Raw genomic sequence first — 115,343 nt, forward strand, 5'->3', positions numbered from 1 at the left:
GCCGGGGACGGCGGCGGCGACACCGGTATCGACCACACAGGGCGCGGGTGCGTGTGCGGGGCTGTCGGGCACGGTGGTCACCGATCGTGCCGGGGACACCACCACAGTGCCCGGGGTGATCGCCTCCTTCGAAGTCGCCTACTACACCCAGCGCTCGGCAGCGGCGGCGATGCGGGTGCTGGCCCCCGAGTCCGGAATCACCACCGAGTCGCTGGCCGCCGGGATCGCCACCATCCCGGTCGGCACCGTGTTTTGTCTCGCGGTCACCCCGCTGAGCCTGAACGCGGCGAATGTCCATCTCGTCGAGGTGCATCCGGACCACAAGCGCGTGGATTACTTGCAGGTGATCAACGTCGTCTCGGGCAGCCCCGGCGGCGGGCTGCTGATCAGCCATGTCCAGGAACAGGGCTGAAACCCGTGCACACCATCGAGCGAAATCCACGGCCCACCACAGTATTTGGCCTCACAACTACAGGCAGGAGCCCGCACCGATGACCCCTCCCGAGGTTCACCTGAGCATCGACGCCGACGATGGGGTACGCCTGGCCGCTACCCGGTTGGGGCGAGCCTCAGCGGCGGTGACGCTGGTGTATGTGCACCCGCTGCTACGTGAGCGCCGGTTTTGGGAAGCGGTCACCATCGGTGTGCATGAGCATCTGTGTGGCGCGGTCAGTCAGATCACCTACGACCAGCGCGGGCACGGTGACTCCCAGGCGCCGCACCGCAGTGAGGTCACCACCGTGGCCCGCCTCGCCCGGGACCTGGACACTGTGCTGGCGCACGCGTCGGGGGCGGTGGTACTGATCGCGCATGGTGAAGGCGCGCAGCTCGTGCACGCCTACGCCACCACCCACCGCGAGAAGGCACAAGCGTTGGCCGGGTTGGTGTTCCTCAACGCCTCGACCGATCCCCCTGTGCTGCAACGGTATCTACGCCGCTGGCCACAGCGCCTGCTCCGGCTCCGGCGACACCGGGGGCTGGGCGCGGTCACCGCGGCGGGTGAGGCCGTGCTGGGCTACCGCCTCGTCCACCCCGACGGCCACCGCCGCGGGCTGGGCTCTGCTGAGCGGAGGGTGCGCGTGGATGTCCTGGCCGCGTATGCCGGGGGATTCGGGTTTTTCACCGGGGTCGCCATGGGCCTGCGGCACATCCCCTCGGCGGTGCTCGCCGGGGAACACGATCCGCTGGTGCCGCCGCAGCGTGCGGTCCGGCTGGCGGACGCGTTGTGGGCCGACTACGACGTCGTGGCCGGTGCCGGGCACGAGCTTCCCCGCACCCATCCCGCCCGCGTCACCGACACCATCACTTGCACCCTCGACCACGTCCTGCGCACCCACCTCGATCAATCCACCGGGTCCACCCATACCCCGGACACCGAGCCTCGGAGGTCCTGAGGTGATCTCGAACCTTGTCCCCGTGCCATGACTCCTACCACCGCGCACACCGTCCCCGCCGGTTCGGGTCCGCTGCTGATCGCGGTGACCGGACTCGCGCCCGGGACCGGGGTCACGACCACAGCGCTCGCGCTCGCCCGCGTCTGGCCGGGGCCGGAACCGGCGGTGCTGGTCGAGGCTGATCCAGCGGGTGGGCAGCTCGCCGAGCTGGTCGACGGCGACCCCTACCGTGGCCTGGCGAGCGTGTCCTGGGCCGCGCGTGCCGGTGGTGGTCCTGTGCGGGCCGCTGAGCACCTGCAAACTCTTCCCGGGGATGTCGGGTTCCTGGCCGCGCCGCCAGGCCCCGATCCTCTGCGTACGGCGTGGGTGACGATGTTGCTGACCGGCTGCCACCACGATCGCCGCCTGGACGAGCTGGCGGCCTGGCGGGAGCTGGGGGCCACGGTGATCGCCGACTGCGGCGCACCCGGCCCGGACTCCGCGCTTTCACCACTGCTGTCCGGTGCGGACGCGTGCCTGGTGCTCGTGCACGGTGGCCTCGTCGAGGCGTACCGCACCGGCGAGCAGATCCGCGAGCTCGCCGGCCACGCCCGCCGCCCCGGAGTGCTGCTGCTGGGCGCGGACCTCGACAGCCACGTCGCGAGCGCCGTGGATGTCCCGGTACTGGCCTCTGTGCCGCACACACCGCATTCCGCGACCGCGCTGCTACGCAGGAACTGGCCGCCACAGCGCCGCAACCGCCTGCTGCACGCGGTCCGCGCTATCGCCCGCACCGTCGACACCCAGCTCCGACCACCCGCACCGGCCTCTCCGAGTGCCGTCGCGACCAACCCGCCTGCACACACCTGGGCTCGGCGTCGTGGCCGCGTTCGGGGTCTGCGCCGCGCACCGGTGCAACCCTCGGTCTATCGGCTCGAGCTGCCTGCTGGGCTACGCCCGGGAACAATCCCGGCTTCCCAGGCCGAGCCAGGGCCCCGGACGCCACCGGCCCCTCCCACGCAGCCCGGCCCCGCTGTCGGCACCGAGCCCACTGGCACCGCTGCACCCACGAAACCCGTTGTTGCGCCGCGTGCCTCGCGTCCCGTGCCGCCGTCTGCTTCCTCACTCGATGCTGCTCCGCCACCGGGTACCAGCGCCTCGCCGGACAGCGCGTCGCCGAGCCTGCCCGCGCGCCGCGGCGAGCCTGGTTTGGCGATCCGGATCTTTGGGCCGACCCGGATTCTGTGGCGCGGTGGCGAGGGTGCGGACAGTGGTGCGGCGGGGGTGGAGATCACCGAGCGGGTGCAACCCCGGAGTCGGGAGCTGCTGACGGTGCTTGCCTTGCACCCCAAGGGGTTGGGGCGAGCCCAGCTGCTCGAGGCGCTGTGGGGTGAGCAGCCGCCCGAGCGGCCCAGCCATGCGTTGTCGAACCTGCTCAGCCGTTTGCGGACCGCTATCGCCACAGCCACCGACGCCTCCCACGCTGCCGCGCTGCTGACCGACGAACGCATGCGCTACCGCCTCAACCCGGCGACGGTCAGGGTCGACTACTGGGAATTCACCGCCGCGGTGAGCACCCGTCGCACAGCCCGTGGCGAGCGGGACCGTGTCGCCGCGTCTCAGCGGATCATCGACCTGGCCACCACGCCCCTGGCGACCGACCTGTCGCGCCCCTGGCTGGATCCGCTCCGCGAAGCCGCCCGGCGGGATGCTCTCAACGCGTTGGGATGGCTGGCCTCCCACACCGTCACCGTGGACCCTCGCACCACTCTGGGCATGCTGGAAACCGCCGCCGAAACCGACCCCTACAACGAAACACTCTGGCAAGACATTCTTCGCCTGCACGCGCGCCTGGGCGAATACGACGCGCTCGCCCGCACCTTTTCCCTCCTGAGTAAAAAACTCGCCGAAATCGACACCACACCCAGCCGGGAAACACGAGCGCTGCTGGACCATCTCCGAAACACCGCGAGATGACCCACCACGCGACCATGCTGCCCGGCGCGTACCCCTCGCACCAGCCCGAGGCTGCCGCCTCCGCGACCGTGTTTGCCGACAGCATCCGCCATCCGAAAATTCGATGCCATTCCTTCTGTGGTTATCATGCACCGCATTATTTCCTGCCGGTGAGAATTACCGCCGGATCGAATGTTCGATATACTGGAAATAGTGGGATTTCTTCGTGGTGGCCTGCTTTCTCTCCTGCCCTGTCGGCTCGCCTGGAAATGTAGTCGAGAAATATGTGGCGCGGGCCGGGGGATATGTCTTTGCGGCGGTCTGGTCACGAATTCATCGACGCCTCGACATTCCCTGTATCGGGGTGCTCGATCCGTGGGGTGTTCCGTGGGTTGTTCCGTGGGTTGGTCAAATCACCCCACCCTGCCGCCGAGAACTACCTGCTGGCAGGGGGTGCAGGGGCGCTGGGGCGACCCAGGATCATGTCCCCGAAGCAGTACAGGGACATGATCCGGCGGCCGTGCCCCACGGTGTTGACCCGGTATCCGTACGTCAAGTCCGTCCCGTCGATATCCATATGTATCGTCCCCTCATATCCTCCGATCACATTCTTTTCTTTTTATTACTCTTCTATCGGCGGCGCTCTAGCAACACCCATCCGGGAATGTTTGTTGCATTTCGATCCGGAATTGCGCTGCTTTTTCAGGTGGACTTGCCGAAATTTCCGGAAAAAAGGCTATTTTTGGGGTTGCATTCACGGGAAGAGTCGAGCTAGCGTCGAATCGTGCCCGGAAATTACCGGGAATTCACGAATTCCGAATGCTGATTTCGCCACACGTACGCCGTTACGGCTGTGTCGGCGCGCACCGGAATACGCTGCTGAAATAGGAGAAATTGATGACTTCCCCCACCGCATCCATACCCGCTTCGGGTGTCCGTCTGGGTTCGGGCGAACTGCGCAGCATGGTGGCCCGCGTGCTGGCGGACAACCCGACCACGGAATACGGTCCGCGTGAGATTTCGAAGATCCTGGGACGTTCGTCCGGTGCGATCGGCAAAGCGCTGAAAACGCTGACCGGGGCCGGTCACGCTGAGCTGACCCAACCGAAACCCGTGCGCTACCGGGCCACCGCCACCACGGCCAGCGCTGCGGCTGGAACTGCCACCCCTGCCCCAGTAGCCCCGGCATCCGCCCCGAAGGCACCGAAAGCCCCGAAGCCTGCGAAAGCGCCGAAGGCTGCGAAGGCACCGACACCCCCGAAAGCGCCGAAGGTTGCGGTACCGGCTGTGACGGGTGCAACGGTGACGCGTCCGAACGGGCAGGAATACCACCTGCGGGAACTGGCAGGCCGTGCGGATGTGGAAGTGCTGCGCACGATGCGTGCGGCCGAAGTCCCGGTACTGCTGTACGGCCCGCCCGGAACCGGCAAGACGAGTCTGATCGAAGCGGCATACGGGGATTTGCTGACCGTGCAAGGCGATTGCGACACCACCGTTGCCGACCTCGTCGGCGAGTACGCCCAAAACCCTGATGGCACTTTCAGTTTCATTCATGGCCCATTGGTCCGGGCGATGACCGAAGGCCGAGTCCTTTTCATCGATGACGCCACCCTGATCCCGCCCACGGTGCTGTCGGTGGTGTATCCGGCGATGGACGGGCGCAAAGAGATCGTCATCAAAGCCCATAAGGGCGAGGTCATTACGGCTGTGCCCGGTTTTTTCATCGTCGCGGGACACAACCCCAGCGTGCATGGTGCGATCCTGTCCGACGCGCTGGCCTCCCGTTTCAGCTTCCAGGTCGAAGTGATCTCGGACTACGACCTCGCCGCTGGACTCGGGGTGGACAAGCGCGCGGTCACCGTGGCTCGGGACTTGGCCAAGCGCGTGGAAAAGGGCGAGATCGGCTGGGCTCCCCAACTTCGGGAGTTGTTGGCTTTCAGCAAGATTGCTGCCGCTGTGGGAGCGGAAACGGCTGCGGCGAACGTGATCGGTACCGCCCCGGAAGAAGATCGCGCGATCGTCATCGAAGTCATCAAATCCGCATTCGGCACCGTCTATAAGCCCCTGTCGCTGGGTGCCCGCATCAAGTCCAAGTCCTGACTCGTCCCCGGTGCACCGGGGACTCCGGTGCACCGCCCCAACCCGAAGGGATCTCCCTGCTATGACCGCCCCGCACGTGGTTACCGCCACCACCGCCCCGCCGGTTGCCCTGCCCGCCCGCTCCGGGTGGAAGTCCCTGTCCGAGTCGATGACCAGCGAAACCCCCGAGATCGCTGACCGTGACGATCTGACCGTGATTATCGCCCCCGGTGCCGCTGGTGGCGCGCTGGCGATGTTCGTTCCCGCTATCGCCACGATCGCCATCGAAGGCACCAACCTGGGCATCGACCCGGATACCGCGCGCCCGTGGCGTCCTGCCGATCGGTACCGCTACGCCCCGACCTGGGGCGCGCTGACCCACGAATGCGCGCACGCCGCGCATACCCGATGGGAGCCTCGCCCGGACACCGATCCCGAGATCGCCCGTGCGGCAGACCTGCTGGAAGAGTCCCGTATCGAGGCTGCTCAGGTGCGCCGACGCCCCGCCGATCGGCATTGGCTGCGCGCGAGTACCCGCGAGTTGGTGTTCGCCGACACCCCCGGCGGCGAGCTCGCCGTCGCTCAGATCGCCCCGACTCGTTACGCTGCCGCCCACGCTGCGGCGCTGATGCTGGCGCGTATCGATGCCGGTGTGCTCGAAGTCGCTGAGTGTGCGCGGGCGGCTGCGGCGATCGAGGATGTGCTCGGCCGTGACATTCTGCGGCAGTTGCGGACGCTGTGGCGCATCGCGCACCGGCTCTCGGACACCAACACCACGGGCATGCTCGAACTCGGGCGGCGCTGGGTCGACCTGGTCGACCCAGCGCCGCACACCACCCCGCAACCGGGCTCCCCGCTGGGGGAGGCCATCGTCGGCACACTCGGCGACATCGCGAAAAGCGTGGCCGACCAGACACCGCCGCCCGACCCCGCGCAAGAGGCCGAGGACGCCGCGCGGAAAGAGGCCGATGCTGCCCAGCGCGCGGACAGGGCAGCCAAGCGCGTATTCGGCAAACGGTCCGTTGGACGCGCCACCCGCGCGCCGCGTGATGGCGAACGTTCCGCTGCGCGGGTTCTGGCGCGTGCGCTGAACACGGCCAGCCAGCGCGATCGCACCACGGTCAAAACGACCTCGGCGCTGCCCCCGGGGCGGTTGCGGATGCGCGGGGTGATGGCGCGCGATGCCCAGCGCGCGGCCGGGGCGATCCCGACCGCCGAACCGTTCACCCGCACCACCCGCAAACCGGTGCCCGTGCCGCCGCTGCGAGTCGGGATCGCCTGCGACGTGTCCGGATCGATGCGGGAGTACACCGCGGATGTGGCCTCGGCGGCATGGATCATCGCCGCCGCCGCCGAGCTGGCCTCGATGCCCGCGCAGACCGCCACGCTGACGTTCGGCCGCGAGGTCATCCCGGTCACGTACCCGGACACCGCCCCGAAGAAAGTCACCGAGTTCGAGGCGCGGGACAACTACGAGGCCATCGATGTGGCCGTGGCTGCCCTGGACGGCGCACTGGGACTCTCCCGGCCCGAACACACCCGCCTGTTGGTGATCATCTCCGACGGATTTTTCCGGCCCCAGCCCAGCGTTGCCGCTCAGCACCGGATCGATCGGTTGCGCGCCAGCGGATGCGCAGTGCTGTGGCTGTCCCCCGATGAGCACTGCGCGCCGATGAAAGGCGTGACCGAGCACGTGCTCGCCGATCCGACTCTCACCGCCGCCACCATCGCCCGCGCTGCTGTCGCGGCCGTACGCAGCGCATAACCACCCCGTCCCCGGGGTGCGGGTGTGCCACACCCGCACCCCGGGGCGCGAAGCGACGTGCTGAGAAACCCCAATTACCCAACCACACAACATAATTCGAAAGGAAGATGTCATGCCACTGGTACGACAGGACTCCGAAGGCTTGTACGTCGTCGTCGGCGGATGGATCGCCCGCCCGCTGACCGCCGAAACCACCCACCCCGCGCGCTGGGATATCGGCGCACCGGAACCCGATTCGCCGTGGGCGATATGCCCAACGCCCGCCACTACGGGGGACCGCTCGCCCGCGTGGGCGGCGAGGGCTGGTTCATCGATCAGGCCGCACCGCCCCGGCGAGCCACACGCGCGGGCATAGCGGCCCGCCCCGAACCTCCCACAACCCACAACCCCAACCCAAGGAGTCACCCATGAACCACCCCATCCCCCTCCCGTCCCACGACGATCTCGATCTGCGGATCGAGGCCACGTGCGACACCTGCGACAATAGTGAGAGCTTCCAGGTCAACGAGGCCAAGTACACCGCGTGGCTCGGACGGCGAATGCCGATCCAGGACGCCCTCGCGCACCTGTCCGACCCCGAGCGCGAGTTCGTGAAGTCCCGTACCTGCCCGGATTGCTGGACGAAGATGTTCGGCCCCAACCCCTTTACGCGCTGACCACCCCACCGACCGGCAGTCAGCTGCCCGCGAATCACTCAGCACCGCAAACACTTTCGACAATCCGGAAGGACTTCGCCATGACAGACAACGACACGGCAACCATCCCCGAGACCGATACCCTCACCGCTGGTGAGGAGTGCCTGATCCGGGCGGGGGATGAGTTCGCATTCGCTGACCGGCCCGACCTGCGAGTCACGGTGGCCAGGATCTCCACCGACCACGGCATTTTCGTGTGTTCTGTGCGGACACCGGCAGGCGAGTACGGGTTCGCCCGCCCCTGGCACCTGGTGCCCGCCGAGGGAGCCACCGAACACTGGCATCAGCGGATGCGCGAGCTGTACGCAGCCCAGCGCGCCCACGCGAGCGATCTCGTGCGGAGACGCCATCACGAACTGGCCGACCAAGCCGAGGCCATCGCCCGGCAGTTCATTGCCCTGGCCTGCGCCGTGCGCCAGGGAGGGCTCCCCGATCCCGACCCGGCGACATTCGCCGCCGAGGACTTCCTCCACGCCGTACAGGACTTGCGGGACCTGCGCGGCGATCTGGTCTACGCGCAGGTGCTCGCCGCTGATGACCCCGCGCCCCCGGACCATGAGCACGAGCCCCAGGACGTGACTGCCGACTGATCACACTCGGGCCTCATCGGCCACCACCGCGTGAGCCGCGCGGTGGTGGCATCGTCTCGACGATGCACCCGGCTCGGATCGGCTTTCCCGGAAAGCGGAAACCTGGACGAGTCGAAATAGTCTCGTCGAATTAGCCTCGTGAATTCCGGTCGAAGGCACGAGAAGAATTCGACCGCAATTTATTTTTTTGCGAGCATCACTTGACAATGACGGGGGTATCGAGCGCCAATGGTGGCGGGAACAATGCCGAATTCCCCGGGGGATTCATTTATTGCGGCGTGTTCCCGTCCCGGCCGGGACATGACCACTATCCACGTATGTCGAATTGTGAGAAAGAAACCGATATGTCCGCACGCAGAAAGGACGCACGAGGTCCCGGCTCACGAACGCCGCAGGCTCCGGGCGGGTCTGTTCGCGACAGCGACCTCGGCATCCATCACACGAAAGGCTCATCGATGACACACCCCCACCGCACCTATCGCACCGAGGCTCTCACGGGCTGGCCGACCCCGGCCACGGAGATCCTGACCGAACGCGGTCGCCGCGCGCACGAGTTCTACCCCGACGACCAGCCCGCACGGGAGGCATTCCTTGCCCGCGTCACGCGGGCGATCGCGCTGGTTCAGATCCTCGATCAGGTGCTGCACGGCTATCGGGGCGATGTCGACCGCGCGGTCACCGCCGGAGCCGCTGACGGCCTCGGCTGGTGGGACGCGCACTGCGGCCCCCGCACCGAGCAGGAACAAGTGATCGCCGAGTGGGCCTTCGCGTACGTCGATCAGGACACCACCGCCGACCTCCTCGAGGACCTGCGAATCCTGCTGGTCACCTCCGTGGGCTTCGACGTCCGCGACACCACCCGCGACGCCATCAACCGCCCTCTGTGAGCTGTGAATACCTCTGTGTCCCGCGATCGTTTCCGACACTCCACGCCATCCCGGAAGCACTCCGCCATGATCGCTGACAACCCCACCAACGCCCCGAAAACCATCTCCGCCATTCCCGGCGACGAGTTCGGTGCCGCCGTGGGCGCGGCGCTCACGGTCGAGGATGACCGGCCCGACCCTGACCAGCGCGCCCACGCGGAGGCTCTGATGCGGCAACGCCACCACGATGTGGCCGACCGGGCCGAGGGCCTGGCCCGGCAGCTGAGCACTCTGGCCGAGGCCATGCGTTGCGGGCACCTGCCCGACCACGACCCGGTCGAATTCCCTGCCCGGGAATTCGACGAGGCCGTGGGCGAGTTGCGGGGCCTGCGCCTCGAGTTGACCGAGGCGGAACTGATCCCCGACGATCACCTGACCCCGCGCCCTCGCGGGTCGCTGCCTACCGAGCAGCACCCCGGCCTGGCCACCACCGCGGCTCACGCGGTGGTGGCATCGTCTCGATGACGCACCCGGCTCGGATCGGCTTTCTCCGGAAAAGGAGAACCTGGACGAGCCGAATTAGTCTCGTCGAATTAGCCTCGCGAATTCCGGTCGACGGACGAGAAGAATTCGACAGCAATTTATTTTTTGCGCGCACCACTTGACAATGACGGGGTATCGAGCGCCAATGGTGGCGGGAACAATGCCGAATTCCCCGGGGATTCGTTTTCTGCGGCGTGTTTCCGTCCCGGCCGGGACCTGACCGATATCCATTGCACCCTGAATTGTCAGGAAGGAACCAGTATGTCCGCACGGACAAAGAACACCCGCGCTACCACGCGCCCGGCAACGGGCACCAGCGACGCCACACCCGCCCCCGCCACACCCATGGCCGATATGCCGGTGCTGGGCAACGACAACGAACGGAATCTGTGGGCCGCGCTGGAAGCCCACCCCGGATCCACCACCGCCGCGTTGGCCGATTCGGCAGGAATGTCGGGCGGAACCGCGCGGCGCATCCTGACTACCTGGGCCACCGCCGGTACCGTCCGACGCGACCGCGACCCGGACAAGCCCCGTGCCGCTGCACACTGGTCCCGCACCGGCGTCACCGCCAGCGCCGCCACCGATCCGGCCGATGTCGCCGACACGACCGAATCCGATGTGCTCGAGCCCGAGACGGTTTCCCAGCCCGAGGGCGATGACCGCACCGCCACACCGGAACTCGCCGACGCGGTGCCCGAGCCGGATCAGGTGCCCGATACCGGCGAGGCCACCGGCACCGACCAGCCCGCGCCCGACGCCACCGGTTCGCCCGCAGCGGTGACCCCCGGGGACTCGTCGGCCGGGCCCGATGCGGCGGCGGACGCGGACAAGCCGGTAACGGTGCCGTTGGCAGCGGGTGCGTTGCGGGGAATGGTCGAGGACTTCCTGGTCGAGAACCCGGGCGGTGATTTCAGCCCGCACGAAATCGGGAAGGCGTTGTCGCGGTCCAGCGGTGCCGTGCACAAGGCGCTGGTCAAGCTCACCGAGTTGGGCACGGCCCGCCAGACCAGCGAGCACCCCAGGAAGTTCGCCCTCGCCGCCACCTCCTGACCGCCCACGGGTGCGCCGAGACCAGCGAGCCGCGTGTTCGCCACCGTTCCCGGTCCCGGCGCACCCGGGGCGCACCTGCCTTGTTCGATTCGTCTCTTGTCACCGAAAGGTCAAATCTCATGCACGAGAACACTTCTCACCAGGTCGTCGAGGCTGTGGTCGCGGCAGCGTTGCACCGTGTGTTCGCCAGCGCGCCGCACGCAGCGGACAGTCTCGAAATGTGGCTCGAGGTCACCGCCGAAGCGGTCGCGCAGTTGCGTGACCCCGTCGAGGCTCCGCAGTGGATGCCGGTGTTCTTGGTCTTCCGCAAGCAGCGCACCGAGGCCCGCTTCTACCTCGACACGGCCTTGGTGCACATCACCAGCGGGCCACTGACCGGGACCATCCACGCCGATCTTGACGCGGCGGCCGTGGCGGTCGTGAACGACTACCACGGCTACTACATCACCTTGCTGGACTCGCTGCCGACGTGGCGGTTCCCGCACAACCCGGACCCGAAGGCCACCCCACGCGCCGCCTAGCGGGCGGGTACTGCCCCGCCGCGACACCCCCGGGCAGGACCGCGCAGATCACTGTGTGGCCCTGCCCGGGGGCCGTTACCGCCCCGGACAAGCGGGCAATGCCCCCGCCCGAAACACGGTCCCCAGGAAAGGGATTCATGCGCACCATTGGATTTTGCAAGGGCTGCCGGAAATTCAAGACTGTCACCATCACCCCGCAGAACTTGATAGTGAACCGCCTCGAGGGTACCTGCGACGACTGCACGCGCGCCGCACGAACGCATCCTGACACCCCCGCACCCCGCCCCCGCACACCCCGCAGCGACTGAATTCCCCCGCACCGCGCACAGGGCCGCCAGCACGCAATCGTGCTGGCGGCCCTGTGCGTTGCCCGGAAACCGGGGGATGCGGCGACCGTCGGCCGTCGGGTCCGAGTGTAGGTTCTCGCCTCATAGTTCACGCCGAGCTGGGGCGTCGTGCGGATTCGTCGGTCCTTCTCGCCGTTCGTTCGTCCCGGCTTTCTCACCAAGAGTTCGCTTTCCTCGGCCGATGAGCTCGCCGCCCTGCGAGCGTCGAAGCGCGCGCGGCTTCGTGCCGAAAAAGGTTGAACGGCAACGCCGTCCCCCTTGGCCGCGCATACTTCTTAACGTGGCTGACGTGGGGACCCTGGACAAGATGGTCCGGCGGGCAGGACTATCCGGCCAGCCGGGCCTTGGACTCATAAGCGTCATCGTCCTCGGGCTGCTGGAGACTCTGGTCTTCAGCATCGGTCTCGGGTCGGAAGCAAAGGCAGCCCTCACTGTCGCGGTCGCTCCGTTGGCTGTTCTGCTCGCATACCTCGCCATCCACAACAGCAGGTTCTGGGATCGACTGGTCCCCGAACCAGACATCGCGGAGAAAGTGCGGCGGCAGCTCGAGAACAGACCGTTGGCGCCGGATGAGGATGAGCGTGTCTACGAAAGAGCAGCGCGCCTGACCAAGGACGCTGGTACCTGGCCCGACGTCGCACAACGCCTGGACGCCGCGAACGCCTTCAGGGCCCTGATCTGGCCGGTGGCGCTCGGCTGTCTCACGGTCACCGCGCTACTCGTCATCCGCCCCAGCGCGGTCACGATCGCGATTCTTGCTATCCTCGTGGTTCTATTTGCCTTGCTGCTCAACAGCTTTCGTGGTACGAAACTCGAACACCTCAATGCCCTGTACCGCAGTGCCCTGAGCATCCTCGCCACCCCGAACTATTACTACTGCTACATCTCCAGCCGAAAGCTCGACCAACTGGTGGGCACATTCGACGTCGAGTCCACAGCAGCAGCGACAGGTGAGGAAGGCCCACAATACGGACCCCCGGGCCTGCGACGGCGGGCCGATGCTGGACCACAACTCGTTGCCCGCCTACAACTAGCGACCCGCAAGCTCGACAGCCAGCCGGGCGGACTGCCGGACCTCACCGAGGCGATCCAGTCCGACGATCACCTCGAGCCAGGCGCGTATCGACACAGCGGGCGATACAAGGCGGTTCGGTATGATGACCGATTCGTCTACCTACAAACCGAGCTTCCCGACACTGTCCTCGAGGTCACCTGCTCGGCCAGCCACTTCAGCTTCAGTGCCGCCGCGGACGGACGCCTGCACATGCACTCCGGCAACGTCGACTTCCTCACCGGCAGAGCGCAACCAGAGTTCCAGGCGATTATCTATCTGACCGACATTCGGAAACCACGGCTGGTCGGTACGCCGCTCTATCTCGCGCTGCCGCTCGAGTCGCGGCTTTCCCTATGAGGCAGAGATGAACGAACAACTGACCACGATCACCGAGCGCGACCGACCGGAATCGTTCATCGGCCGCGTTGTCGAGATCAACTCCTTGCGCTACCGCATCGGCCCAATCATCGGCGAGGGTGTTGAGAAGATCGTCTTCGAACTGGAGGACCTCGAGGACGGCGGGCGAGAAAGAGTCCTCAAGGTCCACCGAAAGCGTAGCGACGCTGCGTATCTCGACCAACTCCGCGAAATCAACGATGTGATGGCCGGCATAGAGCGTGACATGGGGCTTCGGGTGATAGTAAGAGAGCTGCATTTCCTCGGGGACTGGCCGGTCGAGCTCCAAACGCGCATCTTCGGCGTGGAATTCGGCCATGCAGGGCTGCGACTGCGCTCTGGGTCGTCTCAGGTGGACGAAGCTTTCCGACAGATCGAGGAGGATCGGTCGTCTCTGGTGCGTGCGGCTTTCCGGCGCGCCGTGGACCGGTTCAACATCTTCGACTACGAGGCGACTTTGCAGATTGTCGAGCCGGTGCTGGAGACCCATCCGATGCACCCCGACCTGCTGTTCGTCAGCGTCATGGCAACCGCGCGGATGGGGCACTCGGTCCGAGCCGGCCAGCTCGCCAACCAGTGGCTGGAGACCGGATCGAACCCGGATCATCTCGTGCATATGGTCAAGGCCCTGATGGGGACACCGAACACCGCAATCACCTGGTGCTACAAGGCCGTTCGCGTTGTCGACGACACGCTGAAGGTGTGGGAGTTGCTCTGCGAGCTGGAGATCACCCGCTTCGGCCGCGTCGAGCCAGCCGAGCGGGCACGTGCAGAGTTCGCATCGGCCGGTGCGGCACCCGATGTGCTCGCAGGCATCGACGCCCAACTTGAGCGACTCCGTGCTGTGTCGGCGCTGCTCGAGCACTTCAACGATCCCGCGGCAATGGACACACTCGAGTTCGCCGAGGCAGCCCGAACGATGTGGCCCTATCACGTTGGGGTGAATCGCTTGCTCGGCTTATCACGGTACAGCGCAGAACAGTGGCAAGCATGTATCGATCCACTTCGTATGGTCTACCTCTACGAACCCCACGACCCGGAGATCGTCTTCGCACTGGGCAGCGCCCTGCACCACCAAGGTCGGATCGACACGCCGACGAATTCTCGCAAATCTTTCGAATCCGAACCGAAGACGAAGAATCGGTGAGAATTCGAAGTCTTTAGCGAGAACCCACACCGAGGCGAGTGCGGTTATGTGGTGTGGTCGATTTGGTTGGTCAGCCAGTGCAGGGCTTGCCCGGTGGCGGCGGTGTAGCCGTTCTGTATGCCCGAGGCGGTCGAGCGGGCCGCGTCGCCGCCTCGGCGAGCCAGATCGGTCAGCGCGGTGCTGGTGTCGGGGGTGGTGGCAGAGGTGAAGGCGTTGGCGAGCCTGGACAGGTGTGTACCGGCGTCGCCGATCAGGGCCGAGGCCGCGGTGGTGGCGAGATCGGTCGCAAGGGGGATGAACCCCGATAGCGCGAGTGCGGCACCGGCGAGGTCGCCGGTGGTGAGTTTTTGTACTGCGCCCCAGGCGATCTCTTGGGCTCGGCCGATGTCGGCGGCGATGTGCCCGATGTCGAGGTTGGCCAGAATACTGACGATCTGCGCGGCCACGGCGGTCCAGCCGGAAGTATCCAGGGGCGCGGCGAGTGTCAGAGCCTGCGCGACCAAGTGCAGATCGATCTCCGAGACCGTGGTCACCAGCGGGGCGAACTGGTTGTTGAGGTCGCCGGAGACCCGGTGGAGTTCGGGGATGTTGCCGGTGGCGATCAGTCCGGGCAGTTGTGCGAGATCGTTTACGATCGCGGGTACGTCGGCGGCGAACCCGCTCAGCCCCGCAAGGACGGTGACCACCTGATCGATGATTTGCGACGGGTCCAGCTCGCTGGTCGAGTCTTCTGCTGTCGTGGCGGACTCAGGGCCCTGGTCGGTAGCTGAATCTGTTGGCGGGGTGGAGGCTTGGGTGGGGGTGGCGGAGTCGTTACTGGTTGCTGGTGTGGTGGTGAAGGCGCGTCCGAGTGCGGTGAGTGCGGGTGCGGCTTGCGGCGAGGTCGAGCAGGTCAGGTCCGTGGTGGCGCACAGAGTGCGGACTCGGCCGGCGAGGGCACCGAAGTCGCGGTTGCGAGGACCGGCGATGCCCTGGCCGGGCTGGGCGGTCCCGAGTTGCGGGGTGCCCGAGTTGCGGTGCGGGTCGGAGATCAGCGTGACCGCGAGGATCCGCGACGCGGGTAGCGGGCCGTGGCCGGTGCCGATGGCCGCGGCGAGGTCCCCGACGATGCTCGCGCCCCGGGCGTATCCGGCCAGCACGACTCGTGTCGACGAGCACAGACTGGCCAGGGCGGACGAGAGTGCTTGCGTGTCACTGGTTTCCGAGTTTGTGGATGGGCTGTAGGAGGTGGTGGCGGTGAGTGTGCGGATCTCGATGTCCGAGCCGTAGCGTGTGCGCAGGCCCTGCCCGATCCGGGAGAGTATCGCGGCGGGCTGGCTCGAATTGGCGGCGGTGGTGGTGTCCTGGGCGCCTGAGACGAATATCGCTGTCCGGGAAGGGCAACTCGTCGGGGTGGGGGCGGCGGTCGCGGGGCCGACGCCGAACAGGACCAGCGCGGCCACGGTCGCGGCGCACAGCAGGGCGCGCGCGGAACGGCGGGTGTGGTGGTGTGTATGCGGGGGGATGTGCATGGCGGTGGGATCTCCTGCGGTGTCGGGGAATACGAGTAGCGAGGTTTCAGCGCGCTCGCGAGGGGCTGGTGGACCGTGGGCGATGGCCTGGTTCCGACACGCAGCAAGCCTGGAATTCTCCACGGCGTAGCGCCGCGGCGAGATCGGCGTAACAAGGGCGAGGCCGAGATGATCAGTCACGAGAATCTCCCTGCGATGATGTGTAGGTTCTCGTCCTACTTGGCATATGGGCGCGAGCTGAACTGGGGATTCTTTGGTGCTTCTCAACGGATTGGCATGGGTTTTTCTCATCGAAGTGGCACTTTCTTCGCTCGTGGCGCAGTGGACTGCGAATGCGTCGGCGCCAGGCTTGTCGTTGAACGTCCTTGACCTGCGGCGATATCTGAGGTCGGCGGCGACGCGCCAGTCGAACGCCAAATAGGTGAGAAGATGTCAAGAAGCATGAGGACCTACATGATGAATGTCGTTCACTGGGGCGGGTTGCGAGGTAGTAGTCATCGCCGGGATATCGGTAGTTGCTGACCTGGACAGGACTTCCGAAATCGGGTGCGTGCACGATTTTTCCGGCCCCCAAATACAGGGCTACGTGGTGTACTCCGTCGCTGCGGTTGGCGTAGAAGATGAGGTCGCCGGGTTGGAGTTGGCTTTCCGGGATGCGGGGCCCGACGTTGACTTGGTCGTAGGTGGTGCGAGGCAGGGAGATTCCGGCGTGGGCGTAGGCGGCCTGGACCAGGCCAGAACAGTCCCAGCCGCCGCTGGCGGGTCCGTTGCCTCCCCACACGTAAGGTTGCCCCAATTGCGCGCACGCGAACGAGATCGCCTGTGCGGCAACAGTGCTGGCGGCTTGGATGGTGCGGCAGTCGCCGCTGCCGGAGGTGGTGTCGAGCCGGTAGCGGGCCGCTTGGCCCAGGACCTGGTTCACGTAGGCGTCGGAGTGGTTGTAGGTGAAGATCGCCGCGTGCAGGTCTCGGGCGGCGCCGGAGTCGCACAGGTAGTAGGCGGCGGCGTTGATCGCGTCCGACGCGTCGTACCGCGAGGGCGGGGTGGCTCCACCGGCGGGTAACGGGTGCCGGGCGATGACGGCGTCGAAGGTGGACTGTTCGAATTGCATGAGTCCGCCTGCCCCGGCGAAGTTCTCGCCCGTGGACACTCCGGGCAGGGTTGAGCGGCCGTGGTCGGTTTCGACTTTCCCGATCGCGGCGAGGGTCGACCAGTCCAGTCCGGGGCAGTCTCCCGCCGCACGCTGGTAGAGCACCAGCAGATCCGGCGGGATGTCCGCCCGCGCGGCTGGGCTCGGTGTGCTCCCGCCCCCGGGTGTAGGGCTGGGCATCGGGGGTCGGTAACCGCCGAGGGCGGCGACGGTGCCGACGACGGCCGCAATTAGGACCATCAGGAACACGACCGCGGCCGAGCCCCCGGCGAGTGTTTTGACCGGCATCGGGGCTCACCGCAGGTCCGGCAGGATCAGCCGAGTCGGTGGTGGCGCGGGCAGGTCCACGAATCCGGCGATCGTGGCGGGCGAGGCGTGCTCGGCCTCGGCGGTGCCCGGTGCCGGGGTGCGGGTGGGCCAGGCGGTGCTCAGCTCGTGCAGGTGCACCCGGACGGGGCCGGTGGTGTCCAGGGGGAGCCAGACGCGGTCGGCGGGGCTGGGATGCGCCGAGCCCGGGTTCAGCAGGTCGGCGGCGGCGGTGGCGACGGGCACGGTGGCGGGGTCCGGGAGCCGCGCCCAGGTTTCGCGCACGACCTGGCGGGCGGTGCGTTCGCGGCGGCCGGTGGGCACCCAGAACAGGACGGGGGTGGTGACGCCGGTGGAGCGGGCCAGCTCGGCGTAGCCGAGGAGTTTGGCTGCGACGCGGGGCAGGCTGGTGCTGCCGAGGTCGAACTCCAGGAAGAAATCGAGGCGGGTTCCGGTGCGGGTGTAGCGGCCGAAGGCGTCGGGTCTGGCCAGGTCACCCCAGAGGCGGCGGCAGCGGTTCTCGGACCACCATTCGAGCACCGCGGCGTCGGGGTGGTGGCGGGCGGTGGTGGTGAGGGTGGTGAAGAATTCGGCGATTCCGATGGTGTGCGCGAGGTGCAGGCTGTGGGCTACGGCCAGGGTGCGGTGGTGGCGGTAGCCCAGCTCGCGGACCTCGACCCCGGCTTCGGCGGCCAGTACGGCGGCCCCGGCCGGGGCCAGGACCCAGTGCGCGGGTGCGCTGCCCTGGACCCGTAGCGGCCGGAACCGGTCCAGGACCCCGGCGCGGTGCAACGCGGCCAGGCGGCGGCGGGCGATCCCGACGGTCGGGAAGGCCAGGTCGGTGAGTTGGGTGGTGGTCAGCACGCGGTGCTCGTGCAGCATCCGCAGGATCCAGCGGTCGCGGTCGGTCAACCGCGCGGCCAACGCGCCGGCCTCTGGTGGCCGGGTGGGGCGGGGAGCACGCAGATCGGCTTGCCGATCGGGACGAGTGATCATCGCAGAGGGGCCTTTCAGGACAGGAGGCGAATCCCGAAGAGCAGGCAGGAGGCCCGCCCGGCGGCGCTGCGATATGCGCGCCACCGGTGAGGGTTGCCTCGGGTGGTCAGGACAGGCGGGGGTCGCTGGCCGGGGGTGGAGTGCGGGGGTCGAGTTCGGGGCGGTCGTTGGGGGCCGGGGCGGGGCCGGTGTGGCGGGCGCGGACGGCGGCGGTGATCTCGCGGGCGCGTCCGGGGATGGCCGGGGACAGGGGGCGGGTGGCGAGGGTGAACGGGCGTGCTTGCTGGCCGTGTACGAGGAGCCTTGCCGCGGCGTGGTAGGCGTCCAGGTGGGTCAGGTCGTGTTCGGACAGCCACGGTGTGGTGTGGCGGGCCAGCTCGCGGGCATCGTCGGGACTGCACGCGAAGATCACCTTGTTGCGGGCGTTGGCGGAGATCCCGTCCCGCAACTCCCTCGGTAGTTGGCCCAAGTTCTGATGCGCGAGTAGGAGGGACAGGCGCAGGCCGCGAGCCTCGGCGAGCATGTCCTCCACCGGCGTACTGAGGTTCAGGAAGTTGTGCGCCTCATCCAAGATCAAGGACGCGTCGGCGCGGTCGGCTGCGGGGCGGCGAGCGCGGGCGGTGGCGGCATGCCAGGTCCGCGCGACCAGCAGGGATCCGACCAGGCGGCTGGTCTCTTCCCCGAGGGAGCCTTTCGGCAGGCGGGCCAGGCAGATCCCGCCGTCGTCGAGGACGTCGCTGAACTCGATGGTGGAGGGTCCGGCGGCGATCGCGGCGCGCGGGAACGGCCGCAGCAGCACCGCCCGGAGTTTGTTCAGCAGGGGGCCGATGACCTGGGCGCGTCCGGCTTCGGACAGGGCCTCGTAGCTGTCCCAGAACCCGCGCAGGACCGGGTCGGTGGTGGTGCGGGTGACCCGAGCCCGGAAGGCGGGTTCGGTGAGCAGTCGGGGCAGGTCCGCGAGGGTGGCGGTGCCGGGTTGGGCGCACAAGGTGAGCAGGCTCGCGCGCATCACGTCGTCGGTGCGCGGTCCCCACCATTGGGCGAAAATCCTGCGGAAGATCGTCACCAGGTTGTCCACGGCCAAATCCATACGGGCCCGGCCGATATGACCGATGTCCAAGGGATTGACGCACGGGGGTGGGGTGGGGGAGTCCGCGTCGAACAGCACGACCTTGTCGGCGAGCCTGCGGGGTAGCCGGGCCAGGACATCGGTGCACAAGTCCCCTTTGGGGTCCACCACGATGACCCCGCGTCCGGCCTCGGCGTCGTCGAGGATCAGCTGCGCCAGGAGCGTGGATTTGCCTACCCCGGTCGGGCCGAGAATGTGGACGTGGTGGCGGGCGTCGGCGACTCGGACCGCGACCGCACGACCGCTGGGCGAGTCGGCCACACCCAGGGGTTTGGTGTGCGGCCCGGAGATCGGGATCTCCGGCGCCGGAGACAAGGCACGAGCCCCGGCGCGTTGCAGGGCGGGCAGGCTCGGGTCGAAGGGCAGGTGCGCGATCGCGGCCAGCTCGGGCGCCGACAGGACATCACCACGCCCGAGGTACCGCTCACGCAGCGCCCGAGCCAGCCACACCCGCCGACGCCGACGGTAGAAGTTCAGATCGGTGCAGGCTCCGAACACCGTCGCCAGCGCATCCGCGCGCCCGCGCGCCACCGCCCGCTCGCGCCGCACCTGCTCGGGATCGCCGTCGTGTGGCAGCGGGACCGATACCGCGTACCGGACGAGGGTCTCCCAGTGCGGGCCCCGAGCCTTGGCGGCGGCGGCCCGCGCGGCGGCGGTGTACTCCATCGCGCTCTGCCGGTCACCAGCCCCGGTCGAGGCACCCGGTCGCGGGGACCGGGCGGCGACCGGGCCGGGGGCGATCAGGTTCAACACCTCACGCACCAACGCGAAGACCAGCCCGGTGCGGGTGCCGGTGGCCGTGTTGCTGCGGGTGGCGCGCTGGACGCGGCGGCCGGTGACCGGGCGGGCCAGGATCTGCACGCAGGCGGCGTGGCCGGGCGCGAGATCGTCGGCGGCGGTGATCAGGTCCCGCACGAGATCCCCGCTGTAGTCGGTTCGCAACGGCAGCGCCTCGGGACGGCCCAACCGCAGCGCGCCACCGACCAACAGCCGGCGAGTCCCGGCTGTCGAGTCGGGAACGGGTGCCTCGGCAGTCGCGGTGTGGGCGTGCGCGCCGGGCCACGCCGAGGCCACGGCCCGCTCGACCAAGCCCGGCGGGATGCACTCGGGCACCCAGAGCCGGATCGCGGCCCCGGTCTCGGGGGTCATGCTGTATTCGAGTGCCAGATGAGGTTGCCCGAACAAGGCCCGTTTCCAGGCCGGGCGGAGCTGTCCGATCAGGTGCGACCACAGCGTGAGCGCGCCCTTGACCTGAACCTCGGGCGGGGTCAGCACCGTGATCAGCCGCGCATGAGCGGCCAGCCGACGCCGCCGCACCCACACCAGCACCCGCGCCGCGGCGAGCACCCCCGCGACCAGCACCACCGCCGAAACCATCGCAGCAGGAGAACCGAGCGTGTGCCGCGCGGCTGCGGCCACCCCGTGCAGAGCCGCACCGGGGGTGAGGAGAAACCGGGCCAGCCACCCGTGTGGGGAGGGCGCGGGCGCGATCATGCCGCCTGCCCGGGGTACTCGCCCACCCACGCGCCCGAGGCCCGCAACGCCTCCAGGTCACCCGGACGATGGCTCAGTGTCCGTGAACCCGAGCGGGTTTCACGCTTTTGCAGGATGATCACGTCTTCGTGGGCGATCAGATGCAGCGGGAGTCCGCCGCGGCGGTTCTTGACGATGAAGTCCCTCTGCCAGAAGGAGCTGCGGGCGATCAGGTCGCCCTCGGCCAAACGCCCCAGCAGCGCCACGCACCGCTCCACGGGAACCAGTCCGGCCAGGGTGCCGCACGTGGCCAGATAGGCGGGCAGGTTGACCAACTCGGCATGCTGCCGCCACGGGCGCGCGGTGATGACCACGTACCCGCCAGGAGCCAGCATCTCGCCCGCGCTGGACAGGATGCGAGTGAACCCGCTCAACAGGCGCCCGAGGCTGACGTTGGCCAACTGCCCTCGATCCAGCAGCGCCCCGTACCGGTGGTTGTACTTGCGCACCCTCTGCCCGGGGCCCATGTGGACCCGGCCGTGGGTGGAGTCGCCGTAGGGCGGGCTGATGATCACCAGATCCACCCGACCCCGCAGTTCGTCCGGTAGCAGGGCTCCGAGGGCGCGGGCATCGCCGGTGTACACCTGCGCGTCGGTGTCGATCCCGGCCTCGCGGGCCAGGGCGATGTTGTCGCGGGCCACCTTCGCCCATCGCTGCTCGTATTCGACCCCGACCGCGCGGCGGTCCAGATGCACCGCTTCGACGAGGGTGGTGCCGATGCCGCACATCGGGTCCAGCACCAGGTCCCCGGGCCGGGTGTACGCCTGCACGGCGTGACGGACGATCTCGGGCAGCATCTTGGCCGGATGCGCCGCGCTGTCGGGGTGATACCGGCCGCGCCGCTGCACCGCCGGAGCGTTCTGCGCGGTCGCCCACACCGACACCCCGGGCACGCGCCCGGACCCGGCATCGGTGGTGGTGTTGTCGTTGTCGAGAGTCATCGAATGTCCTTCGCGATATCGGAGGGGCGGTTGCGGTACCCGCGCGGATGTCCGGGCGGGCTCGGAGGCGGGCCGGAGGGTCACGACTGCGGCTCTGCCGCGAGATCGGTGCGGGGCGTATTCGCTCAGGCCGCCCGGGGCTGGTCGATCGGGGCCGGTGCACGCCTGGTCGTGCCGGGCTCGACGGTGTCGCGGGTGTTGTCGGCGGCCACGCGCAGGTGCCGCCGGTCCCGGCGGGCGGCGTGATCGGCGTCGACCTCGGCCTGCCATTCGGAGAACCGGCGACCGGACAGCCGTTTGAGGTGGCCGGGAATTCGATTGGCCGGGACACCCACCAGCCGGGGGCCCAGGACCGCGAGCAGATCGCTGGCTTCCTGTGATGCCCATCCGGCGGCGGCGATCGCGTCGTCGTCGGGAAACACATCCGCTACGCGATCCACCGCCGGGTCCAGAGCCGCGTCCTGTGTGCCGCCGTAGGAGTAAACCCACAGCATGTTCTCGGGCGGGTCCGGCTCGACGAGGCGACGGAACCGGGCGACTTCCTTGGTGTACGCGTAGAAATTCACGTCGGGCCGGGCGCGGCAGATCCGCAGCCACGCCAGCAGATAGGCGTCGGAGAAGAAGTCGCCCGCGTCGTGGATCCTGATCCAGCCGCCGTGGAATTTCGCGGCACCCAGCTCGGCGACCATGGCGGCTTCCCAGCCGGGCAGGTCGTCGAGCACGAACATCAGGTTTCCCTGATGTTTGGCGCGCACGACCGGCCACATGTAGGTGCCGGTCAGGGCGTAGCACGCCTGCGCGCAGACTCCGGCGCTGGGGCAGGTGTTGTATGTACGGCCATCCGGCAAACGACCGGCCCATGCGGGCAGAGACCAGTTCCACACCCCGATCTGCCGCATTTCGCGGTTCTGTGTGAGCAACCGCGCAGGACGGCCACCCTTTCCGGACACGGGCACGGGCTGTGATGCAGACATGGGTATCCCCTTCGATCAGTGAGGCGGTGACAACGGAATTGGCGCGCGATGTGCCGCGCGAGTGCTCAGGCGGCGGACGAGGTGGAGCCCAGCTCGCGTTCCCGCGCAAATCCCTGGGGTTCGGACGAACTCCCGTAACTCCGGGGCCGCAGGAACACGTACACGTCGGTGTGCACGACGGTGTGCACCGTGGCGGTGGCGTCCTCGGGTGCGGGTGTGCCGGGACAGTGCGGGCCGACGGCGTCACCGGTCAACGGGACGGCGATAACGTGCTGGAGGTACAGCAGATCCACGGCTTGGGCGGCGGCCACGACGGCAGCGGCGGGATCAGCCAGCACACCCGTAGCGCTGTGGGTGCAGCGGGCGAGCACCACCAGCAGCCCGCCCTCGCTCAGCTGCGCGAGAGCGAGCCCGGCGACCCGGTCCGCCGCCGCCACCGGGTCGGGGTGCGGGGCGAGCAGGCTCGCCACGACCAGGTCGGCCGAGCGGTCCGTGCCGGGGATTCCGAACTCGATCCCGCCCTCGCGGCCCCGGTCGCTGATCGCGGCCAACGCTGCTGAACTGTCCGGCGGCATCAGCGCCAGCCGCCCCCGCGTGACAGGCGCGGGCGAGGGCACCAGCAGGACCCGGTCCCCGGGCGCGGAGAATTCGTCCACGGCGCGCGAGAGGATCGGTCCGGGCCATTGGTTATCGGGATCGATCGGCGTGCTCCCAGCGGCCCACACGGTGGAGGGGATCACCACCGTGGCGGTGCTGCGCGGGGATCGGGCAGTGCGGCGATACGAAGGCTGCGCGGTCATACCGGGGTACTCCTGACGGGGGGTTCGAGAGAATTGGTCTTTCTACTTACTTAATTCCACGAGACCCCCCATTTCGGGACACCGCTTACCCGAAAAATCCAAAAATATTCCGAGCGCGACACAGCTCCGGGAATGGCTAGCGGAAAGTGTCAGCCGCCGGAGAACCCCGCCGAAAAGAATGTGAAAAATTTTTCTGACCGGCCCCTCGGGTGCGGTGTGGCGTGCGGGGGACAGTGCCCCCGGCGTACCCCCGCTGATACCCCATGCCTGGTAGACAGCATATTTGTGTGGGCGGTGGTGGAGTCGTCCGGGTCGGGTCTGGCGTTCGTGTACGGCGGGGTCGGGGGTATCGCGGAGGTATGTTCGAGGTATTTCCGAGGTACGTCTGGGGTATTTTCGGGGTAATTCGGGGGTAAGTGTCTGGTGCCCTTGCGCGGTCGGAAAGTCTCGCCTTTTCACCGAGCAAGGAGTTCATGGTGATGGATTCACAAGACAGCGATTGCGGGCGCGAGGATTCATGGCGCTGGCAACGGTTCGAAGACAAATCACCGTTGCAGGTGGCGTGGTCGGCATTCGACCGGATCGCCCGCGAGCCGGTGCTCACCGACTCCTGGCCGGTGCCGGGGCCGGGGGTGCGCTCATGGGGGGAACTGCGCGAGCAACTGCTGGATCCGTCCCGCGCGTTCGGCATGGTCGACGCCATCTGGCGATGGCTGATCGACCGAGCACGCCAACGCTGGCACGAGCGCGGTGGGCAGGCGGTGACGGCGTGCGTGGGGCTCGCGGTGCCGATGCTGGTCGAGCTCGCCGGCCGATTCACCGCCTCGGGCAGCGAGCCCCGCGGCGAGCTGGAGTCCGAGATCCTGACCGGGTTCATCGAACAGGTCCACGCGATCGACCTCGATCCGCCGCACCTGTGGTCCCGGCTGTGGTCCGCGATGGCGCACCTGGCCCGTTCCTGGGCACGGACGCAATCGAGCGCACCCCGCGCGACCGACCTGGACGACCAGGACCTGGCCTCCTCACCCGTGCAACTGGTGCAGGCCCCGCCAGGGCACCCGGAGCTGTTGCTGGCCGACGCGGTCGCCGACGGGGTCATCACCGCAGACGCGGCCGAGCTGATCGCGCTGACCCGATGGGAGTCGCGGTCGATGATCTCCGTCGCCGACCAGCCTCGCGGCGCAGCCTCGTACGAGAACGTCCGCAAACAACGCTGGCGTGCCGAAAACAAACTCGTGCCCTGGCTGATCGAACGCCTCGCGGACCCGGACTCAGCAGCGGCCAGCGCCCCCGAAACCCGCACCACACCGGCTGACGTGGTGGCAGGACAGCGGGAGGTGCGGCGATGCGCATGACCCGACTCCCCGACACCATGTCCGCCGTCCTGGGCCGCATCCGGCTCGCACGGGTCCGACGTCCGGTCCTGGCCATCGCGTGGGCGGTGGTGGCCGTGCTGGCGGTGCTGGTGTTCGTGGCCGGTCCCGCCGCAGCGGCGACACCCCCGGTACAGGTCGCCTCGTCCCTGGATGAAGTTCTCGATCATGCGCGCAATTGGCTGATCGGCATCCTGAGTGCGGTGGCCACGGTCTGCCTGACCGTCGCGGGCGTGAGATACGTGATCGCCTCGGGCGACCCGGGCGAGCTGGAAAAGGCCAAGGCCGCATTCCGCGCGGCCTGCCTCGGCTACGTCGTGGCGATGCTCGCCCCGGTGATCGTCGCCATCCTCAAATCGATCGTGGCGGCCTGATCATGACTCCCCACACCATCACCAGGCCCACCGCTACTGGGCCCGCCGCCGCACCTCACCCGGGGCGGTGGAGGCTGCGCGCCGTCGCGATGGCCGTGCTAGTTCTCGCGGTGGCTGTGCTGGCAGCGTGCACCGCCAGCGACGCGGGCGCGCAGCCACCGAGCCCGCCGCCGTCTCCGGCAGCGATCGAGACCCCGCCCGTGCCGCCCGCGGACCCCATCCGGCCCTCCGCCCCGCAGTCGGTCTCACCCACACCCACTCCCAAGTCGCCGGGCACGGTCAGCCCGGCCCCGGTGACCCCGACCCCGGCCACTCCGGGACCGGACACCCCGAACCCGGCCGCGCCGAATCCCGCGTATCCGGGTGGAGTCAACCCGAATCCGGTGACCCCGCAGATCCCGGACTCGGTGACCCCGACCCCGGCCTACCCGGACGACACCGACCCGAACACGCCGAGCACGCCGGACTCCTCGGGGGACGGGCAGACCAATTGCGGGCTGACGAACATCTCGGGGTGCGTGGAGAAAGCGATCAATGGATTCTTCGCCAGTCTGGTCGCCTCGGCGCTGAACCCGCTGCTGGACGTGTTGTCCCGCACCCTGCTCACCACCCCCAACCCGGCCGATCTCCCGCAGATCGGGGAGTTGTGGAACTCGTCCTGGGCGCTGGTGCTGGCGATGTATGCGCTGGTGGTGATGGCCTCGGGTGTGCTGCTGATGGTCCACGAGACCGCGCAGACGCGGTGGTCGGCCCGCGAGCTGGTCCCGCGCCTGGCGATCGGGTTCGGTGCCGGTGCGCTCAGCATGCTGATCGCCACCGCCGCAATCAGATTCGCCAACACCCTGGCCCAAGCGGTGGGCGGTCACGGGGTCGACCCGAACACGACCGGCGCGGCACTGCGGCAACTGGTCGAACTCGACACGACCCAATCCACGACGTTCCTGATCATGCTCCAGCTCGCGCTCGTGGTGATCGTGGTGATCTTGCTGGTCTCGTATGCGGTGCGCGTCGCGATCACCATCGTCCTGGTTGTCGGAGCTCCATTGGCGCTGATGTGTCACGCCTTGCCCGGGGTCGAGGCGATCGCGCGGTGGTGGTGGCGCTCGTTCGGGGCCTGCTTGGCGATTCAGGTGGTGCAGTCGCTGGTGCTGGTCACCGTCGTGCGGGTGTTCCTGACTCCAGGGGGATGGAACATCTTCGGCCCGAACGCCAATGGTCTGGTGGACCTGATCATGGGGATCGCGCTGATGGGAGTGCTGGCCAAGACCCCGTACTGGCTGCTGTCCACGTTGAAGATCGGCCAGAGTCGCACTCTGGCCGGATCGGTCATCCGCAGCTATCTCACCTACAAGACCCTCGGCCTGCTCAAAGGTGCAGGCGCACCGAAGGCCAAGCCGAGCGAGAAACCCAAGCCGACCCGCCGCCGCCCGCTCAAGCGGCCCGCCCAGCCCAAGACGGCGGACCCGTACGCGCGGGTGCGCGCCACCCGCGACGGGCAGCTCATGCTGCCCCTGGAAGGGGTACGCCGAGTCCCCCGCAAACCCTCGCCCCCAGCCTCCCCGGCCACGGCACCCAAGCCCGCGGCGACTCGGGCGCCGCAGGGCCGTCAGCTCGCGTTCGACTTCCGTCCGCCGGACCCGTACCGGGGGATCCGCGCCGGATGCGACGGTCAATACCGGCTGCCGATCCCGGTGACCCGCGCACGCCCAGCCTCCGCCCCGGCCCCGGCCCCGGCGCCGCCCGCCTCGTCACCGTCACGAACTCGGACCTCGCCCCGTGAGCGCGGCAAGCAGTTGGCGTTCGAGTTCACCCCACCGGACCCGTATGCGCGTCTGCGGCCGTTGCGGAACGGTCAGTACCCGCTGCCGATCCGCGTCGCTCGTGTCCGGCCCGCCCCGGCCTCGAGCACGCCACCCCCACCCCCGGCACCGGCCCCGGCATCGGGGTCCTCGCAGGGGCGGCAGCTTCATCTGCCGTTGCCGGATCTGCCCGTGCGCCGCCGTGCACCTAAAGGAGGCTCTCGATGACGACCCCCGTGCGTATTCCCGCCGATGTCGAGCGGGGCGACAAGTTGCTCGGCCCGTTCACCGCGCGGCAGGTCGCTGTTCTGGCGGTCACCGTGCTGGGCTTGTATGCGGCCTGGAACCTCACCCGGACGGTGATCGCCCCTCCGGTGTTCCTGGTCGGTGCGGGACTGATCGGCACCCTGGTCACGGTCGCGGTCCTGGTCCGCCGCGATGGCCTCTCGGCCGACCAACTCGCCTGGGCCGCGATCGGCCAGCGGCCCCGGCACCTGGTACCCGCCCCCGAAGGGGCCGACCGCATCCCGGCCGCGCCCCGCTGGATCACCCACCGCGCCGCACGGGGCCAGCCGCGCCCACCGGCCCCCGCCGGGTTGTCGGCGCAGGCGCTGCGCCTGCCGCAGACGGTCACAGCCGGTGGAGGCGAGATCGGTTTCGTCGACCTCGTAACCGATGGACTGGCGATCATCGCCGCCGCCAGCACCATCAACCTGTCGCTGAGGACAGCGACCGAGCAGGACAGCCTCGTCGCCCAGCTCACCGGCTGGCTCCACACACTGCGCCAACCCGTCCAGATCCTCATCCGCTCCGCCCGCCTGGACATCACCGGCCACCTGAGCCGCCTCGACACCGCCTCGGCGGACATGTCACCCGACCTCGCCGCCGCCGCCCACGACCACGCCGGGCACCTCGCCCACCTGGCCGCGAACGAAAACCTGATCCACCACCAGATCCTGCTGGTGTGGCGCGAACCGACCACAACCCCCACCGGCGGACTGTCGCCGACCGCGACACTGAGCGGTCTGTTGCCCGGCCGCCGCCGGGCCCGCGTCCGCCTGTCCGCTGCCGCGCGACGCGCGGCCGAATCCCGGCTGCTGCGCCGTCTGAGCGAAGCCACCGACCTGCTGGCCCCGCTCGGAGTCAGCGTGACCGCCCTGGACGAACAGCAAGCGGGCGCTGTACTGGCCAGCTGCACCAACCCCGGCAGCCTCGTACCCGCCACCGCCGACACCGCCGACCGCGATGCGATCATCACCACCGACCCCACCCAATACCCCGACCCCGACGTCGCCGACACCCTGCCCGACACCCCGGCAGCGGGCATCGTCCCGGAGTCGCTGTCGATCGCAACCCGGCACCTCGAAGTCGGCTCGGACTGGATCGCCACCCTCGCCGTGACCGGATACCCCCGCGAGATCACCGCCGGATGGCTCGGCCCGTTGCTGTCGCACCCCGGGCGGGTCGATGTCGCCGTGCACGTCGACCCGATCGACCCGGTCACCGCCGCGACCCGGCTCAAGCACCAGTTCGCCCGGCTCGAGTCCTCCCGCATGCACGACACCACCCACGGACGGCCCGCCGACCCGCAGGTCGAGGTCGCCGTCGAAGACGCCGCCGACCTGGCAGCAAGGGTCGCGCGCGCCGAGGCACGCCTGTACCGGGTCGGGATCTACCTGACCGTGCACGCCGACTCGCAAGACGAACTCGCCGACGAGGTCGCCGCGGTGCGGGCGCTGGCCGCGAGCCTGCTGATGGACACCTGCACCCTGGCCTACCGCACGGCCCAAGCCTGGACCAGCACACTGCCGATCGGCCTGGATCTGATCGTGATGCGCCGCACCTTCGACACCGGTGCCCTCGCCGCGGCATTCCCCTTCGACTCGCCACAACTGCCGACCCTCGACCCGATCGCGGCCAGCCGACCCACAGGAGTGCTCTACGGACGCGACGCCGCCGGAGGCTTAGCGTTCGTCGACCGATTCTCCGCCGACGCCCACAACCACAACATGGTCGTCCTGGGCCGCAGTGGGGCCGGGAAATCGTATTTGATCAAGACCGAGATCCTGCGTTCGCTGTATCGCGGTATCGAGCAGATCGTGATCGATCCCGAGGACGAATACCGGGCGTTGGCCGAAGCGGTGGGCGGTGTCCACATTCCCCTCGGCGAGCCCGGGGTGCGGCTCAACCCGTTCGACCTGGACATCCACACCCGCCCCGACGGCCGCCGCACCGCCCCACGCGACGCATTGAACCGTCGAAAACTGTTCCTGCACACCCTCATCCGAGTCCTGGCCGGGGAACCCACACCCGCCCAACGCGCCGCCCTGGACACCGCCCTGACCGCCACCTACACCGCCGCCGGGATCAGCCCAGACCCCGCCACCTGGACCCGGCCAGCGCCGACCCTGAGCATGCTGGCCGAACAACTCACCCACCTCGCCACCCCAGCCGCCGACGAGCTCGCCACCGCGCTGCACCCCTACGTCGGCAACGGCACCCACGCTGGACTGATCGACGGCCCCACCACCACCCCGGACGGCCCGATGATCGTGTACTCCCTGCGCCAAGTCCCCGACGAACTCCGCACGATCGCGACCCTGCTGGTCCTGGACGCGACCTGGCGGCGCGTCAGCGACCCGGCAACCCGGCGACCCCGGATGGTCACCGTCGACGAGGCATGGCTGCTCATGCGCCAACCCGCCGGAGCCGCATACCTCTACCGGGCAGCGAAAAGCTTCCGCAAGTATTGGGCGGGGCTCAGCGTGGCCACCCAGGACTGCGCCGACATGCTCTCCACCGACCTGGGCCGCGCCATCGTCGCCAACGCCGCCACCCAAATCCTGCTCCGCCAAGCCGTCTCCGCCGCCGACGAAATCGCCACCGCCTTCCAGCTCTCGGACGGAGAGAGACAATTCCTACTCACCGCCGCCCAAGGCAGCGGCCTCCTGGCTGTCGGCGGCACCGACCGTGCCGTGTTCGCCTCTCTCGCCTCACCCGCCGAACACGCCTTGATGACGACTGATCCGAGCGAACTCACTGCCTTCGACGAGGACAGCGACGATGTCGATATCGAAGTCGATCTCAGCGGGCTGCCGTCGCTGCGACCATTCACCGACCCCGCCAACGACAACGCCGACGACGCAGACCGCGACACCGCCAACGACACCGATACCGAGAGGGACGTGTTCATCGACGTACCGGACGCGGCATGAGCCAGATCCTTGCCATCAGGACAGACGTCCGTCTATCGCCGACTCAACGACGCCATGCCCGACGCGTAACAAACGAAGGAAGCCCAGCCATGACTTCACGAAAAGGGCGTCACAAGAAAAGGCAATCCGAAATCAGCTATCACCGGGTTGTAGTACGCGGTTCTCGCCACGACCCACCAGACGCTCGCAAACTGGCTGCGGTGATCGTCAGCCTGGCCGAATCATTTGCGTCCATCGATGACGAAATGAACTCGACCACACCTGACGAGACAATAATCTCGATCGACGACGATCCGCCAGAAGGACATTTGAAGGTGGCATAGAAATATCGACAGATTTGATAAAATAAAATATCTGTCTGATATAACGGCAGATAGCGACACTCTTGTTTCCGTACGAATAGATCCGCTCGACATCCCGAGGTCGGGTGATGCTTCCGTGCAGTCGAGACCGCTGTTTGCGACCGAAAAAGAAGGAGTGCTTCATGGCCAGTGCTTACGCGGAACTCGACGACGAGTGGTCTCCGGAAGAAGTCGCCGCCACAACTGCCCACACCGTGTCGACGACGGCGGTGGAACCGGGAACCCGGGCAGTCATCTACTTGCGAGTGTCCTCGTCCGGTCAAGTCAAGACCGACTACGATCCCGAAGGTATCTCCATTCCCGCCCAGCGCGTCAAGTGCCAGAACAAGGCGGAACAACTCGGCCTGACCATCGTGGACGAATACATCGAGCCGGGACGCACGGCGACCGAAATGTCGAAACGAGTTGCTTTCCAGCAGATGCTGTCCCGTGTACGCACCGCCCGCGATGTCGACTACGTCATCGTCTACAAGCTGTCCCGCATGGCGCGTAACCGTCTCGATGACGCTGTTGTCATGGCGGATCTCCGCAAACGTGGCGTCACGCTCGTGTCGGCCACCGAGAATATCGACGACTCACCCGTTGGTCAGCTCATGCACGGCATCCTGGCCACCTTCAACGAATACCAATCGCGCGAATCCGGAGCCGACATCGCCTACAAGATGGGGCAGAAGGTCCGCAACGGAGGCACCATCGGCCGCGCCCGCCTGGGCTACCTGAACGTGATCGACCGATTCGACGGCCGCGAGATCCGCACCATCGCCGTCGACCCGGAACGCGCGCCGCTGGTGAAGCTCGCCTTCGAGTTGTACGCCACCAACGCCTACACCCTCGACGAGTTGTCCGAAGAACTCTACGACCGTGGCCTTCGGACCCGGCCCACCCTGAAACATCCCGCCAAACAAGTATCGATCAACAAGCTGTCCCAGATGCTGCGGGACCGCTACTACCTCGGTTACGTGCACTACGACGACGAGGAAATCCGGGGCCGCCACGAGCCCCTGATCGACGAAGACCTGTTCGAACGGGTTCAAGACGTCATCGACTCGCGCACCACAGCCCGCGAGCGTCGGCGGGTGCATCACCACTACCTGAAGGGGTCGCTGTTCTGCCAGCGCTGTAAACGAGTCGGCATCACTCAGCGCATGATCGTCCAGCACGTCGTCAAGTCCCGGGGCACCGAATACACCTACTTCTTCTGCCGCAACAGACAGAACGGCACCTGCGACGCACCGCACATCAACGTCGCGCTCGTCGAAGACGCGGTCGAAGCCCACTACGCCACTGTTCGCTTCAGCCCGCAGTTCATCCTGGAAGTCCGCGCGCACATCGGCAGTGTGGTCGAGGAGCAGGACGTCGCCGAGCGGCTACTGCACAAGCAACTCGCTGCCGAACTGCAAGTACTGGACACCCGCGAAGACAATCTGATCGAGTTGGCCGCCGACGCCACCACACCGCAGCCCAAGATCAAAGCCAAACTTCGCGAGATCGCCCGCGACCGCCAACGCCTGACCCAGCGGATGACCACCACAACCGAGAACCTGTCCGACAGCGCCAGACTCATCGAGATGGCACTCGAACTACTCGAAGACCCACAAGCGTTATATCGCCGATGCAACGATCAACAGCGTCGGATGCTGAACCAGACCATCTTCCACGCCCTGTACATCGACGACGAACAGATCACCGACCACAGCATGCGCGAACCATTCAGCCGTCTCCACGCCATCCAACACGCCCGGCGAACCAACCAACCCGCCCCCGCCGACCCGAACGCCCAGCCCCCAGAAACCAGCAACGCCACCCCTTCACAAGGAAGCGGTGGCGTTGACGTCCTGCTGCACGGCATTACTTTGGGGCCGTGTTCTAGTAAGACCCCCAAGGTGGAGCTAAGGGGACTCGAACCCCTGACCCCCACACTGCCAGTGTGGTGCGCTACCAGCTGCGCCATAGCCCCGTGGTGTGCTTCCGGGTGTTCCCCTTCGGCTTGAACGAAGTTACACCACGCGGGTAATTGCTACCAAATCGCCTGGATAACGGGGTGGTGGAACGGGTGTTCGAAAGGTAGAGTCGAACACATGTTCGATAGCGGAGAGCTTCGGGGGATGACTGATGAGGGGCTGCTCGACGCGGTGCGGCGGGCGCATGGGGCGGCGGCGTTCGCGCAGGCTGCCGAGGTGCTGGCCGTGCGGGAGTTGTATCGGCGGCGGGCGGAGCAAGGGGTGGAGTTCGCCGCGGCTGAGGCGTCGATGGCGGTGCAGATCTCCGAGGCGGTTGCGGCGGGGCTGATCGATATCGGGATCGGGCTCGATCGGCTGCCGCGGATTCGGGAGGCGTTCGTCTCGGGGCGGATCGATCTGGCGCGGGCGCAGGTTCTGGTGGAGAACGTGCGGGATCTGCCGGAGGAGTTGCTCGCCGATATCGAGCCGACGCTGATCGAGGTAGCGGAGCGGCTCCCGCCCGCGCGGCTGCGGCAGACGGTGCGGCGTTGGGTGGCCAGGCTCGATCCCGCGGGGGAGCGTCGTCGGCGCGAGCGGCGCGAGGGCGATCGTGATGTGCGCATCAAGGCCGTGCAGGACGGTATGGCGGTCTTCGACGGTCTATTGCCCGCGGTGGGCGCGCAGACGGTCGCGATGCGTTTGCGCGAGATGAGTCTGCAAGTGTGCCAGGCCGATCCGCGCACGATGCCGCAGCGGCGAGCCGATGCGCTGGTGGCGCTGGCCGATGGCTCACAGCGCCTGCGTTGCGCCTGCGGCCGCGGGAAAGGCTGCACCGCACCGGAATCCGAGCCGTCACGTCGGCCGTTGATCCAGATCGGCGTGCCCGCCGAGACGCTCCTGGGCGAGGGGGATGCCCCGGCTCACCTGTCGGGCTATGGCCCGATCGATGCGGCGCTGGTCCGCCGGATCGCGGAATACGCTCGGTTCCAAGTGATTCCGGAGCGAATCGAGGATCCGACCAGCCCGGAGGAGTCCGCTCGGCCCGATCCGGCGCAGTGGCAGGAGCGGGATGTTCGCGCGCTCGACGGGATGTGCCGTTTTCCGGGGTGCACCATGCCGTCGTCGGAATCGCTACTGGACCACAGTGTTCCGTTCGATGCCGCGCGCCGGGGGACGGTCCTGGCGAACCTCGCCGTGTTGTGTACACGTCATCATCGTCTGAAGGCGGCGGCGGATCGGGGCGAGACGTCGTGGCGGATCCACCGCGTCGATGCCGATCGGCTACGCTGGAAGAGTCCCACCGGCGATGAGCACACCACCCTCCGCGAGGGTGAGCGATATCTGTTTCCGCGCACCGATATCGAGGCGTTCGATGCCCTATGGCCCTGTCCCGCAAGTGTTTCCGCACCACCGCACCCGTCCACCGTCGACCTGACCTATCCGATCGAACATGGCGCGTTCGTCCGTCCGGAGCTGGCATCCATGACGCCCGAGAACGAGCCGCCAGGCTGCCTTGTTATTGAAAATCCAAGTCGCTGAGGGGGATTCACTGATGCTCGCCTTGCAGCCGGACGTCCGTCCGGTAGCGATCCACAGGACACCGCACATGTCGCATCCGGACCGCCCGCCGGCGCCGACCGTCATCGACGTCGCCGTGGAACGCGAACGAATCGCAGCGCTCGACAAGCTCCGCCGTCGCCTGGAATCCGAACTAGACCGGACTCCCGCGGGATCCGGCTACGCCGCGATGGCCGGGCAACTGCGCGAGACCGTCAACTCCATCGCCGATGCGCGCAACCGGGTCTACGAGGCGCTGATCGATGAGGATCCCTGACCCGGAGCGTGTCCGCGGGGTCCATGGACACCGCCCGGGCGGCTGGGGTTGCCGTCCGGGCGGTTCGGCGCCGAATACGGCTATTTCGAAAGGCTGGTCACCCAGGTCGAGCTACCGAGGTCCACGTTCGTGCTGCCCTGGAGCACGGTCGGGGTTTGCACCTGTCCGACGGCGCCCTTGAGAGCCGTCATCGCCGTCTCGGCGTGGTCGCGTGCCTCGTCGACGCGGTCGCCCTTGGCGATGCACTGCTGCACGTCCTCCGAGGCGCCCGCATCCTTGGCGATCGCTGCCAGCTGATCGTTGCTGAGGCTGCCCCCCTGCTCGCTGGGCTGTTTGGTGGTGAACAGCGCCTGATGGAATTTCGAGAACGCCGGGCCGTCACCCGCCGAGGCGACACAGTCGCTGGCCGCGATGGCGCGGGTCGAATAGTCCTTGGTGCCCGACTCCGAATCCAGGAAGTTCACCATCCGATACCGCACGGCGAGGTTGCCCGCATCGATCTCCTTGGCGATCTGCTGCCCGTAATAGTGTTCGAGCGATCCGCAATTCGGGCACAGCGGATCCTCGTACATATCGATCGTCTTCGCCGGATTGGTTTTACCGAGCACGATCGCGCCGTCCGAGTCGAGCAGCGCGCTCACTGCCGGATCGTGCACCGGGCCGTACCCGTCTTCCTGGACCTTCTGACTATTGCTGCTGCTCGAATGCATCGCATACGCCACGATCGCCACGATGATCACGACTGCGACGCCGCCGAGAATGTAGGCGGTGCGGCTGGACATCGGTCGCGGCTGATATGTCGACCCGGGGGAGGAGTTCACGGTCTCCACTCTGCCAAAGCGGCCGCGTCGGCCGGAACCCGACGTGGCCGCTTCCTCGGCCCCTTCCTGGGACGGTTCGTCGGCGAGCCATCGATCCGAGTACCTGCCAGGTTTCGCAGGTTATCCCGCTGCGGTGATATCTGTTGTTTCCCAGTGCCCGCGCGCCTGGCGGGTGTCAGGACAGGCGATCTGTATCGAGGGCGCAGAGTTTCGAGCGGATCGGCGAGGCGGCGACGTAGCCGGTGATGGTGCTCCAGTGCGTCAGCCTGGCGACCGCTGCGGTGGAGGACGATCATCGTCTGACTGGCCACTCGTTCGTTCAACGGAGACTGCGCTGTGTGGGCGGACAGGCTCGGGAGCAGGTCGGAGTGTCGGCCACAGCGCAGTGCGGCGTAGATGTGGTCGAGTTCGGCGACCATTCGCTCGTCGTCCAGCGTGGGTCCGATCGGTGTCGGGCGTTGCCGGGAAGACAGGCCGGGCTTGGTATTACCCCGGGCCCGACCTGTCCGGGCAAGCCGACTTCGGCTGCCCGCCGTTCCGTGACACCGTCGCCGGACGTGTCGCGGATCGGGTGGGGCAGCTCTCGAACCCGTTGCGGGGGTTCATATTTTGCGGGCGACCCCGGCGTAGAACTGGACTTGATTGTCCATTTTGTCCGGTGGCGCGATGGCGGGTCGCCATTTGTGCGGGGTGGTCAGGGCGGGTTCGACCCATTCCAGGCCGGTGAAGAAGCGGGCGAATTCGTCTCGGGTGCGGATCTGGCCCGGCATGCCGGATTCGTGGTAGATCCGTTCGACTTCCGCCATCTCGGGGCCGAAATCCGGTGTGGCGTGGGTCATTACCAGATAGGAGCCGGGGGCGAGCGCCGAGAGGAGATGACCGACGATCTCATAGGGGGAGTGTTCATCCTCCACGAAATGCATCACGGCGATCAGCGACAATGCGATCGGCAGGGTCGGGTCGAGGGTTTCGAGCAGTTCGGGCGCGGTGAGGATCGAGTCCGGCTTCCGGACGTCGGCGTGCACATATGTGGTGCGGCCCTGCGGAGTACTGGTCATCAATGCCCGAGCGTGGGCGAGGACCAGTGCGTCGTTGTCCACGTAGACCACCCGCGCCGCCGGATCGATCCGCTGCACGACCTGATGCAGATTCGGTTCGGTGGGAATGCCGGTCCCGATGTCCAGGAATTGCCGAATGCCCTGTCCCGCGCAGAATTCCGCGGCTCGCAACATGAAACTGCGATTCTGCCGCGCGGTCACCCGTACATGCGGATGGACCTGTTCCGAACGTGTACCGGCGCGGCGATCCGCCTCGTAGTTGTCGTGCCCGCCGAGCCAGTAGTCATAGACCCGTGCGGTGTGCGCGAGTTGAGGATTGAGCTCCGGGAACTCCACAATCAAGAACTGTAACTCGAAATCCATTTGGTACACCACCATTCCGCCGGAGGGAGTTCGCGATGCCCGGTTCGAGCGTGATCACCTCGCACACTCTGATCGACGATGTCCTGCAACGCTATTCGGATTCGAACTACCCGCGCGCGATTCCACACGTGCAGTGCGGATCTACTCAGCGGATACCGGTCGGTTTGCGTAGCCCGTTGAGGACGATGTCGAGCAATCCGTCGAGGTGATCGGATTCGGCGGGCTGGCGGGAGAGGGCGAGGAAGATCAGCGCGCCGATCAGTGCGTCGGCGGCGGCGAGATGGTCCGCGTCGGGGCGTAGTTCGGCGTCGGAGGCCAGTCGCTCGCGCAGGTGTTCGCGTAGCGGACCGGTGAAGTGGGTGTACAGGCGCGTCGCGGCGGTGTCGTCCACGGCCGCCGCGCCGGTGAGGGCGCGGGAGAGGGTGCGGCCGATGGGGGAGGCGATTTGCTCACGGAATGCCATGAGCCATTCGCGCAATGCCACGGCGATATCGGATCCGCTCGGTTCGGGTAGGGGCGGGGTCGGGATGAAACCGTCCAGGACCGCGTCGACCACTACCGCGGCCTTCGACGACCACCAGCGGTAGATCGTCTGTTTCCCGACGCCGGCGCGGCGGGCGATGCCGTCGAGTGACAGCCGGTCGTAACTGTCGGTTCGCAGGATGTCGCGCGTCGCCTCGAGGATTGCCCGGCGGGACGCCTCGTTGCGTTTGGGGCCGCGGCGGGACTGGGTCATGGCCGCAAGCGTACGAGGCGTGTAGTCTCCGCTAAAAGCGAGACGATTCGTATTGCATTTAGCTAGGGAGTGCGATGAGCGAGGTTCTGGTGGTCATCGGCGCCGGTGGTATGGGTGAGGCCATCGTGCGTCGCCTCGGTGCGGGTCGGCAGGTGGTACTGGCCGATTTCGACGAGCGGATTCTCGACCGCGTCACCGCCGCCCTGGACGGTGACGGGTATCGGGTTCATCCGTGGAAAGTCGATGTGTCCCAGCGTGATTCGGTGGCGGCGCTGGCGGGGCAGGCCAGCGAGCTGGGCTCGGTGACCGCAGTCGCGCATACGGCCGGGCTGTCTCCGGTGCAGGCATCGACCGCGGCGATTCTGGCGGTCGACATGGTCGGTGTGGCCTTCGTACTGGATGAGTTCGCGAAGGTCGTCGCGCCGGGTGGGGCCGGTGTGGTGATCGCGAGCATGGCCGGGACGTTCGCCACCGGGCACGTGCCCGCAGAGGTCGAGGCCGCGTTGGCGACGACTGCCGCCGAAGAGCTGATCGACCTGCCGTTCCTGGCCGGGCCCGGCCTCGCGGATCCGGGCGCCGCCTACAGCATCGCCAAACGGGCGAATCAGGTGCGGGTGCAGGCCGCGAGCCTGGCCTGGGGGCGGCGCGGGGCTCGGGTGAACAGCATCAGTCCGGGCGTCATCAGCACCGTGATGGGACGTCGGGAGCTGGCGGGGGAGTCCGGCGCCGGGATGCGGGCGATGGTCGAGGCGTCGGGAACCGGGCGGCTGGGCACCGCCGGTGACATCGCGGCGGCAGCGGCGTTCCTGCTCGGTCCCGATGCCTCGTTCATCACCGGCACCGATCTCCTCGTCGACGGCGGCGTCGTGGCCGCAACCCGGCACGGCGGATCGTGATCTGCCGAATGCGTTGTCCGCGTTGAGGAATCGCCATGCATGACGAAAGTTGAGCTGGTCGATCGGGTGCGACGCCGAGTCCCGGAATACTCGTTACTTGCCGGTAGGTATCGGTGCGGAGATATCCTGTGCCGCAGACTCGACATATCCGCTACGCCCGCGAGGTGAACTGGTCCGATGCCGACATCTGCTGTGACTCAACATCTGCGGGACGATCTCCGGGAATACGCGCGACTGGCCGATGCGCGATACGACGCGTCGCGCGTCGAGCCGGTACTCGATGTACTGGCCGATGTGGCCCCGGACGCGCTGATGGCGGTGCGGACGACGAACGAGCCGGTCGGCGAACGTGAAGTCAACGTGCGGTTCATGCACTTCACCGCCGACCCGACGGTCGCGCTGCGGGAGGCGGGCCTGCTCGAGTTCACCGGGCATCCCCTCGAACAGGTACTGGCCGCGGTGGCCGATGCGGTGCCGGTGCAGTTCGGCGTCGACGTCGCGGTGGGCACCGGCGTGCAGAAGGTCTGGCTCGCCCTCGGCGAAATGCTCGACGTGCCAACGATATCGGCGCTGCCGGGTATGCCCGAGGCGGTGCGGGCGAACGCCGAACACCTGACCCGCTGGGGCGGCGGGAAATTCCTTCTGGTGGCGGTGGATTTCCTCGGCCGGACCCTGAATCTGTACTCGCAACTGCTGGCTCCCGGTCAGCTGCCGCCCGAGGACATCGGCGCGATCCTGCGTGAGCTCGACTTCGCCCCGGCGAGCGATGCCGAGCTCGCCGCGCTGGGTGCGCACGCCTACACGATCTATCGCACGTTCTCCTGGTCCGATCCCGGCGTCCGGCGAATCTGCTTCCCGCGCAGGTTCTCTCGGGAAACATTTCCGGGACATCTGGATCCGGTGCTGGAGCGTTTCGTGCGGGGCGCGCCGCTGGTCGGCGATGGTGCGCACGCCTTCACCTTCTACGCCGCCTACAAACCCGACGGCCGGTACTACAAGGTGCAGGCCGACTACAACCCGCGCAGCAGCGATCTGCGGCTGCCGGGCGACGTCGCTATCCCGCCCACGCACTGAAGATCCCGCCGAACTGGTTGACCTACAGTGTATTTCGGCCACTGGACCGAATTCGCCAGCAGGATGACGAGTACGGTGCGCGATACACGAAGCGAATCACGGTGCCGGTGATGCTGGTGAACGGCAGTGCGGATCGATTGTGCGTACGGTGCGGCGAAGGCGGCCCTGGCCGCGTGGACCGCGGGTCTGTCCGCGCAGGTCGGTCCGAAAGGTCTGACCGCCAACGCCATTGCCCCGGCCTGTATCGCCGAGACCGCCTACTTCCTCGCCTCGCCCGGTGCGCGCCAGTGTCAGATCGCCTGCGGACGTCTCGCTCAGTGGTATCGGGCCGGGACGTCGGCGGGTGCAGGTGCGATCGTGTGGCGGGTAGGACTGGCGGGACGAAAGGTCATCACGATGAGTGGCGGAACAGATTCACCGCGGGATCCGAACCTGGCGATGGCCGCGCTCATGGGACCTGGGGGACCGTTCGAACTCGTCGAGGAGTCGGTGCTCGGCGCGCGAATGCCGGTGATGCGACATCGTGGACGTGCGGTGGGGGAGTTGTTGACCGCGTCGCTGCGGTGGGGTGAGCGGGATTACCTGGTGACCGCCGACCGCAGGGTCTCCTATGCCGAGCACGCGGCGGCGGTCGCGGCGCTGGCGGTCGCGCTGCGCGACGACTTCGGCGTCGGGAAGGGCGATCGCGTCGCGATCTACGCGGCCAATGCGCCGGAGTGGGTGATCGCCTTCTGGGCCACGCAGGTGCTCGGTGCGATCACCGTGTGCATGAACGGCTGGTGGGTGGAGCGGGAAGTCGCGTTCGGCATCGAGCACAGTCGTCCCGCGGTGGTGGTCGCCGATGCCAAGCGGGCCGCGGTCCTCGCCGCGGCCGATACCGGTGTCCCGGTGCTCACGATGGCCGAGGACCTGCCCGCGATCTTCGCCCGCAATGCCGGATTTCCGTTGCCGCATACCGAGATCGACGAGGACGACCCCGCGGCCATCGTGTACACCAGCGGCACGAGCGGTCGGCCCAAGGGCGCACTGCACTCGCAGCGGAACATTCTGGCCGTCGCCGACTACCACCGGTTCAACGACGCGGCGCTCGCCGCATTCACCGGGCAGTCCTACGATCCTGATGCGCCCAGTTCGCTGCGATACCTGCTCACCTCACCGCTGTTCCACATCGCGAGTCTGCACAATCTGGTCGTTCCGCGACTGGCCACCGGTAGCGCGGTCGTGATGTATCAGGGCGCTTTCGATGTGGCCGAGGTGCTGCGCCTGATCGAACGCGAGCGCGTCACGAATTGGGGTGCGGTGCCCGCGATGGCCGCACGCCTGGTCGAATACGGCGACTTCGACGCCTATGATCTGTCCTCGCTCACCGCCTTCGCCCTGGCCTCCGCGCCGTCCTCGATCGCCTTCAAAGAACGTCTGCGAGAACAGGTTCCGTTCGCCCGAGAGGCCCTGGTGGACAGTTACGGGCTGACCGAGTGCAGTACCGCGGTCGCGGTCGCGACTCCTGCCGAGCTCGAGCGGTTTCCGGGGACCCTGGGACGTCCGATCATCGGCGTGAACCTGGAAATCCGTGACCCGGACGGGAATCGGGTACTCGACGGCGTCGAGGGCGAGGTCTGCGTGCGGAGTCCCTATGTGATGCTCGGCTATTGGGAGGATCGGTCGGCCACCGATGCGGCGATAACACCCGAACGATGGCTTCGGACAGGCGATTTCGGCATCGTCGAGAACGGTCTGCTGCGTCTGGTCGGGCGACGTTCGGATCTGATCCTGCGCGGCGGCGAGAACGTCTACCCCACCGAGATCGAACAATGCCTGGACGAGCACCCCGACGTCCTGGAATGCGTCGTGATCGGCACCCCGCACGAGGATCTCGGTGAAGAGGTCTCCGCCGTCGTGGTCCTTCGCCCCGATGCCTCGGTGACCGAGGACGAGCTGCGTGGCTACGCCGCCGAGCGGCTGTCGTATTTCAAGGTGCCCAGCCGCTGGCGCTTCACCTGGAAACCGTTACCGCGCAACGCAACCGGAAAAGTGATTCGCCACGGCCTCGAGGTCTGAGCCGGTGCTCACGACCGGGCCGGAGCGCTGCCGTCCGCATCGTCCGGTCCGGTCCGGCGCGGATCGCGCAGGTCCACCAGCAGCAACTCGCAGCCCCGGCGGATATCCGATTCCGCCTGGGACAGCGAGATCTGGCCGTTGAGACAGGATTGCACCACGCCGAACCACAGCTGAATCAGCAGGCGCACCGAGGTCGTCTCCACCTCGGTCGGCTGCGCGATACCGGCCGCGTCCAGCAGCATCTGCCGGAACAGCCGATCCACCCGGCCCGCGTCGGGCACCAGGTCGTGATTGGCGGTGGCGGTCGACATGACCATGGCCGTGGACAGCGCCGGTTGGCGCAGCAGCCCGCGGGTGGCCCGGACCAGTACCCGGCGCATCGCCTCCTGCGGTGAGTCGTGGGCGGGCGTGCGGGCGGACTTGCCCGCCAGCCGTTCGAGCTGGTCGACCATCACCGCCGCGAACAGGTGCGTCTTGGACGGGAAATACCGATACAGCGTGCCGATCGCGACACCGGCCCGTTTGGCCACGTCGTGCATCTGCACGCGGGCCAGTTCCTTCTCCGAGGCCAGTTCGGCTGCCGCGGTGAGCATGCGGACGTGGCGTGCGCGCTGTTCCTGAGAACTCGGCTCGGCGGCGTCGCGCGCTTCGGCGATTCTCGGCACTTTCGATCCCTTCGGTCCGGCCGGGCGGCGGATCCGATCGTGATCGTCGCATCCGGGCCGAGGAGCCCACAACCGCGAACCCGTGCCGCATTCGCCTCTCGGCGACCGGCCCCGCTGCGCGGGCGCGGTCTTCTTGGCCGGTGACTTCGCCGACGCGGCTTTCTTCCCCGGGGATTTCGCGGCGGGCCGCTTCGCCGACGCGCCGATGAGACGGTCGGCGTGTTCGAGGATCCGGTCGAGGCCGTATTCGAAATTGCGATCGTCGGGTGCGCCGTTGTGGCGGCCCTCGGCGCTCGCGGCGGCCAGGAGGGGAGTGGCGTCGGGTGAGATGCTGAAGTTCTCGTAGTAGGCGTTGGCCTCGGTGTCGGATTCCTTGTGTCCGCGCTGGTGAGAAGCGCGGCCGGACTGCCTGGCGAGTACCGTATCCGCCGGCGCGGCGTACTCGTCGAGCAGTGGTTCGGTGGTGTGAGTCCGTCAGTACTGGGTGGACCCGAGATCGACCGCGATCTGCGCGGCGGTGACGAAGCGCGCGTCGTCGCTGACGAGCCAGGACACCGTCGCGGCGATGTCCTCGGGGTCGGCGATCCCTTCCGGCAGGAACGACGTGATCATGTGCGTCAGTTGGGGATTCGTCTCGAAGACCCGGCCCAGCCCGGCCACCATGTCGCCGCCGCCCATCGGCGTGTTGACCGCGCCCGGATGGAGGCTGTTGACGCGGATGGAGTGCCTGCCGAATTCGGCGGCCAGCGCACGAGCCATACCGGTCACCGCATGCTTGCTGGCCGTGTAGTGAACCATGAAGGGCTGCATCTTGATTCCGGCCGCGGAGCTGATCAGCACGATCGATCCGCCGCGACCGCCGTCGATGATGTGCTGCGCGCCCGCGACGACGGTGTTCCAGGTACCGGTGACGTTGATATCCATGACATCCCGGAACGACTCCGGAGTGATCTCGTCCCACGTCTCGGGAATGCAGATGCCCGCGTTCGCCACGATGGCATCGAGTCGGCCGAAGGTTTCCACTCCCGCCTGTACCGCCTTGCGCAGGCCGTCCAGATCGCGCGTGTCGGCCTGGGCGGTGACGATGCGTCGGCCGGTCTCCTCGACCAGGCGGGCTGTTTCGGCCAGATCGTCCGGCGTCGCGGAGTCGTACGGCACCGCGGGCGGCAGCGGACCGGCCAGGTCGACGGCGATGATGTCGGCTCCCTCGCTCGCCAGACGCACCGCGTGCGCACGTCCCTGCCCTCGCGCTGCTCCGGTGATGAAAGCCACCTTGCCGTTCAATCGGCCGGTCACATGCCCTCCTGCTGTTCTCGGGTCGCGACCCGTGTGGCCCGGACCGCGGCGTCTCGCCCGCGGGTTTGCGGATCGGAAGCCTCCGGACCGGAATGTGGTCGGCAATATCGTAAGCGTAACGGTAATTGTCCGGTAGAGCCCACGGTAGCTCGTGCGGTCGGCCGAATTCGGCGGAACCTGCTGCCCGGCCCAGCTGTTCGATATTACCGTTTATATTACTGGAGTATTAACTGTCCAACTTCGTGAGCCGTGTCGCATGCCGGGCGAAGACTGGTGAGGAGCGCGCGGATGTCGCAGGTCGTCGGTTTCGTGGAGGCAGGCCGGTTGCGCGACCGGTACTTTCACGTTCCGGAACCGGACGTGCGCCGAGGCTTATTCGGGGTCCAGATTGTTGTTCAGCCGGGTCAATAGCTCTGTGAGAGTTCGGATCTCGGCGGCGGTGAACCCGGCGACGGCTCGGGTGTCGAGTTCGGCCAACTGCTGACGCGCGGCTGTCAGCTGCCCGGTGGCCTCGTCGGCCAGCGTGATCGTCCGGCTGCGGGCATCGCTGGGGTTCGGCGTGCGGCGGATCAGCCCGTCCCGTTCCATCCGGGTGAGTAGCTGGGCCATGGAGGGCTGTTCGATGCCGGTGGCCTCTGCGAGGTCCTTCTGGGTCAGTTCCGCGCCGTCGCGGAGTAGTGCCAGGACCGGGACCTGGGCGTATCGCAGTCCGAGGGGGCGGAGCGCGGCGTCTCCGTCGCGTGCGAGCGTGCGCGCCGCCCGGTTGATCAGCCGGGCCAGCCCCGGCATCGAGGTGTTCGCCATGCCGCCAGTTTACATAGGATCCTATCCTGTGGTACATAGGATCCTATGAATATTGATATTTCGACAGCACGGGCACGAGTCGTCATCGCGGGGGCCGGGCCGACCGGTCTCATGCTCGCCGCCGAATTGCGGCTCGGCGGAATCGAAGTCGTCGTGGTGGAATGCCGCCCGGCGGGAACCGTCGGTGAGTCGCGGGCACCCGGCATCAATGCCCGGAGCCTCGAGATCTTCGCGCAGCGCGGGCTGGCCGAGGAGTTCGGGAGTCGCGGCAAGACCCTGCCCGGCGTCCTGTTCTCCGGCCTGCCGATGGCCCCGCACCGGTTCGATCCGGACTGGCCCGCCGCGCTGATCCTGCCGCAGCACCAGACCGAGCGGATTCTGGCCGCCCGCGCGGCCGAACTCGGCGTCCGGATCGCGTGGTCCACCGCCGTGACGGGCCTGCGCGAGGACGACGACGGGGTCGAGGTCCTGCTCGACGGTCCGGCCGGTCCGGCCTCGATCCGCGCCGACTATCTCGTCGGCTGCGACGGCGGGCACAGCGTGGTGCGCAAGCTGTGCGGCATCCCGTTTCCGGGCGACGAGCCGGTCTCGTTCTGGGTGGTCGGCGATGTCCGGCTGGACTCCCCGCCGGATGGCAACGGCGTCTTCGGCCGCAACGAACGCATCGGCACCTATCAGATCTCGCGGGCCGAACCGGAGTGGTTCCGCCTGAGCCTGATGCGCGCGACGCCCCCGGCCGATCGGTCGGCGCCGGTCACGCTGGACGAGTTGCGCGAGGTCATGCGCGACGGACTGGGCACGGATCACGGTCTGCGCGAAGCGCGTTGGGCCTCACACTTCTCCGACGGCTTCCGTCAGGTCACCGAGTACCGCAGGGGGCGGGTCTTCCTCGCGGGCGATGCGGCCCACACGCACTCCCCGATCGGTGGGCAGGGATTGAATCTCGGGATCCAGGACGCGGTGAATCTGGGCTGGAAACTCGCCGCGGTACTCGGGCGCGGCGCGGACGACTCGCTGCTGGACACCTACCACGCCGAACGGCACCCGATCGCGGCGGCGGTGTTGCGCCTGACCAAAGCTCAGACCGCGCTGATCAAACCCGGAACGCAGAACGACGCACTACGCGACGTCGTCGCCGACATGCTCACCGTGCCCGAAGTGTGCCTGCGCCTCAGCGGAATTCTGAGCAGACTGGATTTGCGCTATCCCCTGGGCGAGGCCCATCCGCTGCTGGGACGCCGAGCGCCCGACCTGGCTCTCACCACCGACAACGGCGACGCGCACCTGTTCGACCTGCTGCGCCGGGCGCGTCCCGTGCTGATCGATCTGGGGGCCGATGGATTGTCCGAGGCCTTCGCGCCGTGGGCGGACCGTGTTGATCTCGTCGACGCCAGGCTCGGGCTCGCGGAGTCTCGCGGCCGGTGGCATCTGCCCGTCTTCGGCGACGTCTCCGCGGTCGACGCACTGCTCGTTCGCCCGGACGGCTACGTCGCGTGGGTCAACCCCGCCGCGCGGCCGGTCAATCGTGACGACCTCGTCGGCGCGCTCGCCCGATGGCTCGGCGCGGCCCGAACATGCTACGCAGCAACGACATTCGGCACCGCCGTGCGAGGGTGATCGGAGCGAGGGAAATTCTGCCCATCGTGTGCGCGGTGTCGGTTTCGGCCCGGACCGTTGCCATTGACACGTGACTAGACAGATGTCTACATTGGGCGGGCGGCGGCGGTGTGCGACTGCTTGATGGCGGGGCGCTGCCGGAGGTCGGGTTTGTATGTGGCGGCTCGGTGAAGCCGGGCATCGGGATGGTTGAGGTGTCGCGTCGAGCTGTGGCGCGGCATTCACTGGATTCCGAACTCTGGACGTGACGGACCAAGATAGATACAGTATGCCGTACTGTATAGCATAGGGTGCGGACGCCGTTCCCGAGTGGTGTGGCCCTAGTGTTCAGAGGTTGTGAGGTATGGCGAAACCCGTCATCGTCGGCGCGGTCCGGACCGCGATCGGACGATCTTTCAAGGGGGCGCTGGCGAATGTGCCCGCCGAGACATTGGCGACCACCGTGCTGCCCGAGGCGGTGCGCCGGGCCGGGATCGACCCGGCGGTGGTCGACGACGTCATTCTGGCCGAGTTGAATTACGGCGGTGGCGATCTGGCCCGGTACGCGGCTGTGGCCTGTGGGATGGAGAGTGTTCCCGGGCAGGCGGTGAATCGGCATTGCACCGGCAGCCTGACCGCGATCGCCAATGGCGCGGCGCACATCTTGTCGGATATGGAACGGGTGATCGTCGCGGGCGGTGTGCAGTCGCTGTCGACCTCGCCGCTGATGAAGTGGCGCGTGCCGGGTAAGGCCGAACTGGAGTTCATCGAGCCGTGGATGCCGCCCTCGCATCCCGAGACGCCCGATGCGCCGACCCTGGATATGGCGATCACCGTCGGGTGGAATACCGCGAAGAAGGCCGGGATCAGCCGCGAGGAGATGGATGCGTGGGCGTTGCGTTCGCATCAGCGCGCGGTGGCGGCGATCGATGCGGGCAAGTTCACCGAGGAGATCGTGCCGATCAAGGTGCAGCAGCTCGACGGCTCGGTCGTCGATTTCGCGGTGGATGAATTCCCCAGGCGCGGAACGACTCTGGAGCGTCTGGCGGCGCTGCCGGTGCTGCATCCGGAGATCGAGGGATTCTCCATCACGGCGGGCAACAGCAGCGGTATCAACGATGCCGCCGCCGCGGTGACGGTGGTCGGTGACGATTTCGCGGCCGCCGAGAAGCTCGAGGTGCTGGGCACCGTGCGGGCCTGGGCCAATGCCGCGGTGACCCCGGCGGACAACGGGCTGGCCGCGGGCAAGGTGATCGGCAAGGTGCTCGCGCGTGCGGGTCTGAAGGTCTCGGATGTGGCGTTGTGGGAGATCAACGAGGCCTTCGCCTCGGTGCCGATCGCGGCGTGCCGGGAACACGGTATCGATGCGGAGCTGGTGAATTTCTCCGGCAGCGGATGCAGTCTGGGACATCCGATTTCGGCCTCGGGCGCGCGCATGGTGACCACGCTGCTGTACGAGCTGCGGCGGCGCGGCGGCGGCATCGGGGTGGCCGCGATGTGCGCGGGCGGTGGCCAGGGTGGCGCGCTCGTGGTGGAGGTCTGAGATGTCCGATGAAGTGTTGCGGGAACGTCGCGGGCGCACGCTGGTGATCACGATCAACCGGCCGCAGGCGCGCAATGCGATCAACAGCGCGGTCAGTCAGGGTTTGGCCGACGCGATCGACGAACTCGACGAGAGTCCGGAGCTTTCGGTGGCCGTGCTGACCGGTGCGGGCGGAAACTTCTGCGCGGGAATGGATTTGAAGGCGTTCACCGCCGGTGAGGTGGTGATCGTGCCCGGTCGCGGACTCGGTTTCACCGAACGGCCGCCGGTCAAGCCGATCATCGCGGCGGTCGAGGGGTACGCGCTGGCCGGTGGCACCGAACTGGTGCTCGCGACCGATCTGATCGTCGCCTCGCGGACCGCGAAATTCGGTATCCCGGAAGTCAAACGGGGACTGGTCGCCGCCGGTGGCGGTCTGCTGCGGTTGCAGCATCGCATCCCGTATCAGAAGGCGATGGAGCTGGCGCTGACCGGTGAGAGCTTCACCGCCGAGGCGGCGGCGGGCTACGGCCTGGTGAACGAGTTGACCGAACCCGGTGCGGCACTGGAGAAGTCGCTGGCGCTGGCCGAGCGGATCACTGTGAACGGGCCGCTGGCGGTGGCCAAGACCAAGGAGGTCCTGGTCAAGTCGAGCGACTGGTCCACCGAGGAGATGTGGCGCAAGCAGCTCGAACTCGTCATTCCGGTATTCCAGTCCAAGGACGCGCAGGAGGGCGCCACGGCGTTCGCCGAGAAGCGCGAGCCGAAATGGACTGGAACCTAGCCAATGGTGACCGGCGGCGTCGGTGGATTGGGTGGGATCGCGAAACTGGATCCGGGGCCCGACGGCGAACATCAACGGTGAGGTGGTGCGAATCGACGGGGCACAGCGGTTCCAGCCGCGATGAGCGCTGGCGGACTGCCGATTTCGTGGGCGTGGGCGCGGTAGCGCTCCGGAGTCGTTCGCGGAGAATCGAATCCCTCCTGAACCCGGGGGTGGTGTCCGGGGTTATGGTCGAAAGTCCCTTATCGAAGGGCCGAAGAGCCTCAGGTGTTCGGTAGGCCCTTTCGTACCAGTGAATGTTGGGCATACTTGAATCCGGCCGTCGTGTGAGCACAGTGTGAAACACGTTCTGTCATAGAAATTTTCAGCTTCGCCAGAGCTGAGGTCGGGTTCGGGACGGATGTCGCGCGTCCTGGTTCGGGGTGTTCGAAACAGTGGGGTTCGATTGTGGCTAACGCATTGTGCGAACGGCGCGACAGCGCTGACGCGGTGACCGTCTCCACGACGGATTCCTCGGCGCTACCGGAGTCGGCCGTGACCCTGACCGAGAATGCCCCCGAGGTGTTCGGCGTTGCGCCGGAACGGGTTCGACCGTTCGAGGGTGCGGCGCAGCCGCAATCGCCTCCGGTCGGCGACGAGTTGGACGCCCTGGTCGGCGCAGCGGCGCGGGGCGAGCGTCCGGCTCTGGCCCGCGTGCTGGAGATCGTTCGTCCGCCGGTGGTGCGGTACTGCCGGGCGCGGGTCGGCTACGCGGAGCGGGGGCAGATCTGTGCGGACGACGTCGCGCAGGAGGTGTGCCTGGCCGTGGTCACGGCCTTGCCGCGCTATCGGGATCTGGGCCGTCCGTTCATGGCCTTCGTCTACGGGATCGCCGCGCACAAGGTGGCCGATGCGCGTCGCGGCGTCGCTCGGGACAAGTCCTGCGCGACCGGCGAGGTTCCCGAGGTCGCCTGCACCGATCAGGGGCCCGAGCAGCGTGCCATCGAGTCCGAGGAGACCCGGTGGATGAACGCTCTGCTGGCTACGCTCCCGGAGCGGACGCGCGAGATTCTCATCCTGCGCCTGGTGGTCGGCCTGTCGGCGGAGGAGACCGCGACCACCGTGGGCAGTACGCCCGGTGCGGTGCGGGTCGCGCAGCACCGGGCGCTGGCCAAGCTCAGGGCGCTCGCGCAGGCCGAGGGGATGTCCCGCTGAATCAGGACAGCACGGCGATGGAACCGACCACCGCGGGCAGGATCAGCAGTGCGGCGACGGCGATATTGGTGTGGCGATGCAGGTCCAGGAAGGCGGCGAATTCGCGCAGGAAGGCCGTGAGGACGAAGTAGCGGGCGGTCCGGCCGCCGACCACCCGGGCGCGCAGACCGAGCCGACGGCTCAGCATCGCGGCCCGGAGCACGTGGAAATCGCTGGTGACGACGACCATTCGGCGACCATCGCGCAGCAGGCCGCGCTCGCGGGCGACGGTGGCGGAGTAGCGCAGGTTCTCCTCGGTGGTCCGCGATTCGCGCTCGCGGACGATCCGGTCTGCCGGAACTCCCTGTGCTACAAGGTAATCGGCCATCGCGTCGGCCTCGGGAACGCTCTCGTCGGGCCCTCGTCCGCCGGAGGTGATCACGATCGGATCCGCTCCCGCCGCGACCTCGGCGCGGTACGCCCGCACCGCGCGATCCAGCCGCGAGGCCAGCAGCGGCGTCACGCGCGCACCGTCCAGCCCGCAGCCGAGGACGACGAGAACCTCGCCGCCGACCGACCGGGATCGCCGCGCGTACAGCACCGCGTAGGCGGTGTACCCCATCAGTTGGGCGATGAGAAACGCGCCGAGCACCACGATCGCCCCGGCGACCGTCGACAACCAGTCCGTCCCGGGTTCGACCATGTCCCGCAACGCCATCGACAGCACGAGCAGGCCCAGCCCGACCACCCCGGCCAGCGCGGTAGCCACTCGCATCCCCTCGCGGCGCACGACCATGACCCCGTTGGCCAGCAGCCCGAGCCCGGCTATCAGCAGGAATACCCGCGACAACACGAGAAACAGGCCGAACCCCAGCACATCGGCGATCCCGTGATCCACCTCGCCGAGCGAGGAAAGCGCACACGGAACCAACGCAGCGATGCCGACGAGGAAAACGAATCCCCTTGTCGAGACCGGGATTTCGGCGGAATCCTGCTCGGCGTCGGGAATTTCGTCCGATTCGGTGGAACACGCTCCGGCTCGATCGTCCTCGCGGACAGCCGAAGTCGCTCGGTCCGGCGTCATCGCGCGGGAACCGGCAGCGCCGTGATCGAGGATGTGCTCGCACGACCGGGACTGCTCACCGCCGGTGAGCGGGGAACGGCTGGCCGCCGCGACCTGCGTCGCGGTACCGGACAGCGGCCCGGTGTACTCGGTGGTTTCGCAGCCGGACGGCGAAGCGGACGTCCGGATCGGCTCTGCGCGGGAGGCCGTGAGGACGTGACTCATCCGGACCTCCCACGCCGAGCGGTAGCGGGGCACCCGGCCGATCCGGGTGCCGATGCGTCCACTCTCATCGGCCGACCTGGACGTGGGACATGTGCGAGTTGAGAACCCGCTGCGAACGCGCCGAGGGCGGGTGATCAGGTCACGCGGTAGGCGACGTAGCGCACACGGCGTGCCTCGCGCACGTAGGAGGCGATGTACAGCGACCGCTCGAATTCGGGGCGGATGGCGGATTCGAGAGTGATCGTGGCGCGGAAATAGTAGTCCGCGGGATCGACCGGTTCACCGCCCAAGAGCGCTTCCAGCACCTCGGCGGACCGCTGCGCAGGCCGACGGCGTGCAGGTAGAGCAGGTCCCCGTCGGCCGCCTGCGCGGTGTATCGGCCGTCGACCTCGATCGTGCCGTCGGGGCGCACGAGCTGCCAGTCCGCGCCGCCGGGCAGGATCCGGCCCTCGAACGCGCCGCGGACGGTCCCGCCGACGATCGGGATGACGCGCCGATGCCCGGCCCGGGTGTGCCCGTGATCCTCGAGCGGACCCAGGTCGGCCTCGGCCTCGAACGCCCACTCGAGGGACGGGACAGGTGGCGTCGTCATCGCGTCCACACCGGCAGCGAGATACCCGAGGCGGCCGGGCCCGAATGTGAGATCTCCTGGTGCGCAACGACTGTCGCGGAGGAGTCGAATGCGGGCTCGCCGGTTCCCGGATTGCGGGCGTAACGCGGATGCGCCCCGGAGCTCACCTGGATCCCGACGCGATGTCCGGCCGCGAAGCTGTGGAACGCCGGCCACAGATGCACCGGAACCTCACGGAATCCGTCCGCGTCCGGTTCGGGATCGGTGGCGGCGGTGCCGATCGAGCCGACCCTGCGGATGCCGTCGCAGACGGTGATCGCCCGCCCGTCCGGGTGCACATCGGTGATGCGCACGAAGACGTCGTAACTCGGTGCGCTGGAACGGATTCGGATGTGCGCGACCGGCTCTCCGGCGATCTCCAGCGGGGCCGTGAGCGGGTCGGAGCGGAAGACCGCGACATCCGCGCGACGCTCGTGCTCGGTGTTGTCCGTGGGCCCTTTGCCGGGCGCCAGGCTCGGTCCGCCCACCGCCGGAGTCGGGTTCTGCGGATCGTATGTGTAGCGGGTCGCGCCGCCCGCCGCTGCTTCGGTGGACAGTCCGCCGCCCGCGTGCAGCAGCCAGTCCTGCGCGGCGGTGCCCTCCGGCGGCCACACCTCGAATTCGTGCCAGGTCTTCGCGCCGGTCTCGAACGCGCGCACCGGAGCTCGTCCGGATGCTTCGTCCCCGAACGCCTCTCGGAGAAATTCGATCGTATCCCGGTGTGCCGGAGCGGCTTTCCCGCGCGACATATGCCCCCACGGGCCGACGGTCAGGCGCGGCGGATTGCCCGCCTCGACCAGCTGCCGATAATTGCGCAGCTGCCACGGCAGGAAGATGTCGTACCACCCGGTCACCATCAGCACCGGCGCGGTGACATCGGGCACCGAGGCGGTGTGCGACTGGGACCTCCAGTACTCGTCGGTGAGTCGCTCGTGCCGGACCCAGTCCTGGTACCAGTGGATCGGATGTCCTGTGGCGGTGCTGTCGCCTCGGTTCAGGGGGAGTGCGTCGAATGCCTTGTCCAGCTTGCGATCCGGCAGGACGATGCCCAGCAGCGCCAGCCCGCCGCGGTCCATCAGATCCATCATGCGGCTCCAGCCCAGGGCGTTGCGCAGGGAGAAAGCGCCGTTGTCCCAGGTGATTTCGCCGAAATCCGGCATGGTGATCTGCAGGACCAAAGCTTCGGGGGCGTTGTCCGGATCCTCGCGCTGCATCCGGCCCGCGACGGCCCACTGCGTATAACCCATATAGCTCTCACCGAACGTCGCCAGATGTCCGGTGAACCAGGGCTGCTTGCGCACCCACCGGTGCGTGTCCATGCCATCGCGCTGCTCGTCGACCTGCGGGGTGAACCGGCCCTGCGAACCCCAAGTGCCACGGCAACTCTGGAAGAACACGGTGAATCCCTCGTAGGCGAGTGCGCGGGCCGTGCCGCCGAGCACGCCGCGCCGCCCGTACGGCCCGCGGATCACGATCGTCGGCAGGGATGCGTCGGCATCGACGGGCCGATACAGATCGCCGAGCAGTTCGACGCCGTCCCGCATCGGCACGCGCAGATCCCGCACGGTATCGATGTCGTGGGCGCCGAGTGCGACGCCACCTCGCGCACGCGCGTCCACCGCGCGGGTGAGCCGCTGTCGCAGCGTGGTCATACTGTGCCTCCTTCGCGGCAGGTGAGGGGCTGCCGCCTACGCGCCCTGCTCGCACCGCGTGCCCGACCGCTCATTGCCACCTTCTTGCAGCATCGGGGGCTGGGACCAGAACTTCCGGCCCTGTCGTCGCACCCCGAACACGCCATGAAGGTTATCGTCCGAATCTGCGTGCGGGTGATGTGAGAGACGACGGAAGGTGTGCCATGGAGATTGGGGTCGGTCTTGATCGGGGCCTGAGTTTGTCCTGGGATCAGTACCGTGAGCTGGGTAGGCATGCCGCCCGGCAGGGGTATCGGAGTGTGTGGACCAATGCCTCGATCGGCCGCGAGGCGACGCACATCTGCGCGCAGTGGTCGACCGCGACCGCGGATCTGGTGCCCGGCGGCATCGGGACCGGCATCTCGGTCGTCCCGATCGGCTACTGGTCGGTGCCCGCGCTGGCATCCTGCGCGGCGACGGTCGGCGAGATCAGCGGCGGCAGATTCGTGCTCGGGATCGGCTCCGGCGCGCTGCACTCGCCGGATTTCCGGCGGTCGCTGGGACTGCCGGATAATCTGCGGCCGCTCGGCACGATGCGCGAATGGCTCGTGACGCTGCGCGCGCTGCTGGCCGGTGAGACGGTCGAGCACGAGGGGCGCGCGGTGAATCTGCACGGTGTCGCGCTCGGGGCGACGCCGCCGAAAGTGCCTGTGGCACTTGGTGCTCTGGGCCCGAACATGCTCGCCCTGGCGGGTGAGGCCGCGGATGCCGCGTCGTTCAACTGGTGCACCGCCGAGCAGGTCGCCGCCAATCGGGAGATCGTCGTGCAGGGTGCGCGGGCGGCCGGTCGCGATCCGGGCGAGGTGTCCATGATCGAGTACATCCGGATCTGCGTGGACGAGGACGAGGATCTCGCCCGCCGCGGTCTGGTTGGGGCCCTGATCGGATACGCGCTGGCAGCGCCCGGGGCGAACAAATCTCTCGGCTATCGCGGGCACTTCGGCCGGATGGGTTTCGACGACGCGCTGACCGAACTGGAGGAACGTCGCGATCGCGGAGCCTCGCCGGACGAGCTGATCGAGGCGTTCCCGGTGGAGCTTGCCCGGCAGGTGGGCTATTTCGGGCCGGCATCGGGGGCCGCGGCCGGATTCGGCCGTCTGGCAAAGGGTTTGGACACCGCGATCGTCCGGGTCGTGGCGGCTCGGCCGGGCGAGGAATCCATCGCCGCGGTCCTGGACGCGTGCCGCCCGTCGGAGATCCCGCTCGCATGAGATTGAGATTCTCCTATTTGAGAATATGCATGCTGAATTTGGTAATCAGTCTCTAGACTGAGTCCGTGGTTGAGAAGTATCGGGTCGTCCAGTGGACGACCGGCAATGTCGGGAAGGCCTCGGTCCGGGCCGTCGTCGCGAATCCGACGCTGGAACTGGTCGGCTGCTACGCGTGGTCGCCGGACAAGGCCGGACGCGACGTCGGCGAGCTGTGCGGGATCGACCCGCTCGGCGTCACCGCGACCGATGACGTCGACGCACTGCTGGCGCTGAAACCGGACTGCGTGATCTACAACCCGATGTGGATCGACGTGGCGGAACTGGTCCGCATCCTGTCCGCCGGGGTCAACGTCGTCGCGACCGCGTCGTTCATCACCGGCCACAATCAGGGCGAGGGCCGGGACCGGATTCTCGAGGCGTGCCGCCGCGGCGGTGCGACGATGTTCGGTTCCGGTATCAGCCCCGGATTCGTGAACCTGCTGGCGATCGTCTCGGCGGGCATCTGCGATCGCGTGGACAAGGTGACCGTCAGCGAAGCCGCCGACACCACCTTCTACGATTCGCCCGCCACCGAGCGCCCGGTCGGATTCGGTCAGCCCATCGACAATCCGGATCTGCCCGCGATGACCGCGCAGGGTACCGGCGTCTTCGGCGAGGCGGTGTGGATGATCGCCGACGCGCTCGGCGTGGAACTCGACGAGGTGCGCTGCGACCCCGAATATGCCCGGACCACAGCCGATCTCGTGATGGACTCCTGGACCATCCCGGCCGGTTGCGTCGCGGGTGTGTTCGCCAGCTGGAAGGGTATCGCCGGCGGCCGGACGCTGATCGATGTGAACGTCCGGTGGCGCAAAGGCCAGACGCTGGAACCGAATTGGACCATCGACGATATGGGTTGGGTACTCCAGGTGGACGGGCGTCCGACGGTGAAGAACGTCGTCACCTTCCTGCCGCCGCCCGATTTCCAGGGCGAGACGCTGGCCGATTTCATGGAGCTGGGGCACATCATGACCGCCATGCCGGTGATCAACGCGGTGCCCGCTGTCGTCGCGGCGGATCCCGGCATCGCCACCTACAACGATCTGCCGCTCATCCGCGCACATGGCGTCGTACCTGCCTGATCGGTTGTGCGGCAACGAGATTCAGTAAGTCTCGTCACCGCTGGCCACATCGAGCACGCCGTCCAGCTCGCTTACCGAGGCGATGAGTTCCTGACACTCCCGCGGGACCGGTTCGTCCGGCGCGGGTGCGTGTATTCGCCGCGTATTTCCTCGTGTTCGGGTGTGCTCCGAGGGCCGGAACCGCGTCACCATCCTCGAGCATGCCGCGGACTCCCGACTTGACTCTCCGAGGCTTTCACGACGGCCGTGCGGAGTTCGCTGCGACCTGGTGAGACAGAACTTGCTGCACGCCTGCGTGTTTCGACTCCGGCGGGCGTCGCGTGGTGCTGCCTGCCTGCGGTGACTTCGTGGTCGGTGAGCCCGTGGGAGGCTGCGGGACCGGCTCATCCGCGACCGCATGAGGTCAGTCGGGGAGCAGGGGGACCGAGAGCCCTTCGCCGCGGTGTAGCAGGGCCGCGCGGGTGACCGTCCCCGCACCGAAGCGGTCGCGGAGTTGGTCGAGGGTGGTGTCCAGGGTGTTGTCGGGGCGGGGGTCGAAAGGGAGGGTGAGTTGCATGGTGCGGGCGTCGTCGAGGTTGGTCAGGGACAGGCCGATCAGGGTGAGGCCGCGTTCTCGGATCGTGGGCATGGCGGTGGACAGGAGGGTGTGTGCCGCGTGGTCGATGACGCGGCCGTGGTCGGTGGCCGCGGGGAGGGAATGCGAGCGGGTGGCTCGGCTGAAATCGTCGAATCGCAAGCGCAGCACCACTGTTCGGCACACTCGGTCGGCCGCGCGCAGACGGTGGCCGAGGCGGTCGGCGAGTCCGGACAGGTAGGCCTCGATCTCTTCGGGGGTGCGGGTGCGTCGGCCCAGGGCTCGTTGTGCCCCGATGGAACGGCGTCGGCGGCCGGTGTCGACGCGGCGCGGGTCGCGGGCCCACGACAGCGCGTACAGATGGCGGCCCGCCGCGGGACCGAGCAGACCGGACAGACCCTTCTCGCCGAGTTCGGCGAGCTGCCCGATCCGGGTGATCCCGTGCTCGTGCAACGTGCGCGCGGTGACTTCGCCCACGCCCCAGAGTCTTTCGACCGGCAGCGGATGCAGGAAATCCAGTTCGCCGCCGGGCGGCACTTCCAGCAGGCCGTCCGGTTTGGAGACCGCGCTGGCGACCTTGGCCAGGAATTTGGTGCGTGCCACGCCCACCGAGATCGGCAGGCCGACCTCCGTGCGGACGCGCTCGCGCAGGGTACGGGCGATCTCGACCGGACTCCCGGCGAGCCGCAGCAACCCGCCGACGTCCAGGAACGCCTCATCGATCGAGATGCCCTCCACCTCGGGTGTGGTATCCCGGAAGATCTCGAACACCTCCCGGCTCGCCCGCGCGTACGCCGACATCCGCGGCGGCACCACGATCGAGTGCGGACACAGCCGCAACGCCTGACGCCCGTTCATCGGCGTGCGTATCCCGTGCGCCTTCGCCTCGTAACTGGCCGCCAGAACCACCCCGCCACCCACGATCACGGGCTTTCCGCGCAACCGCCGATCATCCCGCTGCTCGACCGAGGCATAGAACGAATCCAGATCCGCATGCAGGATCGACGCCCGCACAGCACCACCCCCGGGCGGCACCCCCGAACCATCCGAAGCTCCTGACACGAACATATGTTCGCATGGGGGTCCGACAACAAAATCGGAGCGAGAGGTACCGCGGTGGTTCGACGCGTCGGTGACCGATGTTAAGAATGGCTCATGAGTGAGAACGTGTACTTCAAGATATCGGCCGACGGCAAGGACCTCGGCCGGGTCGTCTTCCGGCTCTTCGACGATGTGGTGCCCAAGACCGCGCGCAACTTCCGTGAGCTGGCCACCGGGCAGCACGGGTTCGGTTACAAGGGTGCGCCCTTCCACCGCGTCATCCCGGAGTTCATGCTCCAGGGCGGCGACTTCACCAACGGCAACGGCACCGGCGGCAAGAGCATCTACGGCGAGAAGTTCGCCGATGAGAACTTCCAGATCAAGCACGACAAGCCGTTCCTGCTGAGCATGGCGAACGCCGGGCCGGGCACCAACGGCTCACAGTTCTTCATCACCACGGTCGTCACGCCGTGGCTGGACGGCAAGCATGTCGTCTTCGGCGAGGTCGTCGAGGGTTCGGAGGTCGTCAAGGCGGTCGAGGCCCTGGGCAGCCGCTCGGGCGCGACGTCCGCGAAGATCGTCATCGAGGACAGCGGCATCGCCTGACCAGCCCGGCATCCGGCGGCGGCTCGGCGTGAGGTTCACGCCGAGCCGCGCCGGAACGAGCAACCGGTCACGTGCCGAGCGGCTATCGCGGCTCGCTCGATCCGCTCGTCGTATCGGCGCGGGCGGAACTCGGGGATGATCCACCCTCGAGAAGCGAGGTCACCGTCGCACGGTGGCCGGTGAGGGTCTCCAGGTCGGATTCGATGCGCCGCAACGTTGCTCGCATCGCCGCGACGATGTCGGGACACAATTCGAGCCGTGGACGCGAGCCGCTGGCACAGGGCAGCAGTTGCGCCACGGTTCGCGAATTGAATCCGGCGTCGAGCAGTGCCCGGATCTGGCGGACTCGCAGCAGGGACGTCTCGCTGTAGTCGCGGTAGCCGTTGCCGGTGCGTTCGGGTTCGAGCAGGCCCTGCTCCTCGTAGTAGCGCAGTGCGCGCGTCGTCGTGCCCGAGCGGCGGGCGAGTTCACCGATCCGCATGCCGCGTCCTTCTCGGTCCGGAATCCGTCTTGACCTTCACGCCGACGTCAACGCTTAGGTTCGCCGCATGATTTCTCGAGCACAGCGTCGGCAGTTGTTGGACCGGGTGGACGTCGTCGACAGCGGTACCGGTCCGGTGGTCGCACTCGCCCATGGCGCCGGTGGCGGCGTCCGTGAGAACTTCACACCACTCATCGACACCATCGCGGATCGGCGGTTCGTCGGACCGTACTATCCCGGCGCCGGTGGAACACCGAGGGCGACCGAGCCGCTGTCGATCGATCGACTCGCCGACACCGTGGTCGCGGCCGCCGCGGAGGCCGGGGCCGAACGATTTCCGATCGTCGGTCTCTCGCTGGGGTCCGCTGTCGCCGTGACCGCGGCCATCCGGCATCCCGAGCACGTCAGCGCGCTGGTACTCACCGTCGGGCTGGTGTATCCGGACGCGCAGGCACGGGCGCTGGTCCGGGTGTGGCGGCAGCTGGCCGAGCGCGGCGATTTCGACACCCTGGCCGAACTGCTCTGCTACGCCAGCTCACCCGGAACGCTCGCGAGTCTGTCCGAGGACGAGCACGCGGCGGCGGTCCGGCAGATCCGCGCCGACCATCCCATCGGCAGCGCCGATCATGTGGAGTTGGTGAGCCGCACCGATATTCGGCCGCTGCTCGCCGCGGTGGACGTGCCGACCCTGGTCATCGTGAGCGGCGAGGACCGGGTCGTGCTGCCGGATACCGTGCGTGAGCTGGCTTCCGGCATCGCCGGCGCCGAGTTGGTCGAATATCCGTCGGCCGGTCATATCTTCACCCCCGCGGAGGCCGGGCCGTGGGCCGCGGAGGTGTCGGCCTTCCTGGACCGTCTGCCGCGATGACGAAGATGTCCGCACCGCGAACGACCACGACCGGTGCGCTGTACGGGCGATTGGCGGTGCTGGGCTCGGCGCTGTTCGTCTACCTGACCGCCGAGCTGTTCCCGATCGGCGCGTTGGGCGATCTCGCCGTCGGTTTGCGCGTCGCTCCCGCCACCGCGGGCCTTCTGCTCACCGCGTACGCGATCGCCGCCGGGGCGGCGACGCTGCCCGCGGTGTGGGCCTCCCGGCGGCTGGACCGGCGCAGCGCCCTCACCGTATCGCTTGTGCTGCTTTCCTTCTCGCAGCTCGTGTTCGGTCTTGCGCCGAACTTCACGGTGGCGGCGCTGGCCCGCGGGGTGGCCGCGGCGGCGCACGGCCTCGTGTGGTCGCAGATCCCCGTGGTCGCGGCCCGGTACGCGCCGGAGGGAGAGCGCGGCCGGGCAACGGCGGTGGTTTTCGCGGGTTCCTCGGTCGGCCTGATCGCCGGTGCGCCGATCGCCACCGGGTTGGCACACGAAATGGGTTGGCGCGCAGCCTCGATCGTGCTCGCCGGTGTGGCGGGCGCGATCGCGGTCCTGCTGCGGGTCGCGCTACCCGAGACGCCCCCACCGCCGCGAGAGGTACGCACCCGCGGAACCCTCCGCGCCGGAACGGTTCTCGTGGTCTGTCTCGTCACGATCGCACTCGTCGTGGGCCACTACGTGAGCTATACCTATCTGGCGTTGCTGGTCGCGCCGGCCGGGTTGAGCGGATCGCTGCTGGTGGCCGTTCTGGCCGGGTACGGCATCGCGGGCTTGCTCGGTGTGAGTCTGGTCGGTCACATGCTCGACGCCCATCCGCGTCGTACGGCTCTCACCGTGGCCATGACGCTGACGTGCGCGGTGACAGCGCTCGGCATCGCACACGTCGGCTGGATCGTTTTCGTCCTCGTGATGTTGTGGGGCACCGCCGCGGCGGCGTTGCCGGTAATCCTGCAACACGCCGTGCTGCGCACGGCTCCGGACGCCCCGGAGATCCCGTCCGGCGCCTACGTCGTGTCCTATCAGCTCGGCATCACCGGCGGCTCCGCACTCGGCGCCGCTCTGCTGAGCCGTACCCCGGCGGCATCCCTGCCGTTGTGGTCGGGTATCGCGCTGGCCGCCGGAACCATCCTGATCAGCACCGCCCCAGCCGTTTTCGGGTCTCGGCACTCTTCTCGCACGGATCCCGCGCCGGCTCGCCCGACCTGCTGATCGCCGAGGCATATCCCCTTCGCGGTCGAGCGACTACCGTCCTGATGGTCGACCGACTCGAAGGGATGGCATGAGCCTCGAGGAACAGTGGGATCGGATTCGCGACGTCGTGTCGCGGGGCCTGTGGCAGGGAGTTCCCTGATCGGCGTTGCCGTGCGGTTTCGTGCGTGCCGGCCTCGACCGCAAGGACGCAGTGCGAGAGGGCGTCGTTGAGGGACCGGGAAGGCGGACGGGAGTCGCCGCGGGTCGTCGTCGAGCCGCCGATCCGGATGCGCTGGACGTGTGGCGAGAACCGTTTCAGCGCAGCGTGACCCGCGCGCCCGCGGCTTCCAATGCGACCTTGGCCGCCTCGGCCGAACCGCGGTCCAGCCGTTCGCCGATCGGCGCGGGTGCGGACTCCACCAGATCCTTGGCCTCCTTCAGGCCCAGTCCCGTGATGATCTGCCGGACGGCCTTGATCACCTGAATCTTTTTGTCCCCGAAGGATTCCAGGATCACGTCGAACTCGTCGGGCTCCTCGGCGGCCTCCGCGGGTGCGGGCGCGCCGGGCCCCGCCGGAGCCGGCGCCTGGGTGGCCGCGGAGACGCCGAACTCCTCCTCGAACGCATGCGTGAATTCCGAAAGTTCCAGCAGCGTCATACTTTTGAAGACTGCGAGTAATTCGGCGACACTCATCTCGGCCATGATTTTCCCCTTGCAACGCTGACCATGGCGGCACCTCCATGATAGGCGTGTCCGCCCGCTCGGCCAGTGGTTCGGGACGTCCGGCGTCGAGTCGTGCCGCATCCGTGATGATCGAATCCCCTGTCCGGGTGGGGGACTGGGCGTGGCGAAGGGGTTATCCGGTCGCCGCGGCACGGCGGGCGGCGGCATTGACCCGCCCCAGGACCGAGTGCAACTCCTCGAGGTCTTCGACAGTCACGCCGAGACGTTCCACGACGGCGGGCGGAATCTGCTCCGCGCGGGTGCGCAGCGCCCGGCCTGCCGCGGTCAGGTCGATGACCAGGGCGCGCTCGTTGTGGGTATCGCGGCGGCGGCTGATGTATCCGGCGGATTCGAGACGTTTGAGTAGCGGGGACAGCGTCGGCGAATCGAGTTGGACCAGTTCGCCGATCTCCTTGACCGAGAGCGGCGCCTCACCCCACAGGGCGAGCATGACCAGATACTGCGGGTGGGTGAGGCCCATTGGCTCGAGCAGGGGACGATAGATACCCAGAACCGCACGGTTCGCCAGTGCCAGCGCGAAGCAGACCTGACGGTCCAGGCGCAGTGGATCATCGATGCGGGATGTCACAACTCTGCCTCTCCTCAGGTAGGTCTAACTGCACTAACTATTAGTACACGAATCGTAGGTGTGTGGAACTGGTGGTGCAACCATAATCACAGTTGAGCAGGCATATAATCCTGTATGCGAGGATGTGTAGACGCTGATTTTGTGTTAATAGTTAGTGCACGATCTTTTAGTAGACGAAGGAGAGGGCGATGAGCGACCGGACGCCGAACCCGCTGCAACGGTTGCGCTACATCTGCGGCGCCACGCTGCCCGAGTCGATGTCGGAATGGGTGCTGAACGATCTCACCGGCCCCGGCGCGGCCCGCCGCTACCTGCTGCGCCTGATGATTCCGCTGGCGGTGGTACTGAGCCTGTTCCTGCTGGTCCCGGGTCCGCTGTGGATGGGCGGGGCGATGATGGCGCTGATCTTCCTGCCGCTGATGTTCTTCGCGATCGCGCTCACCTACGTCTACCGCCGCTACCGGCTGGCCAAGCACGGTCTGGACCCGACGCTGGCCGACGCGACCGCACGCACTCGCGCGGCACGAGAACGCGAAGCCTACGAACGCAGCCACGGTCGCGGCTGACGCTCGTTTCGGCCGGTAGGTGAGAAGATTTCCGGCATGAGTGAGAGTCTTCGGTTCGTCTCCACTGCCGGTGAACTCGACGCATTACCGTTGATGTCGGTCATCATGGCCGCCAAACCGGCACGATCGGTCTTCCAGAAATGGCTCGACAAGCAGGGCGGGCCGCCGACCTGGGTACGCACGATGAGCAGCGACCGCTACACCTGCGAGGAGTTGAGCGTCGGTCCGTTCCCGCTCTCGGCGCCGCGGCAGTTCCGGTTCATCGTGCTCTACGACCCGTCCGTGGACGGTCACCCGAACGAGTGGGAACCGCCGCATCTCGAGTGAGGTCCGCGTGGTGGCCGGGTGAGGCCGTCGGGGCGAGGGTCGCTACCGTGTGGGGCGCACGGGCGTCGAATGCTGGAGTGGATGTGTCGTTGCCGACGATCGAGAAACCGACGATCCCGTCCGCGGCGCGCTCGAAGCCGCCGCGTCGCGCGATTCCGATTTCCGTGTGCTGGGCCGTCGCGGTGGTCGGCGTGATCGCGGGCGGGTACTACCTCGACCTGGTGCTGCGCGAGCCGCGCTCGATGCTGCACCTCACCGATCTCGGTGTGTACCAGATCGCGGGACATCGTGTCTCCCAAGGGATCTCGCTATACGACACACCGCTGCTCGGACATACCCGCGGGGTGATGGAATTCGTCTACACGCCGTTTGCGGCCCTGCTGTTCGTGCCGCTGGCCGGGCTGGCCGGTGTGGTGCGGTCCTGGGTCGCGGGATTGGGCAATGCCGCGATGGTCGTCGTCTCGGCGTGGGCGGCGCTGTCGATCCTGGGCTATCGGCGCGATCTGCGGATGGCGGCGCTGGGCGTGCCGATCGCCGGGCTGGCCATGTGGTGTGAGCCGATCCGGCAGACCACGGCGTTCGGGCAGGTCAACATCCTGCTGCTGATGCTCGTGCTGGTAGATGCGGCGCTGCCGGATTCCGCGCGATGCAAGGGCGTGCTGACCGGCGTCGCGGCCGGAATCAAGCTGACGCCCCTGTTCTTCGTGCTGTATCTGCTGGTCACCGGGCGGTATCGGGCGGCGGGGATGTCGGTCGGCGGATTCGCCGCGACCGTGCTGGTCGGTGCGCTGGTCATGCCGCGCGATTCGATGACGTTCTGGAGCGGTGCGTTCGCCGATCCCGCGCGGGTGGGGGTGCCGCAGAACAACTCCAACGAGTCGTTGCGCGGACTGCTCGCGCGCACCGTGGGCGTCGCGGGGATCCATCAGGTGTTGTGGCTCGTCGCGGCGGCGGCGATTGCCGTGATCTGCCTGGCGCTGGCCCGGCGGCTGTCCCGGGCGGGCGACGAGTTGGCCGCCGTCGCGCTGTGCGGACTGACCATGACGACGGTTTCCCCGTACAGCTGGGTGCATCACTGGGTCTTCCTCGCCCCGGCGCTGATCGTGCTGGCCGATCTGGCGATCCGGCGGCCGGGCGTGGTGACCGCGCCGATCGCGGTGGCGACGGCGGTGATCGCCTCGGGCGGGGTGCTGCCGCTGCTGGATGTGCGAGCGAGCAGCGTCTTCGATTATCACCAGCATTCGACGCTGTATCACAACGCGTACATCTGGCTCACCCTCGCGCTGTTCGCGGGCGCGGCCGGGTATCTGGGGTCCGGTGACCGGATGTCGCGGGAGGTCGTGTCCGCCGACACGCTGTGATCGGTTCGGCTGGAAGTCGTTGTGCGGGCGTCCCGCGACGGCCGTGCGGAATGTACGGCCGGTGCCGGAGCGTTCCATCCGGTGAGTCCCTCCGGTTACCGATCCTCGAAAGGCGGCGACGTATGCCCCTCGCCCTGTCCATCCTCGATCTCGCGTCCATCGCACCCGGTCGGACCGCGCGGGACAGCTTCGACAACAGCGTGGCCCTGGCCCGCGCCGCCGAGCGCAGCGGGTACCGGCGGGTCTGGTATGCCGAGCATCACAACATGGGTTCGATCGCGTCGAGTGCGACGAGTGTGCTGATCGGGCACGTCGCGGGGCAGACCGAGAGCATCCGGCTCGGCGCGGGCGGGATCATGCTGCCCAATCATTCGCCGCTGGTGATCGCCGAGCAGTTCGGCACCCTGGAGACGTTGTATCCGGGCCGGATCGATCTGGGCCTGGGGCGTGCGCCCGGCAGCGATCAGAAGACGATGTTCGCGCTGCGCCGCGACCACTCCTCGGCCGACACCTTTCCGCAGGACGTACTGGAATTGCAGGGCTATCTGACCGGGGATTCGCGCATACCGGGCGTGCAGGCGGTGCCGCGCGCGGAAGATGCTGTGCCGCTGTACATTCTGGGCTCCTCGCTGTTCGGCGCGCAGCTGGCCGCGCAACTGGGGTTGCCGTACGCGTTCGCCTCGCACTTCGCCCCCGACGCGCTGCACCGCGCGGTCGAGGTCTATCGCGAGCATTTCCGGCCCTCGGAGCAGCTTGCGGAACCATATGTGATGGCCGGGGTGAACGTCTTCGCCGCCGAAACATACGAGGACGCGGCGCAGCAGCGGGCGGTCGCCTACCGGGCCCGCGCGCGGATGATGATCCGGCGTGGCGCGGGCGACGTCGCGTTCACCGATGAGGAGATCGACGCCTTCCTGACCAGCCCCAACGGCCGCCAGCTGTCGGAGATGACCAAGTACACCGCGGTCGGCCTGCCCGAGGACGTCCGCACCTACCTGAACGAATTCGCCACCTCCATCGGCGCGGACGAACTCATCCTCGTCCACCACGCCACCGAGATCGCCGACCGCATCCGCTCGGTCGAACTCACCGGCGCCGCCGTGGCCGCGGCCACCCACTGATCCCGATCGGCCGCTGTGTCCCGTTGGGCCACATGCCGATTGCCGGCACGCCGGTCGGACCTTCCGCCGTGGCCGTAGCGGTGGGGGCAGCCGAGTCCGTCGACACTGCGGCCGGATCGGAGCGTTGCGGTTGGACAGCCGTGGGTGCCCGGACCGGTTGACGGTCTGCGACCGAGGGGAGTCGAGGTTCGGTCGCCGCGACGGATGGTGACAGTGCGGGAGTCGGGCGCACCCAGGTCGCGGCCGCCTGTGCCCGGACGGCGATCGCCATGGGCACAGGCGTGGTCGGGTGGGTGTCCGCCGCGACCGAATCCGAACTGCTCACCGGTCTGCTGGCCGTCGCCGAGGCGCTCGGGGTCGCCGAACCCGGCGATTCGGTGGGTTCCGCGCGGCGATTGGCCGCGGTGCTGGCGGAACGGCCGGATGAGGATCTGCTGATCTTCCATGCCGTCGACGATCCGGAGACCGTGCCTCCCGGCCGGGCTGTCTGTGCGGGTGCTGATCATCGGAAGATCCAGCGCCGCAGCGTAATTGGTGAGCAAGTACTCGTCGAGTCGTGCGCCCGCGCGGAATCTGTGACGGCTGGGGGAGAGCGGGAGCAGGGCGTCGGGGCGGTCCAGCGGGATGGTGTGGCCGCAGTGGGGGATCAGGCGGGCGGGGCGTGTCGAGCGGACTTGCGCGCAACTTCGCTCGGCGTGGGGTGGTCGATGAAGTCGGTCAGCAGTGGGAGCAGGGCGTCGGGGCGGTCCAGCGGGATGATGTGGCCGCAGTCGGGGATCAGGTGGGAACTCAGGTCGTCGGTGATGGGACGGAGTTGGCTCGCCAGGGCATTGCCGACCGGGTGTGCGCCGATCGCGAGGGTCGGCACGGTCAGCCGGGTTGCGGCGACGGCCGCGCGGATCTGCTCGGCGGTTTCGGGCATCGCGCGATAGTAGGAGAACGCGCATCGCAGCGATTCGGCGCCGGTGTACGCCTCGACGAAGACGTCCCGGATCGTCGCGGGGACGCCACGGCCTCGGGTTCCGGTGCGCAGGAACCAGTCGATGTACGCGGATTCGTTCCCGGCCAGCGCCTGCTCGGCCAGGCCGGGGACCGCGTGGAAGCCGAACCACCAGGGCGGGCCGCCGGTCAGGAACGCTTCCGCGCCCGGCAGGGTGCCCAGGAGCGATTCCATGAGTACCAGCCGGTCGACCGGGCCGGATTTCCGCAGGGCCAGCAGGAAGGCCGCGGGGACGGCGGCGTCGATCGCGACCACCGCGGCCCGCGGCTCGCCGAGTGCGGCCAGCAGTGCGGCCGCGTCGTCGGCCAGGGTTTCCGCGTCGTAGCCGTCGGTCGCGTGGGTGCTCGCACCGAGGCCGCGCAGATCCGGTGCGATCACCCGATGTCGTTGTGCCAGTGGGCCGATCACCTCGCGCCACAGCTGCCAGGTGTGCGGGAATCCATGCAGCAGCAGGACCGCGGGGCCGCGCCCGGCGACCGCGACGGCGATCTCGATGCCGTTGGCCGCGACCCGTCGTTCGGTGATTTCGATCTGCTCCCTGGACATTCGAGCCTCCTGGTCACTAATGGTTACCATGTGACCATAGGTAGGATGGTGGGTACGGCCAAGAAGGCACTTTCGACACAGGTGGTGAGCTCCAGGTGACTGCCCCGACCGGCCCGCGCGGCGATCTGTTCGACCCCGGCTGCCCCACCCGGCGGCTACTGGACCGGCTGGGCACCAAATGGGTCTCGATGGTGGTCAAGCTGCTCGCCGAGGCCGCGCCCGAGGAGGTCCGCTTCGCCGAACTGCGGCGGCGCATGCCCGGTGTCTCGCAGAAGATGCTGTCGGTGACGCTGCGCGATCTGACCCGCGACGGCCTGGTCGCGCGGCGGGTCGAACCCACCGTGCCGCCCCGGGTGCACTACCGGCTGACCGAGCTGGGCGTATCGCTCGAGGCGCCGCTGTCCGCGCTGCGTTCCTGGGCGCAGGACCACATGGCCGAGATCGATGCGGCCCGTCGTGCGTCGGAGGTGTGAGCGGCGCGCGCGGGGGTAATTTTCATCGAAGCGCCCCGCCCGGAGGCGTCCGCACGGCAGGATCTACACGGCGTGGCGAGCGTGGCCGGGTGAACCGACCCGCGGGCACGGCGGCGCTTTCGCAGTGTTGCGAGCCGGGCGTACAGGAGGAGCCGATGCGACGACGCATCTCGAAAGCCGATGTGTGGCATCACATCATGTCCGGGCTGATCATGCTGGGGGGCACCCTCGGCGCGGCCGAGGTCTACGGCGAATACCTGCGCGAACGCCAACAGTCCGCCGCGCCGGAGCCGCAGTGGGACTGGTCGATCCCGAATCGGTGGTACGACCAGGCACGCCACCCCGGCAGCGCCTGAGCGCACTTCCTCCCCGTGCGCGCCGGTCGGCTCGGGACACGCTGATCGGGGGTGTGTCGCCGGTCGCATCGGCGGGTGTTGCATGCTGGGGCGATGCGGGTGCTGGTGGTCGAGGACGAACCGCGATTGGCGCAGACGTTGCGACGCGGGCTGGAGCTGGAGGGATTCCTGGTCCAACTGGCCGCGACCGGCACCGACGGACTCTGGTGGGCCACCGAGAACGACTTCGACGTCATCGTGCTGGACATCATGCTGCCCGGTCTGAGCGGGTACGAGGTGCTGCGCCGGGTGCGCGCGCAGGACGTACGGACCCCGGTGCTGATGCTGACCGCCAAGGACGGCGACTACGACCAGGTCGACGCCCTGGATCTGGGCGCGGACGACTATCTGACCAAACCCTTCTCGTTCGTCGTGCTGATCGCCCGGTTGCGCGCGCTGCTGCGCCGGCGCGCCCCGCAGCAGCCCACGCAGTTGTGGGCCGGTGATCTGGTGCTCGATCCCGCCCGGCGCTCGGTGCACCGCGGCGATACCGCACTGACCCTCACCCCGCGCGAGTTCGGGCTGCTGGAATTCTTGTTGCGGCACAAGGGAAATGTGCTGGCCAAGGGCGAAATCCTGCGCAACGTCTGGGATGTGCATTACGACGGCCCGGAGAACGTGGTCGAGGTCTACGTGGGATATCTGCGCAAGAAGATCGATACGCCCTTCGGCCGCAGCAGTATCGAGACCTTACGCGGAGTCGGATACCGCCTGATCGATCCCGGCGGGACCGGCGACGGACAGCTCGATCACGAAACGGGCACCGCCCCAAGGTGATTCACCGATCGTCACCGAACCTTCGTGTGCCGCTACGATTTCCGTGACGATGGCCAGCCCGAGTCCGGATCCGCCGCTGCTGCGGGCCCGGTCGTCGTCCAGGCGCACGAATCGGCCGAAGACCCGTTCGCGGTCATCCGGCGCGATGCCGGGCCCGTCGTCGTCGACGATGATGCGGGCGCGCGAGCCGTCGCTCTCCAGCCCGATCGCGACCCGGGCCCGGGCGTGCGCGGCGGCGTTGTCGGCGATATTGCGTAGTGCCCGAGCCAATCTCGGCCGGTCGCCGATCACCCGGACCGGCACGATCGCGGTGTGCACCCACACATCGCCGCGCAGCCGCAACGTGGCCGCCTCTGCGGCGGCCAGATCATCCAGATCCACGTCGCCGGTGCGCAATTCGAGGCCGTGCTCGTCGGCGGCGGCCAGGGTCAGCAGGTTCTCCACCAGCTGGCGCATCCGCTCGGTCTCCGGCAGCAGCGCACCCTCGATGAGATCGCGGTCCAGCGCCTGGGGGCGATCCCGGGCCAGTTCCAGGGCCGCGGTGACGGTGGCCAGCGGGCTGCGCAGCTCGTGCGAGGCGTCGCCGACGAAACGTTGCTGGGCCCGATGCCCGGCCTCGACCCGGGCGAGCATCTCGTTCATCGTCTCGGCCAGACGGGCGATCTCGTCGCGGGCCACCGGCACCGGCACCCGCTGCGACAGGGCCGCGGCCCCGATCCGCGCGACCTGCGATCGGATCGCCTCGACCGATCGCAGTGAGCGTCCGACCAGCAGATATGTCGCGGCCGCGGCGGCGAGGACGACCACCGGTCCCGCCATCGCCAGGAGTACCGCGACCTCGGTCATCGCGTGTTCGACCGATTCGGTGTCCACTGCCACCAGGATCGTGTAGTCGCCGCGCGGGGTGTTCACGGTGCGTGCCGCGATCCGCAGATCCTCGTCGTAATCGCTGGTCGGGGGCAGTCCGACGGCGTGGGTTCCGATCGAGCCGGGGGTGGCGGCCAGGGGTGTGCTGAGTTTCTGGGCCGACCGCCAGGCGATCCCGCCGTCCGGGCCGATCACCTGCACCGCCACCACCTGGCCCTCGACGGCGAGCAGTCCGTCCGGGACTCGATGGCCGTGGCTGTGGCGCAGCTCGTCGGCGATCTGCGTGGCTCGGGTGTCGGCGGAGGCGTCCAGCTGGTGGATCAACGATCGGTGCAGCAGTCCGAGCATCGCCCCGGCCGCGATCAGCAGCACCACGCCGACCACCAGTGCGGCAGTCACGGCCGACCGGATCCGCACGCCCCATCGCGAGGGGCGCAGCCAGCCGGGGATCCGATTCACCTGCTCATCATGCGATATCGCGGTCGTTCCGGCACGCACGGTTCACCGGTGGTTCGCGGGCGCGTCGCGTGCGCGGTCCGGACGAGGAATGTTTGTCTTGTCGAATTTCCTTGTGCACCACCGGTTATTCACCGAAGTCCGGTGTCCTGGTAAGCAAGACTCGGCGGCGGAGGTGGGGAGGACGGTGCATGACGCTCGAGCTGCCACCCGAACTGCGCTGGCTCGGCTGGATCGCGGGCACCGCCTGGCCCGACGGCGACGAGGACGCCATGTGGGCCCTGTCGGACGCGTGGAAGGCCGCCGCGCGGGCGCTGTCCGCGCTGGAACCCGATGTCGAGACGGCGAAATCCGATACCGAGAAGGCCTATCCCGCCGGTGCGGGCGCGGACAGCATGGGCGCGAAGTTCGACGACCTGATCTCCGGTGAGCATTCGGTCAAGACGCTCGCCGAGATGTTGCAGGAGGTGTCCGACTCGACCTTCGACATGGGCACCCAGTTGCAGGCGACCAAGCTCACCATCATCCTGTCGCTGGCCTGGCTGGCCGCCGAGATCATCTGGGCGTGGATGTTCCCGCCGACCGCCCCGGCGGTGGAGGCCGGCGCCATCGCGACCACCCGTTCGATGCTGAAGATCGTCGAAGACTACGTGCAGAACTTCATCGAGCGGCTGGCTCAGCGGCTGGGCGCGTCGGCGATGAAGCAGCGCTACTACTTCAAGGAACTGCTCAGCGGCGGCAAGCTGATCATGCCGAGCGCCAAGGGATTCGGCGTGTATTCGGTCAAGCTGCTCGAGGGGGCGGCGACCTCGGCGCTGATGGACGGCGCGGTGCAGGTCGGTCAGATCGCGGCGGGTAAGCGGCACAGCTTCGACTGGAAGGAATTCGGCGTCTCGATGGCGGCGTCGGCCGCCGGTTCGATACCCGGTCGTGAGGTCGCCCGCTACCTGGGCTTCGGGATGGACAAGTACCTGGGCAACTCGCTGGCCAAGATGAACATCCCGCTCGGCAAGGGCATCGCCTACCCGGCCGGGGCGGTGTTGCGCGGGGCGAGCATCGGCGCGGTCTCGGGCGCGACGAGCACGCTGTTCGGAAATATGGTCGCCGCGGCCGCGTACGGGCCGGGCGCGTTCGGCTCACCGATGGGCTGGGTGGGCGGCATCTCGCGCGGTGCGATCGTCGGCGCGGCGCGCGGCACGTTCGTCAAGCGGACCACACCCACCACCGACGACCTGCGGTACTCGGTCTGGATGAAGAACCAGGCGACGAACAAGGTCGATCGGGTGGATCCCCCGAAGGCTGCCACGACCGGCAGCACGACGGCGGGCGGCGACGCCACGACCTCGGGAGGCAATACCCGGCCCAACGGGGCGCAGTCCAACACGACCTCGGGCAGCACGAATCCGATCAACGCGACCAGTCGCCCTGGGCAGCAGAACAATTCGGGAACGAACGGCGGCGGCACGGATGGCATCCAGCTGCAGCCCATGGGTTCGAGCCGGGGCGGCGGCAGCTCGCAGCTGGTCACGACGTCAGGTCTGCGGGGGGACGGAGCGGTACAGGACGGTTCGACCGCGGTCCGTCCGGGCGGCGTCAACAGCTCGCAGGCGGGCGGGAGTTCCGGCCTGCGGGGGAACGGTGGAATGCAGCGCAGCTACTCGCTCGACGGCGGCCCGCGGGGGAACAGCGGGTTGCCGCGCGGCTTCTCGACCGACGGCGGCCTGCGGGGGTCCGGCCTGGGCGGAAGCGATCAGTCGACTCCGATCCGCCCGACGGGACTGAGACCGGACGGCGACTCGTCCCTGGTGGCCGGTTCGTCGGGCGGTGCGAAGTCGGGCCTGACTTCCGGACTCGGTGGCGGCAGGTCGGACCGCGGGCTCGGTGGCGGTGATGGCAAGTCCCCGGATCTGGGTCTCGGCGGCGGTAATGGCAAGTCCCCTGATTTGGGCCTCGGCGGCGGTAAGGGGAAGGCCCCCGATCTGGGGCTCGGCGGTAGCGGCAAGTCCGAGCTGGCTGCCGGTCTCGGTGGCGGGAAGTCGGAGTCGGGCCTCGGCGGGGGAAGTAGTAAGTCCGAGCTGGCTCCCGGGCTCGGTGGCGGCAAGTCCGATACGGGTCTCGGTGTGGGGGGTGCGAAGCCGGGGCTGACTTCCGGAGCCGGTGGTCAGAGATCCAGCGGGTTCATGGCGAACGAGGCGTCGGGTTCGGGTGGTGGGCGGTTGTCCGCGCGTGGGGGTCTCGTCGGGGACGGCACCTCGAACAACACCGGTGTGCGCGGACGGTCGACCGGCACGGATGCCGGCCAGGGCGGCGGCCGGTCCTTGTCCGCGCCTCCGCAGATCCGGGGCGGCAACGCGCCGCTGCGACCGGTCACCGAGAGCGAACATGGTTCTGGCGCAAGCCGTTCCGATGGATCGTCGCTCGGTGAGCTCTTCCGGATGGGTCCGGAGGGCGACCTGTTCCGCACGGGTCGCGATGACGCGTCGGTCACGTCGGGTAGCGATGCGGGCGGGTACTTCCGGATGGGTCCGGAAGGCGATCTGTTCCGCACCGGCGATGATTCGGTGATTCAGCCCGGTGGCGGGGGCGGGCGCGAGAATTCGCCGTCGCCGCGTGGCGGTGGGGACGACGAGTCGATCGAGTCGGGCTTCCGGCCGAACTTCGACGAGACGATGTTCCCCGGTGGCGGTTCCGCACCGGCCTCGCTGGGCGGTGGGCGCGACAACGACTCGATCGGGCCGGTCAGCGACAACTTCCGTGGCGGGACTTTCCGTGGCGGGTCCGCGCCCGGATCGTTGCGCGGCGGTGACGATCAGGTGTTCCGGCCACCGTCCGAGGAGTCGATTTACGGCGGGTCGGCACCGGCCTCGCTGGGCGGTCGCGGCGGCAACTCGCTCGGGTCGTTCGAAGGCGAGGGTGGCCTCTTCCGCGGTGGTGGGTCCGCACCCGTCTCGCCGGGTGGCGGTCGCGGCAACGAGTTCGGCCCGGTCGGAGGCGGGTTCCGTGGTGGCGACGATCAGGTGTTCCGGCCGAACTCCGAGCAGCAGTCGCCGCCGCGTGCGGGTCTGAGCGGCGGAGCGGGGCAGACGTCGAAGAGGCCGCCGACCTCGTGGGAGTCGTCGGTGGACGGCGGGTGGCAGTCGCCGTCGCGCGGTTCGCAGCGCGGTGGTTCGGAGGAGTCCGGCGGGCCGATGGTACGCGGCGGTTCGGACAGCGAGTCGGATTACCTGCCGTCCTACTACGGCAGGTCCCGTAGCGGTTCGGATGACGAGTCGGACAACATCCCGTCCTATTACGGCAGGTCGCGCAGTGGTTCGGATGACGAGTCGGACTACATTCCCTCCGCGTACCGCGACACCGCCGACGACGGGGAGTTCGCGCAGTTCACCGGCGGCTCCGGCCGGTTGGGCGGCGGGCGTTTCGGCGACGGCGACGAGATCTTGTTCCGGCCGTCCACCGGCGGGTCGGATGAGCAGGTGTTCCGGCCGTACGTCGGGGACGACGGTTCGATCTACTACGGAAGGCCGGGGCGCGGCGGCGGCAGCAGTTTCGAGGACATCCCGCAGCTGTTCGGTCCGAGGGGAGTCGTTCGCGGCGGCTGGGACGAAACGTCCGCGCAACCGTCCGAGACCGGACGCGGCCACCAGAGCATCCGATCGGCGCCCGGTGCATTGGGCGGAGATGGCCCGGTGGTCCCGCGTCCTGGTCGTGGCGGCGGTTCGGGTGATGATCCGTCCGGCGCGTTGGGCCCGACCGGCAGGAGATGGAGTTTCGGCAGCGACGACTCCGACGGTCTGGTCACCTTCCAGCCGGGTGGCAACAGAAGCGGCGGTTTCGGCCTGCGACCCGGTCGATACAGTTTCGGCGACTTCGAGCCCGGTCCCAGCGTCCGGCGGCCGGGCGGTTTCCGGCCCGGCACGGGCGAGGAGGATTCGCTCTTCTCCTCGGGAAGTATGCGTGGTCACGGCAGCGACGACGATCCGCTCGGTGCGCCGCCGAACCGAAGCAGGGGTGAGGACACCGCGCTCAGCCACCCTCTGCAACGTTCGTCGTCGGCTCCCGCCGTCGTCGATCGGCCGCCGCGGCCACCGGCTCCTCCGGCCGCCAGCGGTGCATCGCCCGCAGCGCCCAAGCCCAAGGGCCCGAAGGCCCGCGACGACGACTTCCTCGGCAAGTCGACGGATATGAAGGCCAAGACTCGCCCGAAGCGCGAACCCGAATGGCGGGAGCTGCCGGGACCGTACGAGGCTCCGACCGCGCCGGACGCGGCGGAGTGGCTGGACGGGGCCAGCGGTCCCACAGGCGCGTCGGGTCCGGATGGAGCCACGGGTCCGGGTGTGTCCGGACCGGGCGCCTCGGGTCCCGGCGCGACGGGCTCGGGCGCCTCGGGTTCGAGCGATAATCCCTTCGGGGACAACCCATTCGGCGATAACCCCTTCGGGGACAACCCAGGGGGCGACAACCCCTTCGGGGACAACCCGGAGGGAACCGACTCCGGCGGCGGCTCGTCCGGCCCTTCGAACGTGGATGTCGCCTTCACGCTCAAATGACGATGGCGTGACGATCAAGGGTCGCATCGACGTCGTACCGGATTTCCTTGTGCGACATGCCGTATTCACCGTCGTGCGATGAGCTTGACGGGCATAGCCCAACGGTGGAGGTGTCATGGTCAACGAGCGATTGGCGGCCGACGTGGCCACGATGCTCGAGGGACTGCAGGACCAGATGCGCGGTATCGCCGACCTGCAGCAGCGACGTTCCGAACTGACGGCGACGGCGTCGATCGGGGAGGACCGCGTCCAGGTGACGGTCAATGCCGACGGCATGGTGGTGGAAACCAAGTTCGGCAGTGAGGTCTCGGACCTGAGCTACGAGGAGCTCGCCGAATACGTGACCGCCGCGGCCCAGGCGGCGATGCAGGGTGTGCAGAATCGCAGTCGCGAACTCATGCGACCGCTGATCGAGCGGAGATCCCGACTGCCCAAACTCTCCGAAATCATCGAGGGCGCACCGGATCTGGAGGACATCCTGCCGCCCGCGCCACCCCCCTCGACGGAGCCGCCGCATCTGCGGGGCTCGGCCGAGGACGACCACGAACAACGACCCCTGATCGCCGATACGGACCACTGAGGGCGGAACGATGACCAGTGTCGAGATCAATCCCGAGCAATTGCGGACGGCCGCATCGGATTGCGATCGGATCCACAGCAGCGTCCTGAGCACCCTGAAGACGCTGCGAACCGCGGTCGACGCCGAACAGGCCCCCTGGGGCAACGACTCGTTCGGCAAGAAGTTCGCCGACGGGGACAAGGGATATATCGCGGTCAGCAAGAACCTGCTCGAGGGCATCAACGATCTGGCCACCACATTCGGCACCTTCGCCTCCGGTCAGCGCGAGGCCGCCGACGAACTGAGCAACGCCGATACGGGCCACTCGAACGGCTGACGCCGCCGTGCCCTCGCCGGGGTTATCGTGGGGGCATGGGCGTCATCGGCGAAATGTTCCCGGGTAGGAAGTTGACCGACGAGGGCAGCGAGGACAGCAACGGCCAGCCGCACCGGCCGCGTCTGGAGCTGGACTTGGACGGCGGTGTGGTGCGCTTGTCCGCCCCCGCGCGGCCGCGGTCAGCCGAGCAGGGCGTGGGCGACGGCGAAGCCGAGTAGGGCCGCGCCCAGACCGGATATCACGCTGACGGTGACGTTCATCGTCGCGTAGAAGTACGCGCGCTGTTCGAGCAGCCGCAACGTCTCGAAGCTGAACGTGCTGTACGTGGTCAGCGCACCGCAGAAACCGGTGCCGAGCAGTGCCACCACCGGAATGCCGGCGGCCGCGCCGGTGAGCGCGCCCAGGATCAGGCAGCCGGTCAGATTGACCGTGAGGGTGCCCCACGGAAACGGGCTGTCGTGGCGCGCGCCGATCGCGCGATCGGTGAGGTAGCGAGCCGGTGCGCCCAGCATGGCGCCGAGGAAGATCAGGATCGGTGTCATCGGTTCAGGCCTGCTCCTCATCGGTGCCGCCTGGGTGAATCTGTTTGCGTAACAACACTGTTCGTGTCAACGTGACGGCCGCCAAGACGGCCGCCATGGCCGCGATCAGGGTACCGGCCAGATATCCGAAGGCCACGTATACGGTCCCGGGCTCGAGTAGATTGCGGGTTTCCACGGCATAGGTCGAGAAGGTGGTGAACCCGCCCAGGAATCCCACTCCGAGGAAGGGCCGCACCAGCCGATGCCCGGTCCAGACCTCGGTGATCAGCACCATCAGCACACCGATGGCGAAACAGCCGACGACATTCGTCAGAAAGGTTCCCCACGGAAAATGGCCGGGCCGGGTGGGCAGCAGCCGTGCCATACCGTAACGGGCCTCGGCGCCGATCCCGCCGCCGAGAGCCACGACGATCAGCACGATCCCGTGCTCGCGAAACCAGCCGGGGCGCGGATCGGTCGCACCGGCTTCGGTGGCGACACCGTCGGGAAGACGCACTTCGGGCACGACAGACTCCTACTCGAACATGAAAGCACTGGTCAAGTAGGGACTGTTGGCGGCGCGAGACCGCGGTTGTTCCGATGTGGCGGAAGTGGCGAGCCCCACCGCCACATCGGTAAAGAATAACCGGGCTCGATCGCTCATCGGCACAGTGTGGTGATCTTCACTCGAACCATCAAATGGCTAATTTTGGGCTATCTATTCGACGCCCAGGGCGACTTCGGTCGATTTGATCAGCACCTTGACCGGGGTGCCATCGGCCAAGCCGAGATCCTCCGCCGCATCGCGGGTGATCGAGGAGGTGACGACATCTCCGCCGCCGAGCCGGATCTTCACGACCGCCATCGCCTCGCCCAGGGTGATCGAGACGACCGTTCCGTCGAGCTGATTGCGTGTGCTGAGTCGCATGGGTCACAGCATACGCACGGCGAACGTGCTTACCCGTGCCGAAACTGAGAGAAAACAAAGGAAAGCCACAGGCTCCGCTCAACCGGGCGACGCATTCTGGTTGAAGTAGACGGAACCGGCGAGGGCGAGGTGCGCGATGGTCGAAATCGAGGTCACGGGGACGACGGTGAAGGTTCACGTACTCGGCGCACACCGATTCCTGTCGCTGCGCGAGCAGGTCACCTTCGATCTGTCGAACATCACCGAGGTCGCGCCCGCCGAGGTCGATCTGCGTCCGCCGTGGGTGCGCGCGCCGGGCACCTTCTTCCCCGGCATCATCGCGGCCGGGATCTTCCGCGGTAAGCACCGCAAGGAATTCTGGGACACGCTCTTCGACGGACGCGGGGTGCGGATCGAGTTGTCCGGGACCGATTTCACCCGGCTCGTTCTGGACGTCGCGGATCCCGATACGGTGTGTCGGCAGCTGACCAGGGCCGCCGCGGCCTGATCCTCATCCGGCGGCGATCAGATGCTGCTGGATGAACTTGGCCAGTTGCGGTCGCAGCAGCTGTGATCCCCAACCGCCCCACTGGGTGATGAACGCGTGGTCCACCCAGGGCAGCTCCAGCATCTGCACTCGGACTCCGGCCGCATCGAGCGCGGTGGCCAGGTGTTCGGACTGGTCCGCCGGAACCAGATGGTCGCTGCCGCCCTGCACCAGCAGGGTGGGCGGCAGGCCCGGGGTGACATGTTCGGTCGGTGAGGCGGCGAGGTAGCGGTCCCGGTACCGGTCCACGCTGCCGCCGGTGTAGCGGTCGAGCATGGTGCGTATCGAGTAGGGCATCCGCGTATCATCCAGTGCCGCAGGAAGATTCGTCAGCGGGTAGAGCGCGATCACCGAGCGCACCGGAGTCTCGGACACGTGACAGGTCGGCGGGAACTGCCGATCGCCGACCGTGTACGCGGCCATCAGCGCGAGATTCCCGCCCGCCGAATCCCCCGCGACCGAGATGTTCGACCGCGCGATGCCGAATTCCCCGGCATGTTCGCGGACCCACCCCAGAGCGCATTTGACGTCGCCGGTGGCCTGCTGCCAGCGGGGCGGTGGGGAGAGCCGGTAATCGATGGAGAAGACGGTGACGCCCTGGGTCGCCAGCCAGCTGAACCAACTGTTGCTCTCACCACGGTCGCCGCTGATGAATCCGCCGCCGTGCACGAACACGATCGCCGGAGCGCCCGCCGCGGGCTGGGTCGGGCGATAGGCGTCCAGGTGTAGCTGCTGTCCGTCGATGGTGGCGAAAGTCGTTGTCCGCGTTGGTGTTCGGTGTGGCCCCTGATCGGAGAAGGAGAGCCACGACACCGAGGAGCCGTGCGTGCTCGCGGTGCGCCACGCGGTCAGCCAGGGGACCAGCACGACCGTGAGCGCCAGCGCGGCCCCGATCACCCCGGCCGCCAGCCGCCAGACTCTGCGGCTGTGCCAGGACACGATGGCGATCACCACGCACAGGAAACAGGCCACCGCGAACCACACCGTCGCGGTCGACAACGCCAACCCGCCGGCCCCCACCACCTCCTGGATCGGCTCGACCGGAATCCGGGGCGCGAAGAAGATCAGTCCGCAGACGATCACCGCCACGCACAGCAGCCAGGCCGCGCCCGAGGCGAGGCGCGGCACGATTGGGCGTTTTCGCGCCCGATGCGCCGCTGGTCGTCCGGCCCCGGGGGCCTGAGCGGTATTCGGCATGACTGTATCGACCTCCGCGTGGTGGGTCCCAGCTAAGCAGACCGGCGCGGGTGACGCTGAATTGAGCCGATCGAATGCGAACGCCGGGCGGGGTGGGCCCCGGAGCGGACGATGTGCCCGCCCGGCGGGGGGAATGCCCGTATCCGGTTACCCGCAAATAGTGGGCGATAAGGAGTCGGGGTGCAAATGCGGCGCGCGGGACGTCGGCGTGGCGGGGTCCGCGATCGGCCCCGAATTCGCTACAGTGCTCGCATTTGCCACGTCGTAGCCATGAATTGCGTCACCAGCGAGGTCGTTGCCAGTAGTCCGGTTCCACCGCAAGGTTCGAGGAGGCGTGCTGTGCTCGGGTCGGTAGCTGCGGACGGATGGCCGGCATGCGGATGAAGGAGCGCCGGGCCGCGATCGGCTTCACCGCCTTCGCCCTGGCAGCCCTGCTGGTGACCGTGATGATGTGGAATACGCTCTCGCGCACCATCTACGGCCCGACCGACAGTTATTCCGCGACCTTCACCGATGTGCTCGGGCTGCGTCCCGGCGACGATGTGCGGATCGCGGGGGTCCGGGTCGGCAAGGTCGATGCCATCGGCACGGTGCGTGATCCCGCGAGCCGTAAATATGTGGCCTCGGTGCGTTTCCGGGTGCAGCGCAACCAGCATCTCTATCACGACACCAAAGCCCTTGTGCGATACGAGAATTTGATCGGTCAGCGATATGTCGCACTGGAGCCCGGGACCAAGGGCGCACCCACGCCGCTCCAGGCCGGTGGCTCGATTCCGCTGGCGCAGACCGAACCGTCGTTCGATATCTCCGAGCTGCTCAACGGATTCGAACCGCTGTTCCAAACCCTGCAGCCCGAGCAGGTCAACGATCTGACCGATACGTTGATTCAGGCGTTGCAGGGGAGCGGGGTCTCGCTGAGCGCGTTCATCACCCAGGCGGCGGGCTTGGCGGGAGATTTCCAGCGCCGCGACGCCATCCTCGCCGATGTCATCGCCAATCTGTCGGCGGTGATGAAGAGCCTGGCCGCGCGCGGCGACCAGCTGGAAACCCTGATCACCCAGACGCGCGCACTGGTCGGTGGCCTGTATCAGCAGGGGAAATCGTTGCTCGCCTCGACCGAGCAGATCGGGATCGCGACGAATTCGATGGAACAGTTGGTGACCCGGATCCAGCCGCAGATCGCCCTGGTCCAGGATTCCGCACACGACGCGCTGACGATGCTGCTCGCCCACGGCGCACAACTGGATCAGACGGCGATCGATCTGCCCAGGATGCTCTCGGACCTCGGCGGCGCCACCCAGGACGGCGCCTACGCGTCGGCCTATGTGTGCAGCCTGGACGTCTCGCTGTACGGCATTCTGCTGCCGCGCGGAATTCTGACCCGGATCGGCCCCAACTCCCATTCGGCGGTGTGCCGCCCCTGAGCCGGACCGATCCGGCGTGACCGATTCGGTCCGGCTCAGGGAGCTGTCAGCTCTGCAGGCCGGCCTCGATTTCCAGGTTGAGCGTGATCTTGTCGCCGATCACCGCGCCGCCCTCGGGCAACGGCATATCGATCGTTATATCGAAATCGCGGCGGTTGATGACCGCCTTGGCCTCGAATCCGGCGACCGGCCCCGCGCCCATGCCCGGACTACTGCCGAAGAATTCGACCTCGAGGGTGATCGGTTTGGTGACGCCCCGGATGGTGAATTCGCCGTCGACGTCGAATTCACCCTGCTGGATCCGGAACTCGGAGGTGGTGAACGTCGCGACCGGGAATTCCTCGGCCTTGAAGAAGTCGGCCGAGCGCAGATGGGCGTCGCGCTGCTCGTTGTCGGTGGTGATTGAAGCGACCTGGATCTGCGCTTCGGCGTGTGCGGTGCCGTCTTCGCTGACGACCAGCTTGCCGGAGAAATCGCTGAAACGGCCGCGGACCTTGCTCACCATCAGATGTCGCACGGTGAAGCCGAGATTGGAATGAGCCGGGTCGATGACCCAGGTTCCCGCGGACAATGCGTTGGATGTGCCGGTGGTCATGAGGTTCTCCTATCGGTTCGCGTCCGATGGCCTGCTGCATGAATGCCGACATAGTCTAAATTGCCCGGGCCCGCGAGCAGCGGTTATTCGCCGCGCGCGGGTTCAGTGGGGTTTGCGCTGCCACGCGCGGCGAAGCGGCTAGGTACGGGCGCGCACGAACTTGTAGATGACCAGGATGATGACCGCGCCGATGATCGCGCCGATGAAGGTGTGTTCGACCGGTTGGCGGAAGCTGAGCTTGTGGGGGGCGAACACCAAGCTACCCAGGGTGCCGCCGACGAAACCGCCGACGATGCCCAACACGATGGTGAGGATCCAGCCGAAGTTCTCCTTGCCGGGAACGATCAGGCGAGCGATTGCACCGGCGATGAGACCGATGATGATCATCCAGACGATGCTCATGATGTCGACTCCTGAAGTGAACTACTGGACGGGTGTTCTCAAGGTAGCAAGTCTGGAACGGGCGTAGGGCGATTCGGACCACCGAACCGCGGTGTCGGGTACGCTCGAGCCGAGGGAGAGTGGGGCAACCGTGCAGGGTCTTCTCGTCGACAGCTCCGAACAGCGCCTGCTTCGCGACAGTGTCGCGCAGATCGCGTCGAAATACGGGGCCGAATACTTTCTGGAGCGTTCGCGCGCCGGTGCGAAGCTCGGTGAACTGTGGGCCGATCTGGGGTCCGCGGGAATGCTGGGTGTACATCTGCCGGTCGAGTACGGCGGTGGCGGCGCGGGTCTGACCGAATTGTCGATCGTCGTGGAAGAGCTTGCCGCGCACGGCATCCCGCTGCTGCTCACGGTCATCTCACCGGCCATCTGCGGATCCATCCTGGCCGCGCACGGCTCGCCGGAACTCAAGGCCGCATGGCTGCCCGGCCTGGCCGAGGGCGTCCGCAAGATGGCCTTCGCGCTCACCGAACCCGATTCGGGATCCAACAGCCACGCGCTGCGCACCTTCGCCCGCGCCGACGAGGACGGCTGGATCGTCTCGGGCGGAAAGTATTTCATCTCCGCCGCGGACGAGGCCGACGCGCTGCTGGTCGTCGCACGTGCGATCGATGTGCCGGATGCGCGGCGAAACCCGTTGTCGCTGTTCGTCGTTCCCGCCGAAGCGAAAGGCGTTACGCTGCAACCGCTGCCGACCGCGGTGGTCTCGCCGGATCGGCAGTTCACGGTCTTCCTGGACGAGGTCCGGCTGGGGCCGCAGGCTCTGATCGGCTTGCCCGGCAAGGGATTACCGCAGGTGTTCGCCGGATTGAATCCCGAACGCATTCTGGCCTCGGCGATCAGCTGCGGCATCGGCCGCTACGCGGTTGCCAAGGCCGTGGACTACGCCAAGGAACGCCGGGTGTGGTCGGTGCCGATCGGTGCGCACCAAGGCATTTCGCATCCGCTGGCCGAATGTCACATCGAGGTCGAGATGGCCCGGCTGGCCACCCGGGCGGCCGCACAGCAGTTCGATTCGGGCCACGATGCGGCGGCCGCGGCGAATATGGCCAAATTCGCCGCCGCGGAGGCGTCGCTGCGGGCGCTGGACCAGGCCATCCAGGTGCACGGCGGGAACGGGCTCACCCCGGAGTACGGCCTGGCCGAGATGTGGTTCACCGCGCGGCTCATGCGCACCGCGCCGGTGAGCCGGGAGATGGTGCTCAATTACATCGGCGAGCACACCCTGGGCCTGCCCTCGTCCTACCGGACGCCACGGCGCCCGCCCGCGGATCACGCGGATCCGTTGCCGGAACCGCAGATTCGCTGACGGCCGCCGCGCGGGCGCAGCTACACCGCGGCGGGTGTGTGCTTGGCCGCGCTGCGCACCTGGAACGCCTCAACGATCTCCATGATGCCCATGAACAGCAGCCACCAGCCGGTCAGCAGGGTCAGTGCGGTGATCGAGTGGATCGGCCACACCACCAGGACCACGCCGCCGATCAGCAGCAGGATGCCGAAGACGATCGTCCAGCCCTTACCGGGCGTGCCCGAGGGCGACTCGGTGCCGCCGATCAGCACCGCCATGCCACGGAACAGCCAGCTGACCGCGATCCACAGGGCCAGCAGCACCAGCGAATCGCCGATGTGCCGGAAGCAGAACACGGCCAGGATGAACGACAGGATGCCGCTGACGATCGAGAGCACCCGCCATCCGGCGGCCACGTGCGGGCCCATTGCCGCGACGAGTTGCAGCACACCGGAGAACACCAGATAGAAACCGAACAGGATGCCGGCGACGACAAGTGTCGGCCCCGGCCAGATCAGGATCATGAGGCCGATGACCACCGACAGGATGCCGATGACCAGCAGCGACTGCCACGCACCGCGAGCCAGGATATGCAGCGGACCCTCGGTTACTCCCTCTTTGCTGGTTGTCATGGGGGCAGGATAAGTCCGGGTGGACCACTAGCGGGCCATTAGCTGAACTCGAATAGATTACGAATGCCCGAAGCGGCGCGCGATTCGCTACACGCGGACGGTGCTCCGGCCCCGGTGGGCGCGGGCGAACTGCCCCGGCGACTGGCCCCGCCAGGACCGGAAGGCCGAGGTGAACGCCGAGACGCTGGAATAACCCAGGCGTTCCGCGGCGTGCTCGACGGTGAGCCCGGCGATCAGCATCTCCTCGGCGAGCAGCCCGACGGTCTCGTTGCTGACCTCACGGAACGTGGTGCCCTCACTCGCCAGCCGTCGGCGCAGCGTCCGCACGCTGACGTCCAGGTCCGCGGCGATATGCGCCTGATCGGCCACACCGCCGTGCCGGATCAGCAACTCGCGCACCTGACCGCTGAGCCCCGTACGGTTGCGGCGCTGCTGGATCAGATCGGCGCATTGTCGTTCGTAATAGCGCGCGGTAACCGGATTCGATTGCGGCATAGGCTGATCCAGGGCGCTGGTATTGCCGATCAGGACCGACCGCTCGGTACCGAAAACGATCTTGTCGACGCCGAGCAAGGTCCCGAACATCTCGTAGATCGGGTGCGGCTCCACCGCGATCTCCGCGCGAACCATGGGCAGCCGGGAGCCCAGCACGTCCTGGACCACCGTCGCGATGGCCGCGAGGTCGCGCTCGAGGACGAATCGGTGCAGGTCGGCCGGTACTGCGCTGTCATCGCGGATGAACCAGAACTCCTGGCCGTGATCCTCGAGGGTGTGCTGGGCGAAGGTGAACGACAGATCGGCGTACTGCATTGCGATCTCCGCGGCCCGGCGCAGGGTGTGGCTGCTCATCGCGGCGAAGCCCAGAACGCCGAAATTCGGTGCGTGACAGGCGAGTCCGGCCATCAGCCCCATACCCGGCTCGTCATCGAGCGCGCCGACGACGTTGCGGGTCAGTGCGATCTCCTGGGCGAGGGTGATCTCCGTGCCGGGATCCTGCAACTGGTTCTCGGAAATGCCGCTTCCGGACAGCAGGGACGATACCGACAGACCGCGCGATACGGCGTATTCCACCAGCAACGCCGCACCGCTGATGGACCGCAAGCGGCCGGACTCCTCCGACGTTCTCGCATCGTTCACCTGCGAATCCTCGCAGAATCACCGGCGATTCGTGGCGAAATGCGGTGCGCCCGTACACTTTACTCGTCGGTAAGTTTGCTGGCGGCGTCCCATATTCGGTCATTCCTGGCCCAATCCGCGCTGGTTGAACGTTCGTGATAGCCATACGGTTTCTCTTAAGCCGCATCACGCTCGGGCAACCCCTTCGACCCGGTCGTTTGCTCAATCGGCCCGTGAGCTGTGTGTTCGCGGTGCGGTAACCCATCCCATCGCGACCGGAGTGAACCACGAATGTTGTCGATTCCCTCGAATGCCGCCAGGGACTCCTGGATCACCGTGACCGCACCCGCAGACGGGAGAATTCTGGGTACGTTGCCGATGCACACACCCGACCTGGTGCGCGCGAACGTGGACCGCCTGCGTGAGGCGCAGAGCCAGTGGCGCGCGATGGGCGTCGTGGGCCGGGTGCACTGGCTCACCACGTTCCGGGACTGGTTACTCGACAACGAGGATCCGATCGCCGCACTGCTGGCGGCCGAGACGGGACGTTCGGCCGCGGCGGCGCATCGGGAGTTCCGGCTCGGCATCGATGCGCTCGACTATCACCGCACCCGCGGTGCGGACTTCCTGACCCCGCCGCACACGCGCACCGGCCGGACGCCGGACACGGCGCTGTGCCTGGCCGTCGCCCATCGCCCGTGCGCGGTCGTCGGGGTGATCTCCAGCTGGATCGCGCCGATGGCCGCGCCGCTGCTGGATGTGATTCCGGCGCTGCTGGCCGGATCGGCGGTGGTGGTCAAGCCGTCCTCGGTGACGCCGCTGACGATGCGCGCGCTGGTCACCGGCTTGCTCGATCTGGGTGCGCCGCCGGTCTTCGAATTCGTCGCCGGATACGAGGCCGGTGCGGCGGTCGTCGATGTCGTCGACGCCGTGCACTTCGGCGGATCGCCGGAAACCGGCAAGCTGGTCGCCCTGCGCGCGGCCGCCCGGCTCATCCCGTGCCGCCTGGACATCGGCGGAAAATCGGCGGCGGTGGTGTTGGCCGGTGCCGATATCGGTCGCGCCGCCGCCGGTATCGCGCTGGGCGGGCTCGCGGGATCGGGACAGAGTTGCGCGAGTATCGAGCGGGTGTTCGCCGAATCGGCGATCTACGACGCGTTTCTGGATCGGCTGGTCGAGGAGGTCTGCGCCTTCGGCGCGCACGATCCGGACGACACCACCGCGGAGGTCATGACCTCGGCGGCGCATGTGGAGAATGTCCGGGCGCAGATCGCCGACGCCCTGGCCAAGGGCGCGCGGGTGCGGGTCGGCGGGAACGGTGACGGGCGCGTCGTGCAGCCGACCGTGCTCGCGGACGCCGATCCGGCGATGGCAGTGCTGAGCCAGCAGACGCTCGGGCCGATTCTGCCCGTGGTCCGCGTCGCCGACGCCGAGCAGGCCATCGCACTGGCCAACGACCCGTTCGCGCCGTGCGCGAGCGTGTGGACCGCCGATGATGCCGCCGCCGACGAGGTGGCCGCGCGGCTCACCGCCGCGCGAATCGCGATCAACGACGTCTCGGTGCATCTGGCCACCGCATTCCGCATCTAACAAGTTGTCCTGCAATGCAATTCGAGGTCACCATCGCCACGGCCGGAGCGCTCGCGTTGCTGTTGTCGATCGTGCGCCCGCCGCGGCGGATGACGCCCGGCCGCAGCGTGGCCGAGATCCGCGCGCGTCTCGATGCCGAGTCCGCGGGCCCGATTCTGGAGTTGCTGTCCGGACACGGTGCGCCTGGTCATCCGCTCGAGGCGTCCGAGGCGCATCGCGTCATGCGGGAACATCTGGACTGCGCCGCCGCCTCCTGCCCGCGCAAGGCGGCCGCCTTCGGGGTACTGGTCGAGGCGGGGCATGTGAAACCGCGGGCCGCCGCACTGGTCGACGGGCACATCGAATCCGGGCGGCATCCCGAACCTGTTGCGGTGGGTCTGTAGGAAGTCGTTGTCGCGCAGCGTAATCGGACGTGCTGCTCGGGTCCGTCGGCGGTCGGTCGGGCGGGCGGGGCTAGGGTGGGAAATCGACGGATACCCGTCCATTCACTCCCGCCTAGTGCGAAGGAACGACAGTAATGGATCTGAGTCTGCACTACTGGAACTTCTCGACGCCGTCGGATCCGGCGCGGATCGCGCCCACCCTCGCCCGTACCGCGCAGATCGCCGAGCAGGCAGGTTTCGCGGAGTTCACGGTGATGGACCACTACTTTCAGATGGAGCTGCGCGGCACCGCCGACGAGCCGATGCTCGAGGCGTACACCACCCTGGGGTATGTCGCGGCACTGACCGAGCGGATGCGGCTGGCCGTGCTGGTGACCGGTGTGATGTACCGGTACCCGGGCCTGCTCGCCAAGATCGTGTCCACCCTGGACGTGCTGTCCGGCGGCCGCGCGCAGCTGGGCATCGGCGCGTCCTGGTACGAGCGGGAGCAGCTCGGCCTGGGCGTGCCGGTCGTGCCGATGGCCGAACGGTTCGAGCGGATGGAGGAGACGCTGCAGATCTGCCTGCAGATGTGGAGCGACAACAACGGCCCCTACAAGGGCGCGCACTACGAGCTCGCCGAAACGCTGTGCGTCCCCGCGCCGCTGACCCGGCCGCGGCCGCCGATCCTGATCGGCGGCGGTGGCGAGAAGAAGACGTTGCTGCAGGTGGCGCGGTACGCCGACGCGTGCAATCTGTTCGGCACCAGCATCGAGGACGTCGGGCACAAGCTCGATGTGCTGCGCGGGCACTGCGAGGCCGAGGACCGCGACTACGCGACCATCCGCAAGACCCTCACCTCCTTCACCTCCCCGGCCGGCGATCCGGATGCCTTCCTGGCCGAGGCGGAACGCTATGCGGCCCTGAGGATTACGCAGATCGACGTGATGCCCGATGGCGACCCGATCGAATACACCGAGAAGGCCGCCGCCGTTATCGAGCGGCTGAGCGGTATCTGACCGCTGTGTCTTCGGCCTCCGCTCCGCTCCGGCGGGTTTGCGGCGCCCCAAGGCTCGCCGCCCGGCCCCGTGTCGGGCACTCGTTCCTCGCACCCGCCACGCGTCCGGGCGGCGAGCCGCGCCGCAAACCAGTTGTCGACGATTTGCGGGGTTGATGTAACGAGGTGTGGCGGGGCGTTTCTGTGCCTGGGGTGGCATGGAATCGCGCCGCACACCTGGAGTCGATGTCGGGACCAGCTGATGCCGGAGTGGGGAGTGCGCCTGACCGACGCCGTGTCTATCGGTTCACTCCGGTGGGCACGGCGTTGTCGTGTTTCCGGCTGGGCGCGCCGCTCTTGACCTTATACCCCCAGGGGGTATATTTTCCTGTGTGGAGCGCGGTACGTCCGTGCCGCGCCGATGGCGGAGGCGAGGTGGCGGATGCATGCGTTAGAACATGCGCTGGCTCTGACCGGGTCGATGACCTGGGAGATTCTGTGGGCGCTGATTCTCGGGTTCGCGCTGTCCGCGGTGGTGCAGGCGGTGGTGCGCAAATCGACGATCGTGCGGTTGCTCGGCGATGATCGGCCGCGCACGCTGGCCGTCGCGTCGGTGCTGGGTGCGGCGTCGTCCTCGTGCTCGTACGCCGCGGTCGCGCTGGCGCGGTCGCTGTTTCGCAAGGGGGCGAATTTCACCGCCGCGATGGCGTTCGAGATCGGCTCGACCAATCTGGTGGTGGAACTGGGCATCATCCTGGCGCTGCTGCTGGGGTGGCAGTTCACCGCGGCGGAATTCATCGGCGGGCCGATCATGATCGTGCTGGTGGCGGTGCTGTTCCGGCTGTTCGTGCGGTCCCGGCTGGTCGAGGCGGCGCGGACGCAGTCCGAGCGCGGGCTGGCCGGATCGATGGAAGGCCATGCGGCCATGGACATGTCGGTTTCGGGCAGCGGCTCGTTCCTGCGGCGGCTGGCGTCCGCGCGCGGGCTGACCGCGGTGTCGCACGTGTTCGTGATGGAGTGGGCGGCGATCCTGCGCGATCTGATCATCGGGCTGCTGATCGCCGGTGCGATCGGCGCATGGGTGCCGGATACCTTCTGGCAGAGCTTCTTCCTGAGCGATCATCCGCTGCTCTCGGCGATCTGGGGGCCGATCGTGGGGCCGCTGGTGGCGATCGCCTCGTTCGTCTGCTCGATCGGAAACGTGCCGCTGGCCGCGGTGCTGTGGAACGGCGGCATCAGCTTCGGCGGTGTGACCGCGTTCATCTTCGCCGATCTGCTGATCCTGCCGATCCTGAACATCTACCGCAAGTACTACGGCACCCGCATGATGCTCACCGTGCTCGGCGTGTTCTACCTCGCCATGGTCGGTGCGGGATACCTGGTCGAAATCCTCTTCGGGGCAACGGGACTCGTGCCAGGGCAGCGCAATGCCATGGTCATGGCGGAGGGCATCCGCTGGAACTACACCACCTGGCTCAACATCGCATTCCTGTTGCTCGCGGCGGTTCTGCTGATCCGCTTCGTACGCACCGGCGGAATCCCGATGCTGCGCATGATGGGCGGCTCACCCGACGCCGAACACGATCACGAACACGGACATTCGGCATCCGATCACGGTGGGCATGCCGGACACTCGGATCACGGTGTGGCCGGCGGGCCGGCCGACGCAGCCGGATGTGATGGGAATGGTCGGGGTCGGGCCGATCGTGCCGCGCCGCGCGGTACCGGACACGACCGGCACGTCGACTCGGATCATAGTGGCCATCAAGGGTATTGAGCAGCTTTGGTCCGTGCCGAAGGTGCGCCGCTCGTGATCCGGAATCCCTGCGCGCCGCAGTGGGCGGCGGTCGGAATCTGCTGGGTGTTCGCGCGGGGCTCGGCATCGCATCAGTGGCACGGTGGTCTCGTGCTGCGGTGTCGGCGAGTCGCGGCGTGGCGCTCAGCTCATGAGCTGAGCCGGAATGGATGTCATGCTGGTGCGTGATGACGTAATTGCTCGACGGTTCGGGAGAAGCGGCCGCGGTGTTCCCGGGCGACGGCGAGGGCGTCGGCGGCGGTGTCCACGTCGGTGAGCGTGGGGAGGCGTCGGACTCGGCATCCACAGCGGCCCAATGCTTCTCGGGTCAGATCGCCGGTGCGGTCGGTCGACATGGGGACCTCGGCGAGGGTTCGGGCGGGGCGGGGATCGGTCAGGCCAAGGGCCCACCAGCCGCCGTCGGAGGCCGGGCCCAGGACGGTGTCGCCGCATTCGAGCAGGAGCGTCGCCGACACCGCGAGCAGGGCCGGGCCCGCCTGCGGGGTGTCCATGCCGATCTGGAGTACCGGCAGGCCCGCTCGGGCGGCGTCGGCGTGCGCATTGGCCAGACGCTGGCCGAAGGTGTCGCCGCGTTGCGGCACGAGGTCGAATTCGCCCAGGGCCGTGGCTAATTCGTCGGACTGTTCGGCTCGGGTGAGGTCGCCCGTCCAGGCGACCATACGGTGCTGCGTGCCGCTGTGCCGTACGGCCCGCAGCGTGTCCAGGAGTGCGGCGGCGGCGATCTGCGCCGCCTCCCGCGGTGAGAAGTACGGTGTGAGACGGGTTTTCGCGAAACCGGCGATGGGCGCCTTGGCGATCACCAGCAGCGTCGCGGGAATGGCCTGCGATACTGAAGAGGCGGTCATCGCACACTCCAGAAGTCCGCGACGGCCCGCACGGTGCCGCGGACCGAGCCCGACACCTTGGATACGCCATGGGTTCTCGGTCGATAACTGATATCGCGTTCGACGATCCGCCATCCCGCCGCACCCGCGCGAATCAGCAGCGCCAGTGGATATCCCGAGCGCGGATGCAGTGGGCCCAGCGCGAGCAGGCGGTCGCGGCGGGCCACCCGCATGGCCGCGATATCGTGCACCGGCAGACCGTGCCGCCGTCGCAGCAACGTGGCGATCAGCAGATTGCCCAGCCGGGCGTGCCAGGGCCACGCACCCGCCTGCACCGGTCGCCGACGGCCCACGACCATATCCACGTGGTCATCGAATTCGCCAAGCAGACAAGGTAATTCGGCCGCGTTCATGGATCCGTCGCCGTCGAGCACCGCGACCAGGGCGGTCTCGGCCGCGCGCACGCCCGCATCGACCGCCGAGCCGTATCCGGGTACGGGCTCGCTGACCACATTCGCGCCACCGGCCCGCGCGACCGCCGCGGTGTCGTCGGTGGAGGCGTTGTCGACCACGATCACCCGGTACCCGTCCGGCACGGCCGCCAGCACGCTGGGTAGCGCCCCGGCCTCGTTGTGGCACGGGATGACGACGGTGACGTCTCGGGCGCTGAGTGCATCGCTCACATCTGGCACCGTAGGCCCGTGACCACCGTTTTCGTCTCAGGGAACCGGTGACGAAAGTGTGACGGGATGCGGCGGGGACGGTGCTGCGCCCGGGTTCGGTGTGCGGCGCGGCCTAGGGTGAACGCTGTGCAGCAGGTAATCCCCGCGAGGGTCCGGCACGTCCCGGGCGTCCGCGCCGACGTGGCCTGCGCCGTCACGGCGGCGGTGCTGGTGGCCGCGGCCTTCGCGGTGCCGCAGATCCGCGGTCGGCAGTGGTCGGAGCACTTGTATGCCGCCGCCGCGCCGATCTTCGGGATCTGGGAACCGCACATCGGCTGGGGGACCGGCCCGGCGATCCTCATCGCCGTCCTGGTCGTGCTGACCGGACCGGAACTTGCCCGCAGATTGCCATGGCGGCCGATGCTGCTGCTGACCTGGGTTGGTTCCGTCGCGTGGATCTTCTCGCTGGCCATGATCGACGGCTGGCAGGTCGGTTTCGCCGGGCGGCTGGCCCGGCACGAGGAGTATGTCTACGAGGCCGGTCGGGTCACCGACGTCGGTGCGATGCTGCGCGGATTCTCCGGTCGCATACTGGATTTCCAGCCCGACTCGTGGGCGACGCATGTCTCCGGGCATCCGGCCGGCGCCCTGCTGACGTTCGTGCTGATGGACCGGATCGGCCTGCGCGGTGGGGCGTGGGCGGCCTGGCTGGTGGTGCTCGCCGGGGCAGGCGCGGCCGTGGCGGTGGCGGTAACTCTGCGTGCGCTGGGTGCGGAGGATCGGGCCAGGGCGGCGATGCCCTACCTGATTCTCGCGCCCGCCGCGGTCTGGCTCGGCGTCTCGGCCGACGCGCTGTTCGCCGGGGTGACCGCATGGGCCGTGGCGCTGCTGGCCATCGCGACCCGTCGCGGGCCGGGCTGGGCAGGTATCGCCCTGGCATCGGGTCTGCTGTTCGGTTACGGGCTGTTTCTGAACTACGGCCTGACGCTCATGGTGATCCCGGCCGCCGCGGTCCTGTGCGCGCGAGGTATGCGCGCGGCTCTGCCCGCGGTCGCCGCGCTCATCGGCGTCGCGCTGGTGGTTGCCGCCTTCACCGCTGCCGGATTCTGGTGGCTCGACGGCTATCACCTTGTGGTGCAACGCTATTACCAGGGCATCGCCTCCGAACGCCCGTATTCCTACTGGATCTGGGGCAACCTCGCCGCCACCGTCTGCTCGGTCGGCCTGGCCGCCGCGGCGGCACTACATCGTGTCGTGCGCGGCGTGCTACCCGGGGTCGGCGTGCCCGCGAGCGAGATCTCGGTGCGCGGCAGGGCCTGGCGGGCCTGGTTGCGATGGCAGAGCGGGGTGGATCCCGCTGCTCTGCTGGCCGCGGCGGGGGTGCTGGCTATCGTGGCCGCCGATCTGAGCGGGCTCAGTAAGGCCGAGACCGAACGGATCTGGTTGCCGTTCGATATGTGGGTGCTCGCCGGGACGGCGTTGTTGCCGGTGCGGCAGGCTCGGATCTGGCTGACCTTGCAGGCCGTTGCGGCGCTTTCGCTCAACCATCTGCTGATGACGAACTGGTGATTTCGATGCGCATTCTGGTGGCCGATGACGATGCGGTGGTCCGGGAGGTGGTGCGCCGCTATCTCGAACGCGACGGATTCACCGTGGTGGAGACCGCCGACGGTCCGGCGACGGCGGAAGTGCTGGGGCGCAACGAGATCGCGCTGGCCGTCCTGGACGTGATGATGCCCCCGCCGGACGGTATCGAGCTGTGCCGGGCGGTTCGCGCCGGACCGCATCCGGATACGCCGATCATCCTGCTGACCGCACTCGGCGAGGAGGAGGATCGCGTCCTGGGCTTGCAGGCCGGCGCGGACGATTACATCGTGAAGCCGTTCAGCCCGAGGGAATTGGCGCTGCGGGTGGCCTCGGTACTGCGGCGCGCCCAGCGGACGGCGGTCCCGGCCGAACAGCCCACGCTGCGCAGCGGCGCGATCGAGTTGCGGCCGGATGCGCAGGCGGTGCTGGTCGAGGACCGCCGGGTGGATCTGACCGCCCGCGAATTTGATCTGCTGGCCTTCCTGCTCGCCCATCCGCAGCAGGTGTTCGGGCGGGCGGATCTGCTCGAGCAGGTGTGGGGCTGGACCTTCGGCGATCAGTCGACCGTCACCGTGCACATCAAACGTCTGCGCGCGAAACTCGGTGCCGCACATCGCATCGAGACCGTCTGGGGCCGCGGCTACGCGTGGGGCCGCCCGGGAGACGAGGACGGAGAACACTGATGCCCACCGATATTCTCGGCCTGATCGGCTACGCCCTGGCCGGATCGCTGCCGGTGACCGCGCTGGGCGCACTCGCTATGCGCCTGACCCACAATCGCAGTCTCACCGGCAGTATGGTTCTGCTGGTTCTGATTCCGACACTGGCCACCCTGGTCGGGGTCGTCGCGGTCAGCGGGATGATGTTCACCGACGAACTGCGCCGCATCGCGGTGGTACTGGCCGTGGTCACCATCGTCGCGGTGCCGGCGGCCGTCGTGCTGGGCCGGGCGCAGGCCCGCAAGACGGTGTGGGAGCGGCAGATGCGGGAACAGGAACGTGCCGCCGAACGCTCCCGCCGAGAACTGGTCGCCTGGGTGAGCCATGACCTGCGCACCCCGTTGGCCGGTATCCGGGCCATGGGCGAGGCGTTGGTCGACGGTGTGATCGATCAGCCCGAGAATGTCGAGCGCTATGCGAACCGCATTGTCCTGGAAACGAATCGGCTCTCCACGATGGTGGACGACCTGTTCGAGATGTCCAAGATCAACTCCGGAGCTCTGCGCCTGCAACTCGAACCGGTGGATCTGCGTGAACTCGTCGACGAGGTCGCCGCCGCCAATCAGCCGACCGCCGAACGCGCCGGAGTGAGTCTGACCGCGCGGCAACCCGATTCGGAGATCATGGTGTCCGCCAGCGATCGTGCCCTGACCCGGGTCCTGACCAACCTGGTCGCCAACGCGATCGAGCACACCCCGCCCGGCGGCCGCATCGACATCTGCTCCGGCACCCACGACGGCCAGGCCTGGACCCACGTCATCGACACCGGCCCCGGCATCGCCCCGGAGGATCTGCCCCGCATCTTCGAGGTCGCCTACCGCGGCACGGCCGCCCGTTCCGCCACCGATATCGGCAGCAACAGCGGCATGGGCCTGGCCATCGCGTCCGGGCTGATCCAGGCTCATCACGGCGAAATCAGCGCGCACAACCAGGATGTCGGTTGCCGCTTCGAAATCCGCCTGCCCCTGCTCCCCGAGGCCGTTCCTCCGCCGCACCGAGACTTCGGCGAGTCGGCGGGCACCGGTCACGCGTCGAAACGACAGTCGAGCGCCAGGTGACTTCCGGGCGTACCGTGAGTTACCAATGCGCACACTGAATGACAGCCGCAGGACCGAATAGCTGGTACAGTCCAGTCGCGGACCGGGCCAGTTCGGCATGCCGATCGAAGGGCCTGAAAACTCGTTGCGCCCGATAATCGCTGCGCGCTAGGGTGTGGATCATCCCCGCGCACCTGCGGGGCGGCAGCGCGCTTGCGGGCCGAGAATTGGAACGATGCACGGGGGGTCGTCATATTCCCGCAACAGTGGTTGTGGTGTGCCAGATCTCGGTGTCACGCGAGCTGATCCGTGAAGCCGGTCCTGGCCTCGGGTTCGGGCCAGCTTCGTCACCGTCGGAAGTCGACAATGAAACGTCTCATGCCGCTCGCAGCCGCTTCGGCCGTCACGGTCGGGATGGCGGCGGTCGCGTGCTCGTCCGGGACGCCCGGTTCGCCCGTTGCCGCCCCGACGTCGGCGCCGATCACCGGACCAGCGGGAACGGCGACGGTTCCGGGCGACAAGTCGCCGCTCGGGGACGATCAGCTGTTCGATCCGTGCACGATTCCGGCGCAGGTGATCTCGAATTTCGGGCTGTCGCCGCGATCGGGGAAGCCGTCGCTGAATCCACCGCTCGAGCGTTGGGCCGATTCCATCTTTCCGAATATCCCGTCGTAGAAGGACCGACCGATGGCAGACGACAGCGAATTCGACACCCTCACCAAGGCCGCGAAGGGCAACTACATCCGGTTGGAACCGCAAGCCGCACAAGACTGCGCCAAGCTGTGCGGTGAGCTGATCACCGAGCTCAACAGCGCGATCAACAACGCCAAGTCGCTCGCCGACGTCAAAGGCTTCGGCAACATCAAGAACGCGACCGACCTCGCCCAGCGCTACGACGACCGCGCGACCGGCGGCGACTCCTCGCTGCAGCACTCGCTGACGAAGCACCGCGAGGTCGTCAGCGACATGATGGAGACCTTCATCGCTGCCGGCCGTGCGTACCTGAAGAATGAGAACGCCTCTGCCGCAGACCTTTCCAAATATGATTCGACGGTGAACGGTTTCCGGCCGAAGTCGTAGGATTCCAGCCGTCCTTGTCCCGTGGAGGTGATCAATGGGTGACGAAGCTCCGAACAATCCGAAGTCGTACAACCTGAACGATTTCAAGCCGGAGAACGAGAGCGTCGGCAAGAACACCGTGCTGGGCACCGACACCTCGATCGACACCGAGACCGGCCAGATCGCATGGGAGACCTACGGTAAGGACCTGGACACCCTTGTGAAGTACCGCGATTCGATCAATTCCGGATCGGTGCGAGATATGGCGAAGAATTGGCGCGCTCATGGCAGCTCGCTGGGCTCGCTCGCCGGCCAATTCTCGAACGAAGTGAAATCGAAGATCATCGATTCCTGGGATTCGGATGGCGGTAGCACCGCGTCGACGGCGGTACAGCGCTACGCCGATCAACTGTCGCAGCTCGCCACGGTCATCAACGCGGTCGCGAACAGTCTGGATTTCTCGGCGGATTTCCTCGACATCACCCGTAACAACATTCCGAACGACAAGGGCGTGCTGATCGACGGGAAGTCGATCGTGACGAGTTCCGGCCAGTACGACGACGACAAGACCCGCGCGCATCTGAGGAACTTGCTCACACAGCGGGCCAACGACGTCATGAACGAGGTCTTCGTTCCCGGCGGGAAATCCGCGGACGCGGCCATGCCGACATTCCCGCTCCCGCAATCGGTGACGCAAGGGCTCCCGGACCCAACCGGAAAGCGCAACGGCACTCCCGGCCCCGGTCCTTCCCTTGCCCTCCCTGGTCCCGGTCCGGCGAGCCCGAGTACGCCGTCATTGTCGCCGTCGGACTACGCCAAGCAGCAGAAGGAGTACACCAAGCAGCAGGAACAGCAGCGGAAGGAACAAGAGCAGCAACAGCAGCAGCAGGAACAACAGCAGCGACAACAAGAGCAACAGCAACAGACTCAGCAGGTCGAGCAGATGCTGGAGCAGGGGCTGCAACAGGGAGTGCAGGCTGCTCAGCAGATCGGACAGCAGTTCACGCAGAAGCCGGCCCTGACCGACGCGGAGAAGCTCGCCGACAGCCTGGAAGATCCCGCTGTGGCGGGGCTCGCTGCCTCGGCGCTGAACGGGCTGGGTGGTGCGACCGCTGGGGGTGGCGGCGCCGGTGGCAAAGGTTTCAACGCTCAGTCGCTGTTGGCGAGTGAGTCGGCGGCGTCGTCCAAATTGTTCCCGCGCGCGACCACGACCTCCGCGCTCGGCGAAAATATCACCGGACAGGTGAAGGCCGGACTCGCCACCAGCAGTAGCGGGATGGGAATGCCGGGCATGGGTCCCATGGGAGCCGCACAACGCGGCAATCAGAACGAGAAGGAGAAGAAGCGCGCCGAATTCCTGGATTCGGAGGAGTGGCTCGAGCAGGCCATGGGCGATGCCCCGATGACTTCGAAGCCGGTCGTCGAAGGATGATCGTTCATCGGGGGCGGCTGACGTCGCTCGAGCTCGTGGTGCTGTGGGAGCTGATGTCGAGCGACAGGCTGCCGTTCCCGCTCACGCACTGGCCGACTCAGCAGTACGAGGATGACTACATCCGCGCGAAAAGGGAAACGGCAGAACGGCTTTTGGGAATTCTGCCGCTCGACGCGCAACAGCTGTGGGAGGCCGCGGTCAACCCGGATATCGTCATCTGGGCGGCGGGCGAGGCGCCCGACGACGAGACGGACCTGTCGGCGGTGACGCGCGTCGTCGGATTGCGGCGCGAGGGTTATGCGGTGGTCCTGGTCCAGCAGCCCGGCGAGAGTATCGAGCGCGGCGGTGACGTCGAGGTCTACCAGACCGACGTCGTCGGGCTGGCGAACGCCGTGATCGGCCAACTGCCGAAGGTCGGGCGCGGTAAGCAGGGGGAAGTCGCGATCCTCCCGGAGCAGCCGGACGGAATGGACCACAGCTCCAGCTCCTCGCCGGTGCTCGATTCGAACGACTCGGAGCGTCAGCGCTCCGCCCGCTGGCGCAACGCGAAGGCGACCCAGCTCGGCGAGCTGAAAGTCGAGCCGGGCAGTGGGGCGCACTGGATCCAGGACCGCAGTGGCTATCTCGTACGCTGGCGCGATCTCGCCGACGACGGCCGCTACCTGATCGAACCCAAGCCGAACCCGGTAGCGACTCCGGTGGACGACAACGCATTCGAGACATTCGTCAACCGGCGTGTCGCCGAACTGGTCCGGCGGATCCGGGAGAACCGGCCCGCCGAACGCGACTTCCGAGTCTCCTGAGTATGCGGACGCGGAAGTAGCGAGATGTTCGACGAGATGACGCGTGACACGCTCGAGTTCTTGCTCGAGACGCAGTTCTACGAAAAACGCCTTCCCGGCCTCGGCGCGGTCGTCGAAGTGGGCGATCAGCGATGGGAGCTCGCGCTCGGCGTCTCGGACGTGACCACCGGCGAACCGTTCCGGATCGGCGACCACCATCGCATCGGATGTGTCACGAAATCGTTCACCGCGACGGCTGTCCTGCAGCAGATCGACAGTGGCCGAGTCGGTTTCGACGACACGCTCGAACCGTTCGTCCCGGGAATCCCGAACGGTGAGCGCATCACGATCAAGCAGCTCCTGAACATGACATCCGGTGTCGCCAACTTCGTCGGCGCACCGGACTGGCTGCCGACGCAGGAGGACCTGTCGTTCGACAGCGTCGACGCGGACTGGCCGCAAGAGCGGAAGGTCGACCTGATGCGAAGCGGGCCAGCGGCTTTCGAACCCGGGGCCAGGGCCGATTACTGCGACAGCAACTACATTCTGCTCGGTCTCGTGCTCGAGCAGGTGACCGGCAAGCCCGCCGCCGACGTGATCAACGGCGACGTCGTCGCGGCGGTGCCCGGTTTGACGAGCACCGAATTCCCCTCGGTCGCAAAGCTTCCCGACCCGCATCCGACGATCTACGCACTCATGCCCGACGGCCGCACGCTGCGCGAGCTCGGCGATATGAACCCCAATGTCCTGTGGACGACCGGTGCGATGACCTCGACGTTCGACGACCTCCTGATCTGGGTGCGCGAGCTTGCCGACAGCACGCTGCTGTCGGCGGAGCTGCAGCGTGAGCGATTGACGCCGACGCACCTGGACCGCCGACGGGCCTTTCATCGGTACGGGCTCGGGGTGCAGCGCCTCGGCGCACTGCTCGGCCACAACAGCATCATGCCCGGTTCGTCGTGCGCGGTGTACCGCTATCCTGCCGAGGACGCGTCGTTCGCGGTCGTGACCAACGCGTCGGCGAACATCGACGCGATCAGCATGGAGATCGCCCTCGAACTCGTGCGGGCGCTCTACCCGAGGTTCGTCGATGGCTGAGCCGGCCCGCGCGCCAGCCGACCCGATCGCGATCGTCGGCATCGGATGCCGGTATCCGGGCGGTATCGCCTCGGCGGCCGATCTCTGGTCGTTCGCCGCCGAAGGGCGCAGTGCCACTTCACCATTCCCGACCGATCGAGGGTGGGATCGGGGCCGGCTCCCGGCCTCGGTCAACTCCCGGCGCGGGAATTTTCTCGACGCGGCGGACGCGTTCGACGCGGCGTTATTCGGCATCAGTCCGCGCGAGGCGTTGGCGATGGACCCGCAGCAACGGCTGCTGCTGGAAACATCGTGGGAAGCCTTGGAACGCAGCGGCATCGATCCGTTGTCGCTCGCCGACTCCGAAACCGGGGTCTATTTCGGCGTCGCCGCGCTGGACTACGGCGGTCGGGTCGCCTCCGACCGCATGGGCCTGGCGGGGCACCTAGCCACGGGAACCGCGCCCGCCGTCGCGTCCGGGCGGGTCGCGTACTCGCTCGGGCTGGCGGGCCCGGCGATCACCGTGGACACGGCATGCTCCTCGTCGCTCGTCGCGATACACCTTGCGGCGCAGGCATTGCGGACCGGTGACTGCACGCTCGCGCTGGCAGGCGGTGCGACTGTGTTGAGTTCGCCGAATGCTATCGTCGGCTTGGCCGAACTGGGCGCGCTCGCCGAAGATGGCCGGTGCAAGCCGTTCTCGGCCGCCGCCGACGGGTTCGGGATCGGTGAGGGCGTGGGCGTGCTGGTCCTGGAACGACTTTCGGAGGCTCGTCGGCACGATCATCCGGTGCTTGCCCTGCTTCGCGGATCGGCGACCGGTCAGGACGGCGCTTCGCGCGGACTGACGGTACCGAGCGGCCCCGCGCAGGAGCGGGTCATCCGCAAGGCACTCGCCGACGCCGGGCTCACCCCTGCCGACATCGATGTCGTGGAGGCGCACGGTACCGGAACAACGGTCGGCGACCCGATCGAGGCGACCGCCCTGATCGCGACCTACGGCGAAACACGCTCGGCCGCAATGCCATTGCTGGTCGGGTCGGTGAAATCGAATATCGGTCACGCGCAGGCCGCGGCGGGCGTCGCCGGGGTGATCGAGATGGTCGAGGCGATGCGACGCGGGACGGTCCCGCCGACGCTGCATGCCGATCGGTTGACCACCGCGGTCGACTGGTCGACCGGTGCGGTGCGGGTGGTGGCCGAGCCGACCGCATGGCCGTCGCGGGCCCACGTTCGTCGCGCGGGTGTCTCGGCGTTCGGCATCAGCGGCACCAACGCTCATGTGATCCTGGAACAGGCGCCGACCGGACCCGCGACAGCGGTGCGGCGACGGCCGGCTGTCGCGGTTCCGCTCGAGCTGTCGGCGAAGACGGGACGAGCGTTGGCGGAGCAGGCTTCCCGGCTGCTGTCGGTGCTGGACAACGAGCCGGCGGACATCGCGTGGTCGCTGGCGAACGGCCGAGCCGGGCTCGCCTGCCGAGCCGTCGTCGTCGGCGCGGGCAGCGACGAACTGCGTGCGGGTCTGACCGCGGTCGCCGAGGGCCGAGCCGCCGAGAACGTCGTCACGACCGGCAGACCGACCGGTGGCACGGTATTCGTGTTCCCCGGTCAGGGGTCGCAGTGGGCCGGGATGGCGGCCGAACTGCTGGACACCGCACCGGCATTCGCCGAGCACATCGACAAATGTGCTGCCGTGTTCGCCGAGTTGGTCGACTGGTCGCTGCTCGACGTGCTGCGGCACGAGTCGCGTGCGCCCGGGCTCGAAAGAGTCGATGTGGTGCAGCCGGTGCTGTTCGCCGTCATGACTTCGCTGGCTCGGCTGTGGCAGTCGATCGGTGTCGAACCGGCTGCGGTGGTTGGTCATTCGCAGGGCGAGATCGCGGCCGCCTACGTCGCCGGGGCGCTGTCGCTGGCCGAGGCCGCACGTCTCGTCGTCGTCCGCAGTCGCGCGCTCCTCGGGCTCGCGGGCCAGGGCGGCATGGTGTCGGTGCCGCAACCGGTCGACGATGTAGGCGCACTGCTCGAAAAGTGGTCCGGCCGACTGGGTGTCGCGGTGATCAACGGCCCGCGTTCGACGGTGGTGTCCGGTGAGGCAGCCGCGATAGCGGAATTGATCGCCCACAGCGACGTCAACGGCCTTCGCGCCAAACGGATTCCGGTGGACTACGCCGCGCACTCGGCACAGGTCGACTCGATCGGCGCCGAGTTGCGCTCGGCGCTCGCCGGAATCGAAACCGCCGCTCCCGAACGAGGAGGACAGCCGCCGAAGCCTGCGGGGCCGGGGAGCGTTGTTCCGATATTCTCGACGGTCACCGGCGGCCCGCTGGACCCGATCTCGATGGACGCCGCGTATTGGTTCGAAAATCTCAGGCAGCCGGTGCGATTCGAGTCGGCGGTGCGAGCCGCCTATGAGCACGGATATCGCAGTTTCGTCGAGGTGAGCCCGCACCCGGTGCTGACCGTCGGAATTCAGGAGACGCTCGACACCGACGACGTCACGGTCGTCGAAACGGTACGGCGCGACCAGGGCGGCATGCGCCGCTTCCTCCTGTCCGCGGCGCACGTGAGCGCCTCGTGGCGACCCTACCTCCGAGCGCTGCGACCCCAGCGGGTCGACCTGCCGGTATATCCGTTCCAGCACAATCGTTTCTGGCTCACGGCCGATGAGGGCGGGGCCGGTGCCGTGCACCCGTTCATCGATGCGATGGTCGAACACCCCGAATCGGGTGAAGTGACGTTCGCCGGTGAGGTGTCGGTCGACCGCCAGCCCTGGCTCGCCGACCACGCTGTCGCCGGAACGGTCCTGTTGCCGGGTGCCGCGACGGTCGAACTCGTCCTGGCGGTCGGCGCGCGGATCGGCTGCCCATGTCTTTCCGAGCTCGTGCTGCACGCGCCGCTCGTCGTCCCCGAATCCGGTGCGGTGCAGCACCGAACGGTCGTCGGCACGCCCGAATCATCGGGCAGGCGAACGGTCCGGTGCTACATGCCGACCGGCGATTCGGCGCAGTGGACCCTGTACGCCGCCGGCGCGGTGGCGAACGAGCGCAACGGTTCGCCGCCGGTTGTCGCGGCATGGCCCCCGCAAGGCGCAACGCAGGTCGATCTCGGCGACTTCTACGAACGATGTGCGGTCCGAGGCTACGAATACGGTCCGGCGTTTCGCGGGCTGCGTGCCACTTGGGTGAAGGGCGCCTCGGCGAAGGACAGGGAGTTCTTCGCCGAGGTCGTCGTACCGCTCCCGTCCGGTACAGCGGGATTCGGCTTGCACCCGGCACTGCTCGATGCCGCGTTGCACGTGCTGATCGAGCAGTTCGCCAGTCGCGAAACCGACACGGTGACAATGCCGTTCGCATGGGAGGGCGTCGAACTGTACTCGGTCGGCGCGACTGCGCTGCGGGTGCACGTGGCGACGCTGGCCGACGACCGTGTCGCGGTGACACTGTTCGACACCGCCGGGTCCGTAGTCGCCAGGATCGATTCGCTCGCGACTCGGTCGATCGACCGACGGCAGTTGGCGGGCGGGCCGGTGTTCGGCCTCGATTGGGTCCCGGTCACGATCTCGGAACACCGACGGGACCGAATTGGCAAGGTGCCCAACGTATTACGTTGCCAGGAAAAGCCGGTGACCGACGGTGATCTGCCACGGGCGGTTCGCGCGCGACTTGCCGCGGTCCTCGATCAGATCCAGCGGTGGCTGGAACGCGGCGACGACAGCACGCTCGTCGTCGTCACCTGTCGGGCGGTCGCGGTGAACGGTGGCGAGGACGTGGAAGATCTCGTGCACGCACCGGTGTGGGGGCTGCTGCGGGCAGCGCAGAACGAGCATCCGGGGCGAATCGTGCTCGTGGATGTCGACGACTGGACACACCGCCGCGCGGCGATATCGGCGGCGCTGGCAGGCGACGAACCGCAACTTGCGTACCGACGCGGAATCACCTACGCGCCCAGGCTTGTTCGTGCGCGCGCCGACCTGGTCGGCAATCCCGAGCTGGTCGAGGCCGGACCTTGGCAATTGCGGACCGCCGGTACCGGAACGCTTCAGTCGGCCAATCTGCGCCTGGCGGCTCTACCGGAGCCGGAACGGGCGCTGCGGGACGGCGAAATCCGGATCGCGGTTCGCGTGGCCGGGCTGAACTTCCGCGACGTCATGATCGCGCTCGGCATGCGCGACGAGGTCGACGCCGAAATGGGCGCCGAAATGGGTGCCGACGGAGCCGGTGTCGTGGTCGAGGTCGCCTCCGGCGTCACGACGGTTGCGCCCGGGGACCGGGTGATGGGCCTACTGGGTCCGATCGCGTCGACCGCGATCGTCGACCACCGGTTGGTGGTCCCGATTCCGGCCGGAATGTCGTTCGCGGAAGCTGCCACTACGCCTGCGGTGTTCCTTACCGTCTACTTCGCCCTGCGCGACCTGGCGCGTCTGGCGCCGGGCGAGCGGTTGCTGGTGCACGCGGCGACCGGCGGTGTCGGCATGGCGGCGATCGCGCTGGCTCGGCATTGGGGCGCGGAACTGTTCGTCACGGCGAGCCCGGGCAAGCAGCACGTGCTGCGGGCGCTCGGATTCGACGACGACCATATCGGCGACTCGCGCACGATCGAGTTCGAGCAGGCGTTCCTCGCGACGACCGCCGGTGCCGGTGTGGACGTCGTAATCGACTCGCTCGCAGGCGATTTCGTCGATGCGTCGCTGCGTTTGCTGCCCCGTGGCGGCCGGTTCGTCGAGCTGGGAAAGACCGACATCCGCGACGCGGCGACCGTCGCGGCGGCCTATCCCGGTGTGGCGTACCAGGCGTTCGCCGTGATCGACATCGGCCCCGAACGGATCCAGCAGATGCTGGCCGACATCGCGGCGATGTTCGAATCCGGTGTACTCCGGCCGTTGCCGGTCGGCCGCTGGGACATCCGTCGTGCGCCGGAAGCCCTGCGCTACCTCGGTCACGCGCGACATATCGGCAAGTTGGCACTCATGATCCCGGCCGGACAGCGGCGTGCAGGCACCGTCCTGATCACCGGCGGCACCGGTGTCATCGGCGCAACGCTCGCGCGACATCTCGTGAGTCGCCACGGTGTCCGGAACCTGGTGCTGCTCAGCCGCCGTGGCATCGGCGCGCCCGGTGCGGCACAGCTGCGCAGCGAGCTCAGCTCGCTCGGGGCGGCCGTACGGATCGTGGCATGCGATGTCGCGCACCGTGATTCGCTGCACGCCGTGGTCGCGGGGATCGACCCGCCGCTGGTCGGCGTGATCCACGCGGCGGGCGTGCTCGACGACGCGATGATCGACACGATGACCCCTCGGCAACTCGAGACGGTGCTCCGGCCGAAAGTCGACGCCGCCTGGCACCTGCACGAGGCGACGTCCGGGTCGGACCTGTCGATGTTCGTCCTGTTCTCCTCGGTCGCAGGCATATTCGGTCCGGCCGGTCAGGCAAACTATGCCGCGGCCAACACGTTCCTCGACGCGCTGGCCGCGCACCGTCGCCAACTCGGTCTGCCTGCCTGTTCGCTCGGCTGGGGCTTCTGGGAATCCGCGACCGGCATGACCGGGCATCTCCGAGAGCGAGATAGGACTCGCGTGGCACGAGCCGGCCTCGTCGCCATGTCATCGGCAGAGGCCCTCGACCTGTTCGACGAGGCGATCGGGCTCGGCCGTCCGTTCGTCGTGCCCGCTCGACTCGACATCGCCGCCATGCGGTCCGGGGAGATACTTCCCGCGCTGACGCGCGGCTTGGTGCGGGCGGCGCCGAAGGCGAGCGTCGCGGCGGGCGTGCTCGCGACCGGCCGCCTCGCTGGACTCGGTCCGGCACAACGACGCGAGCAGGTGCTCGCGGTCGTGCGGTTCACCGCGGCCGCGGTGCTCGGCTACGACGGCCCGGCCGCGATCGGCATCGACCGGTCGTTCAAGGAACTCGGCTTCGACTCCCTCGGCGCGGTCGAGTTCCGCAATCGCCTGCGGGCCGAGCTCGGCGTCTCGTTGCCGACCACGGTCGTATTCGAATATCCGACCGCCGCGACGCTGACCGACCACATTTGCGAAGCGTTGGAATGATCCGCGCACCCGCCGGCCGGGATCCAGGCCGTGAGTGAGGCGTCGGTCGATGGTCCGCGTGTGGAGGGGTCAGCGCCACTGGGGTGCGCCTGTCCCCGAGGCCGGTCGCAGAGGTGCGGTGGCGAATTCGGTGAGGCCGTCGGCGGGGGCGATGGCAGCGGTGAAATCCAATAGGGCGCGGGCTCTTTCGGGGCTGGCGACGATGTGGCGGACGTCGCCGGGGCGGTATTCGCCGGTGAGGGCGGGGGGTTTGCCGTCGTGGGCGCGGGCGAGCAGATCGGCGACCTCGCGGATGCTGATGGGGGTGCCGGAGGCGATGTTCAGGGGGACGAAGCCGGGGAGTGGGCGGTGCAGGGCGGCGACGTTCGCGGCGGCGATATCGCGGACGTGTACGAAATCGCGCATCTGCTCGCCGTCTTCGAACACACGCGGCGAGTCGCCCGCCTCGAGTGCCGAGCGGAAGATGGCCGCGACTCCGGAATACGGTGTGTCCCTGGGCATATCGTCGCCGTAGACGTTGTGGTACCGCAGTGCCGTGACCGTGCCGCCGGTCGCCGCGGCCCAGGCGCTCGCGTAATTCTCCTGCGCCACTTTGCTCGCCGCGTACAGGCTGCGCGGGCACAGCGGGCTGTCTTCGTCGATCACGCTCCAGCGCAACGGTTCTCCGGTCCGCGCGTCGAGGTGATCGAAGCGGCCGCGATCCAGATCGGCGCGCCGACGCGGTGCCGGAGTCGCCGGTGCCCCATCGGCGGTGCGATACCGCCCCTCGCCGTAGACGACCATCGAGGAGGCGAGCACCAGTCGCCGCACGCCGGTCTCGGCCATCGCGGCGAGCAGGACCGCGGTGCCGAGATCGTTGTGACTGGCATAGGCCGGTGCGTCGGCGGCGCTGACCCCCGCACCGACCACGGCGGCCTGATGACAGACCGCATCGATGCCGCCCAGCAGCGTCGTGACCGCGTCGGGATCACGCACGTCGATCCGGTGCACCCCGTCCGGCGGCGGCGCGGCGGGTCCGTGCGCGGCCGCCAGCATGAGATCGGCGGCCACCACCTCCTCGCCCGCGTCGGTGAGCGCGCGGCGAATATGGGATCCGATGAAACCGGCCGCGCCGGTGAGCAGTACCCGCATCGCCTCAGGCCGGGTTCGGTCGTGTGGAAGTCATGAACCGATCCTGGCCTGCGACCTGCTGTACGAGGGCTCGACGAGGCCGCTCGTAAGGAATTCGTCACAAGGTCAACGGTGTTCGCTCACGCCGAGGTCCTCGGGGCGTGTCTGCGCGCCAATCTGTGAACCGCCCGCCACTGTCGCCGGGCGGCATCGGATTCCGGCCGACCGGCACATGCGACATGTTCCGGTCGATCGGAGGCTGCGAGATACGGCCGGGCTCAGGCGTGCGTGGTGAACGTCGCCATCATCGCCATGTCCTCGTGTTCGAGATTGTGACAGTGCAGCACGTACCGCCCCGGATAGTCGGTGAACCGGACGGCGATCTCGGCGAGTTCGCTGGGCCCCAGGTAGACGGTGTCCTTCCAGCCCGCGTCGGTGGCCAGGGGCGGATGCCCATTGCGGGAGAGCACCTGGAACTGCTCGAGGTGCAGGTGGATCGGATGATCCAGATCCGTGGACAGTTGCCAGATCTCCACATCCCCGAGACGCGGCCGGGCGATCGGCTCGCGCGGATCGTAGGGGCGGCCGTTGATCAGCCAGCCGCTCATCGACCCGGAATCCCCACGGCGGAAATCGAATCGGCGAGTGGTGACCGCGTCCCGGCGATCCAGCGGCGTGAAATCGGTCAGCCGATCGGGCACCGCCGAGGTATCCGCGATCCGGTCGGCTACCTCGAAACGCATTACGCGCGTTGTGTTTCCGTCGCCGAGGTCGTTGTGAATCGTCACCCGGTCACCGACGGAGCATCCGGACAGGTCCAGGATCACGTCGTACCGTTCGCCGGGTGCGATGGTCAGCTCGTCCACCCGCTGCGGGTGCTTCAGCAACCCGCCATCCGAGCCGATCTGCACGAAATGCCCTTCGCCGCGCGGCATTTCGACCCGAAGCCGGTAGACGCGGGCATTGGATCCGTTGATCAGGCGCAAACGATAGCGGGCCGTGCCCACCCGATGCACCGGCCACGGCACACCGTTCACCAGGATCACGTCACCGAGGACGCCGCGGTCGAACTTCCCGGTCACCCCGGGCGTGTGCAGGGCCGTGGGATCGATTGCCGGATAGCTGAATGCCCCGGTCGCGTCGAATGCCCGATCGGTGATCAGCAGCGGCAGATCCCGTTCGCTCGAGGGCAGTCCCAGCCGTCGCTCGGACTCGTCGAGGACCAGGTGCACCCCGGCCAGACCGCGCCAGACCGACGCCCCGGTGAAATCCATCCGGTGGTCGTGATACCAGAGCGTCGCCGCGGGCTGCCCGGCCGGATAGATGTAGTCGCGCTCGCCGATCATGGTGTGCGCCAAAGGATCCGAGGACATCACCCGGTCGTGTCCGCTCATCGCGCCGACCGGCAGCAGCAGATCGGTCGGATAGCCGTCGGACGCCTCGGGCACATGCCCGCCGTGCAGATGGACCACCACCGGGACGGGCAGTTCGTTGCGATGCGAGATTACCGTGCGACGACTGCGCGAGGACACCAGCAGCGGCCCGGGAAAGGTGCCCTCGTATCCCCAGATCGGCGTCGAATAGCCCGGCAGGATAACGGCATTCGCACGCCGCTGGACGATCCGGTAGAAGTCGGTGGTCGCATCGCGGCGGATCGGCGCCAGGGGCGAGGGCACTCGCAGCGGCAACGTGAACGGTTCGGGCAATCGGGCCGTGCTGGACAGGTGCAGCCGGTCGGCCGGGGTGTCGGCGGACAACTGCCAGGCCCCGGCCGCACCGGCCACACCGACCGCCGCCGCGATCCGGAACAGGGAGCGGCGCGACAGCATCGGATTCGTCACGCCGCGACCTCGGCCGCGATCGTGGGCTTCGTCCACACCTGGACCGTCGCCGCGACCAGGCCCGCGACGAGTGCGACGCCGAGCGGAACGTGCACTGCCAGGATCTCCCGATGTCCCAGGCCGATCTCGATGCCCGTGCCGACGGTCATCGCCGCGCACCTGAGCACGCTGCGTCCCGTGGCCTGCCCGAATCGCCATGCCGCGGCGAAACACAGTGTCATGAGCAGCATTCCGGCCGCCATGATCGGGCCGTTGAGGGAGTGCGCGTCCAGCCCGTCGTAACTTCCGGCCATCAAACGCCCGGCGAACATGGTTTGAGCGAAGCTGTCCAGGGTGACCAGGGTCGTGATCGCGCGCAGCAGCCGCTGCCACGCCCGGGGTGTCACCCCAGCCGCCGTGCGCTGAAAAGCCAAGCGGGAATGGCGGTTCGGGCTTCGGAGCCGGGGAGCTTGCCCAGCATCGTGGCGGGCCGCAACTCCTCGACGGTCCAGCCCGTCGCGAAACTCTCCCGCAATTCGGTCTCGGTGATCCGCCGCGGCCCGGGGCCGGGCTCGGCCGCCGAGCTGACCGCCAGAATGTGCACGGGCGCACCCGGCACCGAAACGCGGTGCAGCGCGGCGACATAACGGATTCGATCGGCCTCGCCGAGGGTGTGGAACAGGCCGGAGTCCAGGACGCTGTCGAATTGTCCGTCGTAGCCGGACAATTCGCAGGCGTCGGCGACGGCGAACTCGGCCTCGATCCCGCGACGCGCGGCCTTGGCGCGGGCGTGCTCGATGGCCGTCGGCGCGCCGTCGATGCCGGTCACCCGATGTCCGCATGTGGTCAGGTACAGCACGTTCTCGCCGGTCCCGCATCCGGCGTCCAGCACACGCGGGCCGAACGCGCCCGCGTTCTCCAGCTCTTCGACCAGCGGCTGCGCCTGTCCGATATCCCATCCGGCGGCCCGGACGTCGGTTCCGTCGGCAGGTTGGGTCCGGTAGAAGGCGTCGAAATATTCGGCAGGGTTGGTGGACGGTGTGGTCACGATGATCCCCTTGATAGTTCAGATTTCCGAACAGTTCAGAATTCTGAACTTGTATGCTGGTGCTGTCAAGAGGACCGGGAGGCGTAGTGGACGAGGCATCGGCGGATGGCGCGGATGTGACATCGAATGTGAGCGCGGAGCAACGACGTCGGCTGACGACGCTCGTGCCGATGGTCTCCGCCTATCTCCGGCGCGCCCGGTACGACATGCCGCCGGTGATCCGGGAGGTGTTCGAGCAGGCCGGACTGGGCGCGCGGCACGGCGCGGTCCTGAGCTTCGTGCTGTCCTCGGGTCCTGCGAGCGTGAGCGAGGTGGCCCGGCAGCTGGGACTCGGGCTCACCAATGCCAGCCAGCTCAGCGGGGAACTCACCCGGGCCGGACTACTGCGGCGGCGGAACGATCCGGCCGATCATCGCCGCACCCTGCTCTCGGCCGCGCCGGAGTATCGCGCGGCCTTCGAGGAATTCCTCGCCCGGCGCAGTGCGGGACTGTTCCGCGCGATGGACCGGCTGACACCCGAGGAACGGCACGGCTTCATCGCCGGTCTACAGGCCTGGGTGGACGAGATCGCCGCCGGGACCGAAGAGGATCGGAGCGTCCCGGCGGAGCGGAAGGATTAGAGGACGGCCTGCGTCTGGGCGGTCTTGGCGACGAGTTTGCCCGCGTCGTCATGGATTTCGGTCTCCACGACGATGAAGCGACGTCCGGTGTGCAGCGGGCGGGCGGTCGCCACCGCGTAGCCGGAGCGGATCGCGCGCAGGAAGTTCGTCTTCGATTCCACCGTCGTCGTGCCCTGCGCGCCCTCGGGCAGATTCAGGAACGCGGACACCGCCGCGGTGGCGTCGGCCAGGGACATCAGCACCCCGCCGTGCAGCACCCCGCCCAGCGTGCACAGATCCTCCTGCCAGGCCAGGCGGCTGCGCACGACCTCGGGCCCGTGTTCGAGCACCTCGACGCCGAGTCTCTCGGTGAACGGCATGGTCGTGTGGAACAACTGTGTTCCCTCGGAATCGATCATCCCGTGAGCCTGCCGCACCCCCGGCCGCGCGTCGATGACCTCGGAGGTAATGCTCGGGGGTCAGCGCTCGGCCGGCTGGCCTCACGACTCCCGGCGCGCACCGGCCGACGGCACCGCGACGAAGGTGCGCGGCTGCGCGAAATCCTCCTTGCGGAAACGGGTTTCGATATTCGCCACCGTCGCGTCGAGGCGATCGGAGTCGACCAGGGCGATGATGCTGCCGCCGAATCCGCCGCCCACCATGCGCGCACCGTGCGCACCCGCGGCCAGCGCCGCCTCGACCGCGGCGTCCAATTGCGGGGTGGAGATCTCGAAATCGTCCCGCAGCGAGGCGTGTCCGGCGGTCAGGATAGGCCCGATCTCACGCGGATCGCGGCCGCTGTGCAGCATGCGCGCGACGTCGAGCACCCGCGTGTTCTCCGAGACGATGTGGCGGGCCCGCCGTCGCGGCGCATCCGCGGTGATCCGCTCGACCTGTGCGATATCGGTGATCTCGCGCAGTGAGCGCACCCCGAGCGCGGCCGCGGCCTCCTCGCACTCCTTGCGGCGCTGGGCATAACCGCCACCGGCGTGCTGATGCGGGGTGTTGGTGTCCGCGACCAGCAGCGCCAGCCCGGCCGCTGCCAGATCGAAGGGCACCTGGGCATGCTCGCCCCGGCCGAAGTCCAGGAAAAGAGCGTGCCCGGCCGTGCACAGCACCGACGCGGATTGGTCGAGGGTGCCGGTGGCCGCGCCGACGTACGAGTTCTCCGCGGCCCGGCCGATATCGATCAGCTCGGCATCGGTGATCGGCAGATCGAACAGCTCACGCAGGGCGACCGCTACCGCGCACTCCACCGCGGCCGAGGAGGACAGACCCGCGCCGACCGGCACCGCGCCGTCGAGCTCGAGCCGCACGCCAGGAATCGGATATCCGCGCCGGACGTACTCGTGGACGACGCCGAGCGGATAACGCGCCCAGCCCGTCACCGCCGAGTCCGCGAGCCCGGCGATCGCCTCAGCGATCACCTCACCGGGATGCTGCCGCGACGAAATCGTCACCAGCGCATCGGATTTCGCCTCCGCGGCGCATCGCACCAGATGCGGCAGCGCGATCGGCAGCGCATAGCCGTCGTTGTAATCGGTGTGCTCGCCGATGATGTTGACCCGTCCGGGCGCGACCCAGACCCCACGCTCTGTTCCACTCACGACGCGGCGACCTCCCGCAGTTCGGCTGCGACGATCTCCGGTGTGGTGTCGCTGATGAAGACGTTCATGCCGGACTCGGATCCGGCCAGGTACTTGAGTTTGCCCGCGGCGCGGCGGATCGAGAACAACTGCATGTTCAGCCACCAATCATCGCGGGGCACACCGGATTTCGGTGTCGGCGCTTGATTCCAGGCGGCGATGTAGGGCATGGGGGTGTCGAAGCGGTGGGCGAAGCGGCCCAGCACGTCCAGGTACAGCACGGCGAACGCGTCGCGCTGGGCGTCGTCGAGGTCGGGGATGTCGGCCACCCGGCGATGCGGATACAACTGCACCTCGTACGGCCAGCGGGCGAACGGCGGCACGAAGGCGGTCCACTCCTCGTTCGCCGCGACCACCCGCAGTCCGGCGCTGCGTTCGGCGGCCAGCAGATCGCCGAACAGGTTGCCGCCGTGCGCTTTCCGGTATTCGGCGACATTGGCGGAGATCTTCGCCACGCGCGGTGTGACGAACGGGTAGGCGTAGATCTGCCCGTGCGGATGCGACAGCGTGACCCCGATCTCCTCACCGTGATTCTCGAAGCAGAACACCTGGCCGACGCCGTCCAGCTCGGCCAGTTCGGCGGTGCGATGTGCCCACACGTCGACCACCATGCGCGCGCGTTCCGGGTCGAGCCGATCGAAGGATGAGTCGTGAACGCTGGTGAAGCACACCACTTCACAGCGTCCGTATCCCTCGCGCAGCGCGGTGAGCGGTGAACCCTCCACGGCGGCAGGCCATTCGGCGTGGTCCGTCGACAGCGAGGGGAAGCGATTCTCGAAAACCACTACCTCGTAGTCGGATTCGGGGATCTCGGTGGCCCGCTCCGGAGTGGACGGGCACAGCGGGCACAGATCGGCCGGAGGTAGGAAGGTGCGGGTCTGGCGGTGCGAGGCCAGGACCACCCATTCGCCGAGCAGCGGATCGAATCGCGTCTGCGAATGGGTGGTGGTCTGCGGCAGATCGCGGGTGTCGGCGGCGATGCGGTCCACCGGTTCCCGGTCGAAGTAGAGAATCTCGCGGCCGTCGGCGAGTCGGCGACGGGCGGTGATCACCGGCTGGCTCGCTGCGGTGTGAACATCTGGTCAGGTACGAGCACCATGCCAACCTCCGATCGGGACACGTGAGAGTCGGTCCGGAACAGTACACCGGGAGGGTGTGAGCGCTCACATCAGGGCGGCGCGAGAACGTCCGGCGATGTACCGGAACGCTCTCGCGACAGGTCAGTACTCGCTGCCGAACAGGCCACCCGGGCCGTAGGAGCCGGTGTTCGGCGGCGGGGGCACCATCACCCAGCGGCCGCAGCCGCTCGCCTTGAACGCGACGTCGGTAGATTTGATCATCACCCGGACCGGGGTGTGGTGGGTGAGATCGCTGGCGACGATGTACTGGTTCGGATCACCGTGGTCGTTCGGGCCGGGAATCTTCCACAGCCGCTCCCAGAAGCACGCGTGCACCGGATCGGTCGATCCGGCCGACTGGTAGATGCCGGGTGTGATGTCCACGCCCACGCGGTAGAGCCCGTCGCCGGGTATGGACTTCGCCGGAGCGGCGCCGGCCGTCCCCGACATGAGCAGGGTGGCCGTCGAAGCCACGGCCCCGGCGATCGCAAGCGTGCTGGCACGCACGGTGGTCCTCCTCGAACTATCTGTGCCGCCGAGAATTCGGACGGCGGCGGGAGTTCCCCGCACCTTTCCCGGGTGTCTATCAGAGTCGCGCGGGTTATTTGATCGAATCGGTGAAATTTGTAGTGACGCACGACGATGCGCCCGTATCGTTCGCCTCGACCGATCTTGCCCCGACCATCGATGGGGTGACGCGGATCGCGCTGGCACGCCCGCGGCTCCCCGGTGAGGAGAACAGCCCATGTCCCAGAACGATCCCGTCGTGAACCCGCTCGACCGCCGCAGCGCCCTGGCCGGGGCCGGTGTGGCCGCGGCCGCGCTCACCCTGGCCGCCGCCTGTGGTTCGGATGATTCGACGTCGCGGGGGACGTCCTCGGCGGCGGCCACGTCCTCGGGCGCGCCGACGGCGGCCCCGCTGACCAGCACTTCGGACGTTCCCGTCGGGGGCGGGGTGATCGTCGGCGATACCGTGGTCACCCAGCCGGCCGCGGGCGCCTTCTCCGGTTTCTCCACCACCTGCACCCACGTCGGCTGCAAGGTCAACAAGGTCGTCAACGGATTGATCGAATGTCCCTGCCACGGCAGCACATTCAATCTCGACGGGACCGTCGCGCACGGTCCCGCCACCCGCCCGCTGGAGTCGCATCCAGTGAAGGTGCAGGACGGCAATATCGTGCGTGCCTGAGGCGGGCCCCGTCGAGTATCGGATGCGGAAATGTTGCGGATCGCTGTGAAACGGGGGCGGAAGGCGACATCGAACGGGATTGTGGCTATGCTCACCCGTAACAACCGCAACAGCAGTAACAGCTAGGGGCGGTACGCCGCCCCGGCTGTGCTCATTGGCACCGCGAGACCGGTACCAGCACGGGATTTGGAGGGCGTTGTGTTCTCTCGCCAGCTGTTCTACCGCAAGCCGAAGTACGTTCGGGCAGGTCTGTGCCTTGTTGTCACGACCGCTGCCACCTGTGCGGGGCTCGTGCCGGCAGCCTCGGCCGACCCTGCCGCGCCCGCGCAGGCGCCGTCCAACTTGTCGAGCAAACTCACAGGTAAGACGGTATTTCTCGATCCCGGCCACCAGGGTTCCGGGCAGAATCTGTCCCGCCCGGTCAACAATGGATACGGCGGCACCAAGGAATGTCAGACCACCGGGATGACGACCTCGGACGGCACACCCGAGCACACCATCAACTGGAAGGTTGCCAACCTCGTCAAGCAGTCGCTCGAGGTGCTGGGTGCGCGGGTGGTGCTGAGTCGTCAGGACGACACCGGATGGGGTGGCTGCGTCGACGAGCGGGCCGCCGCGGCCAACCGTTCGGGCGCCGACGTCGCGGTCAGCATCCACGCCGACAGCGCGCCCGCGCAGGAACACGGATTCCACCTGATCATCCCGAAACTGCCCGTCCCCGATGCCAAGGCCGCGCTGGTGCAGGCCGGTCCCGGGCTGGCTGCCAGCAAGGCGGTGCGCGATGCGTACAAGCGGGCCGGATTCTCGGCGGCCGGCTATGCCGGGGCCGTCGACGGCATGCAGACCCGCTCCGATATCGCCGGGCCCGCGTTGACCGAGGTGCCCAATGTCTTCATCGAGATGGGCAACGGCGCCAACAAGAACGACGCGGCGCAGTTGGTCTCCAACGAGGGGCAGATCAAACACGCGATCGCCATCACGACCGGTCTGGTGACCTATCTGCTCGGGGCAGCGCCCTCCAGCGGATCGGCCGACAGCCGCGCCGCCGCTCCGGTTCCGCGGCCGAACGCGGCCCCGGCGTCGAACGACAGCACCACTCCGCAGAACGCCACTCCGGCAGTGGATTCCGTGCCCAGCACCACGACACCCGCTGTGCCGCAACAGAGTACGCCCGGCGCGTACACCCCGGGCACAGCACAGCCGCAGTCCGCGCCCGGGACGACGCCGCAGTACCAGACCGCACCCGGTACCGCTCCGCAGGCGGGGACCACTCCGGGTGCTCAAGCACAGCCCGGCGCAAACAATTCCACCGACCCGAACTCCGCGGCGAGCACCCTGGTCACCGCGGCCATTCAACTGCTCGCACCCCTGGCCACCTCGCTGGGACTGGGTGACGTGGCGAATTCGGAACTGATCAACCTCGCCTACACCCTGGTGTCGACCCTGATCGGGGCCGCGGGAAACGCGGTCACCGGGGCCATCAAGTAGATCTCGGGGTCCATCCGCGCCCTGCCGCACGTGACGTGCGGCAGGGCGCGTTGCTTCATCAGGCGGCGACGAGTTCCGTCGGGCACGGTTTCGTCGCATTCCGCGATCGGCTCCGGCGTACTGCCTGGTCATGCTCTTACCGCCGCACCCGGCCGAGTCACTCTCGACGTCTCGGTCATGTCACTCGCGGCTCATACCGCACCGGTCGACAGCAGTCGTCGAGCCGCCCGCGCCCCGGCAGTGCCACTCGGCGACGCCGGGCCGGGCGTGGTGGCGCTGGGGTGTGTCATTCGCGATGCCGGCGGGGGCACTGGTGACGCTCGGCTGGGTGCTCACGGCGGCGTGGAATCGCGGCAATTGCTCAGCCGACGGCTCCTGCGGCTAGTGCGGCCTTCCAGCCGCCGTATTCGCTGATGTCCTTGCCCGCCTGGGCGGCAACGCCGTCGCAGCCGAACGCGGTGTGCCAGGTGCCGTCGTCGAGTTCGACCGCACCCAGTTGCATGGGTGCGGGCAGCTGCGCGAGGAAGCGGCCGAGTGCGGCGGGGGCGAGCAGCCATCGTTCCCCGGCCACGGCGACTCCGGCGATATCGTCCGGCTGCCGGGTGACGGCCGGTTTCGCAGGGGCGGTGTCCAGCGCGGCCAAACGGTACCTGGACGCCGTGCGCACCGGGCCCGCCCAGCGTGCCCCGAGGCCGGTGAGCTGATGTGCCAATGGCTGGCCGCGCAGATGTGCGCCGAAGACGATCAGCTCGTGCGAGGGCGCGGCGCGCAGCGGCCAGACCGTCTCAGGGGCGGCGTTGTCCCCGTGGGTGATTCGGGAGGCGATATCCAGTGCTACCGCATCCTCGAAGGGGCGGGCAAGCACCGTGACACCGAACTGCGCGTCGCCCGCGGTCCCCGCCGGAACCGCGACCGCGCACAGGTCGAACAGATTGCAGAAGTTCGTGTAGACCCCGAGCCGGGAGTTGACGCCGATCGGATCGGCGGCCACCTCCGCGATGGTCGGTTGCCCGGGCGCGGTCGGGGTGAGCAGTACGTCCGCGCCGTCCAGGCTCGCCAGCGCGCGAGCGCGAAGCCGTTGCAGCGCGGCCAGATCCGAGACGAGCCGGTGCGCCGGGATGTCCCGGGCCGTGCGGATGATCGCCCCGACCGTGGGGTCCACCGCGTCGGGCCGTGCATCGACGAATTCGCCTACCGCGGCGTACCTTTCGGCGACCAGCGCGCCATCGTAGAGCAGCCGGGCCGCCGCCAGGAACGGCTCCGGATCCACCGTGACGATCCGCGCGCCGGACTCCCGCAGTCTCGCGACCGCTCGGTCGAAGGCGTTGTGCCACAGCGGGTCGAGATCGGGCAGCGCGTCGAATATCGCCACGACGGGTTCGGGCGGCGCGGCGAATCGCACGTCGGCGGGCCAGGCGCGGGCGCCCGCGTCCGCGGCGAGCACGCCCATGGCCCGGTTCGCCAGCTGCACGTCCGCGGCGAAGATCGTCACGCAGTCGTAGGACCGGCAGGCCGGGACCACGCCCTCGGTCGACACCACCCCGACGGTCGGTTTGATGCCGACGATCCCCTGGAACGCCGCGGGCACCCGGCCCGAACCCGCGGTATCGGTGCCGATCGCGATATCGGCCTCGCCGCTGGCCACCGCGATCGCGGATCCGGAACTCGAACCGCCCGAGACGAATTCGGGCCGCCGCAGATCCCGTACCGCACCGTAGGGCGAGCGCGTGCCGACCAGGCCGGTCGCGAACTGATCCAGATTCGTCTTGCCCACCACGACCGCTCCGGCCGCGCGCAGGGCAGCGACCGCCGGTGCGTCGCGCTCGGGGGTGTAGGCGAACTCCGGACAGCCCGCGGTCGTGGGCATT

Annotated in this window: 103 protein-coding genes, 1 tRNA gene and 3 pseudogenes (1 of these 107 running past the window's edge); 63 read left to right on the forward strand and 44 right to left on the reverse strand. The window is 68.0% G+C overall.

Annotated features, from left to right (window positions below; translation table 11 throughout):
- The 14 genes from NM2_RS50165 to NM2_RS10510 all read left to right on the forward strand — a co-directional run.
- Positions 1-412: DUF8176 domain-containing protein (locus NM2_RS50165; RefSeq protein WP_439956857.1), on the forward strand; the 412-nt coding region annotated here is incomplete at its 5' end.
- Positions 413-491: 79 nt separating this feature from the next.
- A complete protein-coding gene (locus NM2_RS10455) occupies positions 492-1,394 on the forward strand; it encodes an alpha/beta fold hydrolase (RefSeq protein WP_067667087.1) in 903 nt (300 codons plus the stop codon).
- 27 nt (positions 1,395-1,421) lie between these two features.
- Positions 1,422-3,350 carry an AfsR/SARP family transcriptional regulator gene (locus tag NM2_RS10460; protein WP_067667089.1) on the forward strand — a complete coding sequence of 643 codons (1,929 nt, stop codon included), beginning with the start codon at positions 1,422-1,424 and terminating at the stop codon, positions 3,348-3,350.
- Between the two features lie 876 nt (positions 3,351-4,226).
- Positions 4,227-5,429, forward strand: coding sequence for an AAA family ATPase (locus NM2_RS10465; protein ID WP_067667091.1), 1,203 nt, complete (start codon positions 4,227-4,229; stop codon positions 5,427-5,429).
- A gap of 61 nt (positions 5,430-5,490) precedes the next feature.
- On the forward strand, positions 5,491-7,173 hold the full coding sequence (locus NM2_RS10470) for a VWA domain-containing protein (RefSeq protein WP_067667093.1): 1,683 nt from the start codon (positions 5,491-5,493) through the stop codon (positions 7,171-7,173).
- A 112-nt stretch (positions 7,174-7,285) separates the two neighbouring features.
- The gene (locus tag NM2_RS48915; RefSeq protein WP_157121020.1) at positions 7,286-7,528 is read left to right on the forward strand and encodes a hypothetical protein; all 243 of its coding nucleotides are present in this window, start codon (positions 7,286-7,288) and stop codon (positions 7,526-7,528) included.
- A 52-nt stretch (positions 7,529-7,580) separates the two neighbouring features.
- Complete coding sequence (locus NM2_RS10475) at positions 7,581-7,829, forward strand: hypothetical protein (RefSeq protein WP_067667095.1); 249 nt, start codon at positions 7,581-7,583, stop codon at positions 7,827-7,829.
- Positions 7,830-7,909: 80 nt separating this feature from the next.
- On the forward strand, positions 7,910-8,458 hold the full coding sequence (locus NM2_RS10480) for a hypothetical protein (protein ID WP_067667097.1): 549 nt from the start codon (positions 7,910-7,912) through the stop codon (positions 8,456-8,458).
- Positions 8,459-8,913: 455 nt separating this feature from the next.
- Positions 8,914-9,345 (forward strand): hypothetical protein, encoded by a 432-nt coding sequence (locus NM2_RS10485; RefSeq protein WP_067667099.1) that lies wholly within the window; start codon positions 8,914-8,916, stop codon positions 9,343-9,345.
- Positions 9,346-9,411: 66 nt separating this feature from the next.
- Complete coding sequence (locus NM2_RS10490) at positions 9,412-9,849, forward strand: hypothetical protein (protein ID WP_067667101.1); 438 nt, start codon at positions 9,412-9,414, stop codon at positions 9,847-9,849.
- A 279-nt stretch (positions 9,850-10,128) separates the two neighbouring features.
- Positions 10,129-10,920, forward strand: a complete 792-nt coding sequence (locus tag NM2_RS48920) for a helix-turn-helix domain-containing protein (protein WP_157121021.1) — start codon at positions 10,129-10,131, stop codon at positions 10,918-10,920.
- Positions 10,921-11,039: 119 nt separating this feature from the next.
- Positions 11,040-11,441, forward strand: a complete 402-nt coding sequence (locus NM2_RS10500; RefSeq protein WP_067667105.1) for a hypothetical protein — start codon at positions 11,040-11,042, stop codon at positions 11,439-11,441.
- 627 nt (positions 11,442-12,068) lie between these two features.
- Complete coding sequence (locus tag NM2_RS10505) at positions 12,069-13,199, forward strand: hypothetical protein (protein WP_157121022.1); 1,131 nt, start codon at positions 12,069-12,071, stop codon at positions 13,197-13,199.
- Between the two features lie 7 nt (positions 13,200-13,206).
- On the forward strand, positions 13,207-14,385 hold the full coding sequence (locus NM2_RS10510; protein ID WP_067667109.1) for a tetratricopeptide repeat protein: 1,179 nt from the start codon (positions 13,207-13,209) through the stop codon (positions 14,383-14,385).
- A 44-nt stretch (positions 14,386-14,429) separates the two neighbouring features.
- Here NM2_RS10510 and NM2_RS10515 read toward each other — a convergent pair whose 3' ends face one another.
- The 7 genes from NM2_RS10515 to NM2_RS47355 form a co-directional block, all read right to left on the reverse strand.
- A complete protein-coding gene (locus NM2_RS10515; protein WP_169816152.1) occupies positions 14,430-16,076 on the reverse strand; it encodes a cutinase family protein in 1,647 nt (548 codons plus the stop codon).
- The gene (locus NM2_RS10520) at positions 16,069-17,334 is read right to left on the reverse strand and encodes a C40 family peptidase (protein WP_067667113.1); all 1,266 of its coding nucleotides are present in this window, start codon (positions 17,332-17,334) and stop codon (positions 16,069-16,071) included. Before NM2_RS10520 ends, NM2_RS10515 begins: the two co-directional genes overlap by 8 nt.
- A gap of 6 nt (positions 17,335-17,340) precedes the next feature.
- On the reverse strand, positions 17,341-18,348 hold the full coding sequence (locus tag NM2_RS10525; protein WP_067667115.1) for a replication-relaxation family protein: 1,008 nt from the start codon (positions 18,346-18,348) through the stop codon (positions 17,341-17,343).
- Between the two features lie 106 nt (positions 18,349-18,454).
- Complete coding sequence (locus NM2_RS10530) at positions 18,455-20,971, reverse strand: helicase HerA domain-containing protein (protein WP_084530686.1); 2,517 nt, start codon at positions 20,969-20,971, stop codon at positions 18,455-18,457.
- The gene (locus NM2_RS10535; protein ID WP_084530687.1) at positions 20,968-21,951 is read right to left on the reverse strand and encodes a TRM11 family SAM-dependent methyltransferase; all 984 of its coding nucleotides are present in this window, start codon (positions 21,949-21,951) and stop codon (positions 20,968-20,970) included. The genes NM2_RS10530 and NM2_RS10535 overlap by 4 nt, the downstream gene beginning before the upstream one ends.
- 125 nt (positions 21,952-22,076) lie before the next feature.
- Positions 22,077-22,925 (reverse strand): GP88 family protein, encoded by an 849-nt coding sequence (locus NM2_RS10540; protein ID WP_169816153.1) that lies wholly within the window; start codon positions 22,923-22,925, stop codon positions 22,077-22,079.
- Positions 22,926-22,990: 65 nt separating this feature from the next.
- Complete coding sequence (locus NM2_RS47355) at positions 22,991-23,725, reverse strand: hypothetical protein (protein WP_084530689.1); 735 nt, start codon at positions 23,723-23,725, stop codon at positions 22,991-22,993.
- A 479-nt stretch (positions 23,726-24,204) separates the two neighbouring features.
- Here NM2_RS47355 and NM2_RS10550 point away from each other — a divergent pair, with 479 nt between their 5' ends.
- The 6 genes and pseudogenes from NM2_RS10550 to NM2_RS52940 all read left to right on the forward strand — a co-directional run.
- Positions 24,205-25,080 (forward strand): hypothetical protein, encoded by an 876-nt coding sequence (locus NM2_RS10550; RefSeq protein ID WP_157121023.1) that lies wholly within the window; start codon positions 24,205-24,207, stop codon positions 25,078-25,080.
- The gene (locus NM2_RS10555) at positions 25,077-25,472 is read left to right on the forward strand and encodes a pilin (RefSeq protein WP_067667301.1); all 396 of its coding nucleotides are present in this window, start codon (positions 25,077-25,079) and stop codon (positions 25,470-25,472) included. The genes NM2_RS10550 and NM2_RS10555 overlap by 4 nt, the downstream gene beginning before the upstream one ends.
- A gap of 110 nt (positions 25,473-25,582) precedes the next feature.
- Positions 25,583-27,499: a TrbL/VirB6 family protein gene (locus tag NM2_RS10565; protein ID WP_157121024.1), complete on the forward strand. Its 1,917-nt coding sequence runs from the start codon at positions 25,583-25,585 to the stop codon at positions 27,497-27,499.
- Positions 27,496-30,486, forward strand: coding sequence for a PrgI family protein (locus NM2_RS10570; protein WP_084530694.1), 2,991 nt, complete (start codon positions 27,496-27,498; stop codon positions 30,484-30,486). Before NM2_RS10565 ends, NM2_RS10570 begins: the two co-directional genes overlap by 4 nt.
- A gap of 89 nt (positions 30,487-30,575) precedes the next feature.
- Positions 30,576-30,809, forward strand: coding sequence for a hypothetical protein (locus NM2_RS48925; RefSeq protein WP_157121025.1), 234 nt, complete (start codon positions 30,576-30,578; stop codon positions 30,807-30,809).
- Between the two features lie 161 nt (positions 30,810-30,970).
- Positions 30,971-32,068 (forward strand): annotated as a pseudogene (locus NM2_RS52940) (recombinase family protein); the annotation flags it as partial.
- Positions 32,069-32,732: 664 nt separating this feature from the next.
- Here NM2_RS52940 and NM2_RS10580 read toward each other — a convergent pair.
- Positions 32,733-32,805, reverse strand: a tRNA-Ala gene (locus NM2_RS10580).
- 148 nt (positions 32,806-32,953) lie between these two features.
- Here NM2_RS10580 and NM2_RS10585 point away from each other — a divergent pair.
- Together NM2_RS10585 and NM2_RS10590 are read left to right on the forward strand one after the other, a co-directional pair.
- Positions 32,954-34,327 (forward strand): HNH endonuclease signature motif containing protein, encoded by a 1,374-nt coding sequence (locus NM2_RS10585; RefSeq protein ID WP_067667129.1) that lies wholly within the window; start codon positions 32,954-32,956, stop codon positions 34,325-34,327.
- Between the two features lie 13 nt (positions 34,328-34,340).
- Complete coding sequence (locus NM2_RS10590) at positions 34,341-34,622, forward strand: hypothetical protein (RefSeq protein ID WP_067667131.1); 282 nt, start codon at positions 34,341-34,343, stop codon at positions 34,620-34,622.
- Positions 34,623-34,702: 80 nt separating this feature from the next.
- On the opposite strand, the gene NM2_RS10595 is transcribed toward NM2_RS10590, so the two are convergent.
- From NM2_RS10595 to NM2_RS10605, 4 genes are all read right to left on the reverse strand, one after another.
- Positions 34,703-35,443, reverse strand: a complete 741-nt coding sequence (locus NM2_RS10595) for a DsbA family protein (protein ID WP_245717945.1) — start codon at positions 35,441-35,443, stop codon at positions 34,703-34,705.
- Entirely contained in the window at positions 35,440-35,916 is a 477-nt protein-coding gene (locus NM2_RS52945; protein ID WP_084530698.1) for a BTAD domain-containing putative transcriptional regulator, read from the reverse strand. Before NM2_RS52945 ends, NM2_RS10595 begins: the two co-directional genes overlap by 4 nt.
- Positions 35,917-36,045: 129 nt before the next feature.
- Positions 36,046-36,864, reverse strand: a complete 819-nt coding sequence (locus tag NM2_RS10600) for an SAM-dependent methyltransferase (RefSeq protein ID WP_067667303.1) — start codon at positions 36,862-36,864, stop codon at positions 36,046-36,048.
- Between the two features lie 145 nt (positions 36,865-37,009).
- Positions 37,010-37,600 carry a TetR/AcrR family transcriptional regulator gene (locus tag NM2_RS10605; RefSeq protein WP_067667135.1) on the reverse strand — a complete coding sequence of 197 codons (591 nt, stop codon included), beginning with the start codon at positions 37,598-37,600 and terminating at the stop codon, positions 37,010-37,012.
- Between the two features lie 74 nt (positions 37,601-37,674).
- Between NM2_RS10605 and NM2_RS10610 the strand changes: the two genes are divergently transcribed.
- From NM2_RS10610 to casG, 3 genes are all read left to right on the forward strand, one after another.
- The gene (locus tag NM2_RS10610; RefSeq protein ID WP_067667137.1) at positions 37,675-38,496 is read left to right on the forward strand and encodes an SDR family oxidoreductase; all 822 of its coding nucleotides are present in this window, start codon (positions 37,675-37,677) and stop codon (positions 38,494-38,496) included.
- 177 nt (positions 38,497-38,673) lie between these two features.
- Positions 38,674-39,570, forward strand: a complete 897-nt coding sequence (locus NM2_RS10615) for an aromatic prenyltransferase (RefSeq protein ID WP_084530700.1) — start codon at positions 38,674-38,676, stop codon at positions 39,568-39,570.
- Positions 39,571-40,008: 438 nt separating this feature from the next.
- Complete coding sequence (gene casG, locus NM2_RS10620; protein ID WP_067667305.1) at positions 40,009-41,628, forward strand: steroid-24-oyl-CoA synthetase; 1,620 nt, start codon at positions 40,009-40,011, stop codon at positions 41,626-41,628.
- 8 nt (positions 41,629-41,636) lie between these two features.
- Here casG and NM2_RS10625 read toward each other — a convergent pair whose 3' ends face one another.
- The 3 genes from NM2_RS10625 to NM2_RS10635 form a co-directional block, all read right to left on the reverse strand.
- Complete coding sequence (locus tag NM2_RS10625; RefSeq protein WP_067667141.1) at positions 41,637-42,293, reverse strand: TetR/AcrR family transcriptional regulator; 657 nt, start codon at positions 42,291-42,293, stop codon at positions 41,637-41,639.
- 474 nt (positions 42,294-42,767) lie between these two features.
- Positions 42,768-43,589, reverse strand: coding sequence for a mycofactocin-coupled SDR family oxidoreductase (locus NM2_RS10630; protein WP_067667143.1), 822 nt, complete (start codon positions 43,587-43,589; stop codon positions 42,768-42,770).
- Between the two features lie 372 nt (positions 43,590-43,961).
- On the reverse strand, positions 43,962-44,393 hold the full coding sequence (locus tag NM2_RS10635; RefSeq protein ID WP_067667145.1) for a MarR family winged helix-turn-helix transcriptional regulator: 432 nt from the start codon (positions 44,391-44,393) through the stop codon (positions 43,962-43,964).
- Positions 44,394-44,438: 45 nt separating this feature from the next.
- Between NM2_RS10635 and NM2_RS10640 the strand changes: the two genes are divergently transcribed.
- The 4 genes from NM2_RS10640 to NM2_RS10655 all read left to right on the forward strand — a co-directional run bounded on the left by NM2_RS10640 (position 44,439) and on the right by NM2_RS10655 (position 49,489).
- Positions 44,439-46,010 carry an FAD-dependent monooxygenase gene (locus NM2_RS10640; RefSeq protein WP_067667147.1) on the forward strand — a complete coding sequence of 524 codons (1,572 nt, stop codon included), beginning with the start codon at positions 44,439-44,441 and terminating at the stop codon, positions 46,008-46,010.
- 343 nt (positions 46,011-46,353) lie between these two features.
- The gene (locus tag NM2_RS10645) at positions 46,354-47,532 is read left to right on the forward strand and encodes a thiolase family protein (protein WP_067667149.1); all 1,179 of its coding nucleotides are present in this window, start codon (positions 46,354-46,356) and stop codon (positions 47,530-47,532) included.
- 1 nt (position 47,533) lies between these two features.
- Positions 47,534-48,295 (forward strand): crotonase/enoyl-CoA hydratase family protein, encoded by a 762-nt coding sequence (locus NM2_RS10650; RefSeq protein WP_067667151.1) that lies wholly within the window; start codon positions 47,534-47,536, stop codon positions 48,293-48,295.
- Between the two features lie 639 nt (positions 48,296-48,934).
- Positions 48,935-49,489 (forward strand): sigma-70 family RNA polymerase sigma factor, encoded by a 555-nt coding sequence (locus NM2_RS10655; protein WP_067667307.1) that lies wholly within the window; start codon positions 48,935-48,937, stop codon positions 49,487-49,489.
- A 1-nt stretch (position 49,490) separates the two neighbouring features.
- Here NM2_RS10655 and NM2_RS10660 read toward each other — a convergent pair whose 3' ends face one another.
- The 4 genes and pseudogenes from NM2_RS10660 to NM2_RS10670 all read right to left on the reverse strand — a co-directional run bounded on the left by NM2_RS10660 (position 49,491) and on the right by NM2_RS10670 (position 53,018).
- Complete coding sequence (locus NM2_RS10660; protein ID WP_157121026.1) at positions 49,491-50,756, reverse strand: YdcF family protein; 1,266 nt, start codon at positions 50,754-50,756, stop codon at positions 49,491-49,493.
- A gap of 134 nt (positions 50,757-50,890) precedes the next feature.
- Positions 50,891-51,061 carry a DUF3237 domain-containing protein gene (locus tag NM2_RS51490; RefSeq protein ID WP_245717946.1) on the reverse strand — a complete coding sequence of 57 codons (171 nt, stop codon included), beginning with the start codon at positions 51,059-51,061 and terminating at the stop codon, positions 50,891-50,893.
- 56 nt (positions 51,062-51,117) lie between these two features.
- Positions 51,118-51,348, reverse strand: a pseudogene (locus NM2_RS52950) (DUF3237 family protein); the annotation flags it as partial.
- Positions 51,345-53,018, reverse strand: coding sequence for a CocE/NonD family hydrolase (locus NM2_RS10670; protein ID WP_084530702.1), 1,674 nt, complete (start codon positions 53,016-53,018; stop codon positions 51,345-51,347). The gene NM2_RS10670 and the pseudogene NM2_RS52950, both read right to left, overlap by 4 nt.
- Positions 53,019-53,221: 203 nt before the next feature.
- Here NM2_RS10670 and NM2_RS10675 point away from each other — a divergent pair, with 203 nt between their 5' ends.
- On the forward strand, positions 53,222-54,268 hold the full coding sequence (locus NM2_RS10675; RefSeq protein WP_084530712.1) for an LLM class flavin-dependent oxidoreductase: 1,047 nt from the start codon (positions 53,222-53,224) through the stop codon (positions 54,266-54,268).
- 65 nt (positions 54,269-54,333) lie between these two features.
- Complete coding sequence (locus tag NM2_RS10680) at positions 54,334-55,389, forward strand: NAD(P)H-dependent amine dehydrogenase family protein (protein ID WP_067667158.1); 1,056 nt, start codon at positions 54,334-54,336, stop codon at positions 55,387-55,389.
- Between the two features lie 403 nt (positions 55,390-55,792).
- Here the strand turns inward: NM2_RS10680 and dinB are convergent, their stop codons facing one another.
- Entirely contained in the window at positions 55,793-57,031 is a 1,239-nt protein-coding gene (gene dinB, locus NM2_RS10685; protein WP_067667160.1) for a DNA polymerase IV, read from the reverse strand.
- An 87-nt stretch (positions 57,032-57,118) separates the two neighbouring features.
- On the opposite strand from dinB, the gene NM2_RS10690 reads away from it, so the two are divergent.
- A complete protein-coding gene (locus NM2_RS10690) occupies positions 57,119-57,610 on the forward strand; it encodes a peptidylprolyl isomerase (protein WP_067667162.1) in 492 nt (163 codons plus the stop codon).
- Between the two features lie 82 nt (positions 57,611-57,692).
- On the opposite strand, the gene NM2_RS52565 is transcribed toward NM2_RS10690, so the two are convergent.
- The gene (locus tag NM2_RS52565) at positions 57,693-58,091 is read right to left on the reverse strand and encodes a MerR family transcriptional regulator (RefSeq protein WP_067667164.1); all 399 of its coding nucleotides are present in this window, start codon (positions 58,089-58,091) and stop codon (positions 57,693-57,695) included.
- Positions 58,092-58,158: 67 nt separating this feature from the next.
- On the opposite strand from NM2_RS52565, the gene NM2_RS10700 reads away from it, so the two are divergent.
- The gene (locus NM2_RS10700; protein WP_067667166.1) at positions 58,159-58,959 is read left to right on the forward strand and encodes an alpha/beta fold hydrolase; all 801 of its coding nucleotides are present in this window, start codon (positions 58,159-58,161) and stop codon (positions 58,957-58,959) included.
- Positions 58,956-60,170, forward strand: coding sequence for an MFS transporter (locus NM2_RS10705; RefSeq protein ID WP_084530714.1), 1,215 nt, complete (start codon positions 58,956-58,958; stop codon positions 60,168-60,170). Before NM2_RS10700 ends, NM2_RS10705 begins: the two co-directional genes overlap by 4 nt.
- 297 nt (positions 60,171-60,467) lie before the next feature.
- On the opposite strand, the gene rplL is transcribed toward NM2_RS10705, so the two are convergent.
- Positions 60,468-60,854: a 50S ribosomal protein L7/L12 gene (gene rplL, locus NM2_RS10710; protein ID WP_067667168.1), complete on the reverse strand. Its 387-nt coding sequence runs from the start codon at positions 60,852-60,854 to the stop codon at positions 60,468-60,470.
- 154 nt (positions 60,855-61,008) lie between these two features.
- Positions 61,009-61,464 (reverse strand): MarR family winged helix-turn-helix transcriptional regulator, encoded by a 456-nt coding sequence (locus NM2_RS10715; protein ID WP_084530716.1) that lies wholly within the window; start codon positions 61,462-61,464, stop codon positions 61,009-61,011.
- A 188-nt stretch (positions 61,465-61,652) separates the two neighbouring features.
- On the opposite strand from NM2_RS10715, the gene NM2_RS10720 reads away from it, so the two are divergent.
- From NM2_RS10720 to NM2_RS10735, 4 genes are all read left to right on the forward strand, one after another.
- A complete protein-coding gene (locus NM2_RS10720; RefSeq protein WP_067667171.1) occupies positions 61,653-62,030 on the forward strand; it encodes a DUF5313 family protein in 378 nt (125 codons plus the stop codon).
- Positions 62,031-62,066: 36 nt separating this feature from the next.
- Positions 62,067-62,357: a hypothetical protein gene (locus tag NM2_RS50875; RefSeq protein WP_067667173.1), complete on the forward strand. Its 291-nt coding sequence runs from the start codon at positions 62,067-62,069 to the stop codon at positions 62,355-62,357.
- An 83-nt stretch (positions 62,358-62,440) separates the two neighbouring features.
- Positions 62,441-63,718, forward strand: a complete 1,278-nt coding sequence (locus tag NM2_RS10730) for a glycosyltransferase 87 family protein (protein ID WP_067667311.1) — start codon at positions 62,441-62,443, stop codon at positions 63,716-63,718.
- A 122-nt stretch (positions 63,719-63,840) separates the two neighbouring features.
- Positions 63,841-64,839 (forward strand): LLM class flavin-dependent oxidoreductase, encoded by a 999-nt coding sequence (locus NM2_RS10735; protein ID WP_067667175.1) that lies wholly within the window; start codon positions 63,841-63,843, stop codon positions 64,837-64,839.
- A gap of 646 nt (positions 64,840-65,485) precedes the next feature.
- Here NM2_RS10735 and NM2_RS10740 read toward each other — a convergent pair.
- Positions 65,486-66,385 (reverse strand): alpha/beta fold hydrolase, encoded by a 900-nt coding sequence (locus tag NM2_RS10740; RefSeq protein ID WP_067667177.1) that lies wholly within the window; start codon positions 66,383-66,385, stop codon positions 65,486-65,488.
- A 95-nt stretch (positions 66,386-66,480) separates the two neighbouring features.
- On the opposite strand from NM2_RS10740, the gene NM2_RS10745 reads away from it, so the two are divergent.
- From NM2_RS10745 to NM2_RS10755, 3 genes are all read left to right on the forward strand, one after another.
- The gene (locus tag NM2_RS10745; protein ID WP_067667178.1) at positions 66,481-66,858 is read left to right on the forward strand and encodes a winged helix-turn-helix transcriptional regulator; all 378 of its coding nucleotides are present in this window, start codon (positions 66,481-66,483) and stop codon (positions 66,856-66,858) included.
- 155 nt (positions 66,859-67,013) lie between these two features.
- The gene (locus NM2_RS10750; protein ID WP_067667180.1) at positions 67,014-67,214 is read left to right on the forward strand and encodes a hypothetical protein; all 201 of its coding nucleotides are present in this window, start codon (positions 67,014-67,016) and stop codon (positions 67,212-67,214) included.
- Between the two features lie 93 nt (positions 67,215-67,307).
- Complete coding sequence (locus NM2_RS10755; RefSeq protein ID WP_067667181.1) at positions 67,308-68,030, forward strand: response regulator transcription factor; 723 nt, start codon at positions 67,308-67,310, stop codon at positions 68,028-68,030.
- Here NM2_RS10755 and NM2_RS10760 read toward each other — a convergent pair.
- On the reverse strand, positions 67,944-69,356 hold the full coding sequence (locus tag NM2_RS10760) for a sensor histidine kinase (protein ID WP_067667312.1): 1,413 nt from the start codon (positions 69,354-69,356) through the stop codon (positions 67,944-67,946). The genes NM2_RS10755 and NM2_RS10760 overlap by 87 nt on opposite strands.
- Positions 69,357-69,544: 188 nt before the next feature.
- Between NM2_RS10760 and NM2_RS10765 the strand changes: the two genes are divergently transcribed.
- From NM2_RS10765 to NM2_RS10775, 3 genes are all read left to right on the forward strand, one after another.
- On the forward strand, positions 69,545-73,900 hold the full coding sequence (locus tag NM2_RS10765; RefSeq protein ID WP_067667184.1) for a WXG100-like domain-containing protein: 4,356 nt from the start codon (positions 69,545-69,547) through the stop codon (positions 73,898-73,900).
- 115 nt (positions 73,901-74,015) lie between these two features.
- On the forward strand, positions 74,016-74,480 hold the full coding sequence (locus tag NM2_RS10770; protein ID WP_067667186.1) for a YbaB/EbfC family nucleoid-associated protein: 465 nt from the start codon (positions 74,016-74,018) through the stop codon (positions 74,478-74,480).
- A 10-nt stretch (positions 74,481-74,490) separates the two neighbouring features.
- Positions 74,491-74,796 carry a WXG100 family type VII secretion target gene (locus NM2_RS10775; protein ID WP_067667188.1) on the forward strand — a complete coding sequence of 102 codons (306 nt, stop codon included), beginning with the start codon at positions 74,491-74,493 and terminating at the stop codon, positions 74,794-74,796.
- A 179-nt stretch (positions 74,797-74,975) separates the two neighbouring features.
- On the opposite strand, the gene crcB (NM2_RS10785) is transcribed toward NM2_RS10775, so the two are convergent.
- The 3 genes from crcB (NM2_RS10785) to NM2_RS10795 form a co-directional block, all read right to left on the reverse strand.
- On the reverse strand, positions 74,976-75,338 hold the full coding sequence (crcB, locus tag NM2_RS10785; protein ID WP_067667192.1) for a fluoride efflux transporter CrcB: 363 nt from the start codon (positions 75,336-75,338) through the stop codon (positions 74,976-74,978).
- A 4-nt stretch (positions 75,339-75,342) separates the two neighbouring features.
- Entirely contained in the window at positions 75,343-75,843 is a 501-nt protein-coding gene (crcB, locus tag NM2_RS10790) for a fluoride efflux transporter CrcB (RefSeq protein ID WP_305781654.1), read from the reverse strand.
- A 192-nt stretch (positions 75,844-76,035) separates the two neighbouring features.
- Positions 76,036-76,245: a TOBE domain-containing protein gene (locus NM2_RS10795; protein ID WP_067667194.1), complete on the reverse strand. Its 210-nt coding sequence runs from the start codon at positions 76,243-76,245 to the stop codon at positions 76,036-76,038.
- A 136-nt stretch (positions 76,246-76,381) separates the two neighbouring features.
- Between NM2_RS10795 and NM2_RS10800 the strand changes: the two genes are divergently transcribed.
- Positions 76,382-76,732, forward strand: a complete 351-nt coding sequence (locus tag NM2_RS10800) for a hypothetical protein (RefSeq protein WP_067667196.1) — start codon at positions 76,382-76,384, stop codon at positions 76,730-76,732.
- Between the two features lie 3 nt (positions 76,733-76,735).
- On the opposite strand, the gene NM2_RS10805 is transcribed toward NM2_RS10800, so the two are convergent.
- Positions 76,736-77,968: an alpha/beta hydrolase gene (locus NM2_RS10805; RefSeq protein ID WP_067667198.1), complete on the reverse strand. Its 1,233-nt coding sequence runs from the start codon at positions 77,966-77,968 to the stop codon at positions 76,736-76,738.
- Positions 77,969-78,342: 374 nt separating this feature from the next.
- On the opposite strand from NM2_RS10805, the gene NM2_RS10810 reads away from it, so the two are divergent.
- Entirely contained in the window at positions 78,343-79,392 is a 1,050-nt protein-coding gene (locus NM2_RS10810; RefSeq protein WP_369690312.1) for an MCE family protein, read from the forward strand.
- A 46-nt stretch (positions 79,393-79,438) separates the two neighbouring features.
- On the opposite strand, the gene NM2_RS10815 is transcribed toward NM2_RS10810, so the two are convergent.
- Positions 79,439-79,987, reverse strand: coding sequence for a YceI family protein (locus NM2_RS10815; RefSeq protein ID WP_067667200.1), 549 nt, complete (start codon positions 79,985-79,987; stop codon positions 79,439-79,441).
- Between the two features lie 138 nt (positions 79,988-80,125).
- Entirely contained in the window at positions 80,126-80,389 is a 264-nt protein-coding gene (locus tag NM2_RS10820) for a GlsB/YeaQ/YmgE family stress response membrane protein (protein ID WP_067667202.1), read from the reverse strand.
- Between the two features lie 130 nt (positions 80,390-80,519).
- On the opposite strand from NM2_RS10820, the gene NM2_RS10825 reads away from it, so the two are divergent.
- Entirely contained in the window at positions 80,520-81,740 is a 1,221-nt protein-coding gene (locus tag NM2_RS10825; RefSeq protein WP_084530718.1) for an acyl-CoA dehydrogenase family protein, read from the forward strand.
- Between the two features lie 20 nt (positions 81,741-81,760).
- Here the strand turns inward: NM2_RS10825 and NM2_RS10830 are convergent, their stop codons facing one another.
- A complete protein-coding gene (locus NM2_RS10830; RefSeq protein WP_067667205.1) occupies positions 81,761-82,351 on the reverse strand; it encodes an HdeD family acid-resistance protein in 591 nt (196 codons plus the stop codon).
- An 87-nt stretch (positions 82,352-82,438) separates the two neighbouring features.
- A complete protein-coding gene (locus NM2_RS10835) occupies positions 82,439-83,488 on the reverse strand; it encodes an AraC family transcriptional regulator (RefSeq protein WP_084530720.1) in 1,050 nt (349 codons plus the stop codon).
- Between the two features lie 315 nt (positions 83,489-83,803).
- On the opposite strand from NM2_RS10835, the gene NM2_RS10840 reads away from it, so the two are divergent.
- The 4 genes and pseudogenes from NM2_RS10840 to NM2_RS10855 form a co-directional block, all read left to right on the forward strand.
- On the forward strand, positions 83,804-85,057 hold the full coding sequence (locus tag NM2_RS10840) for an aldehyde dehydrogenase family protein (protein ID WP_169816154.1): 1,254 nt from the start codon (positions 83,804-83,806) through the stop codon (positions 85,055-85,057).
- Positions 85,058-85,071: 14 nt separating this feature from the next.
- A complete protein-coding gene (locus NM2_RS10845; protein WP_067667209.1) occupies positions 85,072-85,440 on the forward strand; it encodes a hypothetical protein in 369 nt (122 codons plus the stop codon).
- Between the two features lie 134 nt (positions 85,441-85,574).
- Positions 85,575-86,438: a TIGR03560 family F420-dependent LLM class oxidoreductase gene (locus tag NM2_RS10850; RefSeq protein WP_067667211.1), complete on the forward strand. Its 864-nt coding sequence runs from the start codon at positions 85,575-85,577 to the stop codon at positions 86,436-86,438.
- 420 nt (positions 86,439-86,858) lie between these two features.
- Positions 86,859-88,040, forward strand: a pseudogene (locus tag NM2_RS10855) (permease); the annotation flags it as partial.
- A 344-nt stretch (positions 88,041-88,384) separates the two neighbouring features.
- On the opposite strand, the gene NM2_RS10860 reads toward NM2_RS10855, so the two are convergent.
- Together NM2_RS10860 and NM2_RS10865 are read right to left on the reverse strand one after the other, a co-directional pair.
- The gene (locus tag NM2_RS10860) at positions 88,385-89,077 is read right to left on the reverse strand and encodes a TIGR04282 family arsenosugar biosynthesis glycosyltransferase (RefSeq protein ID WP_067667213.1); all 693 of its coding nucleotides are present in this window, start codon (positions 89,075-89,077) and stop codon (positions 88,385-88,387) included.
- Positions 89,074-89,739: a glycosyltransferase family 2 protein gene (locus NM2_RS10865; protein WP_067667215.1), complete on the reverse strand. Its 666-nt coding sequence runs from the start codon at positions 89,737-89,739 to the stop codon at positions 89,074-89,076. Before NM2_RS10865 ends, NM2_RS10860 begins: the two co-directional genes overlap by 4 nt.
- A 126-nt stretch (positions 89,740-89,865) precedes the next feature.
- Between NM2_RS10865 and NM2_RS10870 the strand changes: the two genes are divergently transcribed.
- From NM2_RS10870 to NM2_RS10910, 9 genes are all read left to right on the forward strand, one after another.
- Positions 89,866-91,287: a hypothetical protein gene (locus NM2_RS10870; protein WP_245717947.1), complete on the forward strand. Its 1,422-nt coding sequence runs from the start codon at positions 89,866-89,868 to the stop codon at positions 91,285-91,287.
- A 5-nt stretch (positions 91,288-91,292) separates the two neighbouring features.
- The gene (locus tag NM2_RS10875; RefSeq protein ID WP_067667316.1) at positions 91,293-91,988 is read left to right on the forward strand and encodes a response regulator transcription factor; all 696 of its coding nucleotides are present in this window, start codon (positions 91,293-91,295) and stop codon (positions 91,986-91,988) included.
- The gene (locus NM2_RS10880; RefSeq protein WP_084530724.1) at positions 91,988-93,082 is read left to right on the forward strand and encodes a sensor histidine kinase; all 1,095 of its coding nucleotides are present in this window, start codon (positions 91,988-91,990) and stop codon (positions 93,080-93,082) included. Before NM2_RS10875 ends, NM2_RS10880 begins: the two co-directional genes overlap by 1 nt.
- Before the next feature lie 357 nt (positions 93,083-93,439).
- Positions 93,440-93,736 (forward strand): DUF3558 domain-containing protein, encoded by a 297-nt coding sequence (locus tag NM2_RS10885; RefSeq protein ID WP_067667217.1) that lies wholly within the window; start codon positions 93,440-93,442, stop codon positions 93,734-93,736.
- A gap of 12 nt (positions 93,737-93,748) precedes the next feature.
- Positions 93,749-94,141, forward strand: coding sequence for a hypothetical protein (locus tag NM2_RS10890; protein ID WP_067667219.1), 393 nt, complete (start codon positions 93,749-93,751; stop codon positions 94,139-94,141).
- Between the two features lie 34 nt (positions 94,142-94,175).
- Positions 94,176-95,552 carry a hypothetical protein gene (locus NM2_RS10895; protein WP_067667221.1) on the forward strand — a complete coding sequence of 459 codons (1,377 nt, stop codon included), beginning with the start codon at positions 94,176-94,178 and terminating at the stop codon, positions 95,550-95,552.
- Positions 95,549-96,355 carry an ESX secretion-associated protein EspG gene (locus tag NM2_RS10900; protein WP_067667223.1) on the forward strand — a complete coding sequence of 269 codons (807 nt, stop codon included), beginning with the start codon at positions 95,549-95,551 and terminating at the stop codon, positions 96,353-96,355. Before NM2_RS10895 ends, NM2_RS10900 begins: the two co-directional genes overlap by 4 nt.
- Before the next feature lie 36 nt (positions 96,356-96,391).
- On the forward strand, positions 96,392-97,432 hold the full coding sequence (locus NM2_RS10905; protein WP_169816155.1) for a serine hydrolase domain-containing protein: 1,041 nt from the start codon (positions 96,392-96,394) through the stop codon (positions 97,430-97,432).
- The gene (locus tag NM2_RS10910; RefSeq protein ID WP_067667228.1) at positions 97,425-103,457 is read left to right on the forward strand and encodes a type I polyketide synthase; all 6,033 of its coding nucleotides are present in this window, start codon (positions 97,425-97,427) and stop codon (positions 103,455-103,457) included. Before NM2_RS10905 ends, NM2_RS10910 begins: the two co-directional genes overlap by 8 nt.
- Positions 103,458-103,526: 69 nt before the next feature.
- Here NM2_RS10910 and NM2_RS10915 read toward each other — a convergent pair whose 3' ends face one another.
- The 4 genes from NM2_RS10915 to NM2_RS10930 form a co-directional block, all read right to left on the reverse strand.
- On the reverse strand, positions 103,527-104,588 hold the full coding sequence (locus NM2_RS10915; RefSeq protein WP_067667230.1) for an NAD-dependent epimerase/dehydratase family protein: 1,062 nt from the start codon (positions 104,586-104,588) through the stop codon (positions 103,527-103,529).
- 257 nt (positions 104,589-104,845) lie between these two features.
- Positions 104,846-106,408: a multicopper oxidase family protein gene (locus tag NM2_RS10920; protein ID WP_245717948.1), complete on the reverse strand. Its 1,563-nt coding sequence runs from the start codon at positions 106,406-106,408 to the stop codon at positions 104,846-104,848.
- A complete protein-coding gene (locus NM2_RS10925; RefSeq protein WP_067667232.1) occupies positions 106,405-106,794 on the reverse strand; it encodes a hypothetical protein in 390 nt (129 codons plus the stop codon). Before NM2_RS10925 ends, NM2_RS10920 begins: the two co-directional genes overlap by 4 nt.
- Positions 106,791-107,435 (reverse strand): class I SAM-dependent methyltransferase, encoded by a 645-nt coding sequence (locus NM2_RS10930; RefSeq protein ID WP_067667234.1) that lies wholly within the window; start codon positions 107,433-107,435, stop codon positions 106,791-106,793. The genes NM2_RS10925 and NM2_RS10930 overlap by 4 nt, the downstream gene beginning before the upstream one ends.
- Before the next feature lie 86 nt (positions 107,436-107,521).
- On the opposite strand from NM2_RS10930, the gene NM2_RS10935 reads away from it, so the two are divergent.
- Positions 107,522-108,055 (forward strand): MarR family winged helix-turn-helix transcriptional regulator, encoded by a 534-nt coding sequence (locus tag NM2_RS10935; RefSeq protein WP_218025889.1) that lies wholly within the window; start codon positions 107,522-107,524, stop codon positions 108,053-108,055.
- Here the strand turns inward: NM2_RS10935 and NM2_RS10940 are convergent.
- The 4 genes from NM2_RS10940 to NM2_RS10955 all read right to left on the reverse strand — a co-directional run bounded on the left by NM2_RS10940 (position 108,052) and on the right by NM2_RS10955 (position 111,305).
- Positions 108,052-108,453 (reverse strand): PaaI family thioesterase, encoded by a 402-nt coding sequence (locus tag NM2_RS10940; protein WP_067667238.1) that lies wholly within the window; start codon positions 108,451-108,453, stop codon positions 108,052-108,054. The genes NM2_RS10935 and NM2_RS10940 overlap by 4 nt on opposite strands.
- Positions 108,454-108,534: 81 nt before the next feature.
- Complete coding sequence (gene galK, locus NM2_RS10945; RefSeq protein WP_067667240.1) at positions 108,535-109,641, reverse strand: galactokinase; 1,107 nt, start codon at positions 109,639-109,641, stop codon at positions 108,535-108,537.
- Positions 109,638-110,732 carry a galactose-1-phosphate uridylyltransferase gene (gene galT / locus NM2_RS10950; protein WP_067667242.1) on the reverse strand — a complete coding sequence of 365 codons (1,095 nt, stop codon included), beginning with the start codon at positions 110,730-110,732 and terminating at the stop codon, positions 109,638-109,640. The genes galK and galT overlap by 4 nt, the downstream gene beginning before the upstream one ends.
- Before the next feature lie 168 nt (positions 110,733-110,900).
- Complete coding sequence (locus NM2_RS10955; protein ID WP_067667245.1) at positions 110,901-111,305, reverse strand: Rv1352/Rv1906c domain-containing protein; 405 nt, start codon at positions 111,303-111,305, stop codon at positions 110,901-110,903.
- A gap of 238 nt (positions 111,306-111,543) precedes the next feature.
- On the opposite strand from NM2_RS10955, the gene NM2_RS10960 reads away from it, so the two are divergent.
- Complete coding sequence (locus NM2_RS10960; RefSeq protein WP_067667247.1) at positions 111,544-111,987, forward strand: QcrA and Rieske domain-containing protein; 444 nt, start codon at positions 111,544-111,546, stop codon at positions 111,985-111,987.
- A gap of 198 nt (positions 111,988-112,185) precedes the next feature.
- Positions 112,186-113,475, forward strand: coding sequence for an N-acetylmuramoyl-L-alanine amidase (locus tag NM2_RS10965; RefSeq protein ID WP_439956858.1), 1,290 nt, complete (start codon positions 112,186-112,188; stop codon positions 113,473-113,475).
- Positions 113,476-113,836: 361 nt separating this feature from the next.
- On the opposite strand, the gene atzF is transcribed toward NM2_RS10965, so the two are convergent.
- A protein-coding gene (gene atzF / locus NM2_RS10970; RefSeq protein WP_067667249.1) for an allophanate hydrolase crosses the window boundary here: on the reverse strand, positions 113,837-115,343 show its 3' portion. The gene runs 116 nt beyond the window's last position; 1,507 of the gene's 1,623 nt are visible here — the last part of the coding sequence; its start codon lies off the right edge, out of view; the stop codon is at positions 113,837-113,839.

The organism is Nocardia miyunensis NBRC 108239 (assembly GCF_001613065.1).
GTDB classification, from domain to species: Bacteria; Actinomycetota; Actinomycetes; order Mycobacteriales; family Mycobacteriaceae; genus Nocardia; species Nocardia miyunensis.

Bases quoted from the DNA above. Each gene is read 5' to 3' on its own strand.
- NM2_RS10635 (WP_067667145.1), bottom strand. From the start codon at position 44,393: ATGGCGAACACCTCGATGCCGGGGCTGGCCCGGCTGATCAACCGGGCG.
- NM2_RS10880 (WP_084530724.1), top strand. From the start codon at position 91,988: ATGCCCACCGATATTCTCGGCCTGATCGGCTACGCCCTGGCCGGATCG.
- NM2_RS10475 (WP_067667095.1), top strand. From the start codon at position 7,581: ATGAACCACCCCATCCCCCTCCCGTCCCACGACGATCTCGATCTGCGG.
- NM2_RS10615 (WP_084530700.1), top strand. From the start codon at position 38,674: ATGCCGACATCTGCTGTGACTCAACATCTGCGGGACGATCTCCGGGAA.
- NM2_RS10765 (WP_067667184.1), top strand. From the start codon at position 69,545: ATGACGCTCGAGCTGCCACCCGAACTGCGCTGGCTCGGCTGGATCGCG.
- NM2_RS10490 (WP_067667101.1), top strand. From the start codon at position 9,412: ATGATCGCTGACAACCCCACCAACGCCCCGAAAACCATCTCCGCCATT.
- NM2_RS10700 (WP_067667166.1), top strand. From the start codon at position 58,159: ATGATTTCTCGAGCACAGCGTCGGCAGTTGTTGGACCGGGTGGACGTC.
- NM2_RS10850 (WP_067667211.1), top strand. From the start codon at position 85,575: ATGGATCTGAGTCTGCACTACTGGAACTTCTCGACGCCGTCGGATCCG.
- NM2_RS10915 (WP_067667230.1), bottom strand. From the start codon at position 104,588: ATGCGGGTACTGCTCACCGGCGCGGCCGGTTTCATCGGATCCCATATT.
- NM2_RS10735 (WP_067667175.1), top strand. From the start codon at position 63,841: ATGCCCCTCGCCCTGTCCATCCTCGATCTCGCGTCCATCGCACCCGGT.
- NM2_RS10940 (WP_067667238.1), bottom strand. From the start codon at position 108,453: ATGATCGATTCCGAGGGAACACAGTTGTTCCACACGACCATGCCGTTC.
- NM2_RS52565 (WP_067667164.1), bottom strand. From the start codon at position 58,091: ATGCGGATCGGTGAACTCGCCCGCCGCTCGGGCACGACGACGCGCGCA.
- NM2_RS10645 (WP_067667149.1), top strand. From the start codon at position 46,354: ATGGCGAAACCCGTCATCGTCGGCGCGGTCCGGACCGCGATCGGACGA.
- NM2_RS10755 (WP_067667181.1), top strand. From the start codon at position 67,308: ATGCGGGTGCTGGTGGTCGAGGACGAACCGCGATTGGCGCAGACGTTG.
- NM2_RS10810 (WP_369690312.1), top strand. From the start codon at position 78,343: ATGCGGATGAAGGAGCGCCGGGCCGCGATCGGCTTCACCGCCTTCGCC.
- NM2_RS10675 (WP_084530712.1), top strand. From the start codon at position 53,222: ATGGAGATTGGGGTCGGTCTTGATCGGGGCCTGAGTTTGTCCTGGGAT.
- NM2_RS10605 (WP_067667135.1), bottom strand. From the start codon at position 37,600: ATGACCCAGTCCCGCCGCGGCCCCAAACGCAACGAGGCGTCCCGCCGG.
- NM2_RS10660 (WP_157121026.1), bottom strand. From the start codon at position 50,756: ATGAGTCACGTCCTCACGGCCTCCCGCGCAGAGCCGATCCGGACGTCC.
- NM2_RS10750 (WP_067667180.1), top strand. From the start codon at position 67,014: ATGCGACGACGCATCTCGAAAGCCGATGTGTGGCATCACATCATGTCC.
- NM2_RS10650 (WP_067667151.1), top strand. From the start codon at position 47,534: ATGTCCGATGAAGTGTTGCGGGAACGTCGCGGGCGCACGCTGGTGATC.
- NM2_RS48920 (WP_157121021.1), top strand. From the start codon at position 10,129: ATGTCCGCACGGACAAAGAACACCCGCGCTACCACGCGCCCGGCAACG.
- NM2_RS10900 (WP_067667223.1), top strand. From the start codon at position 95,549: ATGATCGTTCATCGGGGGCGGCTGACGTCGCTCGAGCTCGTGGTGCTG.
- NM2_RS48915 (WP_157121020.1), top strand. From the start codon at position 7,286: ATGCCACTGGTACGACAGGACTCCGAAGGCTTGTACGTCGTCGTCGGC.
- NM2_RS10875 (WP_067667316.1), top strand. From the start codon at position 91,293: ATGCGCATTCTGGTGGCCGATGACGATGCGGTGGTCCGGGAGGTGGTG.
- NM2_RS10585 (WP_067667129.1), top strand. From the start codon at position 32,954: ATGACTGATGAGGGGCTGCTCGACGCGGTGCGGCGGGCGCATGGGGCG.
- NM2_RS10460 (WP_067667089.1), top strand. From the start codon at position 1,422: ATGACTCCTACCACCGCGCACACCGTCCCCGCCGGTTCGGGTCCGCTG.
- rplL (WP_067667168.1), bottom strand. From the start codon at position 60,854: ATGGCCGAGATGAGTGTCGCCGAATTACTCGCAGTCTTCAAAAGTATG.
- NM2_RS10895 (WP_067667221.1), top strand. From the start codon at position 94,176: ATGGGTGACGAAGCTCCGAACAATCCGAAGTCGTACAACCTGAACGAT.
- NM2_RS10815 (WP_067667200.1), bottom strand. From the start codon at position 79,987: ATGACCACCGGCACATCCAACGCATTGTCCGCGGGAACCTGGGTCATC.
- NM2_RS10640 (WP_067667147.1), top strand. From the start codon at position 44,439: ATGAATATTGATATTTCGACAGCACGGGCACGAGTCGTCATCGCGGGG.
- NM2_RS10905 (WP_169816155.1), top strand. From the start codon at position 96,392: ATGACGCGTGACACGCTCGAGTTCTTGCTCGAGACGCAGTTCTACGAA.
- NM2_RS10770 (WP_067667186.1), top strand. From the start codon at position 74,016: ATGGTCAACGAGCGATTGGCGGCCGACGTGGCCACGATGCTCGAGGGA.
- NM2_RS47355 (WP_084530689.1), bottom strand. From the start codon at position 23,725: ATGACCGCGCAGCCTTCGTATCGCCGCACTGCCCGATCCCCGCGCAGC.
- NM2_RS10860 (WP_067667213.1), bottom strand. From the start codon at position 89,077: ATGACCGCCTCTTCAGTATCGCAGGCCATTCCCGCGACGCTGCTGGTG.
- NM2_RS10520 (WP_067667113.1), bottom strand. From the start codon at position 17,334: ATGCCGGTCAAAACACTCGCCGGGGGCTCGGCCGCGGTCGTGTTCCTG.
- NM2_RS10885 (WP_067667217.1), top strand. From the start codon at position 93,440: ATGCCGCTCGCAGCCGCTTCGGCCGTCACGGTCGGGATGGCGGCGGTC.
- NM2_RS10550 (WP_157121023.1), top strand. From the start codon at position 24,205: ATGGATTCACAAGACAGCGATTGCGGGCGCGAGGATTCATGGCGCTGG.
- NM2_RS10890 (WP_067667219.1), top strand. From the start codon at position 93,749: ATGGCAGACGACAGCGAATTCGACACCCTCACCAAGGCCGCGAAGGGC.
- NM2_RS10480 (WP_067667097.1), top strand. From the start codon at position 7,910: ATGACAGACAACGACACGGCAACCATCCCCGAGACCGATACCCTCACC.
- NM2_RS10795 (WP_067667194.1), bottom strand. From the start codon at position 76,245: ATGCGACTCAGCACACGCAATCAGCTCGACGGAACGGTCGTCTCGATC.
- NM2_RS10960 (WP_067667247.1), top strand. From the start codon at position 111,544: ATGTCCCAGAACGATCCCGTCGTGAACCCGCTCGACCGCCGCAGCGCC.
- NM2_RS10805 (WP_067667198.1), bottom strand. From the start codon at position 77,968: ATGCCGAATACCGCTCAGGCCCCCGGGGCCGGACGACCAGCGGCGCAT.
- NM2_RS10465 (WP_067667091.1), top strand. From the start codon at position 4,227: ATGACTTCCCCCACCGCATCCATACCCGCTTCGGGTGTCCGTCTGGGT.
- NM2_RS10535 (WP_084530687.1), bottom strand. From the start codon at position 21,951: ATGACTCTCGACAACGACAACACCACCACCGATGCCGGGTCCGGGCGC.
- NM2_RS10740 (WP_067667177.1), bottom strand. From the start codon at position 66,385: ATGTCCAGGGAGCAGATCGAAATCACCGAACGACGGGTCGCGGCCAAC.
- NM2_RS10500 (WP_067667105.1), top strand. From the start codon at position 11,040: ATGCACGAGAACACTTCTCACCAGGTCGTCGAGGCTGTGGTCGCGGCA.
- NM2_RS10485 (WP_067667099.1), top strand. From the start codon at position 8,914: ATGACACACCCCCACCGCACCTATCGCACCGAGGCTCTCACGGGCTGG.
- dinB (WP_067667160.1), bottom strand. From the start codon at position 57,031: ATGTTCGTGTCAGGAGCTTCGGATGGTTCGGGGGTGCCGCCCGGGGGT.
- NM2_RS10570 (WP_084530694.1), top strand. From the start codon at position 27,496: ATGACGACCCCCGTGCGTATTCCCGCCGATGTCGAGCGGGGCGACAAG.
- NM2_RS10510 (WP_067667109.1), top strand. From the start codon at position 13,207: ATGAACGAACAACTGACCACGATCACCGAGCGCGACCGACCGGAATCG.
- NM2_RS10820 (WP_067667202.1), bottom strand. From the start codon at position 80,389: ATGAGCATCGTCTGGATGATCATCATCGGTCTCATCGCCGGTGCAATC.
- NM2_RS10690 (WP_067667162.1), top strand. From the start codon at position 57,119: ATGAGTGAGAACGTGTACTTCAAGATATCGGCCGACGGCAAGGACCTC.
- NM2_RS10470 (WP_067667093.1), top strand. From the start codon at position 5,491: ATGACCGCCCCGCACGTGGTTACCGCCACCACCGCCCCGCCGGTTGCC.
- NM2_RS10610 (WP_067667137.1), top strand. From the start codon at position 37,675: ATGAGCGAGGTTCTGGTGGTCATCGGCGCCGGTGGTATGGGTGAGGCC.
- NM2_RS10590 (WP_067667131.1), top strand. From the start codon at position 34,341: ATGCTCGCCTTGCAGCCGGACGTCCGTCCGGTAGCGATCCACAGGACA.
- NM2_RS10800 (WP_067667196.1), top strand. From the start codon at position 76,382: ATGGTCGAAATCGAGGTCACGGGGACGACGGTGAAGGTTCACGTACTC.
- NM2_RS10555 (WP_067667301.1), top strand. From the start codon at position 25,077: ATGACCCGACTCCCCGACACCATGTCCGCCGTCCTGGGCCGCATCCGG.
- NM2_RS10600 (WP_067667303.1), bottom strand. From the start codon at position 36,864: ATGGATTTCGAGTTACAGTTCTTGATTGTGGAGTTCCCGGAGCTCAAT.
- crcB (WP_067667192.1), bottom strand. From the start codon at position 75,338: ATGACACCGATCCTGATCTTCCTCGGCGCCATGCTGGGCGCACCGGCT.
- NM2_RS10830 (WP_067667205.1), bottom strand. From the start codon at position 82,351: ATGACAACCAGCAAAGAGGGAGTAACCGAGGGTCCGCTGCATATCCTG.
- casG (WP_067667305.1), top strand. From the start codon at position 40,009: ATGGCCGCGCTCATGGGACCTGGGGGACCGTTCGAACTCGTCGAGGAG.
- NM2_RS10720 (WP_067667171.1), top strand. From the start codon at position 61,653: ATGAGCGACCGGACGCCGAACCCGCTGCAACGGTTGCGCTACATCTGC.
- NM2_RS10540 (WP_169816153.1), bottom strand. From the start codon at position 22,925: ATGTCTGCATCACAGCCCGTGCCCGTGTCCGGAAAGGGTGGCCGTCCT.
- NM2_RS10525 (WP_067667115.1), bottom strand. From the start codon at position 18,348: ATGATCACTCGTCCCGATCGGCAAGCCGATCTGCGTGCTCCCCGCCCC.
- NM2_RS50875 (WP_067667173.1), top strand. From the start codon at position 62,067: ATGAGTGAGAGTCTTCGGTTCGTCTCCACTGCCGGTGAACTCGACGCA.
- NM2_RS10775 (WP_067667188.1), top strand. From the start codon at position 74,491: ATGACCAGTGTCGAGATCAATCCCGAGCAATTGCGGACGGCCGCATCG.
- NM2_RS10455 (WP_067667087.1), top strand. From the start codon at position 492: ATGACCCCTCCCGAGGTTCACCTGAGCATCGACGCCGACGATGGGGTA.
- NM2_RS10705 (WP_084530714.1), top strand. From the start codon at position 58,956: ATGACGAAGATGTCCGCACCGCGAACGACCACGACCGGTGCGCTGTAC.
- NM2_RS48925 (WP_157121025.1), top strand. From the start codon at position 30,576: ATGACTTCACGAAAAGGGCGTCACAAGAAAAGGCAATCCGAAATCAGC.
- NM2_RS10530 (WP_084530686.1), bottom strand. From the start codon at position 20,971: ATGATCGCGCCCGCGCCCTCCCCACACGGGTGGCTGGCCCGGTTTCTC.
- NM2_RS10845 (WP_067667209.1), top strand. From the start codon at position 85,072: ATGCAATTCGAGGTCACCATCGCCACGGCCGGAGCGCTCGCGTTGCTG.
- NM2_RS10910 (WP_067667228.1), top strand. From the start codon at position 97,425: ATGGCTGAGCCGGCCCGCGCGCCAGCCGACCCGATCGCGATCGTCGGC.
- NM2_RS10670 (WP_084530702.1), bottom strand. From the start codon at position 53,018: ATGACCACGCTGCGACAGCGGCTCACCCGCGCGGTGGACGCGCGTGCG.